This is a genomic window from Dellaglioa algida (assembly GCF_030127605.1).
In the GTDB taxonomy this organism is placed as follows: domain Bacteria; phylum Bacillota; class Bacilli; order Lactobacillales; family Lactobacillaceae; genus Dellaglioa; species Dellaglioa algida.
The window spans coordinates 1-115,343 of the sequence record NZ_JANXLE010000002.1 but is presented as its reverse complement, the minus strand read 5'-3'; the positions used below and the strand labels follow the sequence as shown (position 1 = coordinate 115,343).

Annotated in this window: 106 protein-coding genes, 1 other RNA gene, 3 pseudogenes and 1 riboswitch (1 of these 111 running past the window's edge); of the genes and pseudogenes, 64 read left to right on the top strand and 46 right to left on the bottom strand. The window is 35.2% G+C overall.

What is annotated here, in order from left to right; all coding sequences use genetic code 11:
• From N0K73_RS02280 to pepT, 16 genes are all read left to right on the top strand, one after another.
• A protein-coding gene (locus N0K73_RS02280) for a CDP-glycerol glycerophosphotransferase family protein (RefSeq protein WP_112249936.1) crosses the window boundary here: on the top strand, positions 1-589 show its 3' portion. The gene continues 581 nt to the left of window position 1, outside the view; the window shows 589 of its 1,170 coding nt (coding positions 582-1,170); the start codon falls outside the window, past its left edge; the stop codon is at positions 587-589.
• Between the two features lie 18 nt (positions 590-607).
• Positions 608-1,417: an ABC transporter permease gene (locus N0K73_RS02275; RefSeq protein ID WP_057973590.1), complete on the top strand. Its 810-nt coding sequence runs from the start codon at positions 608-610 to the stop codon at positions 1,415-1,417.
• Positions 1,418-1,527: 110 nt separating this feature from the next.
• Entirely contained in the window at positions 1,528-2,418 is an 891-nt protein-coding gene (locus N0K73_RS02270; RefSeq protein ID WP_057973589.1) for a deoxyribonuclease IV, read from the top strand.
• A 175-nt stretch (positions 2,419-2,593) separates the two neighbouring features.
• A complete protein-coding gene (gene rpsU, locus N0K73_RS02265; protein WP_057973588.1) occupies positions 2,594-2,782 on the top strand; it encodes a 30S ribosomal protein S21 in 189 nt (62 codons plus the stop codon).
• 18 nt (positions 2,783-2,800) lie between these two features.
• Complete coding sequence (locus tag N0K73_RS02260) at positions 2,801-3,244, top strand: GatB/YqeY domain-containing protein (RefSeq protein ID WP_057973587.1); 444 nt, start codon at positions 2,801-2,803, stop codon at positions 3,242-3,244.
• 161 nt (positions 3,245-3,405) lie between these two features.
• Positions 3,406-3,891, top strand: a complete 486-nt coding sequence (gene ybeY / locus N0K73_RS02255; protein ID WP_057973586.1) for an rRNA maturation RNase YbeY — start codon at positions 3,406-3,408, stop codon at positions 3,889-3,891.
• Complete coding sequence (locus tag N0K73_RS02250; RefSeq protein ID WP_181647333.1) at positions 3,869-4,273, top strand: diacylglycerol kinase family protein; 405 nt, start codon at positions 3,869-3,871, stop codon at positions 4,271-4,273. The genes ybeY and N0K73_RS02250 overlap by 23 nt, the downstream gene beginning before the upstream one ends.
• Positions 4,274-4,315: 42 nt before the next feature.
• Entirely contained in the window at positions 4,316-5,221 is a 906-nt protein-coding gene (era, locus tag N0K73_RS02245; RefSeq protein WP_057973585.1) for a GTPase Era, read from the top strand.
• A 72-nt stretch (positions 5,222-5,293) separates the two neighbouring features.
• Entirely contained in the window at positions 5,294-6,076 is a 783-nt protein-coding gene (recO, locus tag N0K73_RS02240) for a DNA repair protein RecO (protein ID WP_112249934.1), read from the top strand.
• A gap of 267 nt (positions 6,077-6,343) precedes the next feature.
• Entirely contained in the window at positions 6,344-7,261 is a 918-nt protein-coding gene (glyQ, locus tag N0K73_RS02235; protein ID WP_057973583.1) for a glycine--tRNA ligase subunit alpha, read from the top strand.
• 1 nt (position 7,262) lies between these two features.
• Positions 7,263-9,338: a glycine--tRNA ligase subunit beta gene (glyS, locus tag N0K73_RS02230; protein WP_112249932.1), complete on the top strand. Its 2,076-nt coding sequence runs from the start codon at positions 7,263-7,265 to the stop codon at positions 9,336-9,338.
• A 186-nt stretch (positions 9,339-9,524) separates the two neighbouring features.
• Positions 9,525-11,384 (top strand): DNA primase, encoded by a 1,860-nt coding sequence (gene dnaG, locus N0K73_RS02225; protein WP_112249930.1) that lies wholly within the window; start codon positions 9,525-9,527, stop codon positions 11,382-11,384.
• A gap of 14 nt (positions 11,385-11,398) precedes the next feature.
• Positions 11,399-12,538 carry an RNA polymerase sigma factor RpoD gene (gene rpoD / locus N0K73_RS02220; protein ID WP_057973580.1) on the top strand — a complete coding sequence of 380 codons (1,140 nt, stop codon included), beginning with the start codon at positions 11,399-11,401 and terminating at the stop codon, positions 12,536-12,538.
• A gap of 97 nt (positions 12,539-12,635) precedes the next feature.
• On the top strand, positions 12,636-13,331 hold the full coding sequence (locus tag N0K73_RS02215; RefSeq protein ID WP_112249929.1) for a tRNA (adenine(22)-N(1))-methyltransferase: 696 nt from the start codon (positions 12,636-12,638) through the stop codon (positions 13,329-13,331).
• The gene (locus tag N0K73_RS02210; protein WP_112249927.1) at positions 13,328-14,125 is read left to right on the top strand and encodes a Nif3-like dinuclear metal center hexameric protein; all 798 of its coding nucleotides are present in this window, start codon (positions 13,328-13,330) and stop codon (positions 14,123-14,125) included. The genes N0K73_RS02215 and N0K73_RS02210 overlap by 4 nt, the downstream gene beginning before the upstream one ends.
• Positions 14,126-14,183: 58 nt before the next feature.
• The gene (gene pepT / locus N0K73_RS02205) at positions 14,184-15,434 is read left to right on the top strand and encodes a peptidase T (RefSeq protein WP_112249925.1); all 1,251 of its coding nucleotides are present in this window, start codon (positions 14,184-14,186) and stop codon (positions 15,432-15,434) included.
• Positions 15,435-15,481: 47 nt separating this feature from the next.
• On the opposite strand, the gene N0K73_RS02200 is transcribed toward pepT, so the two are convergent.
• On the bottom strand, positions 15,482-15,670 hold the full coding sequence (locus tag N0K73_RS02200) for a YjzD family protein (protein WP_057973576.1): 189 nt from the start codon (positions 15,668-15,670) through the stop codon (positions 15,482-15,484).
• Between the two features lie 133 nt (positions 15,671-15,803).
• Here N0K73_RS02200 and dnaE point away from each other — a divergent pair, with 133 nt between their 5' ends.
• From dnaE to N0K73_RS02105, 19 genes and pseudogenes are all read left to right on the top strand, one after another.
• A complete protein-coding gene (gene dnaE / locus N0K73_RS02195) occupies positions 15,804-19,124 on the top strand; it encodes a DNA polymerase III subunit alpha (RefSeq protein WP_112249923.1) in 3,321 nt (1,106 codons plus the stop codon).
• A gap of 111 nt (positions 19,125-19,235) precedes the next feature.
• The gene (pfkA, locus tag N0K73_RS02190; protein WP_057973574.1) at positions 19,236-20,204 is read left to right on the top strand and encodes a 6-phosphofructokinase; all 969 of its coding nucleotides are present in this window, start codon (positions 19,236-19,238) and stop codon (positions 20,202-20,204) included.
• Positions 20,205-20,258: 54 nt separating this feature from the next.
• A pseudogene (gene pyk / locus N0K73_RS02185) lies at positions 20,259-21,677 on the top strand (pyruvate kinase); the annotation flags it as partial.
• Positions 21,678-21,930: 253 nt separating this feature from the next.
• Positions 21,931-22,848 (top strand): CvfB family protein, encoded by a 918-nt coding sequence (locus N0K73_RS02180; protein WP_057973572.1) that lies wholly within the window; start codon positions 21,931-21,933, stop codon positions 22,846-22,848.
• Positions 22,849-22,858: 10 nt separating this feature from the next.
• On the top strand, positions 22,859-23,320 hold the full coding sequence (locus N0K73_RS02175; protein ID WP_181647343.1) for a Fur family transcriptional regulator: 462 nt from the start codon (positions 22,859-22,861) through the stop codon (positions 23,318-23,320).
• 98 nt (positions 23,321-23,418) lie between these two features.
• Positions 23,419-23,787 carry a hypothetical protein gene (locus tag N0K73_RS02170; protein ID WP_057973570.1) on the top strand — a complete coding sequence of 123 codons (369 nt, stop codon included), beginning with the start codon at positions 23,419-23,421 and terminating at the stop codon, positions 23,785-23,787.
• Positions 23,771-24,523: a segregation and condensation protein A gene (locus N0K73_RS02165; protein ID WP_112249921.1), complete on the top strand. Its 753-nt coding sequence runs from the start codon at positions 23,771-23,773 to the stop codon at positions 24,521-24,523. Before N0K73_RS02170 ends, N0K73_RS02165 begins: the two co-directional genes overlap by 17 nt.
• A gap of 16 nt (positions 24,524-24,539) precedes the next feature.
• Positions 24,540-25,127, top strand: coding sequence for an SMC-Scp complex subunit ScpB (scpB, locus tag N0K73_RS02160; protein ID WP_112249919.1), 588 nt, complete (start codon positions 24,540-24,542; stop codon positions 25,125-25,127).
• A gap of 1 nt (position 25,128) precedes the next feature.
• Positions 25,129-25,860, top strand: a complete 732-nt coding sequence (locus N0K73_RS02155; protein ID WP_112249917.1) for a pseudouridine synthase — start codon at positions 25,129-25,131, stop codon at positions 25,858-25,860.
• Positions 25,861-25,911: 51 nt separating this feature from the next.
• Positions 25,912-26,036, top strand: a riboswitch (FMN riboswitch).
• A gap of 118 nt (positions 26,037-26,154) precedes the next feature.
• A complete protein-coding gene (locus N0K73_RS02150) occupies positions 26,155-26,745 on the top strand; it encodes an ECF transporter S component (protein ID WP_112249915.1) in 591 nt (196 codons plus the stop codon).
• 61 nt (positions 26,746-26,806) lie between these two features.
• Positions 26,807-27,832, top strand: a complete 1,026-nt coding sequence (locus tag N0K73_RS02145) for a helix-turn-helix domain-containing protein (protein ID WP_146302516.1) — start codon at positions 26,807-26,809, stop codon at positions 27,830-27,832.
• Positions 27,829-29,280 (top strand): RecQ family ATP-dependent DNA helicase, encoded by a 1,452-nt coding sequence (locus N0K73_RS02140; protein WP_112249911.1) that lies wholly within the window; start codon positions 27,829-27,831, stop codon positions 29,278-29,280. Before N0K73_RS02145 ends, N0K73_RS02140 begins: the two co-directional genes overlap by 4 nt.
• Before the next feature lie 58 nt (positions 29,281-29,338).
• A complete protein-coding gene (locus N0K73_RS02135; RefSeq protein WP_057973564.1) occupies positions 29,339-29,950 on the top strand; it encodes a LysM peptidoglycan-binding domain-containing protein in 612 nt (203 codons plus the stop codon).
• Positions 29,951-30,002: 52 nt separating this feature from the next.
• The gene (gene cmk / locus N0K73_RS02130) at positions 30,003-30,671 is read left to right on the top strand and encodes a (d)CMP kinase (protein WP_112249909.1); all 669 of its coding nucleotides are present in this window, start codon (positions 30,003-30,005) and stop codon (positions 30,669-30,671) included.
• 95 nt (positions 30,672-30,766) lie between these two features.
• Complete coding sequence (gene rpsA, locus N0K73_RS02125) at positions 30,767-32,011, top strand: 30S ribosomal protein S1 (protein ID WP_057973562.1); 1,245 nt, start codon at positions 30,767-30,769, stop codon at positions 32,009-32,011.
• An 86-nt stretch (positions 32,012-32,097) separates the two neighbouring features.
• On the top strand, positions 32,098-33,408 hold the full coding sequence (der, locus tag N0K73_RS02120; protein ID WP_057973561.1) for a ribosome biogenesis GTPase Der: 1,311 nt from the start codon (positions 32,098-32,100) through the stop codon (positions 33,406-33,408).
• A 198-nt stretch (positions 33,409-33,606) separates the two neighbouring features.
• Positions 33,607-33,882, top strand: coding sequence for a non-specific DNA-binding protein Hbs (locus tag N0K73_RS02115; RefSeq protein ID WP_057973560.1), 276 nt, complete (start codon positions 33,607-33,609; stop codon positions 33,880-33,882).
• A 159-nt stretch (positions 33,883-34,041) separates the two neighbouring features.
• On the top strand, positions 34,042-35,301 hold the full coding sequence (locus N0K73_RS02110; protein WP_112249907.1) for a tetratricopeptide repeat protein: 1,260 nt from the start codon (positions 34,042-34,044) through the stop codon (positions 35,299-35,301).
• Positions 35,302-35,404: 103 nt separating this feature from the next.
• Positions 35,405-35,878, top strand: coding sequence for a GNAT family N-acetyltransferase (locus N0K73_RS02105; RefSeq protein WP_112249905.1), 474 nt, complete (start codon positions 35,405-35,407; stop codon positions 35,876-35,878).
• A 14-nt stretch (positions 35,879-35,892) separates the two neighbouring features.
• On the opposite strand, the gene N0K73_RS02100 is transcribed toward N0K73_RS02105, so the two are convergent.
• Together N0K73_RS02100 and N0K73_RS02095 are read right to left on the bottom strand one after the other, a co-directional pair.
• Positions 35,893-36,723: a site-specific integrase gene (locus N0K73_RS02100; protein ID WP_112249903.1), complete on the bottom strand. Its 831-nt coding sequence runs from the start codon at positions 36,721-36,723 to the stop codon at positions 35,893-35,895.
• Positions 36,724-36,817: 94 nt separating this feature from the next.
• Positions 36,818-37,681 carry a YitT family protein gene (locus N0K73_RS02095; protein ID WP_057973556.1) on the bottom strand — a complete coding sequence of 288 codons (864 nt, stop codon included), beginning with the start codon at positions 37,679-37,681 and terminating at the stop codon, positions 36,818-36,820.
• Between the two features lie 161 nt (positions 37,682-37,842).
• On the opposite strand from N0K73_RS02095, the gene dapB reads away from it, so the two are divergent.
• The 5 genes from dapB to N0K73_RS02070 all read left to right on the top strand — a co-directional run bounded on the left by dapB (position 37,843) and on the right by N0K73_RS02070 (position 43,269).
• Entirely contained in the window at positions 37,843-38,628 is a 786-nt protein-coding gene (dapB, locus tag N0K73_RS02090; RefSeq protein ID WP_112249896.1) for a 4-hydroxy-tetrahydrodipicolinate reductase, read from the top strand.
• Positions 38,625-39,839, top strand: coding sequence for a CCA tRNA nucleotidyltransferase (locus N0K73_RS02085; protein WP_112249894.1), 1,215 nt, complete (start codon positions 38,625-38,627; stop codon positions 39,837-39,839). Before dapB ends, N0K73_RS02085 begins: the two co-directional genes overlap by 4 nt.
• A 68-nt stretch (positions 39,840-39,907) precedes the next feature.
• Positions 39,908-41,803: an ABC-F family ATP-binding cassette domain-containing protein gene (locus tag N0K73_RS02080; RefSeq protein WP_057973553.1), complete on the top strand. Its 1,896-nt coding sequence runs from the start codon at positions 39,908-39,910 to the stop codon at positions 41,801-41,803.
• Positions 41,804-41,810: 7 nt separating this feature from the next.
• Positions 41,811-42,758 carry a thymidylate synthase gene (locus N0K73_RS02075; protein ID WP_057973552.1) on the top strand — a complete coding sequence of 316 codons (948 nt, stop codon included), beginning with the start codon at positions 41,811-41,813 and terminating at the stop codon, positions 42,756-42,758.
• A gap of 22 nt (positions 42,759-42,780) precedes the next feature.
• Positions 42,781-43,269 (top strand): dihydrofolate reductase, encoded by a 489-nt coding sequence (locus N0K73_RS02070; protein WP_057973551.1) that lies wholly within the window; start codon positions 42,781-42,783, stop codon positions 43,267-43,269.
• Positions 43,270-43,318: 49 nt separating this feature from the next.
• Here the strand turns inward: N0K73_RS02070 and trhA are convergent, their stop codons facing one another.
• Positions 43,319-43,960: a PAQR family membrane homeostasis protein TrhA gene (gene trhA / locus N0K73_RS02065; protein ID WP_057973550.1), complete on the bottom strand. Its 642-nt coding sequence runs from the start codon at positions 43,958-43,960 to the stop codon at positions 43,319-43,321.
• A gap of 139 nt (positions 43,961-44,099) precedes the next feature.
• On the opposite strand from trhA, the gene N0K73_RS02060 reads away from it, so the two are divergent.
• The 13 genes from N0K73_RS02060 to N0K73_RS02000 all read left to right on the top strand — a co-directional run bounded on the left by N0K73_RS02060 (position 44,100) and on the right by N0K73_RS02000 (position 57,450).
• On the top strand, positions 44,100-44,948 hold the full coding sequence (locus N0K73_RS02060) for a DegV family protein (RefSeq protein WP_057973549.1): 849 nt from the start codon (positions 44,100-44,102) through the stop codon (positions 44,946-44,948).
• An 80-nt stretch (positions 44,949-45,028) separates the two neighbouring features.
• Positions 45,029-45,928: an SGNH/GDSL hydrolase family protein gene (locus N0K73_RS02055; RefSeq protein ID WP_112249892.1), complete on the top strand. Its 900-nt coding sequence runs from the start codon at positions 45,029-45,031 to the stop codon at positions 45,926-45,928.
• An 11-nt stretch (positions 45,929-45,939) separates the two neighbouring features.
• Positions 45,940-46,566, top strand: coding sequence for a YpmS family protein (locus N0K73_RS02050; RefSeq protein ID WP_057973547.1), 627 nt, complete (start codon positions 45,940-45,942; stop codon positions 46,564-46,566).
• A 9-nt stretch (positions 46,567-46,575) separates the two neighbouring features.
• Entirely contained in the window at positions 46,576-46,803 is a 228-nt protein-coding gene (locus N0K73_RS02045) for a YozE family protein (protein ID WP_181647341.1), read from the top strand.
• A 15-nt stretch (positions 46,804-46,818) separates the two neighbouring features.
• Positions 46,819-48,267, top strand: coding sequence for a S41 family peptidase (locus N0K73_RS02040; protein ID WP_225416474.1), 1,449 nt, complete (start codon positions 46,819-46,821; stop codon positions 48,265-48,267).
• A 142-nt stretch (positions 48,268-48,409) separates the two neighbouring features.
• Complete coding sequence (gene ylqF, locus N0K73_RS02035) at positions 48,410-49,258, top strand: ribosome biogenesis GTPase YlqF (protein WP_112249888.1); 849 nt, start codon at positions 48,410-48,412, stop codon at positions 49,256-49,258.
• Positions 49,259-49,260: 2 nt separating this feature from the next.
• On the top strand, positions 49,261-50,028 hold the full coding sequence (gene rnhB, locus N0K73_RS02030; protein WP_112249886.1) for a ribonuclease HII: 768 nt from the start codon (positions 49,261-49,263) through the stop codon (positions 50,026-50,028).
• A gap of 46 nt (positions 50,029-50,074) precedes the next feature.
• The gene (gene dprA / locus N0K73_RS02025) at positions 50,075-50,944 is read left to right on the top strand and encodes a DNA-processing protein DprA (RefSeq protein WP_112249884.1); all 870 of its coding nucleotides are present in this window, start codon (positions 50,075-50,077) and stop codon (positions 50,942-50,944) included.
• A gap of 96 nt (positions 50,945-51,040) precedes the next feature.
• Positions 51,041-53,137, top strand: coding sequence for a type I DNA topoisomerase (gene topA, locus N0K73_RS02020; protein ID WP_112249882.1), 2,097 nt, complete (start codon positions 51,041-51,043; stop codon positions 53,135-53,137).
• Positions 53,138-53,158: 21 nt separating this feature from the next.
• Positions 53,159-54,466, top strand: coding sequence for an FADH(2)-oxidizing methylenetetrahydrofolate--tRNA-(uracil(54)-C(5))-methyltransferase TrmFO (trmFO, locus tag N0K73_RS02015; protein ID WP_057973540.1), 1,308 nt, complete (start codon positions 53,159-53,161; stop codon positions 54,464-54,466).
• A gap of 116 nt (positions 54,467-54,582) precedes the next feature.
• Complete coding sequence (hslV, locus tag N0K73_RS02010; RefSeq protein ID WP_057973539.1) at positions 54,583-55,128, top strand: HslVU peptidase proteolytic subunit; 546 nt, start codon at positions 54,583-54,585, stop codon at positions 55,126-55,128.
• A gap of 15 nt (positions 55,129-55,143) precedes the next feature.
• Positions 55,144-56,553 carry an ATP-dependent protease ATPase subunit HslU gene (gene hslU, locus N0K73_RS02005; RefSeq protein WP_112249880.1) on the top strand — a complete coding sequence of 470 codons (1,410 nt, stop codon included), beginning with the start codon at positions 55,144-55,146 and terminating at the stop codon, positions 56,551-56,553.
• A 15-nt stretch (positions 56,554-56,568) separates the two neighbouring features.
• A complete protein-coding gene (locus N0K73_RS02000) occupies positions 56,569-57,450 on the top strand; it encodes an aldose 1-epimerase family protein (protein ID WP_112249878.1) in 882 nt (293 codons plus the stop codon).
• A 22-nt stretch (positions 57,451-57,472) separates the two neighbouring features.
• On the opposite strand, the gene plsY is transcribed toward N0K73_RS02000, so the two are convergent.
• Complete coding sequence (plsY, locus tag N0K73_RS01995) at positions 57,473-58,096, bottom strand: glycerol-3-phosphate 1-O-acyltransferase PlsY (RefSeq protein ID WP_057973536.1); 624 nt, start codon at positions 58,094-58,096, stop codon at positions 57,473-57,475.
• 178 nt (positions 58,097-58,274) lie between these two features.
• Between plsY and parE the strand changes: the two genes are divergently transcribed.
• The 5 genes from parE to N0K73_RS01970 all read left to right on the top strand — a co-directional run bounded on the left by parE (position 58,275) and on the right by N0K73_RS01970 (position 65,482).
• A complete protein-coding gene (gene parE, locus N0K73_RS01990; RefSeq protein ID WP_112249876.1) occupies positions 58,275-60,296 on the top strand; it encodes a DNA topoisomerase IV subunit B in 2,022 nt (673 codons plus the stop codon).
• A 71-nt stretch (positions 60,297-60,367) separates the two neighbouring features.
• The gene (parC, locus tag N0K73_RS01985) at positions 60,368-62,752 is read left to right on the top strand and encodes a DNA topoisomerase IV subunit A (protein WP_404825124.1); all 2,385 of its coding nucleotides are present in this window, start codon (positions 60,368-60,370) and stop codon (positions 62,750-62,752) included.
• Between the two features lie 107 nt (positions 62,753-62,859).
• Complete coding sequence (locus N0K73_RS01980) at positions 62,860-63,840, top strand: LysR family transcriptional regulator (protein ID WP_112249874.1); 981 nt, start codon at positions 62,860-62,862, stop codon at positions 63,838-63,840.
• The gene (locus N0K73_RS01975) at positions 63,833-64,762 is read left to right on the top strand and encodes a manganese-dependent inorganic pyrophosphatase (protein ID WP_057973533.1); all 930 of its coding nucleotides are present in this window, start codon (positions 63,833-63,835) and stop codon (positions 64,760-64,762) included. The genes N0K73_RS01980 and N0K73_RS01975 overlap by 8 nt, the downstream gene beginning before the upstream one ends.
• Before the next feature lie 60 nt (positions 64,763-64,822).
• Complete coding sequence (locus tag N0K73_RS01970; RefSeq protein WP_112249872.1) at positions 64,823-65,482, top strand: HD domain-containing protein; 660 nt, start codon at positions 64,823-64,825, stop codon at positions 65,480-65,482.
• Between the two features lie 42 nt (positions 65,483-65,524).
• Here the strand turns inward: N0K73_RS01970 and xerS are convergent, their stop codons facing one another.
• The 3 genes from xerS to N0K73_RS01955 form a co-directional block, all read right to left on the bottom strand.
• The gene (xerS, locus tag N0K73_RS01965) at positions 65,525-66,595 is read right to left on the bottom strand and encodes a tyrosine recombinase XerS (RefSeq protein ID WP_112249866.1); all 1,071 of its coding nucleotides are present in this window, start codon (positions 66,593-66,595) and stop codon (positions 65,525-65,527) included.
• 717 nt (positions 66,596-67,312) lie between these two features.
• The gene (locus N0K73_RS01960; protein ID WP_057973530.1) at positions 67,313-68,179 is read right to left on the bottom strand and encodes a DegV family protein; all 867 of its coding nucleotides are present in this window, start codon (positions 68,177-68,179) and stop codon (positions 67,313-67,315) included.
• A 27-nt stretch (positions 68,180-68,206) separates the two neighbouring features.
• Entirely contained in the window at positions 68,207-68,626 is a 420-nt protein-coding gene (locus N0K73_RS01955) for a MarR family winged helix-turn-helix transcriptional regulator (RefSeq protein WP_057973529.1), read from the bottom strand.
• A 155-nt stretch (positions 68,627-68,781) separates the two neighbouring features.
• Between N0K73_RS01955 and N0K73_RS01950 the strand changes: the two genes are divergently transcribed.
• Positions 68,782-70,485 (top strand): NFACT RNA binding domain-containing protein, encoded by a 1,704-nt coding sequence (locus N0K73_RS01950; RefSeq protein ID WP_112249864.1) that lies wholly within the window; start codon positions 68,782-68,784, stop codon positions 70,483-70,485.
• Between the two features lie 43 nt (positions 70,486-70,528).
• Here the strand turns inward: N0K73_RS01950 and pyrE are convergent, their stop codons facing one another.
• The 11 genes from pyrE to N0K73_RS01895 all read right to left on the bottom strand — a co-directional run bounded on the left by pyrE (position 70,529) and on the right by N0K73_RS01895 (position 83,536).
• Positions 70,529-71,155, bottom strand: coding sequence for an orotate phosphoribosyltransferase (pyrE, locus tag N0K73_RS01945; protein ID WP_112249862.1), 627 nt, complete (start codon positions 71,153-71,155; stop codon positions 70,529-70,531).
• Positions 71,156-71,866, bottom strand: coding sequence for an orotidine-5'-phosphate decarboxylase (pyrF, locus tag N0K73_RS01940; protein ID WP_112249860.1), 711 nt, complete (start codon positions 71,864-71,866; stop codon positions 71,156-71,158).
• A 17-nt stretch (positions 71,867-71,883) separates the two neighbouring features.
• Positions 71,884-75,069, bottom strand: coding sequence for a carbamoyl-phosphate synthase large subunit (carB, locus tag N0K73_RS01935; protein ID WP_112249858.1), 3,186 nt, complete (start codon positions 75,067-75,069; stop codon positions 71,884-71,886).
• A 2-nt stretch (positions 75,070-75,071) separates the two neighbouring features.
• Complete coding sequence (locus tag N0K73_RS01930; RefSeq protein WP_112249856.1) at positions 75,072-76,148, bottom strand: carbamoyl phosphate synthase small subunit; 1,077 nt, start codon at positions 76,146-76,148, stop codon at positions 75,072-75,074.
• Positions 76,149-76,153: 5 nt separating this feature from the next.
• Positions 76,154-77,443: a dihydroorotase gene (pyrC, locus tag N0K73_RS01925; RefSeq protein WP_112249854.1), complete on the bottom strand. Its 1,290-nt coding sequence runs from the start codon at positions 77,441-77,443 to the stop codon at positions 76,154-76,156.
• Positions 77,444-77,446: 3 nt separating this feature from the next.
• Positions 77,447-78,391 (bottom strand): aspartate carbamoyltransferase catalytic subunit, encoded by a 945-nt coding sequence (locus N0K73_RS01920; protein ID WP_112249852.1) that lies wholly within the window; start codon positions 78,389-78,391, stop codon positions 77,447-77,449.
• 14 nt (positions 78,392-78,405) lie between these two features.
• Positions 78,406-79,680 carry a solute carrier family 23 protein gene (locus tag N0K73_RS01915; protein ID WP_112249850.1) on the bottom strand — a complete coding sequence of 425 codons (1,275 nt, stop codon included), beginning with the start codon at positions 79,678-79,680 and terminating at the stop codon, positions 78,406-78,408.
• Between the two features lie 132 nt (positions 79,681-79,812).
• Positions 79,813-80,358 carry a bifunctional pyr operon transcriptional regulator/uracil phosphoribosyltransferase PyrR gene (gene pyrR / locus N0K73_RS01910; protein WP_057973520.1) on the bottom strand — a complete coding sequence of 182 codons (546 nt, stop codon included), beginning with the start codon at positions 80,356-80,358 and terminating at the stop codon, positions 79,813-79,815.
• A 154-nt stretch (positions 80,359-80,512) separates the two neighbouring features.
• On the bottom strand, positions 80,513-81,415 hold the full coding sequence (locus tag N0K73_RS01905; RefSeq protein WP_057973519.1) for an RluA family pseudouridine synthase: 903 nt from the start codon (positions 81,413-81,415) through the stop codon (positions 80,513-80,515).
• Positions 81,412-81,855 carry a signal peptidase II gene (gene lspA / locus N0K73_RS01900; protein WP_057973518.1) on the bottom strand — a complete coding sequence of 148 codons (444 nt, stop codon included), beginning with the start codon at positions 81,853-81,855 and terminating at the stop codon, positions 81,412-81,414. Before lspA ends, N0K73_RS01905 begins: the two co-directional genes overlap by 4 nt.
• Positions 81,856-81,877: 22 nt before the next feature.
• Positions 81,878-83,536: a formate--tetrahydrofolate ligase gene (locus N0K73_RS01895; RefSeq protein WP_112249848.1), complete on the bottom strand. Its 1,659-nt coding sequence runs from the start codon at positions 83,534-83,536 to the stop codon at positions 81,878-81,880.
• A 134-nt stretch (positions 83,537-83,670) separates the two neighbouring features.
• On the opposite strand from N0K73_RS01895, the gene N0K73_RS01890 reads away from it, so the two are divergent.
• Entirely contained in the window at positions 83,671-83,874 is a 204-nt protein-coding gene (locus tag N0K73_RS01890; protein WP_057973516.1) for a cold shock domain-containing protein, read from the top strand.
• Between the two features lie 65 nt (positions 83,875-83,939).
• Here N0K73_RS01890 and purD read toward each other — a convergent pair whose 3' ends face one another.
• The 10 genes from purD to N0K73_RS01840 form a co-directional block, all read right to left on the bottom strand.
• Positions 83,940-85,202: a phosphoribosylamine--glycine ligase gene (purD, locus tag N0K73_RS01885; RefSeq protein WP_112249846.1), complete on the bottom strand. Its 1,263-nt coding sequence runs from the start codon at positions 85,200-85,202 to the stop codon at positions 83,940-83,942.
• Between the two features lie 49 nt (positions 85,203-85,251).
• Positions 85,252-86,790, bottom strand: a complete 1,539-nt coding sequence (purH, locus tag N0K73_RS01880; protein ID WP_112249844.1) for a bifunctional phosphoribosylaminoimidazolecarboxamide formyltransferase/IMP cyclohydrolase — start codon at positions 86,788-86,790, stop codon at positions 85,252-85,254.
• 21 nt (positions 86,791-86,811) lie between these two features.
• Positions 86,812-87,375, bottom strand: coding sequence for a phosphoribosylglycinamide formyltransferase (gene purN / locus N0K73_RS01875; protein WP_112250056.1), 564 nt, complete (start codon positions 87,373-87,375; stop codon positions 86,812-86,814).
• A 4-nt stretch (positions 87,376-87,379) separates the two neighbouring features.
• Positions 87,380-88,414: a phosphoribosylformylglycinamidine cyclo-ligase gene (purM, locus tag N0K73_RS01870; RefSeq protein ID WP_112249842.1), complete on the bottom strand. Its 1,035-nt coding sequence runs from the start codon at positions 88,412-88,414 to the stop codon at positions 87,380-87,382.
• A gap of 10 nt (positions 88,415-88,424) precedes the next feature.
• The gene (gene purF / locus N0K73_RS01865; protein WP_112249840.1) at positions 88,425-89,855 is read right to left on the bottom strand and encodes an amidophosphoribosyltransferase; all 1,431 of its coding nucleotides are present in this window, start codon (positions 89,853-89,855) and stop codon (positions 88,425-88,427) included.
• A complete protein-coding gene (purL, locus tag N0K73_RS01860) occupies positions 89,840-92,062 on the bottom strand; it encodes a phosphoribosylformylglycinamidine synthase subunit PurL (protein ID WP_181647329.1) in 2,223 nt (740 codons plus the stop codon). The genes purF and purL overlap by 16 nt, the downstream gene beginning before the upstream one ends.
• 1 nt (position 92,063) lies before the next feature.
• On the bottom strand, positions 92,064-92,738 hold the full coding sequence (gene purQ / locus N0K73_RS01855) for a phosphoribosylformylglycinamidine synthase subunit PurQ (RefSeq protein WP_112249838.1): 675 nt from the start codon (positions 92,736-92,738) through the stop codon (positions 92,064-92,066).
• Positions 92,735-92,992, bottom strand: a complete 258-nt coding sequence (gene purS / locus N0K73_RS01850; RefSeq protein WP_057973509.1) for a phosphoribosylformylglycinamidine synthase subunit PurS — start codon at positions 92,990-92,992, stop codon at positions 92,735-92,737. The genes purQ and purS overlap by 4 nt, the downstream gene beginning before the upstream one ends.
• Positions 92,985-93,704, bottom strand: a complete 720-nt coding sequence (gene purC, locus N0K73_RS01845; protein ID WP_112249836.1) for a phosphoribosylaminoimidazolesuccinocarboxamide synthase — start codon at positions 93,702-93,704, stop codon at positions 92,985-92,987. The genes purS and purC overlap by 8 nt, the downstream gene beginning before the upstream one ends.
• A gap of 367 nt (positions 93,705-94,071) precedes the next feature.
• A complete protein-coding gene (locus N0K73_RS01840) occupies positions 94,072-94,539 on the bottom strand; it encodes a MarR family winged helix-turn-helix transcriptional regulator (RefSeq protein WP_112249833.1) in 468 nt (155 codons plus the stop codon).
• 105 nt (positions 94,540-94,644) lie between these two features.
• On the opposite strand from N0K73_RS01840, the gene N0K73_RS01835 reads away from it, so the two are divergent.
• Positions 94,645-95,223, top strand: a complete 579-nt coding sequence (locus N0K73_RS01835) for an NAD(P)H-dependent oxidoreductase (protein WP_057973506.1) — start codon at positions 94,645-94,647, stop codon at positions 95,221-95,223.
• Positions 95,224-95,539: 316 nt separating this feature from the next.
• Here N0K73_RS01835 and purB read toward each other — a convergent pair whose 3' ends face one another.
• The 13 genes and pseudogenes from purB to N0K73_RS01770 all read right to left on the bottom strand — a co-directional run bounded on the left by purB (position 95,540) and on the right by N0K73_RS01770 (position 106,950).
• The gene (purB, locus tag N0K73_RS01830; protein ID WP_112249827.1) at positions 95,540-96,835 is read right to left on the bottom strand and encodes an adenylosuccinate lyase; all 1,296 of its coding nucleotides are present in this window, start codon (positions 96,833-96,835) and stop codon (positions 95,540-95,542) included.
• A gap of 15 nt (positions 96,836-96,850) precedes the next feature.
• Positions 96,851-97,981, bottom strand: a complete 1,131-nt coding sequence (gene purK / locus N0K73_RS01825; RefSeq protein WP_112249825.1) for a 5-(carboxyamino)imidazole ribonucleotide synthase — start codon at positions 97,979-97,981, stop codon at positions 96,851-96,853.
• Positions 97,965-98,450: a 5-(carboxyamino)imidazole ribonucleotide mutase gene (gene purE / locus N0K73_RS01820; RefSeq protein ID WP_112249819.1), complete on the bottom strand. Its 486-nt coding sequence runs from the start codon at positions 98,448-98,450 to the stop codon at positions 97,965-97,967. Before purE ends, purK begins: the two co-directional genes overlap by 17 nt.
• 178 nt (positions 98,451-98,628) lie before the next feature.
• A complete protein-coding gene (locus N0K73_RS01815) occupies positions 98,629-99,018 on the bottom strand; it encodes an EbsA family protein (protein ID WP_112249817.1) in 390 nt (129 codons plus the stop codon).
• Between the two features lie 126 nt (positions 99,019-99,144).
• On the bottom strand, positions 99,145-99,747 hold the full coding sequence (locus N0K73_RS01810; RefSeq protein ID WP_112249815.1) for a nitroreductase family protein: 603 nt from the start codon (positions 99,745-99,747) through the stop codon (positions 99,145-99,147).
• A gap of 136 nt (positions 99,748-99,883) precedes the next feature.
• Positions 99,884-100,138 carry a hypothetical protein gene (locus tag N0K73_RS01805; protein ID WP_112249813.1) on the bottom strand — a complete coding sequence of 85 codons (255 nt, stop codon included), beginning with the start codon at positions 100,136-100,138 and terminating at the stop codon, positions 99,884-99,886.
• On the bottom strand, positions 100,102-100,653 hold the full coding sequence (locus N0K73_RS01800; RefSeq protein WP_112249811.1) for an MFS transporter: 552 nt from the start codon (positions 100,651-100,653) through the stop codon (positions 100,102-100,104). The genes N0K73_RS01805 and N0K73_RS01800 overlap by 37 nt, the downstream gene beginning before the upstream one ends.
• A gap of 32 nt (positions 100,654-100,685) precedes the next feature.
• Positions 100,686-102,038 (bottom strand): annotated as a pseudogene (locus tag N0K73_RS01795) (IS3 family transposase).
• Between the two features lie 100 nt (positions 102,039-102,138).
• Positions 102,139-102,603, bottom strand: a complete 465-nt coding sequence (locus N0K73_RS01790) for a DUF6568 family protein (RefSeq protein ID WP_112249809.1) — start codon at positions 102,601-102,603, stop codon at positions 102,139-102,141.
• A 226-nt stretch (positions 102,604-102,829) separates the two neighbouring features.
• On the bottom strand, positions 102,830-103,237 hold the full coding sequence (locus N0K73_RS01785; RefSeq protein WP_112249807.1) for a thioredoxin family protein: 408 nt from the start codon (positions 103,235-103,237) through the stop codon (positions 102,830-102,832).
• Between the two features lie 56 nt (positions 103,238-103,293).
• Entirely contained in the window at positions 103,294-105,357 is a 2,064-nt protein-coding gene (locus N0K73_RS01780; RefSeq protein ID WP_112249804.1) for an ABC transporter transmembrane domain-containing protein, read from the bottom strand.
• Between the two features lie 12 nt (positions 105,358-105,369).
• Positions 105,370-106,500, bottom strand: coding sequence for a glycosyltransferase family 2 protein (locus tag N0K73_RS01775; protein WP_112249802.1), 1,131 nt, complete (start codon positions 106,498-106,500; stop codon positions 105,370-105,372).
• A gap of 255 nt (positions 106,501-106,755) precedes the next feature.
• Entirely contained in the window at positions 106,756-106,950 is a 195-nt protein-coding gene (locus tag N0K73_RS01770; protein WP_112249800.1) for a hypothetical protein, read from the bottom strand.
• Positions 106,951-107,971: 1,021 nt separating this feature from the next.
• Between N0K73_RS01770 and N0K73_RS01765 the strand changes: the two are divergent.
• A pseudogene (locus N0K73_RS01765) lies at positions 107,972-109,523 on the top strand (IS1182 family transposase); the annotation flags it as partial.
• Positions 109,524-109,734: 211 nt separating this feature from the next.
• Here N0K73_RS01765 and N0K73_RS01760 read toward each other — a convergent pair.
• The 4 genes from N0K73_RS01760 to N0K73_RS01745 all read right to left on the bottom strand — a co-directional run bounded on the left by N0K73_RS01760 (position 109,735) and on the right by N0K73_RS01745 (position 112,338).
• A complete protein-coding gene (locus N0K73_RS01760) occupies positions 109,735-110,871 on the bottom strand; it encodes a THUMP domain-containing class I SAM-dependent RNA methyltransferase (RefSeq protein WP_112249793.1) in 1,137 nt (378 codons plus the stop codon).
• A gap of 92 nt (positions 110,872-110,963) precedes the next feature.
• Positions 110,964-111,327: RNase P RNA component class B (rnpB, locus tag N0K73_RS01755), an RNA gene on the bottom strand.
• Between the two features lie 36 nt (positions 111,328-111,363).
• Complete coding sequence (gene gpsB, locus N0K73_RS01750; RefSeq protein ID WP_057973499.1) at positions 111,364-111,705, bottom strand: cell division regulator GpsB; 342 nt, start codon at positions 111,703-111,705, stop codon at positions 111,364-111,366.
• Between the two features lie 66 nt (positions 111,706-111,771).
• On the bottom strand, positions 111,772-112,338 hold the full coding sequence (locus N0K73_RS01745; RefSeq protein WP_112249791.1) for an SLOG family protein: 567 nt from the start codon (positions 112,336-112,338) through the stop codon (positions 111,772-111,774).
• A 111-nt stretch (positions 112,339-112,449) separates the two neighbouring features.
• On the opposite strand from N0K73_RS01745, the gene recU reads away from it, so the two are divergent.
• Together recU and N0K73_RS01735 are read left to right on the top strand one after the other, a co-directional pair.
• Complete coding sequence (gene recU / locus N0K73_RS01740) at positions 112,450-113,055, top strand: Holliday junction resolvase RecU (RefSeq protein WP_112249789.1); 606 nt, start codon at positions 112,450-112,452, stop codon at positions 113,053-113,055.
• A gap of 35 nt (positions 113,056-113,090) precedes the next feature.
• Positions 113,091-115,340 (top strand): transglycosylase domain-containing protein, encoded by a 2,250-nt coding sequence (locus tag N0K73_RS01735; protein WP_112249787.1) that lies wholly within the window; start codon positions 113,091-113,093, stop codon positions 115,338-115,340.
• Positions 115,341-115,343 lie beyond the last annotated feature (3 nt).

Below are 115,343 nucleotides of genomic sequence, written 5' to 3'. Positions count from 1 at the left end.
AAATATTGATTGGCAAAATAAAATGAAAAATAATATTTTTGCCAGTTACCCCAATTTAAAGAATAAAAAAGTTATCTTGTATGCTCCCACCTATCGGGAAAATATAAGTGGAGATGTGGCATTAGAGCTACCAGAAGATTTTTCAAATATTCAAAAACTTCTAGATGATGAAACAAAGTTAATTATTAAGTTACATCCACATTTGCGGGATAAGGAAATTGAATTAAAATCAATTTTGTCCAAAGATATCGTTTGGGTAGATGATTACTCAACTGGTGAATTATTGACTATTACGAACTGCTTAATCACTGATTATTCGTCTGTCGTTTTTGATTTTAGTCTACTACCTAACGCTGAACAGATATTATTTTATTGTTTCGATTATCAAATCTATAAGGACAGTATTGGTATTCAATCCGAGTTTCACGAGTGGGCACCAGGACCAATTGTGCAAACAATGAACGAACTAGTTAATGCCTATCAAAAAGTTCAAAATAGTGATAGACAATTAGACACATTTAATTTATTATGGAATACAGCTAATGATGGATACGCAACGAAGCGTGTTCTGGATTATTATTTTAAGTAAATAAGGAGCGTCAACGTATTGAAAAAAGTTATTTCAATTATAAGAGAGCAATTTGAAAATTTACCAATCATATTTAGAGTTTCAAAGTATGAAGATCGAGCAACTTACCAGAGTCATTACCTAGGAATTGCTTGGGAGTTCTTGAACCCAATGATTCAAATCGGAATTTACTATCTTGTTTTCGGAGTGGCATTGCATGCGGGTCAACAAATCGATGGTGTTAATTACTTTGCCTGGATGATGGTCGGGATAGCACCATGGTTATTCATAAATGCAAGTGTACTTGGCATGTCTCGTAGCGTTTATGAGAAGGTTGGATTGGTTGCTAAAATGAAGTTTCCAGTCAGCGTTTTACCGACTATTCGGATGATTAGCCAGATGACTGCATACTGGGTCATGTTTGGTTTTAGTATCATCGTCTTATTATTGTCCGGCGTGACACCGACAATATACTGGTTACAGTATATTTATTACTTCTTTTGTATGATTGTATTTTTATTCTCTTTTGGTATTTTTAATTCGACAATCTCAATTTTGGCTCGTGATTATTATATCGCGCTCCAATCAATCATGAGAATGTTGTTTTACATGTCTGGGATTTTATTCAATTTGAACTCAGGTAGTTTTCCAAAGGTTTTTGTAAGGATTTTACAAATTAATCCGTTTAACTATTTAGTTGCAGGATTTAGAGAGAGTTTTTTGAGTGAAGGCTGGTTCTTTGACCATCCAACTCAACTGTTGTTGTTTTGGTCAATTACATTGATGTTCCTCTTAGTGGGATCACATCTACATTATAAATTTAGAGCTCATTTCGTTGATTTAATTTAAGTTAGAAGAAAAGATTTAGAAAACTTGCCGTAAAACGGGTTTTCTAAATCTTTTTTATAATAAATGGTATAATATTAATAATTAAAAAAACGGAAAAGGGGTAGTGAATCATGTTGATAGGATCACATGTTGGGATGAAGGGGAAAGAAATGTTACTCGGTTCTGCTGAGGAAGCTGCAAGTAACGGCGCAAGTACATTTATGATCTACACAGGGGCTCCTCAAAACACAAGACGTAAAGATGTTTCTGAGATGAACATTCCAAAAGGGCAGGCATTTATGGCGGAACACGGATTAAGTGATATCGTTGTCCATGCACCATATATAATAAATTTAGGTAATACCGTTAAACCAGAAAACTTTTCTTTTGCAATTGATTTTTTGAAAGCTGAAATAGATCGTGCCGAAGCATTAGGAGCTACTCAGATGACACTTCATCCAGGGGCACATGTTGGTGCAGGTGCAGATGCCGCAATTAATCATATTATTGAGGGATTAAATGAAGTGTTGACGCCCGACCAAACGATTCAAATTGCCATTGAAACGATGGCGGGTAAAGGGACTGAGGTCGGGAGATCATTTGAAGAAATTGCACAAATGATTAATGGCGTGAAGTTAAATGATAAGTTATCTGTTACTTTTGATACTTGTCATACTAGCGATGCGGGCTATGATATTAAAACCGATTTTGAATCAGTTATTAAACATTTTGATGATGTTATCGGAATTGATCGATTAAAAGTTTTTCATATTAATGATTCAAAAAATATTCAGGGTAGTCATAAGGATAGACACGCTAATATCGGTTTCGGTGAAATTGGATTTGAGGCGTTGAACAGTATTGTTCATGATGAAAGATTTGCCACCGTTCCTAAAATATTAGAAACGCCTTACGTAGGTTTAGACAAAAAAACGCAACAATCACCATATAAAAAGGAAATAACAATGTTTAAAGAGAACGTATTTAACCCTAATTTATTAGCTGAACTTGGTATGAATTAATTAGATAAATGTCAAAAAAGAAGATAAAACATGAATTATGAGGTTATCTTAAATATTTTATAAAAGATTTATTGACGTCGATTGAGACTTTGGTTATAATGAACAAGGACAGTTTGACGATGCAACTTAATGCATAAAAAGACGGTTACATTCAAGCTCGGAGGGAGGGATATCTATGTCAAAGACAGTCGTACGTAAAAACGAATCTCTCGATGATGCTCTTCGTCGCTTTAAACGTTCCGTTTCTAAAACAGGTACATTACAAGAATACCGTAAACGCGAATTCTATGAAAAGCCAAGTGTGAAACGTAAGAAGAAATCCGAAGCAGCAAGAAAGCGTAAAACAACTAAGAAACGCTTCTAGTCTAGGGAGGAATCAACGTTGAGTCTATTAGAAACACTTAATAACGATTTAAAACAAGCGATGAAAGCAAAAGATAAACAAACTTTAAGTACCGTAAGAATGCTTAAAGCAGCTGTTACGAACGAAGAAATTAAAGCAGGTCATGAATTATCAACCGATGATGAAACTGTTTTATTGGCTCGCGAGTTAAAACAACGTAAAGAATCTTATGCGGAATTCAAAAGTGCTGGTCGAGACGATCTTTTAGAAAGTCTTGATATGGAAATTAAAATTGTCGAAAATTATTTACCTGAACAATTATCGGCCGAAGAAGTTACTGATATTGTGAAAGAAGTTATTTCACAAGTTGGGGCAACTTCAAAAGCAGATTTTGGAAAAGTCATGGGTGCGGTTATTCCTAAACTTAAGGGACGCGCTGATGGCAAGGTTATTAGTGAGACAGTTAAATCATTATTAAATTAGCAAAAAGGAATCACAATTCAATTTGAATTGTGATTCCTTTTTTTGTTAATTGGGCAAAAGGATAAAGAAACGCCTAATTGACTTTAGTTAGTCTTAAAAATATGCTATTATTTGAGTTAAGTAACTTTAGGACATATAAAATGAATTTAAAGAGGGCTATTATGGATTTAGAAATTTTTGACCATACTGAAGCAGAACCAGAAAAAAATATTAAATTAATTAAAGAAATTCTTGATTTCGCGGGTAAGAAAATTGAGTTACCAGATGATACGGAAATGTCAGTAACTTTAATGAATAACGAAGAAATTCATAAAATTAATCGGGAATATCGTAATGTTGATCGACCAACAGATGTTATCAGTTTTGCAATTGAAGAGGACGGCGATGATATGCCGATTATTTTCCCTACCGATGAGGATATGGAAATGCCAGAAATTGCTAAAAATATTGGTGATATCATGATTTCAACGGAAAAGGTTGCTGAGCAAGCGGTTGATTATGGTCATTCTTACGAACGGGAACTTGGTTTTTTAACTGTACATGGCTTTTTACATCTAAACGGTTATGATCATATGGAACCTGAAGATGAAAAAGAAATGTTTGGCTTACAAACTGAGATACTTGATGCTTATGGCCTTAAACGATAAGCGCCAAATTAAAAAAAATCGAACATTTTTATCGTCATTAGGTCATTCTTTAGATGGACTTGTTACGGTTTTTAAAGAAGAAAGAAATATGAAAAAACATGTGGCAATGATGGTATTTGTATCCATTTGCGCAGCTATCTTTCAAATTTCTGAAACGGAATGGTTATGGCTGGCTTTAAGTATTAGTATGGTTATTATCAATGAGGTTTGGAACACAGTTATTGAAAACCTAGTTGATTTAACAACTGGTAATAAATACAACGAGATTGCGAAAAAGGTTAAAGATATGTCTGCCGCGGCGGTTTTGTTATCAGCACTTTTCGCTATGATTGTGGGATGTCTAATTTTTATTCCACAACTGTTAGAGTTATTTTTTGAGTAATCAATTGAAACAGAAGATACACAATAAGAGGAGAATTAATTAATGCAAAATAAAAAATTTCATTCAGGATTTGTGGCTATTTTAGGACGTCCTAATGTTGGTAAATCAACATTTTTAAATAATGTTATGGGCCAAAAAATTGCTATTATGAGTGATAAAGCACAAACTACCAGAAATAAAATTCAAGGTATTTATACGACTGATGATGCACAAATTGTCTTTATTGATACGCCCGGTGTCCATAAACCTAAGAGTCGTCTAGGCGATTTCATGGTTAAATCTGCGCTTTCAACGCTTGGAGAAGTGGATGCTATTTTATTCATGGTCAACGCAATGGAGAAACGAGGACCCGGAGATAACTTTATTATTGATCGTTTAAAAGATACTAAGAAACCAATTTACTTAGTTATCAATAAAATAGACCAAATCCATCCTGATGAAATATTGGCCATTGTGGAATCATACCGTGAATCTTTAGATTACAAAGAAGTTTTTCCAATTTCTGCGCTTAAAGGAAATAATGTTGACGAACTTGTAGATTCATTGGTTAGTGAATTACCTGAAGGACCACAATTCTACCCTGAAGATCAAATTACGGATCATCCGGAACGATTTGTTATGGGCGAATTAATTCGTGAAAAAGTTTTACAGTTAACACGTGAAGAAGTTCCTCATTCAGTTGCGGTCTTAGTCGAGGATATCAAAAAAGAAGACGAAGAAAAATTGCATATTTCTGCAACAATTATTGTTGAACGCCCAACTCAAAAGGGAATTATCATTGGTAAAGGCGGTAAGATGCTAAAAGATATCGGTGTGAAGGCTAGAAAAGATATCGAAACAATGATGGGAGATCGCGTTTATTTAGAACTTTGGGTTAAAGTTCAAAAAAATTGGCGCGATAAACAAACAGATTTAAAAGCATTCGGTTACCGTGAAGATGATTATTAAAAAATAGATAAATGATCGGAACAAAGATAATTTTTGTTCCGATTTTTATTTGTATAGACAAGGAGGTGTAGCATCATTCAGAATAATGAAGAGTTTGAAGGTATTTTACTTTATCGCAAAGAATATAAAGAGCGCGATTTACTAATTAAATTTTTAACGAATCGTTATGGTAAAAAAATGTTTTTTATTAAAGGTGCACGAAAACGTGGCTTTAAATTATCTTCTGCATTGCTACCTTTTACGATTGGTACCTATAGTGGTAACCTGAACGATAATGGACTTTCATTCATTAATGCCGCCAAGGAGTTTGAACAATTAAAAATGATTTCACAAGATATCGTTAGTAACGCGTATACGACTTATATTTTTAGTTTGATTGATGCTGCATTTAAAGATAACGAACCTATTCCGGTTTGGTATCAAAAGGTGGCAACGGCCATCCGATTAATTGACGAAGAATTTGATGCAGAAATTATTACCAATATTATTGAAATTCAGCTATTGTCAGTCTTTGGTGTGCAACCCCAATTACAGGGGTGTGCCGTTGGCGGAGAGACCCAAGGAGAATTTGATTATTCTGAAGCGTATGGGGGATTACTTTGCTCCAAACATTGGTATCTTGATAATAATCGACTTCATGCCACTCAAAAAGCAATTTTTTATTTAAGACAGTTTTCCGTGGTGAATCTTGATAAATTGAATTCTATTAAAGTGGCTGAACGTACTAAAAAAGAATTACGTCAGATTATTGATGTTATTTATGATAATAGTGTTGGTCTAAATTTAAAAAGTAAAAAATTTATTGATGGAATGAGTTCGTGGCCGGTGTCATTAAAGAAAAACCCCGAAATATAATTGACAAATAACTGTTTCTAAACTATGATTATAAAGAAATAAATAGCAGGATTATGATGAAAAAAGGTAAACATAATTATTGAAGCGAACTTAGAATAGTGCGAGCTAGGTAATTGATTATTTTTATTGGCGTTTTCGGAGTCCTTTGTTAATGAAGCTGCCGGTTAATTAACCGGAAGTAGGGTGGAACCGCGATATTAAAATCGTCCCTATGTGGTCTACAAGACTGCATAGGTTTTTTTGTGCTTAAAAATAAGGAGGACTATCATGTCAAAAAAGTTAGCTGTTCAAGATATTATCATGACATTACAAAAGTTTTGGGCTGATCAAGGCTGTATGCTGATGGAAGCTTACGATACGGAAAAAGGGGCCGGAACTATGAGTCCCTACACGTTCTTACGGGCAATTGGACCCGAACCATGGAATGCTGCTTATGTGGAACCTTCGAGACGTCCTGCAGATGGTCGTTATGGTGAAAATCCTAACCGTCTTTATCAACATCACCAATTCCAAGTGGTTATGAAACCATCTCCCGCAAACATTCAAGATTTGTATTTGGATAGTTTACGCGCATTAGGTATCGATCCTGCTGAACATGATATCCGATTTGTTGAAGATAATTGGGAAAATCCGTCAATGGGTTGTGCCGGTGTTGGTTGGGAAGTTTGGCTTGATGGAATGGAAGTTACTCAGTTTACTTACTTCCAACAGGTTGGTGGTTTGGAAGTTCATCCGGTTACCAGTGAAGTTACTTACGGTTTAGAACGTCTCTCTTCATATATACAAGACGTTGAGAGTGTTTACGATCTTGAATGGGCTGATGGTGTTATGTATGGTGATATTTTCAAAGAACCCGAATACGAAAATTCTAAATACTCATTTGAAGAAAGTAATCAAGAAATGTTATTTAATTTATTTGATGTTTATGAAACTGAAGCTAAGAAACAAATTGTTAATGGGTTAGTACATCCCGCATATGATTATGTTTTGAAGTGTAGCCATACGTTCAATTTATTGGATGCTCGTGGTGCTGTTTCAGTGACTGAACGTGCCGGTTACTTAGCAAGAATTAGAAATATGGCAAAATCAATTGCTAAAGTCTTTGTTCAAGAGCGTAAAAAATTAGGTTACCCTTTACTTAAAGATGAAAAACTTCGTGAAAAGTTATTAAAGGAGGACAAATAAGATGACACATTCCTTTTTATTAGAAATTGGGTTAGAAGAAATACCCGCTCATGTTGTGACACCGAGTCAAAATCAATTAGTTAAACGTGTTAGTGATTTTCTGACAGAGCAACGGTTGTCGTTTGGGGAAGTTAAAGCTTTCTCAACGCCCAGAAGGCTTGCAGTTGAAGTAACTGATTTGGCTGATAAACAAGAAGATATTCAAGAAGAAGCTAAAGGACCCGCAAAAAAAATTGCATTAGATGACGAGGGAAACTGGTCAAATGCTGCTAAAGGATTTGTTCGGGGTCAAGGAGTGACAACAGATGAAATCACCTTTAAAGAATTAAAAGGTGTTGAATACGTTTACGTTAATAAATTTATTGCTGGAAAAGCGGCCAAAGATATTTTGGTTCAAATTAAAGCTGTTATTGAAGCCATGACTTTCCCCACAATGATGCATTGGGCAAATTATGATTTTAAATATGTTCGCCCAATTCGTTGGTTAGTTGCGTTACTTGATAATGAGATAATTCCATTTAGCATTCTAAATATTGAGTCCGGCCGTCAAACGCAAGGACATCGTTTTTTAGGCAAAGCGATTGATCTTGAAACGGCAACCGAATATGTTGAAAAATTAGCAACGCAGTATGTCATAGTTGACTCAAAAAAACGTAAAGAAACAATCAGAACACAGATTAACGCCCTTGAAAATAATCAAAGTTGGCATATTATTGTTGACGAAGATCTTTTAGAAGAAGTTAATAACTTGGTTGAATATCCAACTGTATTTTCTGGCCATTTTGATGCAAAATATTTAGATATTCCCGATGTTGTCTTAATGACTTCAATGAAGGATCATCAAAGATTCTTTTATGTGCGTGACCAAAATGACGCTATCTTACCTATGTTTGTTTCAGTCCGTAATGGTACAGAAGCCAACATTGCTAACGTAGAGGCCGGAAATGAAAAAGTTCTTACGGCACGTTTAGAAGATGCCGCATTTTTCTATCAGGAAGATCAAAAGCAAACCATTGATGACTACGTTGAACGATTAAAAAATGTAACCTTCCATGATAAAATTGGGTCAACATATGAAAAAATGGAACGTGTCCAGTTAATGGCTCAAATCATTGGTAAACGTGAGGGCTTAAATGACCGTGAGTTAGCACTTTTACAAAGAGCCAGTGAAATTTATAAGTTTGATTTAGTAACCGGGATGGTTGGTGAATTTTCAGAACTTCAAGGAATAATGGGCGAAAAATATGCTTTATTGATGGGTGAAGATCCAGCTGTTGCGCAAGCCGTTTCTGAACACTATATGCCTATTAGTGCAGACGGTGAATTACCTAAATCAAAAATTGGTGCAGTTCTTGCTATTGCTGATAAATTAGATAGCATTTCGAGTTTCTTCTCAGTAGGATTAATTCCAACCGGATCAAATGATCCGTACGCACTTCGTCGTCAAGCATTCGGTGTGGTTAGAATTGTTGAATCACGTCAATGGCGTTTTTCACCACTTGAAGTGTTAAACGATATTAAAGCATTAGCGACACTTCACCCGGCATTATTTACAAAGATGTCCGTAGGTGAGAATGATTTAGAAGTTTTAAGCTTTATTAATGATCGTATGAAACAATGGTTCTCAAATCAAAAGGTAAGTTATGATGTCATTGAAAGTGTTATTGGCAGTACAGATGCAGATTTGTTAACAATGGCGGAAGCAGCGGTAACGCTTGAAGCACATAAGAAAGATAGTGATTTTAGAGAAACAATTGAAGCCGTTACTCGTGTCTTAAAGTTGGCTGACAAAAATAACGAAACTGATTTATCAGTGAAGGCAACATTATTGGATAACGTTGCCGAAAAAGAATTGTTTGAACGAGTTGAGACAATTCAACGTCGAATCGTTGATTTGACGCCAGAAGAGTTATATCATATATTGAGTGATATTCGTCCATTAATTGAAAATTACTTTGACCAGACAATGGTTATGGTTGAGGATGCTAAAATTAAGCAGAATCGTTTAAATCAATTAAGTTTAATTGCCAAAATGAGTTCTAAATTAGGCGATTTAGAGAAATTAAATATTAAATAATATAGGAGTGGAAAATTATCTGAGAAGGTGATTTTCTACTTTTTAGTTGGTAGTAGAATCTGAATACGCATATTTGACAAATGTGTCTAATAGTTGGAGCTAATTATTGTATTCATGTCAAATTAATGTTATTATTATGGGTACTCAAAAAGATGTATAACTTCGTATCGTTAGGTTTGGAGGTGAATGGCTAGAATGAGAATACCGGAGAATGTAATTGAACATGTAAGAACAAGTGTGAATATTACGGATGTCATTAGTCAATACGTTGGATTGAAAAAATCCGGTAGTAATTTTATGGGTTTGTGTCCGTTTCATGAAGAAAAGACGCCTTCATTTTCTGTTAGTGAAGAGAAGCAAATCTTCCATTGTTTTAGTTGTGGACGAGGCGGTAATGTTTTTAAATTCTTAATTGAATTGGATGGGCTTAGTTTTCCAGAGTCAGTGAATAAAGTCGCAGAATTTGCTGGTATAGAGATTGACAGTAAGTATGCTCAATCTCAGTTGGCTAAGACCCAAGAATCAACTGAAAATCGGCAATTAAAGCAGCTTCACGATGATGCTACTAAGTTGTATCAGCATATCCTAATGAATACAGAGATGGGACAAAAAGCTCTGGATTATCTGCACAATCGAGGGATGACTGATGAAGATATTACAACTTTCCAAATTGGGTTTGCACCTGAAAAATCAGTATTGCAGGATTTCTTTAATGAAAAGAAACTAGATTATCAGATATTAAGACAGTCTGGTCTATTCATTGAGAATCAAGCGGGTAACCTACGTGAACGTTTTATTAATCGTGTGATGTTTCCGATTAGAAATCAAAACGGACAGGTTGTTGCATTTTCAGGTCGTTTACTCGAGAAAAATAAAGACCTACCAAAGTATCTAAATAGTCCAGAAACACCTATTTTTAATAAACGTGATATTTTATTCAATTACGATTTAGCTAAAAAAGAAATTCGAACAGAGGGTAATGTTATTTTGTTCGAAGGGTTTATGGATGTTATAGCCGCCTATCGTTCTGGCGTTAAAAATGGTGTTGCATCGATGGGAACCAGTCTAACAAATGAACAGATTTATTTGTTAGAACGTTCAACTTCGCAGTTAAATATTTGTTACGATGGGGATGACCCTGGACAAAATGCAACCAATCGTGCTTTAGATTTATTGACCAACCAAACGAAGATGAAGGTTGGCGTGCTGGTCATTCCTAATGGCATGGACCCTGATGAGTTTGTTACAAAAAATGGTAAAGAAGCGTTTCTTGAGTTGGCTCACTCCGCTCGGGAAACGACGATCTCATTTAAAATGAACTTTTTAAAACGAGATCGAAATTTAAAAAATGAAAGTGAGCAAATTGATTATATCGATCAAGTCTTACGAGTTTTAGCTACAATAAAAACACCCTTTGAACAAGATATTTATGTTAATCAATTGGCTGATGAATTTAAAATTGATAAAACAATTTTAAGACAACAACTAGTAGATTTAGTAGCTAACCAACCGAGAGAACCGCAACCGAGAGTTAATCCGGTAAGAGTTCGGACGGACGAGCCACCAATTGAACAGCATCAAGAAATCATGCGAGATGAGAAAATTGATCGTGTTGAGAGGGCCGAAAGGTTGTTATTGTATCGTGTATTGCACGATCATACGGCATGGTTAAAAATTAGAGCAGTCGATGACTTTAGTTTTGTTCATGATAATTATCAGTTGATATATACGCTGGCTGAAGGTTATTTGGAACTACACGATCAATATGAAATTGCTAGTTTCCTAGATTATCTACCCGAGGAGGCTTTAAAACGTTTTGTAATGCAGATTGAACTAATGACTGTTTCGGATAATTCATCAGAAGATGAACTGAATGATTGCGTATCAGTTATCATGAATGATTCGCCAATTGAACGGTCAATTAATCAAGTTCGTTCTGATCTTGCGGAGGCAACTCGTTTAGGTAATACTGAACTAACAAATGAACTATCATTTAAGTTAATAGCGTTGTACCAAAAACAACAAGTACCACGAACATCCATCTAAGGGAGGAATTATTAATGGTAAAAAAAGTAGAAAAAGTCGAAGAAACAGAATTTGATGAAAAAGGCTTCAAAAAGGCTCAAACGAAGTTAATCAAAGAATACAAAGTAAAAAAAGAAATTAAGTATGATGATTTAACAAATGAATTAGCAACGCCTTTTCATTTAGATGCTGATCGAATGGATAAATTGCTTCAAAAAATTGAAGATTCTGGTATTGCTGTCGTTGATGAAGAGGGAAACCCAAGTGAACACAGTTTAAAAGCTGCTGAGAAAGTAACTAAAAAGGCTTTGAAAGATACTTCTGCACCAACCGGAATTAAAATTAATGATCCAGTTAGAATGTACTTGAAAGAAATTGGTCGTGTTAATCTTTTAAAAGCCGAAGAAGAAGTTGCTTTGGCTTTGAAAATTGAAGAAGGCGACGAAGAAGCTAAACAAAAATTGGCAGAAGCTAACTTGCGTTTGGTTGTATCGATTGCTAAACGTTATGTAGGTCGTGGAATGCAGTTCCTTGATTTAATTCAAGAAGGTAACATGGGCCTAATGAAAGCCGTTGAAAAATTTGATTATCGTAAAGGATTTAAGTTTTCAACGTATGCAACATGGTGGATTAGACAAGCAATTACACGTGCAATTGCTGATCAAGCTCGTACGATTAGAATTCCCGTTCATATGGTTGAAACAATCAATAAATTAATCAGAATTCAACGCCAATTATTACAAGAACTTGTTCGTGAACCAATTCCTGAAGAGATTGGTGCCGAAATGGACATGCCAGCAATGCCAGCTGAAAAAGTTCGTGAAATTTTGAAAATTGCTCAAGAACCTGTTTCATTGGAGACACCAATTGGTGAAGAAGATGATTCTCACTTAGGTGATTTTATTGAAGATCAAGATGCAACAAGTCCAGCTGATCATGCTGCTTATGAACTCTTGAAGGAACAACTTGAAAATGTTCTTGATACCCTAACTGATCGTGAAGAAAATGTCTTGCGTCTAAGATTCGGTCTTGACGATGGTCGTACAAGAACACTTGAAGAGGTTGGTAAAGTCTTTGGTGTGACGCGTGAACGTATTCGTCAAATTGAAGCTAAGGCATTACGCAAATTACGTCATCCATCTCGTTCAAAACAATTAAAAGATTTCTTAGAATAAAAATTTAAAAGCGATTATAAAACGAAACCTGTTTTATAATCGCTTTTTTTTAGTTATAATGAAGGAAGATAACACGCGAAAGAAGAGGAACAAACACATGGATGCACGTCATTTGTCAGATCGATTAATAAAAGTTGCAAAATTTGTCCCAAAAAATGCACGGTTAGCTGATATTGGATCAGATCATGCCTATCTTCCAGCCTATTTAGCCATTAACAAAATTATTTCATATGCGGTTGCCGGCGAGGTAGCAAAAGGGCCCTATGAAAATGCGGTGACAGAAATTAATACAGAACGGTTAGATCATATGATTATGCCGCGGCTAGCTAATGGATTGAAGGCAATTAAAACGGACGATAACATTGATACGATTACGATTGCAGGAATGGGTGGCCCATTAATAAGAGACATTTTTAATGCCGATTTAGAGAAGTTGGCGGGCGTTCGTCGATTGATCATTCAACCTAATGTTGGTCAAGAATTAATTCGAGAATGGTTAATGAATCATTCTTATCAAATTATTGATGAGGACATCGTTGAAGATGATCACCACGTCTATGAGATTATTGTGGCCGAAAAGGTTAGTAATAAAGTTGGATACTCTTCGTTAGACTTAAAATACGGACCTAATCTAAGAATTGAACAAAATGAGGTATTTAAAGCTAAATGGCAACACCAAATGGCCAAAAAACGTGAAGTTTTAAAACATTTTGCGGCTGCTAATGAGGTGCCAATTGATAAAAAAAAGGTCCTAGAAATTGATATCAAAGAAATTGAGGAGATGTTAAGATGACAAGAATTAGTGACTTAATTCAACGGTTTGAACTATTTGCGCCCAAAAATATGGCTGAAATAGGCGATCCGGTTGGTCTCCAGTTAGGAAATATGAATAATAAAGTCTCTAAGGTGATGACGACACTTGATGTCCGTCCAGAAGTTGTTCAAGAAGCAATCGATAATAACATTGATTTTATTTTTGCGCATCACCCATTGATGTTCAGACCAGCTAAAAACTTGGATACGACGAATCCACAAAATAAAATGTACGCTGATTTATTGAGTCATAATATTACCGTCTATGCCGCGCATACTAATTTAGATAATGTTGTTGGTGGGATGAATGATTGGTTGGCAGATCAATTAGGCTTGCAAAAAACAATACCTCTAGTGCACACGACGAGTATGGATTATGGAATGGGTCGTGTAGGGAATCTAAAGAATGAAATGACCGTTGCTGAGTTTTCAGAGTACTGTAAACAACAATTTAATCTCAGTGGACTACGGGTTATTTCAACTGATTTAACGCAATCAGTTAAGCGAGTTGCCATTTTGGGTGGCGATGGTGGAAAATTTTATCCCGAGGCAATTAAGAATCAGGCAGATGTCTATGTGACTGGGGATGTTTACTATCATACAGCTCACGACATGCTAGCTGAAGGTCTGTCTGCTGTGGATCCTGGACATCATATTGAAAGTATTTGTAAGCCTCAACTGAAACGATTATTTAACGAATGGACTATTGATAACGATTGGCAAATTGAAACAATTGAATCAACTATCAATACAGATCCATTTCAGTTTATTTAATTGAAAAATTAGAGTATCATTAGAATTGTTAAATAATAATATTAGGAGATATGCCATCATGACAAAATATGAAGAATTAATTCCACGTTTTATTAAGTACGTTAAAACAGAAACTCGCTCTGATGAAAATTCAGGATTGACACCTTCGACGCAAACTCAAGTTGAATTTGCAAAAGAATTAAAGAAGGAACTTTTAGAGATTGGATTAACTGATGCACGCATTTCTGAAAAAAGTGGGTACGTTTTAGCAACATTGCCTAGTAATTTAGAAAATGATGTAAAAGTAAAAGCGGTTGGATTTATTTCGCATATGGATACAGCGGACTTTACGGCAGAGGGTGTTAATCCTCAATTTGTTGAAAATTATGATGGTGAATCTGATATTAATCTTGATGATGAAGGTAAATTTAAATTAACTGTTAAAGAATTTCCTAATTTAAAAAATTATAAAGGTAATACACTTATAACAACAGATGGGTCAACTTTACTAGGATCGGATGATAAATCTGGTGTTGCTGAAATTTTCACGGCCGTAGCTTACTTAGTTGCGCATCCAGAGATTAAGCATGGAGATGTTAAGGTTGGAATCGGACCTGATGAAGAAATTGGTGTAGGAGCAGATAAATTTGATGTTAAAGATTTTGGCGCTGACCTTGCTTATACAGTAGATGGTGGGCCATTAGGTGAATTGGAATACGAAACATTTAATGCTGCGCAAGCGGTTATTTCAATTCAGGGTAAAGAAGTTCATCCCGCAACCGCCAAAGGTGTTTTAATTAATGCAAATAAATTAGCAAGTCAATTTGATTCACTTTTACCACAAGATGAGGTTCCTGAAAAGACTGAAGGTCGCGAAGGTTTCTATCATTTGATTTCAGTGGATGGCACAGTAGATGAAGCAAAAATGGTTTACATTATTCGTGATCATGACCATCAAAAATTTGAAGATCGTAAGAAATTTATGATGGGCGTTGCTGATAAGATGAATGCTGAATTCGATACAGATCGTGTCACAATTGATATGGCAGATCAGTATTATAATATGCGCGAAGTAATCGAAAAAGATATGACCGTTGTAAATGTTGCTCAACAAGCCATGGAAAACTTATCAATTAAACCTGATATCTATCCGGTACGTGGAGGAACAGACGGCTCGAAAATTTCATTTATGGGATTACCAACACCAAACTTGTTTGCTGGAGCAGAAAATATGCATGCACGATTTGAGTTTGTCTCAGTAGAGACGATGGAAAAGGCAACAGATGTTGTGTTGGAAATTGTAAAGCTAGTATCCGAAGAAACAAAATAGTCATTTTAAGATAAATAAAAAAGATAAACTAATTAGTTTATCTTTTTTTATTTATCAGATTTAGGATCTTTGATTATGGCGTAGAGACAGTTCACGACAATTGAGCCAGCAACTGCGAAGATAATACCGATTTGTAAAACTGGAGCAAAGAGCGTACCAGTTAGTGAGCTTACGATATAGCCAATTACTTCACCAAAAATGAAGCCCCAAAAGAGAATTGTTAATTGTTTCATCATATAACAGCACCTCACATTCAAAAGTAATTTTAACACAAATATTTATTTTTGCAAAAGCTTTTTAGTGTCTGTTGGGTATTGTTAGAAAGTTTTGTATAATAGCAGTAATAGATACATAAAAAGGAGGGTCATTATGTTTGTGCCGTTAAAAGTTAAAAGTTCATTTAGCTTATTACAAAGCACCACTAAAATTAATGATTTGGTTCAAAAAGCACAAGAGCAAGGCTACGAAACAATCGCTCTAACAGATAACAATGTATTGTATGGTGCAATTGATTTTTATAATGCCTGTCAGAAAGTTGGGATTAAACCAATTATCGGACTGACATTAGATATTGCTGGTTTAATTGAAACGGATCAGGAGTACGAACTGACTTTTATTGCTAAAAATAAGCAAGGTTATCAGAATTTAATGCGATTATCAACTTTAAAAATGACCCTAAGTGAAGGATATTTAAATTTTGATTACCTTGCTGATTATTTAGATGGATTATTTATTTTGTCACCTAACGAGAAAAGCGAATTTAGTTATTTAATTGAACAAAGTCAAATTTCTGATGTGAAAGACTTATTAGCTAAATATCAAAGCTTAATGGGTTCAAAAAATGTCCGAATTGGATTATCATATCGAATGGATACAATCACTGCACAATCAATTAAGGCTCTGGCTGATAGCTACAATATGCGAGTGATAGCCTTAGATGAAGTTAGTTACCTCAATCCCGAAAACCAAGCCGATGTTGACGTATTAAAGGCAATTAGTAACGGGGAGACAATTCCGGCTGATCAACTGGGTGAACAGGTACAAGGGGCATACTCGCTAATAAATCCAAATGAGATAATAGATAATTATCAGGCAATATCCATGGTAGAAGCCGTTCAGGAAACGCAAAACGTGGCGGACGCGACATCTCTAAAGTTGACATTTTCACAACCCAAACTACCAGAATATCCTTTACCAGACAATGAGACGGCTCATAGCTATTTAAAAAAGCTTAGTAATTCGGGTTTAAACGCACGATTTCCGAATGGGGTTCCCGATGAATATAAACAAAGATTAGATCTTGAACTAGGCGTTATTCAAGAGATGGGATTCGAAGACTATTTTTTAATTGTTTGGGATATCATGAACTATGCACATTCACAACAGATCATTACTGGTCCTGGACGAGGGTCCTCTGCTGGTGCTCTCACTGCTTATGCTTTAACAATTACAGATGTTGACCCAATCCAATACGACTTGTTATTTGAACGTTTTTTAAATTCAAAACGAGTGCAAATGCCAGATATTGATCTGGATATACCTGATGACAAACGGGGAATGATTCTTGAATATTTGCATCACAAATACGGCCATTACCATATGGCTCAAATTATTACGTTTGGAACGATGGCAGCTAAACAAGCTTTAAGGGATGTTGGTCGTGTTTTCGGTATATCGCCATTTGAAATGAAAAGCTGGAGTGATGCGATTCCAAATGTCTTGAAAATAACATTGTCGGATGCGTTAGCACAATCTCAAAAATTACGTAATCTAGTCAATGATAGTACAAAAAATAAAGGTATTTTTACAATTGCTCAGCACATCGAAGGAATACCTAGACATTATTCAACTCATGCGGCTGGGGTTGTACTCAGTCAAATTGATTTGCGGGAAGTTGCGCCCTTACAAAATGGGAGTGACGATATTTTATTGACGCAATACTCTAAAGATTTAGTTGAAAATGTTGGGTTATTAAAAATTGATATCTTAGGACTACGTAATTTGAACATTTTAGATCAAGCCGTTAAGCAGGTTAAGAAAAATTATCAGGTCAACTTTGATCCCGCGCTTATCAATCTAGAAGACGAAAAAACGCTAGCTCTTTTTAGAATGGGAGATACTTCAGGTGTTTTTCAATTTGAATCAAGCGGCATAAAGAACGTTTTGAAAAAGCTACAACCGACGTCTTTCGAAGATGTTGCTGCCGTGAATGCATTATATCGTCCGGGTCCAATGGAGAATATTGATACATTTATTGCGCGTAAACATGGACTTGAACAAATAACATTTCCAGATAATAGTTTGAAGCAAATTCTTGAACCGACATATGGCGTTTTAGTTTATCAGGAACAAGTCATGCAAGTTGCATCAAAAATGGGTAATTTTACGTTGGGCGAAGCTGATTTATTACGTCGTGCGATGAGTAAGAAAAAGAAGAAAACCATCGATGAAATGCGTACCCAATTTGTTCAAGGAGCACGTAAAAATGGTATACAAGAATCCGTTGCTGAAGTTGTTTATCAATATATTGAGCGATTTGCTAACTACGGATTTAATCGATCACATGCAGTCGCTTATAGTAAAATTGCATTTCAATTAGCTTATATCAAGGCCAATTATCCGGCGGCATTTTTTGAAGCAATTCTGAATTCTGTGGGTAACAATCCGCAAAAAATAAAAGAATATCTTGTTGAAGCTAAGCAATATCAGGTAACCATTAAATTACCTGATATTAATCTCAGTGAGGCCGGTTTTAGTTTGCAAAACAATATTGTCCGGTTCGGATTAGGCAGCATAAAAGGACTTAGGAAAGATTTTATAGAGCACATTATTAATCTACGGCAAGAAGCGCTTTTTACAGATTTTCAAGCTTTTTTACACCGAATAGATAAGCGATACCTGAACGAAGAAAATATTGCGGCGCTCATTTACGCTGGTTGCTTTGACCAATTTGACTACAATCGTGCAGAGCTGGTTGGCGCTTTGCCAGAATTGATTAGTAGTATTGATTTAAGTGGAAATAATACGAATCTATTTGAACTATTAACGCCTAAAATAGCGAGACAATCGAATTTCCCATTGATGTTTCGTTTAGAAAAAGAATCCCAATATCTGGGAGCATATTTATCGGGGCATCCAATCGAAAAATACCGTAAACAATTAAGTCAAACTAAGATACAAAAGATTTCAGAGATAAGTGAAAAAACGCGTGTTACTATTTTAGTGAACCTGACTAAGATTAAAGTTATTCGTACAAAAAAGGGTCAGCAAATGGCCTTTTTGAATGGTTCAGATGAAACAAGTGAAATAGATTTAACAATATTTCCTGATTTATTTCGACAGAAAGAATCACTACTTGAAAAAAATAACGTTGTCGTCGTATCAGGGGATGTCGAGACAAACAGAGGTCTTCAAATTATTATAAAAAGTATTGATTTAGCGGATGATTATTTTGCTAAATTGACACAAAAAAAATGGTTTCTAAAAATTTCTAAAGAATCAACTAATGAAAAAGTAGAAGAATTAATGCAAATAATGAAAAAACGATTGGGCCAGACACCCGTCATTTTATACTACGAAAAAGACAATCGAAAAATCAGTTTGGATAGAACTTATTGGTTGAGGGATGATGAAGAAACACATACAGCGCTTACAAAAACGTTAGGTTCTGAAAATGTCGTCATTAAATAATCAGTTCATGAAAATACTGAAAATATTTTCACATTTAACAAGACAACTTTTCTGAAAAGTGTTAACATAGTGAGTGAAATATGTACTTAAATTACTTATTGAGGTGAAGAAATGAAACGCATTGGTATTTTAACAAGTGGTGGAGATGCGCCAGGTATGAACGCTTCAGTTCGTGCTGTTGCACGTCGTGTAATTGGTGAAGGATTAGAAGCATATGGTATTAACTATGGTTTTGCAGGCTTAGTTGCCGGGGATATTCATAAAATTGAATATGCTGACGTTGATGATGTTATTCAACGTGGTGGAACAATGTTGTACTCAGCTCGTTATCCTGAATTTGCAACTGCTGAAGGACAATTAAAGGGTATTGAACAACTTAAGAAGTTCGGTATTGATGCTTTAGTTGTTATCGGTGGGGATGGTTCATATCATGGTGCTCTTGCACTCACAAAACGTGGATTTAATGCTGTTGGTATTCCAGGAACAATCGATAATGATATTCCTGATACAGATTTTACAGTTGGATTTGATACAGCTGTTAATACAGCTCTTGATGCAATTGATCGTATTCGCGACACTGCTCGTTCACATCAACGTACATTTATCGTTGAAGTTATGGGTAGAAACGCTGGAGATATTGCTTTGTGGTCTGGTATCGCCGGTGGCGCTGATATTATTGTTATTCCTGAAAAGGGGTATAACATGCAAGAAATTGCGGATAAACTCAACAATAACCGTGAACATGGCAAGGACTCAGGAATTATCGTATTAGCCGAAGGTGTTATGGGTGCTAGCGATTTTGCTGCTGAATTGGACACATACGGTAATTTTGAAACACGTGTGACTATCTTGGGTCATACGCAACGTGGTGGTGTACCAACTGCCAAAGATCGTGTCTTAGCAAGTCGCTTTGGTGATTATGCTGTTCAACTTCTCATGGAAGGTAAGGGCGGATTAGCCATCGGTATTCAAAACAACGAATTAGTTGCTGAAGATATCGTTGCAACGCTTGAAGAACATAAACATCATACTGATTTAAGTCTTTTAGACTTAAACGCACGACTATCAACACCTAGATAATTATAATATCGTTATTTATAAATAATAAGTAAACTAAGAGGAGATCATAATATAATGAAAAAAACTAAAATCGTAAGTACACTTGGTCCAGCCAGTTCAGATCTTGATACAATTGTTAAATTAATCGAAGCCGGTGCTAATGTTTTCCGTTTCAACTTTTCTCATGGTGACCATGAAGAACATTTAGGTCGTATGACTTTAGTTCATGAAGCAGAAAAAATTACTGGTAAAATGGTTGGTATCATGCTTGATACTAAGGGTGCAGAAATCCGTACTACTGTTCAAAAAGAAGGTAAAATCAACTTTGAAATCAACGATATCGTTCGTATTTCAATGGATGACTCTCTTGAAGGAACACATGAAAAGATTGCTGTTACTTACCCAGGTTTAATCGAAGATGTTCATGTTGGAGGCCACGTATTATTTGATGATGGTCTTATCGATATGAGAATTGACGAAATCGATACAGCTGCTAAAGAATTAGTAACAACTGTTATGAATGCTGGTCGTTTAGGTTCACGTAAAGGTGTTAACGCTCCTGGTGTATCAATTAACTTACCTGGTATTACTGAAAAAGATTCAGATGATATCCGTTTTGGTTTAGATCAAAATATTGATTTCATTGCTGCTAGTTTTGTACGTAAACCAGCTGATGTTTTAGATATCCGTGCTTTACTTGAAGAAAAAGGGATGGAACATGTTCAAATCTTCCCTAAAATTGAATCACAAGAAGGTATTGATAACATTGATGCTATCATGGAAGTTTCTGAAGGATTAATGATTGCCCGTGGTGATATGGGTGTTGAAATTCCTGCTGAAAATGTACCTTTAGTTCAAAAAGACTTAATCAAAAAATGTAATGCTTTGGGCAAACCAGTTATTACTGCTACTCAAATGCTTGATTCAATGCAAGAAAACCCACGTCCTACACGTGCTGAAGCTTCTGATGTTGCTAATGCCGTATTTGATGGAACAGATGCAACAATGCTTTCAGGTGAAAGTGCTAACGGTGACTACCCTGTAGAATCAGTTGCAACAATGGCTCGTATTGATGAAAAAGCTGAAAATGCTTTACGCGCTCATGGTTCATTTGTTTTAAATGAATTCGATAAGAGTGACGTTACAGAAACTATCGGCCGTGCAGTTGCTGAAACAGCTGATAGCTTAGGTATCAAAACAATCATCGCTGCTACAAAATCGGGTCAAACTGCACGTATGATTTCTAAATACCGTCCTGATTCAGATATCTTAGCAATTACTTTTGACGAACAAACTCGTCATGGTTTATCAGTTAACTGGGGTGTTCACCCAATTATCGCTGAAAAACCAGCATCAACAGATGCATTGTTTAGCTTAGCAACTGAAAAAGCTAAAGAATTAGGTTTTGCTAAAAAAGGCGACCTTATCTTAATTACTGCTGGTCTTCCAGTTGGTGAAAAAGGTACAACAAACAGTTTGAAAGTTCAATTAGTAGATTAATTGTATCAAGATTCAAGTTTTTGAGTTTTTCGGTGACATTAGTTGCCATGATAAACCGAATCTTGTATCAATTTCACACTGAAAAAGTGGTTAGACTTCATAAGTCTAGCCGCTTTTTTTATTACTCAATATTTTTATTCAATTGGCTATTAAGCCTAATATCAGGTAAAATGAAGTCATATAGTGATTTTATGAATATAAATAAATTGGCATAAAATAAATAAGATTTTTTGAAATGGAGAAATAAATGAGTTCAATTATGGGACAAATTGTTACCGCAATGGTAACCGATGAGAACGACACAGAGTTTTTAGTACAAAAAGATGGCACAACAATGCATTTGCTAAAAGATGATACAAATGGTCAATTGACAAATGGTTCAATGGTTAAAGGCTTTGTTTATGAAAATGAGGACCACGACTTAAGTCTTTCAACAACTATCCCTAGAGCAGGTATAGATCAATACGCTTTTGGAGATGTGGTTAAGGTTAGGAGAGATTTAGGTGTCTTTGTTGATATCGGCTTGCCAGATAAAGATGTAGCAGTTTCGCTAGATGACTTACCAGAAATGAAATCACTTTGGCCAAAAGCCGGTGATCGATTAATGGTCGGTCTTAAAATAGATGCTAAAGATCGTATTTGGGGTGATGTTGCGGATGAAGAAATGTTCCGCGAGATTGCTAAAAAGCCTGATGATTCTTTAAAAAATAAGAATATGAAATTTACGGTTATTCGTTTGAAAATGATTGGTACGTTTGTCATTACGGATGATGATTACTTAGGTTTTATTCATCCTTCAGAACGATTTAACGAACCCCGACTAGGACAAGTCTTAGAAGGTCGCGTGATTGGAATTAGAACGGATGGCACAATTAACTTGTCTATTAAACCACGTGCCTATGAAGCAATTGGAGACGATGCGGCTATGTTGGTTGCAGCGTTGACGCATAATGACGATCAAAGTTTACCATTCACTGATAAAAGTGATCCAGAAGATATTAAAGAATATTTTGGCATTAGCAAGGGACAATTTAAAAGAGCAGTTGGTCATTTATTAAAAGGACGTTATGTTAAACAAGAAGACGGCAAACTTATTTTAATAAAAATGCCTGAGGAACTTGAAAACAATGCGGATGAATCAATTGACGATATAGAAAATCAATAGATAGTGAGGGATTCTGGTGGATAAAGTACAACAAATAAACTTCATTGAAAATAAAATTCACCAGTCTAACTTTAAATTGACACCTCAACGTCAAGCTATTATAGCCGTTATTTACAAACGCGTTAATGAACATTTAAGCCCGGAAGAAATTTTTGCCCTTGTGAAAAAAGAATCATCTGAAATAGGGTTAGCAACAGTGTATAGAACGTTAGATGTACTGGTTGAGTTAAACATCATTGATAAGATAGTCTTTGAGGATGGCATGGCTAGATATGATTTAACCATAAATGATAAACAGCATTTTCATCACCATCTTTTATGCACTCAGTGTGGTTCAATTGAAGAGATTCATGAAGATTTGTTAGAAGACGTTGAGAGACTAGTCTCTCAACAATTTCATTTCTTAGTAACAGATCATAGACTTACTTTTCACGGAGTATGCATGAATTGTCAAAGAAAATCAAAAGAATAAGAGACGTTGCGATTCATGTAACGTTAAATTTATTTGTTTAGAAATGTTTCGTATGATAAGGTATTTCGTGAAGATGTCATGCATAAAGGAGATCAATAATGCTTATTAAGTATAAGAACGATTATGAGAAGATTGCGATGGGCCTATTATCATTCATACCTGACCTGAAAGATGTTACCAGAATTAATTCAGCAATTAAGGGTTACCTAGATATAGATAACCGAGATTTGTATCTTTGGAAAAATGAAGATGGTGACTTTACTGGTGTAGTTGGTATAGAAGATGATGGGAATATTGTAGTAGTTCGAGCAATCTCATTGAGTCCGGATGAAAGACATAAGAAGGTTAGTTTTTTAATTTTAGACGCGGTCTTGGCGTTGTACCCCGATAGAAAAATTATGGGAACGATTGATACAACAAAATTAATTGAAAAATGGGAAATGCAAAAAAATGAGTCAAAAGGGTGAATCGATTAACCATGTGACGTTAAAATTGGCATCATTTGAAGGCCCACTTGATTTGTTGTTGCACTTAATTAAGGATGCCGAAATGGATATTTATGATATTCAGATTTCGTCAATAACTGATCAATATCTGTCAATTATTAATAGAACTGGGCAAATGCCTTTAGATGCAATTGGTCAGTATTTAGTAATGGCGTCAACTTTAATGGAAATTAAGAGTAGAATGCTTCTACCCGTGATTGATTCTGAGGTAGTGGAGGACGAAATTGATCCAAGGACTGATTTAGTTGAGCAATTAGTTGAATATCAAAATTTTAAAAATGCGTCTAATAAATTAGAATCTATGGCGAGTAACCGTTCGGATTATTTTTCGAAGGAACAAAGTTGTACACCAAAAGAAGTTGTTGATGAACAGCCACTTGTTATTCCCGGTTTGAACCTAGATGTTCTGCAAAACGCTTTTAAGAGGGTTTTGGTAAAGCAAGTTGAGCGGCAACCCGTTCAAAAGAAAATAAATGTACAATCATTTTCACTTGCTGATAAAATAACAGAAATTGAACAAATCTTAGTGTGTTCGAATGGACGGTTAACCTTCGATGATCTTTTTGAACACCCGATGGTAGTTAGCGAAATTGTGCTCACTTTTTTAGCGATATTAGAGTTGTCAAAATTGGATCAAATTAAATTGAAGCAAACTAATAGTTATGAAATGATTCAAATCATAAAAGTGGAAGTGTAAGGCAATATTAGGAGGTATGAGAGTGAGTCATTTAGCAAATATTGAAGGACTTTTATTTGTAAGTGGGGATCAGGGCATATCTCTATCAGAATTATCTAGATTAACTGGCTTAATGAAATCAGCGGTTAAAGAACAACTTGATAGATTAGCTACTAAGTATGTAAATGATCCAAACTCTAGTTTACAGTTAATCCAATATGACGATTTTTGGCAACTAGTAACAAAAAGAGAACTAGCCAGTTTAATTAAAAATTATTTTGAAAACCCTAATTCAAGAAAACTGTCCGCGGCGGCCTTAGAGACATTAGCAATTATTGCTTATAAGCAACCCACAACGCGGATTGAAATTGATACAATTAGGGGTGTTCAAAGTTCAGGCTCATTGCAAAAATTGATTGCGTTAAATCTAGTTGGCGAAAGCGGACGTCTTAATGCCCCAGGAAGACCAATTTTGTATAAAACGACAATTCAATTTTTAAATTACTTTGGACTAAATGGACTTAAAGAACTTCCAGTAATTGATGAAAATCAGGATTTTAACTTAGATCCTGGGCAGCTTTTTTTAACTAATTTTAACGAAAAATTACAAGAAGACGAGGAATAATATGGCAGAAGCAGAAAGATTACAAAAAGTTATGGCGCAAGCGGGAGTTGCCTCTCGAAGACAATCTGAGAAAATGATTTCAGAAGGCCACGTTAAGGTAAATGGCAAGGTCGCAAATGAGTTAGGCATTAAAGTGACGAGTGAGGATAAAATTGAAGTTGATGGTATTCGCTTGAATGAGGAACCATTAGTCTATTATTTATTCTACAAACCAAGAGGCGTTATCTCTTCCGTTAAGGATAATAAAGATCGTAAGGTTGTAACGGATTACTTTCCTGGCGTAAGGGAAAGAATCTATCCAGTAGGTCGATTGGATTATGATACATCGGGACTACTTTTAATGACAAACGACGGTGAATTAGCCAACAAGATGACTCATCCAAAATATAAAATTGATAAGACTTATGTTGCAAAAGTAAATGGAATTCCATCTAATGATGACCTAAAAGCTTTACGTCAAGGGATTGTTATAGATGGTAAGAAAACGGCACCTGCTCATTCTAAAATTATTTCGGCAGATAAAAACAAACAAAAAGCAATCGTCTCATTAACGATTCATGAAGGTCGAAATCATCAAGTAAAGAACATGATGGCCGAAATTGGTCATCCAGTCGAAAAATTAAAACGTGAAACTTATGGGTTCTTGGACTTATACGGGTTAACGTCAAGTCAATATCGTGAACTTTCTGAAGAAGAGGTTCACGCGCTAAAAAGTATCGCCGAGCGTAAATAATTGTAACTCTTTTTATCATATGTTATATTCTATAACGTAATAAAATATTTGGTTCGTCTTCAGGGGCAGGGTGAAATTCCCGACCGGCGGTGATAGTCCGCGACCCACATTACATATGTGGCTGGACTGGTGAAATTCCAGTATCGACAGTTAAAGTCTGGATAAAGAAGATAGGGCTTATTTGAGTAAGTAATTTCAAATGAACTCTGTTAATCTTCATTGATTAATGGCGTTCATTTTTTATTTATTTAAAGGGTTCTTCATTGAAGATGGCCTTCCAGGAGGTTTTCTAGTATGAATCGTTCACCAATTTTCAGAGTTGTGATTACGGCGTTTTTAGCCGCTATCTCGTACGTATTAATGTTTTTATCTTTCCCGGTAATACCGCTGATCCCGTATTTAAAAATAGATTTTAGCGATTTGCCTATTTTAATTGGCTTCTTCATCTTGGGTCCATTGGGTGGCGTAATGGTAGCTATAGTCCGGTCTTTATTGTATCTTGTTTCGACCGGGACGGATATTGCCAGTTTGATAGGTGTTGGAACTAATTTCTTAGCATCAATGGCAGTTTCATTTCCAGCTTATTATATTCTTAAAGGTGGTAGTGGTATTAAACCCACAATTTGGAAGAGTATATTGACCATTTTAACAAGTACGCTAGTGCTGACTGTGTTGCTATCTATTGCGAATTATTTTGTCATCTTACCAGTGTACTTAAATGTTATTGGTATGGATATCGGTATGTCAGTATCGAAGTATGTTGTTATCGGCGTCATTCCTTTTAATATTATAAAGGGCATTTTAGTTGTTGGGGTATTTAGTGTCCTGTACCGCAGAATGTATAGTTGGGTTCAACTGAATAATAAAAAGTATAAAAAAATATAGTATAATAGGGGAGAATTCTTAAAGGATTCTTCCCTATTTTGTTTTAAAAGGATGATAATTTATGATTGAAGATTATATTTTGCAAATGTTTCAAGAGGATCCTCGCCGTCCTAACGTTGTGTATAGTATTATCATAGGACGAAATACAGTTTCAAATATATACTGGGGTATGCGTTACAATTTACTAGACTACTTTGGAATGGATCCTCAATTTTCGAATATGCTATTTCGGGAAAATATTGTTAAATTACAAAAAAATAAATTACTTGATGAGAATGAAGTAGGAGTTAAGCTGACCAGTTTAGGATTAGAACGGAAAAAGAAATTAAAAAAAAGCCTATATCAAGTTAAATATCCTAAGTTAATGAACCAATATAGATTGAATGAGTGGTCAGAGACGCTTACTTTAGCTATTCAAGTTATATCTGAGCTCAGTTTTACTAATCGACATTACTATCCCATAATGACATCTGAGTTAACTAAATTTAATATTAAGAGATGGCTTTCTAATAATGTTAAGGAGAAATTAGTAAGCCAAGTCCATTCAGAATTAGAACTCTTTATCAAAGAACTGGATACAAACGCAGAATTAATTTTTATGAATAAATTGATTGGACACCAACTTAATGGATTAACTAATAAACAGTTAGCAATTGAGTTGACCCTTTCAGAAATAGAGACCGACTTAATATATCGTGATACAATGAATTATTTTGCGAGTTGGATAGAACAACAAGAACAAAGTGTGTTTAAAGAATTGGTTCAGTTAATTCGAAACAAAGGAATCATTTCCGAAAGCGCGCAAGATACGATGAAGTTTATAAATGCAGGTTTGTCCGTCAACGATATTGCTAGAAAAAGACAATTAAAGAAAAGTACAATAAACGAACATTTACTTGAACTAGCAATGTTTGATGACAAATTTCCTTACCAACTATTTTTGACTAGCGAGTTAGTTGGTATTTTAACGAAGATAATTGGCGGAAATATTGATCAATATTCTTTTCAGGAAATACAAGAAAAAATACCGGAAATTGATTTTTTTGATTATCGCCTGTATCAAATTTATAGGAGTAAAAACGGATGACAACAATAAATTTAAAAGAAAAACTGTCGGAATATTTTGGGTTTGAGTCATTTATGTCGGGGCAAGAAGAGACAATTAAAACCGTTTTGTCAGGACATGATACGCTTTCGGTACTACCTACAGGGACTGGGAAATCGCTATGTTACCAATTGGCCGGTTATCTTATGAATGGAACAACGCTTATTGTTTCACCGTTATTATCATTAATTCAAGATCAAGTTAGCCAATTTAATTTTCGTGGAAATGGCGTAGCAATTGGCTTAACATCATTATTAAGTTATTCTGAAAAAAAATATGTACTAAAAAATATTAAAGCTTATAAATTTATCTACCTATCTCCCGAAATGTTAAGTCAGGTTGAAGTTATCAGTGCATTAAAAAGCATTAACGTATCCTTGTTTGTTGTTGATGAGGCACATTGTATTTCAACTTGGGGACCCGATTTTAGACCCGATTATTTAAACTTAAATAATGTCATTGCTGAACTTGGTGAACCACTTATCTTGGCTTTAACGGCAACGGCAACACCAAGAATTCAAGATGATATTGTTGCACAATTAAAAATGCCAAATCGTTCTTTTAATAAAATTATTAGATCAGTTAATCGGGAAAATATTTTTTTGAGCACGATAAAAGTAAATGATGAATTTGAAAAAAATGAACAATTATTAGGATTGTTAAACAAGTTGGATGGCGTTGGGATTATTTATTTCTCGAGTAAGAAAAAAGCAAATGAAATCTCGGAGTTAATAAACCAGTATACGAAACTGAAGTCTGAACCGTATCATGCTGATTTAACTGATACGGCAAGGTACATCGTGCAACAACAATTTATGATGAATCAAATTGATGTTATCTGTGCGACGAGTGCTTTCGGCATGGGAATCAATAAGAAGGATATTCGCTATGTCATTCATTACCATATGCCCGCTAATTTTGAAAGCTACGTGCAGGAATTTGGTCGAGCTGGTCGGGATGGGCAACAAAGTATTGCAATAGTATTCTCTCAAGTAAACGATTTGTTCTTACAGAGGAGATTAATCGATTTAACGATTCCGGATGCTGATTTTATTAAGCTATATTTTAAAAAACATGCAGAATTAGTTGGACTCGGTGAAGAAAAAGGTAAGCTGCTAGATTATTATTATGAGAAGCATGACACAGTTGATCAGGTGCAAGCGCTATTCAGACAAAGAAAAATCGAAAAAGAGATTGGGTTACAAAGCATGATGGCATTTATTGATTCCAATCAGTGCCGAAAACAAGAAATTTTAAGACATTTTGGTGAATCAAAAGTAGTACAACACGATAAAAGCTGTTGTTCAGTCGTTTTTACTGAAAAGACACTTGAGGTAATTGGCCTGAAAAAAAGGATAAACGTAACCGATGAAAAACGATTAATTCAATCGTCAGAAACAATTATGACAAAATTATTTCAAAAATCCTGAGAATAATTTGGATTGTTATGGTAAAATAATGGTAATTGTTTTTAGGAGGATTGAAAAATTGAGTGATAAAAAAGATAATTCAGAGAAAAAGCCGTGGGAAAAATCGTTTGAAGATGATAGGGATGACAATGGGAATTATTCTCGATCAGCAAACAGACGTAAGAGTAAGAATAGTTCGTTATTGACCACAGGATTATTAGTTGTTTTTGTAGCCATTATTGTTGGAACAATTGGTTTTTATATTGTTGAAAGTAACAAGGTATATCAGCCAGAAGATGTCGCAACAAGCGAAAGCTCTTCAAGTAAAAAGACTGTAGCTAAGACGGATGATACGGCAAGTTCTGAATCAAAAGTTAAAGCGGAATCAGAATCTAAAGTAAAAGCAAGTTCTGAATCGAAAGCTAAAGCAAAATCGGATTCAGAGTCGAAGGCTAAGGCGGAATCAGAATCGAAATCAAAAGTAAGTTCTGAATCTGCATCTAGTGCTTCGTCAAGTTCTGAAAGTGCATCTAGTTCATCATCAAATTCGAGTGTAACCGTTGAAGCGGGACAAGGTATTTATCGTATTGCGGTAAATAACGGCTTGAGTATAGATCAACTTTTGGAATTGAATCCGGGATTAACTGCTAGTTCGGCAATTAGTGCAGGACAACAAATAAGAGTTAAATAATACATATGGGATTGATATCTAATCAATCCTATTTTTATGGAGGAATCAACAGATGAAAGAACATATCCAAATTGCGATAGACGGGCCGGCATCGGCAGGTAAGAGTACTGTTGCCAAGTTGGTTGCAAAAAAATTAAACTATGTTTATTGTGATACAGGCGCAATGTATCGAGCAATCACTTTTGAAGCGATGGCAAAAAATATCTCGTTAGATGATGATAATGAGTTAGTTAACTTATTAAAAAAGACGACAATTTCATTTAAACCAGCCGTTCCAGAACAATTAGTTTTTATAAATGATCAAGATATCACGCAGGCTATTCGTCAACCAGAAGTAACTAATAATGTCTCAACGGTTGCTGCTCAAGAAGGCGTCCGTCAGGAATTAGTAAAACGTCAACAAGAAATTGCTGATGCGGGTTCAATTGTTATGGACGGCCGTGATATTGGTACGACGGTACTGCCAAATGCTGAGATTAAGATTTTTTTAGTCGCTAGTGTTAAAGAACGTGCACTTCGTCGCTTCAAAGAAAACCAAATTAAAGGTATTGATACGGCGCTCGATATTTTAGAGTTAGAAATTGCCGAACGGGATAGAAAAGATTCTACACGTGAAATTTCCCCACTTGTACAGGCAAAAGATGCTATACTTGTAGATACAACTTCAATGAATATTGAAGGCGTTGTACAGAAAATTATGGAAATAATTAACAAACAATAAAATAAAATATGAAAAATGAGTATTAGTACTAGTAATTACTCTTCATTTCAGCTAGAATAATAAATAGAGTTTATTCGCTAAGGAGGACATTGTCCATGAGTAATATTGAAGAAAATAATGATTTACTAGAAGCACTAAATAGTGTGAGTGAAGTTAAGGTTGGTTCTGTTATAAAAGGTGAAGTTTTAGCTATTGATGATGCTAAACAAGTCATTGTTGGTATTGAAGGTGCCGGAGTTGAAGGTGTCGTTCCAGCAAAAGAACTAGCACTTAAAGCTGGCGAAGAAACAGAAGACGTTGTCAAAATTGGTGACGTTATGGATTTAGTTGTTATTTCAAGTATCGGTGGCGATAAAGAAGGTGGTAGTTACTTACTATCACAAAGAAGAATTGCTGAACGTGAAGTTTGGAATGACTTACAAAAATTGGCTGACGATGATGCTACAATCGAAGCTACAATCACACAAGTTGTTAAAGGTGGATTGGTTGCTGATGCCGGTGTACGTGGATTCGTACCTGCTTCAATGATTGATGATCGTTTTGTTGAAGATTTATCAAAATACAATCACCAAACATTAGATTTCAAGATTATTGAAATTGACCCAACTGAAAATAGATTAATCTTGTCACATAAAGCAATCGTTAAAGCTCAAAGAGATGCTCAAAAAGCTGAAACACTCAAAACTTTAACTGTTGGTGAAGTTGTAACTGGAACAGTGGCTCGTTTAACTAACTTTGGTGCATTCGTTGACCTTGGTGGTATTGATGGACTTGTTCATATTTCAGAAATTTCATACAACCGTATTTCAAAAGCAGAAGACGTTTTATCTGTTGGCGAAGAAGTTAAAGTTAAAGTATTGGCAATTGATTTAGATAAAAACCGTATCTCATTGTCAATCAAACAAACATTACCTCAACCATGGGATAATGTTGAAAATGACATTCATGTAGATGATGTTTTAGATGGTACTGTTAAACGTTTAACAACATTTGGTGCATTTGTTGAAGTTATGCCTGGAATTGAAGGATTAGTTCATATTTCACAAATTTCTTACACACATATTGCAACGCCAGGTGAAGTTCTAAAAACTGGTCAAGCTGTTCAAGTTAAAGTACTTGAAGTGCATCCAGCAGAACATCGTTTAGCTTTATCAATTAAAGCTCTTGAAGAAAAACCAGCAACAGAAGAAAAACCTGAAAAGAAAAAAACAGTTAAAAAAGCTGCACCAAAAGCTAAAGCACCTAAATCAACAATGAGTGGTATGCCAGAAGAAAGTACTGGTTTCACACTTGGAGATATTTTAGGTAAAGCATTAGAAGATGCAGATACTAACAAATAATTAAAATATTATTTTAAGTAACGACTGAACTGTAGTTCAGTCGTTTTTATTATTATAAGAGATATTCAGAAAGTGAGGTACCGTCTATGGCAAATCCTGTTGTAGCAATTGTTGGTCGTCCTAATGTTGGGAAGTCCACAGTTTTTAATAGAATAGCCGGGGAACGAATTTCAATTGTTGAAGATACCCCGGGTGTTACACGAGATCGTATTTATGCACATAGTGAGTGGTTAGCGCAGAAGTTTAGTCTAATTGATACCGGTGGTATTGATATTGGTGATGAACCATTCTTAACGCAAATTACTGAACAAGCACAAATTGCGATTGATGAAGCTGATGTTATTGTTTTTCTTGTGAGTGTTAAAGAAGGCGTAACGGATGCCGATGAAAAAGTTGCTAAAATTTTATATCGTTCGGATAAACCAGTCATTTTAGCCGTTAATAAAGTAGATAATCCGGAATCCCGACAAGATATTTTCGATTTTTATTCATTAGGATTCGGCGAACCATTCCCAGTTTCTGGGAGTCATGGGCTTGGTGTCGGTGATTTATTGGATGAAATCACAAAGAAATTTCCCGAAAATGTTCCAGATGAAGATGATAGTCGAATTAAATTTAGTTTAATTGGCCGTCCTAATGTTGGTAAATCTTCATTAGTAAATGCTATCTTGGGAGAAAATAGAGTGATTGTTTCACCCATTGAAGGAACAACACGAGACGCGATTGATACGGCTTTTGATACAGACGAAGGCGATATGTTCTCAATGATCGATACTGCCGGTATTAGAAAACGCGGAAAAGTTTACGAAAATACTGAAAAATATTCCGTTTTACGTGCCATGCGTGCTATTGATCGATCAGACGTCGTTTTGGTCGTGTTAAACGCTGAGGAAGGTATTCGCGAACAAGATAAACGTGTTGCTGGTTACGCTCATGAAGCAGGCCGTGGTATTATTATTGTCGTTAATAAATGGGATACGCTTGAAAAAGATAATCATTCATTATCTGACTTTGAAGCTAATATCCGTCAAGAATTTGCTTATCTAAGTTATGCACCTATTATCTTTGTGTCAGCAATTACGCAACAACGTTTGACTAAGATACCTGAATTAATCAAACGTGTTAATGAGAACCATAGTCGTCGTATAACGTCATCAGTATTAAATGATGTGATTATGGATGCCGTAGCGCATAACCCAACGCCAACTGATAATGGTAAACGTTTAAGAATCTATTATTCAACGCAGGTAGCCATTCAACCACCTACGTTTGTTGTGTTCGTTAACGATACAGATCTTATGCACTTTTCATATGAACGATTCTTAGAAAATCAGATTAGAACGTCATTTGATTTTGAAGGAACTCCAATTCATGTTATTGAAAGAAGAAGAAAATAAATTAGGATAGATAAAACGCTATCATTATATCTTTTTTTCTTCAAAAAGGGTTAAATACCTTGATGTAATACGTTTTGTGTGGTATCTTAAATAAAGAATTAGTAGAGTAATCTCTGGTTCTGTTATTATTATTTATTTTAATAATAATAGCTGAATATCCTTGGATATTTGGACACATTTTAGGGGAGGTGAAACATTATGGCAAACAAAGCACAATTAATCGAAAATGTTGCAAAAGAAACAGGTTTGACGAAAAAAGATGCTACAGTTGCAGTTGACGCTGTATTTGGTTCAATCCAAAACACATTAGCTACAGGCGAAAAAGTTCAATTAATCGGTTTCGGTAACTTTGAAGTACGCGAACGCGCTGCTCGTAAAGGTCGTAACCCACAAACTGGTGAAGAAATTCAAATCCCTGCAAGTAAAGTACCTGCATTTAAACCAGGTAAAGCTTTAAAGGATTCAGTTAAATAATACTTAGAAAAAGCTAGTACAATTCATTTTGTACTAGCTTTTTCATTCTATAATTTATTTTATAGACAATAGTCATGTAAGTAATTACTGGCTATTGTGTGCATGATAGATTAAACTAATTCGTATTGATTCGACAACGAAGTGAAAGGAAGTTAATTAATGACACATTCAGAAATTATGTTAGATTACTTGGACGAAGGTCAAATAGACGAAGCAATGAAGGAGTTTGCCAAGGCGTTAAGAAAAGATAACGATGCGACGTTATTTAGTTTGGCAGAAGAATTATATAGTTTGGGCTTTTTAGCACAATCAAAACGTACCTATGAAAGATTGCTAGAAAAATATCCAGAAGAAGACACATTACGGACTTTCTTGGCAGATATTGCGATCAGCGAGGGTAAATCTGATGAGGCACTCAATTATTTATCGGAAATTGATGAGGATTCAGATGCTTATCTACAATCGCTAATGGTTGCGGCTGATCTTTATCAAACGCAGGGTATGTTTGAAGTTAGTGAAAATAAGCTATTGACTGCATTTAGATTGGCTCCGGATGAAGAGGTCATTCAATTTGCTCTAGGTGAATTGTACTTCAATACCAAACAATTCAGTCAAGCAATTGGATTTTACCTTGAATTAATCAAGGCGGGACAAACTGAGCTTTCGCAGGTTAACTTGGTTCAAAGACTTGGTGTTAGTTATGCAAATAGTGGACAATTTGAAAAAGCAATGGCGTACTTGGAACAAATACATTTAGAAAATATGGATTCCGATACTAAATTACAAATGGGACTGACTTATTTGCAATTGAACGATCAACAAAAAGCGATTGATATTCTATACGATTTAAAAGAAGAAGATCCATCTTACACGTCGCTTTATCCAATTCTTGGTCAAGCATTGTCAAATGAGAATAGATTGAATGATGCCTTACTTGTCTATCAAGAAGGTTTGTCCGTTGACGAGGTAAATGATACATTATACGAACAAGCAGCTGTTGTGGCTTTAAAATTGGACGACGAGAAGCAAGCCGAGAAGTATTTAAATAAGGCAATCGACATAAATCCTGATAATACGGGTATATTACTTCAATTGAGTAACTTGTTAGTTAAGCAAGAACGCGATGACGAAGACGTAAAATTGTTAGAAGACATAAAAAGCGATGGTGATGTAGATCCTCAAATATTCTGGAATCTAGCGATATCATATGAAAGACTTGAAAATTATGAGAAAGCTGAAGAAAATTATTTGGAGGCATACCCATACTTTACTAATCAAAGTGATTTTCTAAGATCTGTTATATTTGTTTTTAGAGAAAATGGTCGACAAGAAGAATTACAAGATGCAATTAAACATTATCTAGCATTAGTGCCCGATGATCAAGAAATTATTGATATTCAAAACGATATAAACGATTAGAAAAAACGTTTATGCTACTAGGTATGGACGTTTTTCTGACTTATCTAGTTAAGGCGAGATAAGCTACTTTTAACGGATAGTTGTGCTCTGAGGAGGGGATTAAATGTTAAAGATTCAGTTAGTCACACCTAAATTAGAAGATAGTGATGAAATATTTAATTTAGTTGACCGTAATCGTTCTGAATTAGAACGTTGGCTTCCTTGGGTCAGATTAATGAAATCGAGTGCAGACGAGACTAATTTTTTACGAAATTCTCTGAAAGATTCAACTAAACTTACATTTGGCATAGTAATCAATCAAAATTTTGTTGGTATGATTGATTTACATGAGATAAAATCGGAAACCGCAGAGGTGGGTTATTGGTTAGATAAGGATTCAGTAGGGAAAGGGATCGGGTCATCGGCGCTGAAAAATCTTGAGACGTTATCAACGAGAGACTATAAAATTAGAGAATTAAAAATAATTTTAAATATGGACAATCAAAAAAGTATGAATGTGGCAAAAAGAAATGGTTATCAGTTTATTGAACAAAATGGACAAAACTTAGTTTTCAAAAAGGAACTAGAAATTTTCTAGTTCCTTTTTTGCATCTAAATGGTTAGTTTTTGCTCGATAATTAAATGGCGGTAATATAACAGTGAACTCGGATCAAGTCTTAAAGTCTTCATGAATTCAGTATCTGTTGTCATATTATGTGTGAGAATATAAAAGCATATAGCCGATTGATATAAAGAGCTTGGAGAGATGTTGGGAGCAATAAAATGTAAATCTTTTTTTAAAAATTTATGTAAACCGGGTAAAGATAGTAATGGGGAATCAATATTTTGACGTAATTTTAAAAAGGAATCGTCTGACCGCTGTAAGTCTTGCAGAGTCTTAATATGCACGTCAAATTGATTTAAAAATAAGCGTTCTGATTCTGAGAAAGAACGTAGTTTGAAAGTACGGTAAAAACCAGGTTGTAAAATTTCAGAAATTTTATAGAAGTGACGAGTCATTAGTAATACGAGTCTCGAGTAATAACTAATTTCTGAATTTAAAAGATAAGAGTCAAAGTTCAATAACCAATCAAAAGTCGGGACAGAACTTTGGACATTTTTTTTGCCTTTCAACATTAATGTTGGAATATGTGTATTTATTTGATGAATGAATAAGTATTTAAAATAACCGTTTAGATGAGATAAAACTTTTGTATACGTTGAATTCTTAACTTCTCTTTGGACCTGCAGCATTGATAGGTATTGTCTGACGTCTGATTCTAGAATAGTTTCAACATTACTATTTTCAAGGTAAGCATCGTTAAAGTGGCGTAGAAAATTAAAAAAGTCGCTAAGATCATGATTATATTCCATAATTGTTGCATTCGATAGAGAACGGGTGAGTAAAGATAAATTGAATGCTTCTTCGTAAGGATAACTCATTTTAAAACCTCCTAAGTAATAAATAATAAGTTACTTTAACTATAACACGATTAAAAAGAATACGCACTGCAAAGAACGCAGTGCGCAAACCCTGTTACTGATTAAAAATCTGGCTTATCTTATTTTTTTGTTGCCGGTCAAAACTAAATCCCTGACCCAAGACCTCATTTACATTACTAATTGAAACAAAGGCGTTAGGGTCCTGATTTTTAAGAATTTCTTTTAATTGATGAAGTTCATTACGATTTATGACAACATAAATCATTTTCTTGTCCTGATGAGAATAAGAACCCTCACCATTAATATAGCTGACACCGCGTTCCAATTTACTCCAAATCTCGTTAGTTATAATTTGGTACTTGTCACTAATAATTAATATGCTAAGTCCAGAATAACTACCTTCAAGTGTAAAGTTAACGATTCTTGAGAAAACATATGAACTCAGTAGGGTATACATCATATGTCTAAGATCAAGGTAACTTAGAGATACCACCAAGACAGCAACATCAAGGGCAAGAATTGTTTTCCCCATTTGAACACCGCGTGTTTTCTCTAAAATTCGAGCGACCACATCTGTGCCTCCCGTTGTACCACCGAAACGATACACTAATCCAGAACCAATTCCACCAAAAGCACCTGCTAAAATACCTGCCAAAAATAAATCGTTATTCACATTAATTTGAACCGGTGCGCGTTGCCAAATCCATAAGAATAAAGATAGCATTAACGTTCCATAAATAGTATAAATTAATGATCGTTTGCCTAGAAATCGATAGCCAATAAGAATTAATGGGACGTTAATAGCAAGCGTTGAGTAGGCTGGATCGATATGAAACCAGAAACGTAAAATTAAGGTAATACCAGTAATACCACCTTCGGCCAGGTGATTCGTTATGTTAACAGTTGCGAGTCCGAATGCGTAGAAACAACATCCAAGCGCAATCATGATTAAATCCATTATTTTAATTCGTTCATTTTTTAAAATTAGAGCCACCTCCTAAAATAAATTCACTATAAATATCATACCATATTATTGAGAAATGTCTGTTCACTGGCATTTTAAATCTAGTATAAATCTGTTAAACTAGAATGTATTAATTAAAGATGAGGAGGATTACTATGATTAAAGTTTTAGTTGCTGGATTCAAAGGACGAATGGGGACTACCACAACAAATATGATCTTAGAAAATCCATTATTTGAATTAGTTGGTGTCTACAGTACATCTGCTACGGAAAAAAATATAAATGAAATTGCTGAATATAAGTCAGAGAATGTACCCGTATTTAATGAATTAGAAAAAATAAATATAAAAGCCGATGTTTGGATTGATTTTACAATACCTGGTGCCGTGTTTGAAAATGTGAAATTTGCTATCTCAAAACATATGTCGCCAGTAGTTGGTACTACGGGTTTAACGGAAGATAATTTAACTGAGCTAAAAAAATTGTCTAAACTCGAAAAGTTAGGCGGATTAATTGCACCTAACTTTGGTATTTCAGCAGTTTTATTAATGCAATTCGCGCAACAAGCCGCTAAGTACTTACCCGACGTTGAAATAATAGAAATGCATCATGATAAAAAATTAGATGCACCTAGTGGTACAGCTTTAAATACTGCAAAGTTAATTTCTAAAGTTCGTCAACCTAAAGTTCAGGGTAACCCGAATGAGAGAGAGACTTTACCAGGCGCAAGAGGTGCAGAATTCGAGGGTATGAGGATTCACAGTGTTCGCCTACCGGGTTACGTTGCTCATGAACAGGTTTTATTTGGCGGAAATGGTGAAGCGTTAACGATTCGTCAAGATTCATTCGATCGTATATCATTCATGTCCGGTGTTGCCGTTGCCGTTGAAAAAATTGGTACACATGAGGAATTACTCGTTGGATTGGAAAATCTATTATGATAGTATCCAACCTTGCAGACGAATTTCTTAAAGCCGAACCAGTTATTAAATCCATTGAAGAGGCTGGATTTGAAGCCTATTTTGTTGGCGGAAGCGTTCGAGATACAATTCTTGGTTTACCAATCCATGATGTTGATATCGCAACAAGTGCTTACCCGGAAGAGATCAAAGAAATATTCAATAAAACCGTAGATACTGGTATTCAGCATGGTACCGTAATGGTTTTAGATCATGGGGAAGGATACGAAATCACCACATTTAGAACAGAATCAACCTATCAGGATTTTAGACGTCCGGATCACGTTGAATTCGTCCGTTCATTAGAAGAAGATTTAAAACGCCGTGATTTTACAATAAATGCGTTAGCAATGACTCATGAAGGCCGAATTATTGATTTGTTTGATGGATTACAGGATTTAGAAAATCATATTATCAGGGCCGTGGGAGAAGCAGACGAGCGCTTTAATGAAGATGCTTTAAGAATGATGAGGGCAATTAGATTTGCAAGTCAATTAGATTTTTCAATTGAAGAAAAAACAACAATTGCGTTAAAAAAACATGCGTCACTTTTGAAAAAAATTGCGATTGAACGTATTCATATTGAATTTGTAAAATTATTATTAGGAAAAAATCCTAAAACGGGATTACAACATTTTATGACGGCTGATTTAGCAAGATACTGTCCTGAATTTGATAATTATATGTCCGAACTAACTAATATGGCGAATTTAGATTCAATTAAACTTTCGTCGGAAGCTGCCGCTTGGTCACTAGTCATTCATGTATTAAAAGTATCGGAATCCGATATTAACCATTTTTTAGTTGCTTGGAAGAGTTCAAATGAACTAATTTCAAATGTGCAGGCGGTCATTAGGGCTCTAAATAGTATTCTAGATAAAACGATTGACCGAGAACTTATGTATGAAACAGGTCTAGAGTTACTGTTAACTGCCAACGAAATTGCAACAATATTTAACCGTAATATACCTATTGAAATCCTGGAAAGCGACTATGAGCAACTACCAATTAAGTCTAAAAAAGAAATGCTTGTTAATGGTGGGCAACTGATAAAAGAAGTTGGCATTCAACCTGGTGAAAAATTAGGTCGTATTTTAGCCACATTAGAACATCAAGTATTAATGGAAAAAATACCAAACGAATCGACTCAATTATTAAAATTAGCTGAACGATTAGCGTCGAAGTTAGATTAATTTAGAAGATTAATTCAAATTTAGCCTATGAAATAAAAGAGAATCAAATCAGATAAGAGAGTGATTATATGCAAACATTAAGAGTTGAACATTTAAAGAAAACGTATGGCGAGAAAACATTATTTGATGATTTAAATTTTATCGTTAATGAAAAAGATAGGATTGGCTTAATTGGGACTAACGGTTCAGGGAAGACGACATTATTGAACGCACTAACTGAGCTTGATCCAGCTGATTCAGGTGATTTAATCAAACCAAATAACTACCGCATGAGTTATCTAAAGCAAATTCCTGAATTAAATGATGAAATGACGATTATGGAGGCCGCTTTTGAGGGTGCTTCACCCGTTTTTGAAACTATTCGTCACTATGAAGCAGCATTAACGGCATATAGTGAGCATCCTGAAGACGAAAAATTACAACAGCGTTACTCGGATGCGGAAGACCGTATGAATCGTGAAGATGCATGGAATGCCGATAACGACGTTAAAACAATTTTAACTCAACTGCAGATTACCGACTTAACACAAAAAGTTGCAACCTTATCTGGTGGACAGAAGAAGCGAGTTGGGTTAGCCCAAGTATTGATTCAAGCCCCAGACTTATTAATTTTAGATGAACCAACTAATCATTTAGATTTTAGCTCAATTGAATGGTTAGAAAGTTACCTTAAAACATATAAAGGCGCACTGATTGTGGTTACTCATGATCGTTACTTTTTAGATCAGATTGCTAACCAAATTTTGGAGTTATCATTCGGAAAATTATACTCATACGATGGTAACTATCAAGATTTTGTGGCTCAAAAAGCAGAGAGAGTAGCGCAAGAAGTTACCGCTGAACATAAAGAACAACAGTTATACAAAAAAGAACTCGCCTGGATGAGAACTGGTGCAAAAGCTAGATCGACAAAGCAGCAGGCTAGAATTAATCGTTTTAATGATTTAAAGGAAAATATGAATTCACTTCAAATTGATCAAGACGTGTCAATTGGATTAGGACAACAACGACTTGGCAAAAAGGTTATCGAATTAAAAGATGCTAGCCTTGTTTTAGAGAATCATAAAATTATTGATCATTTCAGTGAATTAATTCAAGCGAGTGATCGAATTGGGATTACTGGTAAAAATGGTGCCGGTAAATCAAGCTTATTAAATGCAATAGCTGGTAAGTTACCCCTTAATTCTGGTGAATTATTGATGGGTGAAACAGTTAAGTTAGGTTATTACCAACAACAAACTGAACCAATTCCCGGAGATAAGAGAATGATTAGTTATTTAAATGAAATTGGCGAAAATGTTGAAAATAAACATGGTGAAAGAATTAGTACAACTCAACTTTTAGAACAATTTCTTTTCCCTAGATTCATGCATGGAACGTTGATTAGACAACTGTCCGGTGGAGAAAAAAGAAGACTTTATCTCCTTAAATTATTAATGCAACAGCCTAACGTCCTATTACTGGATGAGCCCACTAATGATTTAGATATTGGAACATTAACGGTACTTGAAGACTACCTTGAATCCTTTAATGGAGCTGTTATCACTGTTTCTCATGATCGATACTTCCTAGATAAAGTTGCGGATCAACTTCTTATTTTTGAAGGTAACGCAAAGATTAATCGATATACAGGATTGTTTACAGCATATCTTGCTAACAATTCGATGGAAGATGATACAATAGTCACAACTAAAAATAAGTCCGCTGAAAGTGACGTTATTTCAGATGACGATTCAAAAGTAAAGTTAACTTATGCTGAGCAAAAAGAATTTGAAACAATCGAACAATTAATTGATGACTTAGAAGCGACTAAAGAAAAAGCTGAAAATGATATGGCAAAAACAAACGGTAATGATTTCGTTGCACTAAGTGAATTACAAGTTTTAATCGATAAATTAGATGTTGAAATTGAAGAAAAAATGAATCGTTGGGACTACTTAGGAAAATATGCAGAAAAGGGGTAATCTTCGCATGGAAGAAACGTATTTACAACTCGAACGTGATATTTTAGCAAATGGAAACGACAAAACTGATCGCACTCAAACAGGGACTAAAAGTCTCTTTGGGTACCAAATGAGATTTGATTTAAGCCAAGGATTCCCATTATTAACAACTAAAAAAGTGCCATTTGGTTTAATTAAAAGTGAATTGTTATGGTTTTTAAAGGGCGATACAAATATTCAATATTTATTAAAGCATAAGAATCATATTTGGGACGAATGGGCTTTTAAAAATTATATCGAGAGTAATGACTATGTGGGGCCAGATATGACTGATTTTGGTCGTCGTGCTCTTTCTGATCCCGAATTTAAGAAAGAATATGACGTTCAGAAAAAGGTTTTTTGCGATAAAATTATTGAAGATGATGAATTTGCTAAAAAATTTGGTGAGCTTGGAGACGTTTATGGTAGCCAATGGCGCGAATGGAAAACGAGACAAGGTGACACAATTGATCAAATTTCGGATGTTATTGAAGCAATCAAAAAAACGCCCGATTCTAGAAGATTGATTGTATCGGCATGGAATCCAGAAGACGTACCAAACGTGGCGCTGCCTCCTTGTCATACCTTATTTCAATTTTACGTGGCAGATGGTAAATTAAGCTGTCAATTATATCAACGAAGTGGCGATGTTTTTCTAGGAGTGCCATTTAATATTGCAAGTTATGCTCTATTAACGCATCTAATTGCCAAAGAAGTTGGACTCGAGGTTGGCGAATTTATCCATACCTTGGGTGACGCGCATATTTACAGCAATCACATGGAACAAGTGAAAGAACAGCTCACTCGTGAAGTTCAACCAATGCCAAAACTATGGTTAAACCCTGATAAGGAAAGTATCTTTGATTATGATATGTCTGATATAAAGATTGAGGGATATAATCCGGCACCACCAATTAAGGCACCTGTCGCGGTTTAAAAGTTGATAAGGAGATCAGAAGATGATTAATTTTATTTGGGCTGAAGATGATGAACAACACATTGGGTATAAAGGTAAATTACCATGGCACTTACCAAATGATATGAAATTTTTTAAAAAAATGACAATTAATAAGGTAGTAGTAATGGGCAGGAATACGTTTGAAAGTTTTCCCGGTCTTTTACCTAATCGTGTTAATGTCGTCGTATCCAGTAAATCAGATTTGGTTGAAACGGACAACTTAAAAATTGTTCATTCAATACCAGAGTTAAATTCCTTACTAGAAACATTCTCCGATGATATCTTCGTTATTGGTGGTGCAACGTTATTTGAAGAAATGTACTCAAATGTCGACCGCCTGTATCAAACGAAGATTCACGCTATTTTTGATGGCGATGTGACGATGGTTCCCATAAACTATGATGATTGGCAATTAGTTGAAAAAATTGATGGTCAAACCGATGAGAAAAATAAATATCAACATGAGTTTAGAATTTATAATAGAAAATAAAAATGAAGTCATCCTCAGATTAACGAGGGTGACTTCATTTTTTACGCGCTTAAGTGTACAATAAAATTGAAAAATACATTAACCCCGTACCCAGCATCACGAATAAATGCCAAACGACGTGTAAATACTTAATACCATTGATACTGTAAATACCCGCACCAATCGTAAATGCAACTCCACCTGAAACAAGTAACCAGAATCCAGTAGCTCCCAGGCTAGAGTAAAGGGGAATCATTGCGCTAATACAAAGCCATCCCATAATTAAATAAATAATTGTCGAAATGGCTTTAAAATGACCTAACCAAATTGATTTGTAGATGATTCCCAGAATGGTCATGGCCCAAATAATACCAAACAATGTCCATCCCAATGCACCTTTAACGGCCAGTAGACAATATGGGGTATACGTGCCCGCAATCAATATATAGATGCTACTATGATCAAATATTTGAAAAACAGTTCTTGCTCGTGTAAAAATCAAACTGTGAAATAATGTAGATGTTAGGTAGAGTAACACTAATGATGAGCCATATATTGCGTACGACGTTATCTCTAATGCACTACCGTTATGAGCGCCTTTAATCAAAAGGATAATTAATCCGGCTATACTTAAGCCAAGTCCAATACCATGAGTTATGGCATTCAATACCTCATTCAAGATAAGATATCTTCTACTATAATTTTGTTTCAAAAAAACACCTCAGTCATCAATTTCTATGTGAAATAAGCCAGTATCTCTGATATACTAGACATTATAAATGGAAAAGTTTATAGTGTCATTATTGTACCATGATTAAAAACTTTTGTTAAGAAAGTGTGGATGAAGAAACATGACAAACATTAAAATAATAACGGACTCATCTGTTGGACTAACAGATGCTGAAATAAAAGAAAACAATATTAATATTATCCCATTAAGTGTCATGATAGATGACACTATTTACGTTGAGGGTGAATCAATTACAAATGATGAATTTGAAACAAAAATGGAATCATCAAAAACGTTACCTAAAACAAGTCAGCCTCCAATCGGAACTTTTGTAGAAACGTTCGACAAAATTGGTGAGGACGGTAGTCAAATTCTTTCACTTCACATGACTGATCAAATTAGTGGCACGGTCCATACTGCAGAACAAGCCGCACAAATGAGTCAATCTGATGTAACGGTTATTGATACACGGTCTACTGACAGAGGCATGGCATTTCAAGTTTTAGCTGCCGCTAAACTAGCGAACGCTGGTTCATCTATGGCCGATATCATAACAAAAATAGCTGAAATACGTGAAAATTCGAAACTATATATGGCTGTCATGACTTTAGACAATATGGTCAAGGGCGGGCGTATATCAAGATTAACAGGTGTTCTTTCAAGCGTATTAAATATGAAAATTATTCTTGAAATGATTGACGGCGAATTAAAAATTAAAAATAAGGGCCGTGGTATGAAGACGGTAAATAAATTTGTTTCAGAGTTAGTCGAAGAATTAAAAACAACGCCAAATGTTAAATCAGTTGGTATTTCACACGCAGGAAATGAAAAAAAAGCCCTTGAAGTTCGTGACTTATTACAAACTGCAGTTCCTACAATTGATATTTTAGTTCGACAAACAGCGCCTATTATTGCAACCCATGGTGGACCAGGCGCTTTCGCAGTTATGTTCTATGCTGAAAAAGCTTAAAATCTAAAAATTGATAGTTAAACTGGTCCAAAAACAACTGTTTTTGTCCAGTTTTTTTAATCCAGAAAAGGAATGATTCTTTGAAATTTTTAAAAAGTTTGATTATTACCATATTAAGTATCGCTGTCTTAAGTGGCCTTGTATTCAGTGGTATGTGGTTAATAACAGGTCATTTTTCAAATAAAGGAGTGATTACGGTGCCACATACAAAACAAACCATGAAATTAGTTTCACTTGGCGATTCCTTAACCGAAGGTGTGGGTGATACAACCAATAAGGGCGGCTTTGTACCATTAATAAGTGCAAAAATTGATGACAATCAAAATATAAAAACGACAACCTCTAACTTTGGTTTGTCAGGAGATCGAAGTGACCAAATCTATGATCGCTTAAAACAACAACCTGAAATGCAAAAAACACTGTCAAAAGCGACAGCAATCACTTTAACAGTTGGTGGTAACGATTTACTACAGGTTATTCAAAAAAATATTCTATCAAATGACGCGTCTAAGTTAACTAAAGCGATTAATAATGAGGAAGTGACGTATCTAAAAAAATTAGAAGAATTATTTAAGGAAATTCGAAAATATAATCCAGATGCTCCTATTTATACTATTAGCGTTTATAATCCTTTTTACGTTTATTTCCCTAGTATGAGTAGTATGACAACGATTGTTCAATCTTGGAATAATACAACCAAGAAAGTGATTAAAACTGATGGAAATAGCTACTTTGTGGATGTTGCAAAACAACTCTCTGAAGGCCAATATTATGGTAAGAAAAGTACCCTAACTAAAACTGCTGATAGTTCTGATTTGTCTGGTTTATCCGGACTTAACCTTGAAAAAGTTCTACAGGAAAAGGACGAGAAAAATGATTACATTTCTGTAACGGATCATTTTCATCCGAATAATAAGGGTTACGAAAAAATGACCGAATTACTCTATAAATCAATGCAAGAAAATCATTTATTTAAATAATAAGGAGACTTATGGCTAAGAGATCAGAGCAGATTAAACTTAAAACGAAAAAAAATATTAACGCATGGAAAATCGCATTCATCGTACTACTTTCTTTATTGATTGGGACGGTACTTTACCTATCAATTGGCGCTATGAGTCAATCTAAAGACCAAAAAGCGCTAGTAACTCAAACCAATTCAAAGGCGACAAAGAGAACAAATCTAAGCGTTGAGATGAATAAAGATCAATTAAACGGTACAATCAATTATTATTTAAAATCAATCCAAAAAGGGCAGTCAATTAAATATCGATTTTTGGTAGATAAGTCTGCTATCCTAATGGGTACAACAAAAGTACTGGGTCAAGATGTTTCATTCACATTATATTCTGACCCAATTGTAACTTCTAGTGGTGATATCGTACTAAAAGCGAAGTCAGTCGCCGTGGGTGCGTTACCTGTTCCCAAAAAATTCATCATGAATTATGTAAAAAAAGCATATGATCTACCAAGTTGGATTACAATTGATAGTAAAAATCAGACAATTGTGCTTAACTTAAAAAAGTTAGATATTGAAAATGGTATACAAGCCAGTGCTACGAAAATTGATTTAAAAACAAATGTTTTTAAATTCAATGTTTCTATCCCTTTAAATTAAATGAGGTAAATATTTATGAGACAAACATTCTATCAATTTTTAATGACCGAACGAAATGATCACGGTACGGATGAAGTGGCCCAATTTGCAAACAATGCTTTTTTCGATCAAAGTTTTCCAAAGTTGTCGGATAACTATGATTTCGTATCTAATTATCTTGAATTAAATGCTGGTTATTTACCCTCAATGACAATCTTTGATGATGCTTGGGCACGATATTTAGATAAAATGAATTAGTGGAGGTTCTGAACAGTGAAAGAAGAAAAAGACGTAAAACGATTTAAATTTGATCGTCATTTCTGGACGTTGGTAGGCTCAATCTGTTTGTCATTTATTATTGGAGCTGCCGCAATGTATTTTTTTGCAATTAGACAAATTAATACCGCAGTTGGTTCATTACAAGCAACTAGTGCAGATTTATCTAAGATTGAATCTGTATACACAACGTTAAATAACTCGTACTACAAGGACATAAGTAAAACGAAACTGGTTAATGGTGCAATCAATGGCATGGTTGACGCAACTGGCGATAAATTTACAGCCTATTTAGGTAAAGCTGATGCGACAAATTTAGATTCGTCAATTTCTAGTAAATTTGTCGGAATAGGCGCTGAGGTTAAGATTAATAAAAAGAATATCCAAATTGTTTCGGCAATTAAGGGTACCCCGGCTAAAAAAGCTGGTTTAAAAACGGACGATATTATCCAGAAAATAGATGGTAAATCGGTTTACGGTGAAAGTTTAGAAAAAGCTGTTTCAAAAATTAGAGGAAAAAAAGGAACGACCGTTAAATTAACTATTCAACGTGGCTCATCAACATTTAACGTTTCAATCAAACGAGATGATATTCCCGTTAAAACGGTTTATAGTAATCTTTCAAAAGAAAATAAGAAAATTGGTTATATTCAAATTAGTACGTTTGCGGAAAAAACATCTGATGAAGTTAAATCAGCGGTTAAGTCACTTAGAAAAGAAGGCGCAACATCATTCGTACTTGATGTTCGTGATAATCCAGGCGGCCTGATGGATCAAGCGTTGGCTATTAGTTCGATGTTCTTAAAAGATGGCAAAAAAATTATGCAAGTTCAACCAAAAACGGGCTCTCCTGAAATATATAAAGCCGGTAAAGAATATGATTCTGGATTTAAAGTGACAGAAAAGACAGTTGTAATCATTAATAAAGATAGTGCAAGTGCTTCTGAAATTTTGGCGGCTGCACTCAATCAATCTGCTAACGATAAATTAATTGGTGCAACCTCATATGGAAAAGGGACTGTCCAAACCGTTAATAATTTTACGGATAAAACTGAACTAAAAGTAACAATTGCTAAGTGGTTAACGCCTGATGGTTCATGGATACACGGAAAAGGAATTAAACCAACCATCACTGCGGACTATCCCGCATATGCATATTCATCATTAATCGACACAGATAAGACATATAAAAAAGAAGATGTTTCAACTCAAGTCAAAAATATCCAAATCTATTTACAAGCGTTAGGATACTACACAGATAAAAATAATGGATACTTTGGTACATCAACGGTTACCGCCGTTAAATCTTTCCAAGAATCAAATAAGTTAGATCAGTCCGGTGAAGTTAATAAAGAAACTGCTTTAAAATTAGAATCTTTAGTTCAACAAAAGATTTCAAAGAACGATCCCGCTTACGATGCGGCAATTAAAGCAGTCATAAATTAATAAAAGCGTGAAGAGAGTGAAACTAAATGGCGGAACTCTCTTCTTTTTGTGCAGAATTTAAGGTATTCTGATTAAGAGTGTTAAATATAAAGAATTAAGCAAGTTAATCGAAAGTTTTCTTGGCTTAACAAGGAGAATTTAAATGACAGTTATTCAATGGTTCCCAGGACATATGGCGAAAGCTTTAAGACTGGTAAAAGAAAAGTTAAATTTAGTAGATATTGTGCTTGAATTGGTTGATGCAAGGTTACCTGAATCATCTAGAAATCCACAACTTGAACAATTACTTGAAACTAAGCCACATATTATGGTTTTAACAAAAAAAGACATGGCGGATCCGAATGTGACGGCTCGCTGGTTACGCTATTACGAAAGTAAAGGAATACCTGCAGTTGCTGTAGACAGTCAGCACGGACAATTAAGCACAATTGAGAAGAAAATTAATGTTGTTCTAAAAGACAAACTAGCATTAAGAGAGAGTAAAGGAATTATTCAACAACGCGTTAAAGTAATGTGTATTGGAATTCCTAACGTCGGTAAATCAACATTATTAAATCATTTAGTGAATAAAAATGTAGCAATAACTGGGAATAGACCCGGCGTAACAAAAGCACAACAATGGTTAAAGGCTGGTAAATCAATGTCCCTTTTAGATACTCCAGGTATTTTATGGCCAAAATTTGAGGATCAAGAAATTGGCAAGCGTCTCGCTTTAACGGGTGCAATTAAGGATTCTTTGTATGCGAAAGATGATATCGCCTTATATGGGTTAGAACATTTTAAACAAACAAATCCAAAAGCATTACAAGAAAAATACAAGTTAACTGATGAACAAATGCAATTAAGTAATGTTGATTTGTTATTAGAATTAACGAAAAAAATGGGCTTTAAAGAAGATTACGATCGTGCAAGTGAACGAATTATCTTCGATATTAGACAAAGTAAACTTGGTAGATATACTTTAGAAATCCCACAATTAGGTGGCGAATAAGCGTGCCGGAATTTACTATCTCACAAATAAAAACGCAATTACTTGATAACCCTTCGAAGCAGTTTATTCAAAAAATTGCTGACGATCCTCGTAAAGGAGCTATTGCGCTTTTAACACAGTATCATAGGAAACAAACAAAACTACTTGAACAACAAGAATCTTTTAACCGTAGATTGACGATAGAAAGAAATCTTTGGCAGAATGGTATTCCTTATATTGCCGGAATTGATGAAGTTGGCAGAGGACCACTGGCCGGGCCGGTAGTTAGTGCTGCAGTTATATTGCCACACGATTTCAATTTAATTGATGTGAATGATTCAAAAAAACTATCTGCTGCTAAGCGAGAAAATTTGTACGGTCAAATATTATCTCAAGCAATTTCTGTTGGCATATCTGTAATAGACAGCCAAGTAATTGATGAAATTAATATTTACCAGGCTGCACGAGTTGCTATGTTAGAAGCCGTTAATTCATTGGATATAAAGCCACAACAATTGCTGATTGATGCAATGACAATTGATAGTGATATTCCACAAGAAAGTTTCATTAAGGGTGATTCAAAGAGTGCTAGTATTGCAGCAGCAAGTATCGTTGCTAAGGTTTATCGAGATCATATTATGAAATTTTATGATGAACGTTATCCAGGATATGATTTTGCACATAATGATGGTTATGGCACTAAAAATCATTTGGCAGGACTCGATGAGTTAGGGATTACCGATATTCATCGTCGAACGTTTGAACCAATTAAATCAATGTTAAAAAAATAATTATTTGAATACGTACCTTATTAGTATTAACTAATAAGGAGAAATCATGACAATAAGAGATGTATTAATTAAACTTAGATTATGTTCAGAAATTACGTATATTGGTGAAAATAAAATCTTTGACTGGCTTCAACAAAATCCAGATTGCCAGGAGTTACCGTTGTCATTAATCATCAGTATTTTAAAGCTTAATGGCGAAAAAAGGGCAAAACTGATTAAATCGTTTAATAGCAGCTCATTACAAAATGAAGTGAGCGCTAATAAATTGAATTCTGTTGTGGTAACTATCATCGATAGAGATTACCCATTTCGATTGAAAGAATGTTATCGACCACCAATTGTTCTATTTATGCGAGGCAATTTGAAACTGTTAAATCAGCAATCGTTAGCAGTTGTTGGTGCCCGACAAAGGACAGGTTATTCAATAGAAGCAATTCGATTATTACTACCCGATGTTGTTCGAAATAACAAAGTGATTGTAAGCGGACTTGCGGCTGGGGTAGATACATTGGCACATCAGTTTTCAATTGCGAACCAAGCGGACACCATTGCTGTTATTGGGACTGGACTAGATATTTATTATCCAAAAAACAATAAAAATTTGCAAATGGAGATTGCCCAAAAAGGTCTTTTAATTTCCGAATATGGCCTTCGCACGGGACCACGCCGAAATCATTTTCCGGAACGAAATCGTATCATTGCTGGCCTTTGTGAGTGCCTATTAGTAACTGAAGCTAAACATCATAGTGGGAGTTTAATAACGGCCAATTTGGCGCTACAAGAAAATAGAACGGTATTGGCTGTTCCAGGCGCTATCTCAAGCCCCCTTTCACTAGGGTGCAACGAATTAATAGTGGCAGGGGCCACACCAGTTATTAACGGTCAACAAATACTAGATGAGTTCTACGAAAACTGATTACGCTTGACAAGTCTCTCTATCATGCTTTAAGATTACTTACGATTTTAAAAAATGTTATTATATACAATCTAAATACGACGAAGGAGTTCAATTATGCCAGTAACCAAGAAGAAAAAAAGAACACCAGCTAAGAAAAATCTAGTTATTGTTGAATCCCCTTCTAAGGCTAAAACAATTGAAAAGTACCTTGGGAGTGGTTATCATGTCGTAGCCAGTCTTGGACATATTAGAGATTTACCACGAAGTAAGATGGGCGTGGATGTCGAAAATAATTACGATCCGCACTACATTTCCATTCGTGGAAAAGGCGATGTTATTAAAAGTTTAAAAAAAGAAGCCAAGAAGGCTAAAAATGTTTATCTTGCAGCCGATCCTGATCGTGAAGGTGAGGCAATTGCCTGGCATTTATCTCATATCTTAGATTTAGATATCACGGCAAAAAATCGTGTTGTCTTTAACGAAATTACTAAAGATGCTGTTAAAAATGCTTTTACTGATCCCAGATCAATTGATATGAACCTAGTGGATGCACAACAAGCACGTAGGATCCTTGATCGACTAGTTGGATATTCAATTAGTCCATTACTTTGGGCCAAAATCAAAAAAGGATTAAGTGCCGGACGTGTTCAATCAATCGCTTTGAATTTAATTATTGAAAGAGAAAAAGAAATCCGAGCATTTGAACCTGAAGAATATTGGACCATTGATTCGGAATTTAAAAAGGGTAAAGAAAAATTTGATGCTGCTTTCTATGGAGTTAATGGAAAGAAAAAAGCATTAAAGAATAATGATGACGTTCAAAAAGTAATGACACTAATTGATACGAAAGCTAATTTTGATATTACTGCCGTTACAAAAAAAGAACGTAAACGATTCCCTGCACTGCCATTTACGACTAGTACAATGCAACAAGATGCCAATAGAAAATTGAATTTCCGTACTAGAAAAACAATGATGGTTGCGCAGCAATTATATGAAGGAATCCATCTTGGAAAACAAGGCACGGTAGGACTAATCACCTATATGCGTACGGATTCAACACGTGTATCTACAACGGCTAAGCATGAAACAGCTCAATTCTTACATGAAAAATACGGTGAAGAATATGCTGCCATCAAACCCCGAAAAGGTAAATTACAAGAAGGTGCGCAAGATGCGCATGAGGCTATTAGACCCTCATCTGTACTACGAACACCTGCTTCGATGAAAGATTATCTAAGTAACGATCAAATGAAATTATACAAATTAGTTTGGTCACGATTCGTTGCTAGTCAGATGACTCCAGCGGTTATGGATACTATGTCCGTATCTATTGAACAAAACGGGGTTATTTATCATACTTCGGGTTCTAAAACTAAATTCGCGGGTTATACAAAAATATACGAAGACAACAAAAAATCAGATAATATATTACCTGATTTAAAGGTTGGCGATAAAGTTAAGTTGGCTAAAAATCAGCCTAATCAACATTTTACACAACCGCCAGCTAGATTTACTGAAGCTAATCTAATTAAGACACTTGAAGAAAATGGTGTTGGTCGTCCTTCAACATACGCGCCAACATTAGATACAATTCAGAGACGTTATTACGTTAAGTTAGTTGCTAAACGTTTTGAACCAACTGAATTGGGTGAAATAGTCGATGATATGATTGAAGCTTATTTCAGTGATATTGTAAATGTTAAATTTACCGCTGAGTTAGAAAAAGGACTCGATAATATCGAAGTCGGTGATGAAAATTGGGTTCAAGTCGTTGATAACTTTTATAAACCATTTTCTAAAAACGTTGAACATGCGCAAGAAACAATCGAAAAGGTTCAAATTAAAGATGAACCAGCTGGCTTTGATTGCGAAATTTGTGGATCACCAATGGTTGTTAAAATGGGGCGTTACGGTAAGTTTTTCGCATGTAGTCGTTTTCCAGATTGTCGCAATACAAAGGCAATTGTCAAAGAAATTGGCGTTATCTGTCCATTATGTCACCAAGGTGAAGTAATTGAACGTAAATCTAAGCGTAATCGCTTATTCTATGGTTGTTCAAGATATCCAGACTGTGAGTTTGTCTCATGGGATAAACCAATTGGGCGCGAATGTCCTAAATGTCAACATTATTTAGTTGAGAAAAAAGTAAAAGGTGGCAAACAAGTTAAATGTAGTAACTGTGATTACGAAGAAGCTGTTCAAAAATAAATCTAGCAGGGAGATTATGTAATGACAAAAACGAGCGTTAATGTAATTGGGGCTGGACTCGCGGGCAGTGAAGCTGCATGGCAGATTGCTAATCGAGGGGTTCATGTTAACTTATATGAGATGCGCCCCATTAAAATGACACCAGCTCATCATACTGAGAACTTCGCTGAACTTGTTTGTACCAATTCTTTGAGAGCCAATCAAATAACAAACGCAGTTGGACTTCTAAAGGAAGAAATGAGACAGTTAGATTCTGTAATTATGAAATCGGCAGACCATAACTCAATCCCTGCTGGTGGTGCGTTGGCCGTTGATCGCGATAAGTTTTCTGGCGAAATCACGGATTTAGTTAAGAATCATAAAAATGTTACCGTTATTAATGAGGAGCTAACAGAATTACCAGATGGTCCTACAATTGTGGCCACTGGACCATTAACGTCATCTGGTTTGGCTGAGTCTATCAAGAAATTAAATGGTAGTGACGGTCTATATTTTTATGACGCTGCCGCACCAATATTAGAAAAATCATCATTAAATATGGATAAAATATATTTAAAATCGCGCTATGATAAGGGCGAAGCTGCATATCTTAACTGTCCTATGACTAAGGAAGAGTTCATAACATTCTATAAAGCTCTTGTGGAAGCTGAGACGGCTGAAATGCATGATTTTGAAGATGAAAAATTCTTTGAGGGTTGTATGCCAATTGAAGAAATGGCTAGAAGAGGCGCTAAAACGATGTTATTCGGTCCATTAAAACCAGTTGGTTTAGAGGATCCTAAGACTGGTAAAACACCTTTCGCGGTTGTTCAATTACGTCAAGATAATGCTGTTGGTGATCTATATAATATTGTTGGCTTCCAAACGCATCTAAAATGGGGCGAACAGAAAAAAGTCTTCTCTTTAATTCCGGGTTTAGAAAATGTCGAATTTGTTCGTTATGGCGTTATGCATCGTAATACATTTATGCGCTCGCCTGACACCTTAGAACCAACCTATCAATCTAAATTCCGAAATGATCTATTTTTTGCCGGTCAAATGACTGGTGTTGAAGGTTACGTTGAAAGTGCCGCAAGTGGCTTATTGGCAGGCATAAATGCTGCACATATTGTTTTAGGAGAAGAACCTGTTGTTCTTCCTAAGACAACAGTTATGGGTTCTATGGCTCATTATATAACACATGCAAGTGGTAAACATTTTCAACCAATGAACGCAAACTTCGGCATTATACCTAAATTAGGGACAAAAATTAGAGATAAGAAAGAAAAGAATCAAGCGGTTGCAAATCGTGCTTTAGACCATTTAGCAATTGTTAAACCAACTCTTTAAATATTTGCGAAATATCTTATAAAATAATTGAGTTATGCTTCATTGTTGTGCTACAGTAGTAGCGTTCAATGAAGTTTTTTAATACAATAAAATAAGTAATATTGGAGGAATTTATTATGGCAGCAGTTTCATTTCATGCAACAACAATTTGTGCCGTTAAGCATAACGGACATTGCGCGATGGCCGGAGATGGTCAGGTTACAATGGGTGAAAAGGTTATTATGAAGGGAACCGCCAGAAAAGTTCGCCGCATCTATAATGATCAAGTGGTCGTTGGCTTCGCTGGTAGTGTTGCTGACGCTTTTAACCTTGAAGAACGTTTCGAAAAAAAATTAAATGAATTTAGTGGTAATTTGCAGCGTGCCGCAGTTGAATTGGCTCAAGATTGGCGTAGTGAACAAGCATTACAAAAATTAGAAGCTCTTTTAATCGTAATGAATAGTGAAGAGATGTTATTGGTTTCTGGTAGTGGTGAAGTTATCGAGCCTGATGATGATATTTTAGCAATTGGCTCTGGTGGTAACTTTGCGTTATCCGCTGCAAAGGCACTTAAACATCATACAACTGATATGTCTGCTAAAGAAATAGCTGAAGCTTCAATTAACATTGCTGGTGATATTGATATTTTTACAAATCATCACGTTATCTCTGAAGAATTATAGAAAGTAGGTAAGATTATGACTGTTATTGATAAAACACCAAAACAAATTGTAGCAGAACTAGATCAGTATGTTATTGGTCAAAATGATGCAAAAAAAGCGATTGCTGTTGCGTTACGTAATAGATACCGTCGTATGCAACTCTCTAAATCAATGCAAAAAGATGTGACACCAAAAAATTTAATGATGATTGGACCAACTGGTGTTGGTAAGACTGAAATTGCCCGTCGTTTAGCAACAATGCTTGAAGCCCCATTTGTAAAGGTTGAGGCAACAAAATTCACCGAAGTTGGTTACGCCGGCCGAGACGTAGAATCAATGGTTCGTGATTTAGTTGATGTTTCAATTAAATTAGAAGAAGATGCTCAATATGGTCGTGTGTCTGGAGCGGCTGAAAGAATGGCTGATAAGCGTCTTGTAAAATTATTGGTACCAGGAATTAAAAAACAAAAAAAAGCTGAAAATGTTAACTTCATGCAAATGATGTCCCAAATTCAAAAAGGTCAAATGCCTGCAGGATTGGACGTACAAGATGAAGAAGAAGTAACTGATGATATCAGAAATGAACGATTATCTGTTTCAGAACAAATGACTAGAGGGCTATTAGAAAATAATGAAGTCACAATCAAAATTGATGAACCAAAACAACCTTCTGGAATGAACGGTATGATGGGTCAAATGGGGATTGATTTAGGTGATTCTTTAAGTGCTTTAACACCAAAGCGTCAAATCGAAAGAACGTTAACGGTGGCGGAGGCTCGCAAGATTCTAATTCGTGAAGAATCGAAAAAATTAGTTAATACAGCGGATATAAATCAGGCGGCTATTGAACGCGCCGAAAATACGGGTATTATTTTTATTGATGAAATTGACAAAATCACTTCTAAATCTCAGAAAAATAGTGGTGAGGTTTCAAGAGAAGGTGTTCAACGTGATATCCTTCCAATCGTCGAGGGCTCTCAAATCTCAACAAAGTTTGGTCCCATTAATACGGATCATATTTTATTTATTGCATCAGGCGCATTTCATGAAAGTAAACCAAGTGATTTAATTGCGGAACTTCAGGGTCGTTTTCCAATTCGAGTTGAGTTGGATGATTTAAGTCAATCCGATTTTGTTGAAATTTTAACAGAGCCTCATAATGCGTTGATTAAACAATACATTGCTTTAATTGGCACTGATAATATAAATGTCACTTTCACAATTGAAGCGGTTGAAAAAATATCTGAAATTGCTTACAATGTCAACCATGATACTGAAAATATTGGCGCGCGACGTCTGCACACTATTTTAGAAAAACTACTTGAAGATTTATTGTTTGAAGGTCCTGACATGCAAATGGGCGATATCACAATTACTGAAAGCTACGTTGACGATAAAATTGGTAACATTGTCGCTGATAAAGATCTTAGTCGTTATATCTTATAGAAATGGGTGAGTAGAATGACAGTTGAATTGAAGAATGATTTTATCACAGTTAAAATTTCTGAAGAAGGTGCCGAATTAGTTAGTATTAAGGGTATCGACACTGAAATTGAATACATCTGGCAAGCTGATAAAAAATACTGGGGAAGACACGCACCAGTATTATTTCCAGTCGTTGGCCGATTAAAAAATGATGAGTACGAATATAATCAACAAACGTACAAAATGGGGCAACATGGCTTTGCCCGTGATATGCTTTTTACGGTAATCTCTAAGACCGAAACATCAGTCGTACTAGAATTAGGCTCATCCCCAGAAACAAAATCAAAATATCCGTTTGATTTTAGATTAAGATTACATTATATTTTGGCTAACCATCAAATAAAAGTTATCTATGATGTCTATAACCCAGATGAAAACGATTTATTATTTTCAATTGGTGGACATCCAGCGTTCAATGTCCCACTTAAAAACGCGTATTTAGATTTAGAAAATTATCAAATTGATGTTGCACCAAATGTTGAGAGACGTCAAATTCCGTTAGTTGGTCCTTTTAATGATATGGAGAATGCCAAATCAGTTAAGTTTAATGAGCCAATTAAACTATCTCGTGAGACGTTCAAAAATGATGCTCTAATCTATGAATTGAACCAGGAAGAAACGACTGTACTACTCTCAACACCCGAAGATGATCATGGTGTTTCAGTCACAGTAAATAACGCTGACTACGTTGGTATCTGGTCTAAATATCCCGAAAATTCACCATTTGTTTGCATTGAACCATGGTGGGGTTTAGCGGATAACGTTAAATCAACTGGAAAATTATCCGACAAGGGTGATATTCATGTGTTAGAAGAAAATCAATCGTTCGAAGGATCATATGATATTACAGTATTTTAAGACAAAAAAATCGATGACAATGTCATCGATTTTTTTTATTTCGTAAATATAATCCAAGTCCAAAGGGGACCATGCTCTCGGTACCATTAAAAATACGACTTATATTGCCTCTATGTTTATAAATAACAAATATAGTCAGAATTCCAGCAATTGTTGCTAATAACCAATCTTGGAATAAAAGTGCAGCAATCGTAATGCCGATAAACCCAAGTACGCTTGCAACACTTACCATACTCGTTAAAAGAATCAGAGAAATAAAGATTGTACAGGCGATTGCGAAGAATAGTGGACTATATGGCAACAGAATTCCGGCACCGGTAGCAACAGCCTTACCACCTTTAAACTTAGTGAAAATTGAGAAGGTATGGCCCGCTACTGCCCCTACACCAATTAGTAGTGGACTGACAGTTGCGGCAACGCCAAACATATACGGAAGACTTGCCGCAATAATCCCTTTTGAAACATCCATCACTAAAACAATCGTACCCGCTTTTGGTCCAAGAACTCGATATGTATTAGTTGTTCCAACATTTCCGCTACCAAATTCTCTAATATCCTTTTGATAAAAATATTTTCCAATCCAAACACCAGATGGAATTGATCCTAAAAGATAAGCAATTGTTAACATTAATAAAATTGTACCCATAAATAAAGCACTCCTCTCGACTGATAATCAGATAAGTAGTATTTTAACATTCTTTTTATAAGACACCAATTTTTTTATAAAATAGAACGTCTATTCGGATTTTTCTTTACATTTCAAAAAAGAATGGGTTATTATAGTAACGTTACTGTAGGAATACGGAGTAAGGGAGTTTGACTGAATGACTAATCTAAATAAAAACAAATATAATGATGATTCAATTCAAGTTCTCGAAGGACTAGAAGCGGTTAGAAAACGACCTGGTATGTATATTGGGTCAACAGATAGTAAAGGATTACATCACCTTGTCTATGAAATTGTTGATAATGCAGTCGATGAAGCCTTGTCAGGATATGGTTCACAAATAGATGTTACAATCCATAATGATAACAGCATCACTGTTGTAGATTACGGACGTGGAATGCCAATCGGTATGCATGCGTCAGGAATCCCAACTGTCGAAGTTATCTTTACTGTCTTACATGCTGGTGGGAAATTTGGCCAGGGTGGTTACAAAACATCGGGTGGCCTTCATGGGGTTGGCGCGAGTGTCGTTAATGCATTATCTTCATCGTTAACGGTTGATACCATTCGTGATGGCATTCGATATGAAGAAAAATTTGAAAATGGTGGCCATCCAGTTGGTACTTTAAAAAAATTAGGCGCAACAAAGCGAGCAAATGGAACAACGGTTACCTTTAAACCAGATGAAAGTATTTTTTCAACGACAATTTATAAATATGATATCTTGGCCGAAAGACTAAAAGAATCTGCCTTTTTATTACGTGGCGTTAAAATTGTTCTAACGGATGAAAGAACAGATAAACAAGATGTCTATCATTTTGAAGATGGGATTAAAGAATTTGTCGCCTATTTGAATGAAGATAAAGATACGATTGGCGAAGTTATGTACTTCGATGGGATTAAAGATAAAATTGAGGTTGAAGTTGCTGCCCAATACAATGATGGTTATTCAGAGAACCTAATGTCCTTTGTTAACAACGTTCGAACAAAAGATGGTGGTACGCACGAAGCCGGAATGAAATCTGCTTGGACCAAAGCTTTTAACGAATATGCTAGAAAATTAGGTCTTTTAAAAGATAAGGATCGTAATTTAGAAGGTAGTGATGTTCGAGAGGGCCTTTCAGGCGTCATTTCAGTGCGAATACCTGAAGAGTTACTCCAATTTGAAGGACAAACCAAAGGAAAACTTGGTACACCTGAAGCAAGGTCAATCGTCGATAGTGTTCTAAGCGAAAAACTTGGGTTTTATTTGATGGAGAATGGTGAGTTTGCCCAAGAACTTGTTAGAAAATCAATTAAAGCTCGTGAAGCCCGTGAAGCAGCCCGTAAAGCTCGCGATGATTCACGGAATGGTAAAAAGAAAAAGAAAAACGATCGCTTACTTTCAGGTAAATTAACACCCGCACAATCAAAAAATGCTAAGAAAAACGAATTATTCTTAGTCGAAGGTGATTCTGCCGGTGGTTCAGCTAAACAAGGGCGAGAACGTAAATTTCAGGCTATTTTGCCATTACGCGGTAAGGTCTTGAATACTGAAAAAGCAAAATTACAAGATATTTTAAAAAATGAAGAAATAAATACAATGATTTATACGGTTGGTGCCGGTGTTGGTGCTGAATTTAAAATTGAAGACAGTAACTACGATAAAATTATTATCATGACCGATGCTGATACCGATGGCGCACATATTCAAACACTATTATTGACGTTCTTTTATAAATACATGCGTCCTTTAATTGACGCTGGTAAAATTTATATCGCTTTACCACCTTTATATAAAATTCAAAAAGGGACGGGTAAAAAAATGGAAAGCATTTACGCTTGGACCGATGAAGAACTTAATAAGGCTACAGCACAAATTGGACGTGGCTATAATCTACAACGGTTTAAAGGTCTTGGTGAAATGAACGCGGATCAATTATGGGAAACAACCATGGATCCAATGACAAGAACTTTAGTTAGAATTCGAATAGATGATCCAGCACTTGCAGAAAAACGAGTAACAACATTAATGGGCGATAAAGTAGAACCTCGTCGAAATTGGATTGAAGAAAATGTTCAATTCTCACTCGAAGAAGACGGTAGTATCTTGGATAAAGTCGCAAGTAAACAAGTTACTGATTCAAATGCTGATAACCCTGAATTAACATTATTTGAAGATCAAACAACAACTGACTAGGGAAGGAGGCTATCAACTTGGCTATAGAACAAGACACATCAAAAATTCAAGAACTAACTTTAGAAGATGTTATGGGTGAACGATTTGGTCGTTATTCCAAATACATTATTCAAGAACGCGCGTTACCTGATATTCGTGATGGTTTAAAGCCCGTTCAACGTCGTATTTTATATGCTATGAATCAAGATGGTAATACCTACGATAAGGGATTTAGAAAATCAGCCAAATCAGTCGGAAATGTTATGGGTAATTTCCATCCTCATGGTGATAGTTCCATATATGAAGCCATGGTTCGAATGAGTCAAAATTGGAAATTACGTACACCTCTTATTGAAATGCACGGTAACAACGGGTCGATGGATGGCGATTCTCCAGCCGCAATGCGTTATACGGAAGCTCGTACAAGTAAAATTGCAACTGAGATGCTACGTGATATTGAGAAAGAAACCGTTGATTTCGTATTAAATTTTGATGACACAGAATATGAACCAACAGTCCTACCGGCAAGATTTCCTAACTTATTAGTAAATGGTGCTACCGGAATTTCAGCCGGATATGCAACTGAAATTCCACCTCACAACTTAAGTGAAGTTGTAGATGCCGTTGTCTACCTAATTGGACATCCTAACGCAACGTTAGACAAATTAATGTCATTCGTTAAGGGCCCTGATTTTCCTACTGGCGGTATTTTACAAGGACTATCAGGTATTCAAAATGCATACAGAACGGGTCGTGGTAAGGTAGTTGTTCGTTCAAGAACTGAGATTCAAGAGTTAAAAGGTGGAAAAACACAAATTATCATCTCTGAAATTCCGTATGAAGTGAATAAAGCTGTACTTGTAAAAAAGATGGATGAAATTCGCTTACTTAAAAAAGTTGATGGCATTGCCGAGGTTCGTGACGAAAGTGATCGTGAAGGATTACAAATTGCAATTGAATTAAAACGTAACGTTAACGCCCAAGGTATTTTAAACTATCTGTTTAAAAATACCGATTTACAAATTTCATATAATTTCAATATGGTTGCAATCAACAATCAACGACCCGAATTAGTTGGTTTGAAGAAGTTTTTATCGTCATACTTGGATTATCAGTTGAGTGTTACCAAAAAAAGAACTGAATTTGATTTAAAAAAGGCTGAGTCTCGTCAACACATCGTTGAAGGCTTAATTAAGGCCCTTTCTATTTTAGATCAAGTTATTAAGGCGATCCGCGCAAGTAAGGATAAAAAGAGCGCTAAAGTAAGTTTAATGGATCTTTTCGACTTCACAGAAAAACAAGCTGAAGCCATTGTATCCTTACAACTGTACCGTTTGTCTAATACAGACGTAACTGCACTTGAAAAAGAGAATGCGGAGCTTGCTGAAAAAATTACTGGATACAAGGCAATCTTAGCTGATCCTAAGATGTTGTCAGATGTTGTTAAAAAAGAATTAAAGCAAGTATCAAAAGAATATGCCACACCGCGTATGACAGAGATACAAGAACACATTGAAGATATTAAGATTGAAACTGCTGTCTTAATTACACCTGAAGACGTTCAAGTTCTGGTCAGCCATGATGGCTACCTTAAACGCAGTTCATTACGTTCATTTAATGCTTCTGGCGTAGATGAGAACGGCTTAAAGGATGAAGATCGTATTGTATTCAATGAGTCCGTTAATACTTTGGATCATTTATTTATGTTTACAAATAAAGGTAATATGATTTACCGACCAATCCATGAAATTACGGAAGCTAAGTGGAAAGATACTGGCGAACATATCTCACAAACGATTGGATTAGATAATGATGAATATCTAATAAAGGCATTTTCTTTCAAAAAGGTTGATGCTCCTGGTAAATTTGTTTTTGCAACAAAAAACGGATTTATTAAACAGACTGCAGTTTCAGATTTACAACCCGGCCGAACGTATAAAGGGCACGCAAGTAAGTTTATGAAACTAAAATCAGCTGATGATGATGTTATTCTGATTTCATACCTCAAAGAAGACGATAATTCATTATTTATCTTTAGTGCTTCACATGATGGTTATGGTCTGAGATATCCGCTTGAAGAGGTTCCCGTTGTCGGTGCTAAAGCTGCTGGTGTGATTGCAATGAATCTGAAACAAGACGATTTTGTTGCTTCAACCTGTTTAGTATCCGAAAATAGTCAAATCGGATTATTAACGCAACGCGGTTCATTTAAACGTATGTCTGTCTCAGAAGTAAGTTCGACGAGTAGGGCAAAACGTGGTGTTCTCATTCTTAGAGAGCTTAAAAAAGAGCCTCACAAGGTAATTGGCGTTAGACCAATTACTAAAGAAGTAAATTTAAGTGTTATTACTGAAAGTGGTAATGAATTCATTGTTGAACCAATGTCATACCCATTGTCAGACAGATATTCGAATGGATCATTCATAATCGATACGGCTCAATTGGGTATGCCAATTTTGTTAAGTGAGATTAAATAATAATTAAATTCTTTGAAAAAAGGCAAATTAGTTTGCTCTTTTTTTTTATTACGCTTATTATATTAATATGGCTACTATTATTTAGAACTTGAGGGGACACGGATAATATGAAAACAAAGCAAGAAAATATATTTTCATCAAAAACGTTAACATATTTTTTGCAACTTGCGGATATTATGAATTATACGCAAGCGGCCCAAATATTAGGAATTACGCAACCAGCGTTAACACAACAAATTAAAAAATTAGAAAGAACAGTCGGCGCACCATTATTTTATTCTGTAGGTAAAAAATTACATCTATCAGACGCAGGTTACACCATGTTAGATGCAACACATCAAATTTATGAAACATTAAATAAAGCAACCAATGAGATTCAACAATCAACCAGTGCCACACAAGGGGAAATTACTATTGGCATTTTGGCTTCGATTGAAGATGAAGTATTTGATGATTTTGTAATTGAGTATTATAAGAATAATCCAGATATTATTGTGTCGTTTCACTTATTAACGCGCAAAGAAATTTGGAGTGAACTTGAGAACAATAAAATCGATCTAGCTATCATGTATCTTCCAGACGAAAGTATCAAAAATTGGAAGCCATATGAGAGTAAGAAAATTTTTACTGAAGATCTATTATTTCTACATCATAATGAAAAATTATCTTCTAAAAAGAAGGTTAAGTTACAAGAGACAATTGATAACGTTTGGGTGACCTATCCAAGTGATTATTATCTTGATAGAACAATTAAGACAATTTATCAAAGTCAATTAGTTAATTTACCAAAAAGTGTCGCTCGTTTTACATCGCCTTCACAAATTTTAAAATTTGCTCGTGCAACTCATGCTTACACGGCATTACCAACTTCATTTTTAGCTGCTCATCCTGAGGGAAAAGATCTTTGGACTTCTCATTTTGAACCAGAAATTAAATTCGATTTATCTTTTGTCTTTAGAAAAGATAAAGATGAAATACCTAGAAATGAACATTTTTTAAACGCTTTTGACCAATTTTTAGATGAAAAAGATTACATGACACGCCTTAAAGAAATTAATGAAAATCAAGGAGATAATAATAATGACTAAACAATTAGTTTTTGGACATCAAAGTCCTGACACAGATGCCGTAGTTGCTGCAAAAGCATTTTCATACTTACAAAACAAATTAGGTTTCGATACTGAAGCCGTTGCATTAGGTTCATTAAGCGAAGAAACAAAATTTGTTTTAGACTACTTTAACGAACCAGAACCAAGAATCATCGAAACAGCTAAAAATGAAGTAGAATCAGTTATGTTAGTTGATCACAATGAATTTCAACAAAGTGTCTCTGACATTGCAGATTTAGTTGTTACAGATGTTGTAGATCATCATCGTATTGCTAACTTCACAACTAATATGCCACTTAACTTTCGTTCAGAAGCTGTTGGTTGCTCAAGTACGGTTATTTGGAAGATGTTTAATGAAAATGGAATTGAAATTCCTGCTAATATTGCTGGTTTAATGATGTCAGCTATTATTTCAGATACATTATTATTCAAATCACCTACAACTACACCAGTTGATGTTGAAGCAACAAAGGCACTTTCTAAAATCAGTAATACTGATTACAACGTGTACGGCTTAGACATGCTAAAAGCTGGCACTAATTTATCAAGCAAAACTGAAGAAGAATTAATTAATGGAGATGCCAAATCATTCGATATGGCTGGAAAAACTGTCCGAGTTGCTCAAGTAAATACAGTTGATTTAGAAGAAGTCTTTAATCGTGAAGCTGCATTGGTTTCAGCAATTGAAGCTGATAGTAAAACGAACAACTATGACTTATTCTTATTACTTGTTACAAACATTCTAGACAGCGATTCTGAATTACTTGTTGTTGGCGAACCAAAAGAAATGGTTGAAAAAGCCTTCAATAAAAAACTCGTTGACGACAAACTATCATTACCTGGCGTTGTTTCAAGAAAGAAACAAGTTGTTCCTCAATTACAAACAGTATTTGAAGCATAATAAGTATTTAGAAAGTTTAGATCTCAAGTCTAAGCTTTTTTATTTTAAGGAGAATTTAACATGAACCCCGAAGAGCAAATTCAAGCAGTTAAAAAGTACGCACAAAAGAAGCTATCAGCAGATGCTTCTGGACATGATTTTGCTCATATAGAACGAGTCGTAGCAAATTCAAAAACAATTGCGTCAGAGCTCCATAATATCGATTATTTGGTTATTGTTCTAAGCGGTTATCTGCATGACGTCGTCGATGACAAAGTAATCACAAATGTTAAAGAAGAAACCGACGATCTAATTACTTTTTTAGAATCAATTAAATTACCTACTGATCAAATTAGTAATATCTTGACTATTATTCAATCTATTTCATTTAAAAAACAACTCTCAAATGAATCAATCACATTATCACAAGAAGCAAAGATTGTTCAAGATGCAGATAGATTAGATGCAATTGGTGCTATTGGAATTGCGAGAACATTTTACTACGGCGGACATGTTGGTAGTAAAATTTATGATCCAAAACATGGACCTAGAGCGAATATGTCTCCTGAAGAATATCGGAACGTTGATAATCAAACGGTTATTAATCATTTTTATGAGAAACTGCTCACATTATCAGACTCAATGAAAACTGCTCCAGGAATGAGATTAGCCAAGAAAAGACATCTTATTATGTTGGATTTCCTTGAGAATTTTAAAGCCGAGTGGGACGGACAGGCGTAAATAAAAACGATTAACTCAAATATTTGAGTTAATCGTTTTTATTTATAATTTATTAATGGCATTGCGTTGCTCTTCATCAATCATATGCGTATACAGTGCAGTCGCACTTGTTGAACTTTGTCCCAGTTGTGTCGCGACAAGTTGCTCATTTTTTGTTTCTAAATATAACTTAGATGCAAGCGTATGTCGTAATTTATGTGGTGTTACGCGAACTTTAAATGCGGAAGAGTATTTGGCAACCAACTTTTCGATAGTGCCGCTCTCAATTCTTTTTCCACTTCCCCGATAGGAAGAACAAAATAATGCTTTTTCAGTTTTATCCGTTTTATAATTTATCGTTCGGACTTCAATATATTTAATGAGATATGGAATTACCCAGGGCGCAATCGGAACGGTATCCTTTTTACCACCTTTTCGAATGACGGTAATATTATTCGTTTTTAAATTTAAGTCGGGTAGGTCGCTGTTGGCAACTTCTGAGACTCGTAATCCACTGCCAAGCATTAACGCATTAATGGCTATGTCACGATCTTTATCACGTTTAAAAAAAGAAAGACCTTTAGGTTTCAGTAAATCGGCATATTTTTGATCAATAAAATTAATATAATCACGATCTTCAGTGCCAAGCATCAATTTATCTTTGATATTAGCCGCTCGCGTTGCGAAGGTTTCATTATCTTTTACCACCGTAATTTTCTTCATCACATTACGGTAAAAATAGGGCTCCCCATCTTCTTTTTCTGTCTCCTCGGAAAGATACCTGAAAAGGGAAGAAACGGCCGTTAGAGACCTATTTACAGTACTTCTCGAGAGTTGAGTGTTACTATTAGCGTTATTAGATTTACTTCTTGAGAGTAGGGAAGACTTATATAGTTCCATATCTTCTTTTTTTAGGTGTTCTAAAACGCCAATGTCAATTGTTTTAATTGATGTTTCATTAACAATTCCTTCAGCTATCAACCATTCAAAAAAACGTCTAAATTCCGTTAAATATTGGTATAAAGTTGCATTTGATAGGGGAATCGTCGATTTAGATTGGTAATACTCTTGCGCATACCAAGGTTGCTGCTGTAATTCATTTTCGATTAATTCTAAATACTTTTCTTTTCTCAAAAAGACACCTCACTTATTAAATCAATTTATGTTTAGAGAATAACATATAAGGGAGCTCATTTTCAACTTTCGTTAAAGTATAAATAAAAATCTAATATCTATGTTATTAAGCTCAGTATCCATTAAATCAAGACATATGTGAGCAACAATTATCTATTGAAACATTTTGATGACTGAAAAACATCGATTTATGTATTTCAATTAACCATGAGTATGGGTAGATTGTCAAACTAGGAATTACAATAATTACAAGTTTAACAACCAGCAATCAGATCATAATCAGTTATTAGCACAAATTATCGGTTGGTCTATTAAATTGTATCAAAGACTAACTAGAATAAATAAAATCAATACAGTCAATACAGTTATCATTGAAATAATATTAGAGTTACTTTTTAACTATTATTATTGAGAGTGAGACTTAGAAAATAAATTAGAGTTGACTATAATTTAAAGAACTAATCAAATAAATTAGTATTGTGAATTTTAAACGTATGAATGCCATATGGACGTTGATATCCAACTTTCATTAAATTGTGTGTTTTAACTAAAGTTGGATATAGTTTATTTATAAGCCCTTGATTTATCAGCTTTTTCATTTTGTACTTATGTATTGCTTTTATCTTTATTTATCATTTAATTTGTTATATCTCAATATTAAAAAATAAAAAACTGATATCCTATTTTTCGGATATCAGTTTTAAACTATGAAAACTATTATGCTTGATCAAAATCTTTAATCCAAGCTAATGCTAATGCTTTTTCACCTAAATGAGTTCCAATAACTGGTCCAAAATAACTAATATCAAATGTCATATCAGGATATTTTTTCTTCATTTTAACCTGCCATTTTAATGCTGAGGCCTCATCGTTTGCATGAATAATTAATCCGCGTAACGGATAATCAATTGATGATCGATGTTCTTCAAATAAATCTTCAACTCGTTTAATTGCTTTTTTTGTTGATCTAATTTTTTCAAATGCAACAATTTTATTTGAAACACTATCAAAAGTTAAAATTGGTTTAATTTTAAGCACACTTCCGATAAATGCTGAAGCATTAGATAATCGACCACCACGTACAAGGTTTTGTAAGTCATCAACAATGAAGTATTCACCCAACGTCGTTTTTAAATCGTCTAAGCGGTTGATAATATCATCAATATCAGCCTCTTCTTTAGCCATTTTAGCAGCCTCTAAAGCTAAATAACCCATTAACATAACCGTAATCCCGGAATCATACGGGATTACGCGGGTTGATTCAATTGTTGGTGCAATATTTTTTAAGTTATCAACGAATCCTGAAATAGTATTTGTTAAGTGGATACTAAGAACGACATCATAACCTTCGCTACCTAATCTATCATATAAATTAATCATTTCTCCCACAGAAGGTTGTGATGTGCTCGGAAATGAGTCTGATGTCTTCAATTTTTCATAAAATTCTCCCGTAGTAATATCAACGCCTTCATTATAAATTTTGTTGTCAATAATTACCGGAATAGGGATAATCGTAATATTATTTTTTTCAATTTGTTCTTTAGATAAGTACGATGTACTATCTGTTACAATTGCTATTTTCATTAATTAAACACCTCATTTTATAACGGTTTAAATGTCAGTTCTCGTCAGACTCTTGTCTAAACGATTCAGCAACATTCGCAATAAGTTTTGCTCATCTTCTGGCCATTTTTCAAATATAGTTGATTCTAGTTCAGTAAAACCCAAATCGACTGCATTTGAAGATTCAACGCCAACTTCAGTCATTGTATAAATTAACTGTCGTTTATCATCGCCAATGCTATGCTTATCAAGCATATCTTTTTCGACAAGACGTTTTAATTGTCGACTAAGCGTTGAAATATCTAAATCTGTCTCTTTAGATAACTTTTCTTGCGTATTAAACTTAGCAGCAATCTTTTTCAATAACTGCCATTCAGATATCGTTAAATTATTTTTTTTAGTTAATCGTTGTAGAATCATTTTATATTGTCTATCGATTGATAGTAAGTTTTCAAGACTTGTTTTCATTTTGCTAACCCCTTAAATTAGATATACCTTGCATTATACAATATTTAGTCTAATTATGGCAAGAAAACTATTTAATAACGTTTCTTTGCGATTTAACGTTCAAAACGTTACACTTATAGTTATTAAACATATTTTATAGAAAGTGAGTTGATCAAATGTCATTTGATGGCGTTTTTACTCATGCAATGATTAGTGAACTACGAGCGAAACTAATCGGTGGTCGGGTCTCAAAAATATCACAACCCTACCCAAATGAGGTTATTATAACAATTCGTGCTAATAGAAAGAATCAACCCTTGCTATTATCGGCGCATTCAAGTTATGCCCGTGCGCAAATAACGAATATACCCTATTCAAATCCTAAGACACCAACTAACTTTACCATGATGCTTCGTAAATATTTGGAGAGCGGTCAATTAGTTGCAATTGATCAAATTGATAACGATCGTATCATTAATTTTTCATTTTTAACTAGAAATGAACTTGGCGATGAACAACCATTAATTTTAAGTTTAGAGATGATGGGTCGATACAGTAATTGTCTTCTTGTTAACCCAACTAATGATAAAGTTTTAGATACGATCAAACATATCAGTTCGGATCAAAATCGCTATCGTATGTTAATTCCAGGTGCAACTTATCGTCAACCACCCGCTCAAGATAAGTTAAATCCATTTACGGATACAACTGATGCTTTTAAATCACTTTTATCTGAATTTCCCAACAAAGACGTGTTAGCAAAAGAGCTTCAAAATCGTTACCAGGGTCTAGCTGGACAATCGAGTCTAGATCTTGCAACAGCGTTACATGCTGATACCAAAAATTTAGATAATAGTTGGAAAAAATTCTTCACACAATTTGATACGCCCGTACCTACCATTTTATCTGGTAAAAAACTTGATTTTTCGGCAATTCCAAATGTTGAATTAACGACTGGACAATCATTTGATTCATTAAGTGAAATGCTCGATACTTATTATCTTGATAAAGCTAATAAAGATCGCGTTCAGCAACAGGGTAGCCATTTAATTCGGGTCGTTAAAAACGAATTAAAGAAAAATCGTGGTAAACAAAAGAAACTAGAAAAAACACTTAAAAACACTGAAACTGCAGACCTGTTGCGTGTTCAGGGTGAGTTGCTGACAACTTATCTCCACTTGGTTAAACAAGGTATGACGGAGATTTCATTACCTAATTTCTATGATAATGAAAAAGAAATGACAATTCCATTATCTAATCAAATTTCGCCTTCAAAAAATGCGCAAAAATATTTTAAAAAATATCAAAAACAAAAAAATGCAGTTATCTTTGTTAACGAGCAACTCTTGCTTAATCAAAAAGAAATTAACTATCTTGAAGAAATTCAATCAGAAATCGAATTGGCAGAACCAAAAGACTTGCCAGATATTAAAATTGAATTACAACAACAAGGATTGTTAAAAGAACAGAAATTAAACAAAAATAAAAAAGCAATTAAGGTTAAATTAAGTAAACCAGATGAATATTATGCAACTGATGGGACACTAATCTCCGTTGGTAAGAATAACCTTCAAAATGATCAATTAACAATGAAGACCGCTAATAAGTCAGATATTTGGCTACATGCTAAAAATATACCTGGATCTCACGTCATCATCCATAGCTCCGACCCTAGCGATGAGACGGTTACGGAAGCAGCTAACTTAGCGGCTTACTTCTCAAAATACCGTCAATCTGCGTCCGTACCGGTAGATTATATTCAAGTTAAACGAATTAAAAAACCGAATGGCTCAAAACCGGGTTTTGTTGTCTACGAAGGTCAAAATTCGACATTTATAACACCAGATTTACAAAAAATTATGGCAATGCGTCGTAAATAAATAAAAATTCGATTAAGAGTAATTTCTTAGTCGAATTTTTTTGTTATTGCCAATTATTTGGATTAACACGCCATTTTTCAAGTAATATTTTTTCTGTAGCGTTAATTTTATCTTGTTCTTTAGCAACCTTAATAAGCGTAGAATAATTCGTTAAGGTATCAAATTTCGTATTAATTTCAGCAAAATTGGTGATACTAGATTCTAATTCGTAACTAAATATGCCAACGACACCTAAAACATCAGCACCTTCATTTCTAGCCGCCTTAACTGCCTGTATAACGCTCCCACCGGTTGAAATTAAGTCATCAATCAGTACAACCTTTTGGTCTTTAATTAATCGCCCTTCAATCTGCTGTCCCGTACCATGATCTTTAGGTTTTGTTCTAACATATATAAGTGGCAATTTTAATTCATCAGCAATCCATGCAGCATGCGGAATTCCCGCAGTAGCAGTCCCCGCAATTACTTCTGTATCTGGGTATTTCTCACGGATAATATCGGCAATCCCTTTGGCAATTCTAGTTCGGATAATCGGATAACTAATTGTTAATCGGTTATCGCAATAAATGGGACTCTTTAATCCGCTTGCCCAGGTAAATGGTTCATTTGGCGATAACGTTACGGCACCAATCTCTAATAAGTCACTGGCAATTGTTTCTGCTAAATTCATCTAAGCGTCCTCCCACATTTTTTTAATTGTCTGATAGGCAGCAAATGGATTTTCCGCCTGCGTAATAGACCTTCCAACAACAATGGCACTACTTTGATTTTTCTTTGCTGCGATTGGCGTCATCACCCTCTTTTGATCACCCACTGATTGACCCTCCAATCGAATACCGGGTGTAACTGCCAGAAAATCTTTAGACGTGGCTTCTTTAATAATTTTTGCCTCCTGAGCTGAACAAACAACCCCGGATAGTCCAGCCAATTCAGTTAGTTTTGCGTAATTAACCACGCTTTCTATTAAAGGGCGCTCAACTAGTTGTTCTGTTTCCAGTTGTTCCTGACTAGTCGATGTTAATTGCGTAATTGCAATAATTTGTGGCGTTTTTTTCGAATGATTACCTTTATTTATACCATCTAATGCGTATTTCATCATTTCGACCCCACCAGCCGCATGGACAGTCGTCAACGAAATTCCAAGACGGCTTAAACTTGTCATTGTCTGACGAACTGTATTTGGAATATCATGACATTTTAAATCAAGAAAAATATCGTGTCCTTGATCAATCAGTTCCTCAACAAAGTAGGTTCCCTCACTGTAAAATAGTTCCATTCCGACTTTGACAAACAATTGTTCATCTTGAGGAAATAATTGTAAGAAATTTGTCGTTTGATGCTTGTTCTGAAAATCTAAGGCAATAATAGGTCGATTAATCATATTGTCCCCCTTATGTTTTATAGCGCGGATACTGTAAGTGCCTGACTTTCTAAGGCTATGATTACGGCACTGACGGTTTGAAGTGATGTGAATAATGGAATATGTTGCATGATTGCCATTTTTCGGGCTTGGTATCCGTAAGAGTCTTTATCATGATCATCGGATAGCGTATCGATAACGAATTGAACCGTTCCAGATTGAATTAACTCGCTGATATCGTTTAATTGACCATCAACGGTTGTCGATTTAGTACTGGTGACTGTCTTAACTTGGTTTTCCATAAAAAATTGAGACATTTTGTCTGACGTTATGATTTGATAACCCAGAGAAACAAATTGTTTAACAAGTGGTAATGCTTCGTTTTTATTTTTATCATTTATATTTAATAGAATAGACCCATTTCCTGCAAGATTAACGTTCGCTGCAACAAATGCTTTATAAAGAGCCTTGGGGAAAGAATTATCGGTTCCCATAACTTCTCCAGTTGATTTCATTTCTGGTCCGAGAAATGGGTCAACGTCGTTCAATTTACTGAACGAGAAGACTGGTGCCTTTACATGTATTACTTCAGGCTCTTCGAACAAACCACCTTTGTATCCCTGTTCTTGTAAATCATGGCCTAAAATAATCTTAGTTGCGACTTGCGTCATTTTAATCCCGGTAACTTTACTTAAAAATGGTACCGTTCGACTTGCCCTTGGATTAACTTCTAAAATATATAATTCATCTTGATGGACAATAAACTGAAGATTCATTAATCCAACACATTTGAGTTCAAGAGCAATTTTTTTAGTTGCAATTACGATTTCTGACTTGATTTTATCTGATAAATGTTGCGACGGATAAACCGCCATTGAATCACCTGAATGAATTCCGGCATGTTCAATATGTTCCATGATTCCGGGTACTAGGACTGATGCGCCATCACAAATCGCATCAACTTCACACTCAATACCCTCAAGATAACTATCAATTAAAATGGGGTGTTGAGGAGCCATTTTAACATTATTAAGCAAATAATGTTTAAGCTCTGCGGTATTTTGAATAATTTCCATTGCGCGCCCGCCTAAAACATAACTAGGTCTAACAAGCACAGGGTATCCGATTTCCGTAGCTCGTTCGATAACTTCGTCCTGAGTCGTTGCTGTCATACCAACAGGTTGTTTTAAGCCAAGTTTTTTAATCGCTTGATTAAATGACTCTCTATCCTCGGCACGATCCAAGTTTTTAACAGATGTCCCCAATATCTTAACACCTTGTTGTTGTAAACCTTCAGCAAGATTAATTGCAGTTTGCCCACCAAACTGAACGATAATGCCTAAGGGTCTATCAACATCGATAACATTTAAAACATCTTCTAACGTTAACGGTTCAAAATACAATTTGTCCGCGATAGAAAAATCAGTTGAAACGGTTTCTGGATTACTATTCATTATAATCGCTTCGTACCCAGCGTCTCGAATCGCTCTGACACAGTGAACCGTTGCATAATCAAACTCAACGCCTTGACCAATTCGAATGGGGCCAGATCCAATAACCATAATTGCTTGTTTCTGACTCTTAACACTCTCATTTTCGTGTTCATATGTGCTATAAAAATAAGGTGTTGACGATTCAAATTCTGCGGCACACGTATCAACCATTTTATAAACCGGAACAATCTTATTTTCTTTTCGAGTCGCTCTAACGGCATCAGTCGTTGTTTGCCAGATATTAGCAATTGTCTTATCGCTAAATCCATGAATCTTTGCGTTAGTAAGTACGTCTATATCCGTATTTGTTATACTCAATGCCATCTCGATCTCGATAATATGTTTTAATTTATCCAAAAAAACTAAATTAATTTTGGTAAGTTCGGATATCTCTTCAATTGTATATTCTCGTCGAATTGCTTCGGCTAAATAGAAAATTCTCTGGTCAGTTGCATTAACCAATTGGTTTTCTAACTCAGAATCAGTTTGACTATCTGCCCCGCTCAATTGTAAATAATCTTCATCAATTTCTAAAGAGCGAATGGCTTTCAATATGCTTTCTTCCATATTACGACCAATTGCCATAACTTCACCGGTGGCTTTCATTTGCGTTCCAAGCGAACGGTTAGCGTGGTTAAATTTATCAAATGGCCAGCGTGGAATTTTAGTAACAACGTAATCTAAGGCTGGTTCGAATTCCGCAAAGGTTGTTTTAGTCACTGGATTTAAAATTTCATCTAAATTCAATCCTACGGCGATTTTAGCAGCAATCTTTGCAATTGGGTAACCTGTTGCCTTTGAAGCTAAAGCTGATGAACGGCTAACACGTGGATTAACTTCTATAATATTGTACTTAAAACTGTTGGGATCAAGTGCAAGTTGTACATTACAACCACCCTCAATTTTCAGCGCCCTAATCAATTTTAATGAAACATCGCGTAACATTTGATACTCTCTGTCAGACAAAGTTTGCGTTGGCGCAAAAACGATTGAGTCGCCAGTATGAATACCGACCGGATCAAAATTCTCCATGCTACAAACGACGATTGCATTGTCCGCATGATCACGCATGACCTCAAATTCTATTTCCTTGTATCCTGCAATACTCTTTTCTATCAAGCATTGAGTCGTCGGAGACAATTCTAAACCGTTGATGACCGTTTTCCTGAGTTCATCAACGGTTTTACATAAGCCACCACCAGTACCTCCCATTGTAAACGCAGGTCGAACAATAACCGGATATCCTGCAATATCCGCAAATTCAATTGCGTTTTCCACCGTTTCAACTGTTAAGGATTCTGGAATAGGTTCATTTAATTCTTGCATCAATTGTTTAAATTGTTCACGGTCTTCAGCTTGATCAATCGATTTTAATTTTGTCCCTAATAATTCAATATTAAGTTCATCTAGAATTCCTGATTTAGATAATTCCATTGCCAAATTTAACCCGATTTGTCCACCTAATGTCGGTACTATTGCATCCGGATATTCTTTACGAAGGATACCCGAAACGGACGCTACCGTTAAAGGTTCAATATATACCTCGTCGGCAACTTCTTTATCTGTCATGATTGTAGCTGGGTTGGAGTTTACAAGAACAACTTCATACCCTTCTTCTTTTAATGACAAACACGCTTGGGTACCAGAATAATCAAACTCTGCTGCTTGACCTATAATAATTGGTCCAGACCCTAGTACCATTATTTTATGAATATCTTTTCTCTTAGGCATAATTATTTTCTCCCAACTCGGTTTATTAGTTCAATAAATTCATCAAATAAATAATCTGCATCATGGGGACCAGGTGCGGCATCCGGATGGAATTGGACGCTAAATGCCGGATCAGTTTTATGCTTAATTCCTTCAACAGTTTCATCATTAATTTCACGGTGCGTGACTAGTAATTTATTGGAATCAATAGAATCACTGTCAACCGCAAAGCCATGATTTTGTGAAGTGAAATCAATTCGCCCAGTCGCAATTTCTCTAACTGGGTGATTAAATCCACGATGACCAAATTTCATTTTGTATGTATCTGCACCGTTCGCTAGCGCAAAGAGTTGATGACCCAGGCAAATACCAAAGATTGGGAACTTAGGCTGAATTTCTTTTATCATTTCAACTACCTCTGGTAAATTTTTAGGATCTCCCGGCCCATTTGATAATAAAACACCATCCGGCTGTAAATCAGATATTTGCTTCGCAGTCGCATTGTAAGGCAGAACAATTACGTTACAATCTCGCTTTGATAACTCTCGTAAAATACTATGTTTTAAGCCAAAATCAATCAAGACAATATTTAACTTTGTTCCGGGATTAGGATATGCTCTCGTCGTTGAAACCTGTTGCACAATATTTTGATTAAGTACGGTCGCATTCATAGCATCAAATGCGTGTTCTATATTGGCATCTGCATCAATAATACTGCCCTTCATTGTCCCAACGCTTCGTAACTTCTTTGTTAATTCCCGTGTATCAATTCCATATATACCCGGGATATCCTTTTGTTTTAAAAATTCATCTAAAGTTAATTGTTGACGCCAGTTGCTGGAGACTCTGGCAACGTTGTTAACAATCACACCTTTACAGGAAGGTTCTATCGACTCATAATCATCCATATTAATACCATAATTCCCGATTATTGGGTTGGTAAACGTTATAATCTGATTGCTGAAAGATTGATCCGTAATTGTTTCTTGATATCCCGTCATTCCCGTAGTAAAAACAACTTCTCCAGTGGTAGAAGCTACAGCACCAAAACTAAATCCCTTGAAGATACTTCCGTCTTCCAAAATTAAGAATCGCTTCATGACTTTTACTCAACCTTTCGATTATCATATTTAATCTCACCACTAACCATTGTTACAATTGTTGTACCGTATATTTTTTGTCCAGTGAAAGGCGTATTTTTACCCTTAGATATATAGTCTGATTCTCGTATTGTTTGTTCATGACTAATATCAAAAAGTGAAATATCAGCCACCATTCCTGGCTCCAGCAGTCCACTTTCTAAATTAAAGGTTTTAGCCGGATTTTCACTCATTAAAATAATTAGTTGCGTTAAAGTTAAAATGCCAGTTTTAACCATTTTTGTATATAACAATGAAAATGCCGTTTCACTTCCTGTAATGCCAAAAGCCGCGTCAATCATACTGCCTTGCTTTTCCTCTTCACTGTGTGGTGCGTGATCCGTCGCAATCATATCAATTGTGCCATCCAACAATCCTTCGATTAAGGCCAATCTATCATCTTCTGTCCTTAAAGGTGGGTTCATTTTATAATTTCCATTATCCATATGAATATCCGAATCTGTTAATAATAAGTGATGCGGTGAAACTTCACATGTAACATTTATCCCATGGCCCTTAGCTATTCGAATTAATTCAACGCTTTCCTTCGTGGAAACGTGACACATATGATAATGTACACCTGTTTTTTGTGCAAGCATCAGGTCACGTGCTAATTGTGACGATTCTACGATACCCATTATGCCAGGTAGTCCCAGATTTTTAGCCCGTACACCCTCGTTCATGACCCCACCAAATAATAACGAATTATCTTCAACGTGTGAGACAAGCGGCAGTTTAACTCGTGCTGCCTCCTTCATTGCGAGATACATTGTTCCCGCCGTTTGAATCCCTGATCCGTCATTCGTAAAAGCAAAGGCCCCGGCCTTTTTTAAACCTTCAAAATCAACCAGTTCCTCTGACGTTCTATCTTTAGTAATTGCGGCGTATTGTTGAATATGAACCTGACCGTCTTTTTTATTTCGTCTTTTTATTTCTTCAAAATGTGCAACAGTATCTGGAACGGGATCCAAGTTTGGCATTGCACCTACCGTAGTAAAACCACCATGCGCAGCAGCCAAGCTCCCCGTCTTAATTGTTTCCTTATATTCAAATCCGGGTTCGCGATAATGAACGTGGACATCGACTAATCCGGGGGTCACAATTAATCCTTCTGCATCAATGATTAAATCAATATCCGAAAATTCGTCTGCTAAATCTATCCCGATTGCTTTTATTTTGTCATCTTCAATCAGTAAATCCTGTTGCGTAAAAGTGTGATTTAAGAAAAGTGTGCCATTTTTAATTAATTTTTTCATAAACTAATCTGCCTCCATAAGATGACGACCGTTAATAACTGCTTCTAAAATAGCCATTCTAACAAAAACACCATTCGTCATTTGTTTAACAAATCGTGATTGCTCACATTCAACTAAGTCACTTGCTAATTCAACGTCACGATTAATCGGACCAGGATGCATAATGATGGATCCGGCTTTTAACTTCTTACCACGTGCAACACTTAATCCAAATTTTTCGTGATAGTTCTGTTTTGAAAATTTACTGTCATCGGCATGGCGCTCGTGCTGAACGCGCAACATCATCATGACATCTACTTCGGCAACTAATTCATCCATCTCCAAGTACTGACCATACTCAGCAAATTCTTCGGAGAACCATTCCTTTGGACCCGAGAAGTATAACGATGCACCTAATTTTTTCAATAACTGCATGTTACTTTTCGCCACTCTTGAATTAGTGAGGTCACCCACAATTGCGACTTTTAAATCTTTGAACGTCCCAAACTCTTCTTTGATAGTCATCATATCAAGCAGGCATTGTGACGGGTGTTGACCACTTCCATCTCCGCCATTGATAATACCAACACCCAAATCGTTCTCGCCAATTAATTGTTGGTAATATTCGTTTTCAGGATGACGAATAACCGCAATTTGTGTGCCAATCGCACCCATTGTTAGAACAGTATCATACAGTGTCTCACCTTTACTTACTGCACTAATACTTGGATTAAACGATACAATATTTAATTTCATTCGTTGTTCCGCAACCTCAAAGCTGCTATGTGTTCTCGTACTATTTTCAAAAAATAAATTTGTTGTATAGATGGGATATTTTAAGTCAAATAATGACGGATTTCGTTTGAATTTTTCGGCTCTTTCAATTAATGCCTCAACTTCTTCCGTAGATAAGTCTTCAATTGATACCAAATGTTGTAACTGAACTAAATTTGTCTTTTTATTTAACAAAATATCATCTCCTATTATTTTTCGCTTTTAGCTTCTTTAGGTAAAATAAGATTTAATGCGATACCAACGACTGTTGCAAGTGCGATACTTGTTAACTGTAAATCTCCCACTTTTAAGTACATACCGCCAATACCTAATACTAAAATGCTAGCAGTAATCATTAAATTACGTTTTTTATCATAATCAATTTGATTATCAATTAAGATTCTTAAGCCACTTGAAGCAATAACCCCGAAGAGTAAGAAACTAATTCCACCAATAACTGGTCCTGGAATACTTTGAATCAATGCGCTTATTTTTCCAACGAAACTAAAGATAATTGCGAAGAATGCGGCGCCACCAATCACCCAGATACTATGGACTTTAGTCATGGCTAAAACACCAATATTTTCACCATATGACGTTGTTGGTGGACCCCCAACGAATCCAGCGATAATTGATGACACACCATCTCCAAACAATGTTCTGTTTAATCCAGGATCTTTAAAGAAATTTCGCTTAGTTAATTTATTTAAGACCATGATATGGCCCATGTGCTCCGTCATCGTGACAAATGCGATTGGCGCCATACCAATAATTGCGCTCCAATAAATTTTAGGTTGATAATTTATGAATGCTACGTTGAATGCAGGTAATGTGAACCAGTTTGCCTTCTCTACCGTAGAAAAATCAACGATACCGCATAAGACTGCCATAATGTACCCGCAGACGATCCCTAATAGGATAGGAATTAAACTTATAAATCCTTTAAGATACATGTTGAAGAAAATTGTAATTCCCAGAGTGAAGATTGCGACCCAAACATATTTGATATCGTAGGTACCAGAGTTCAACATTGCATTACTTGCTGCTGTTGTTGCCATAGACAACCCGATGACCATTACAACAGGACCAACAACAACCGCCGGCAGAATTCGATCGAGCCACCCCGACCCAACTTTCCCAATGATAATTGAAACAATCAGATAAACGAGTCCGGCTGAGATAGTTCCTTGAGCAACTGCCGGATATCCAGACGTTTTCATTAACATTTGCATCACAGCGATAAAAGCAAAACTAGATCCAAGATAAGCCGGTATTTTACCATTCGTAATACCAATATAAACTAACGTTCCGACCCCCGAACTGAATAGGGCAATACTTGGGTTTAACCCAACTAAGATTGGGACTAAAACTGTTGCACCAAACATCGTAAATAAATGTTGAATTGATAGCCCCATCCATTGTCCGAACGACGGTCTATCATGAATATCAAGTATTGCATCTTCATTTCTAAATTTTTCTGCCATTTTAATCATTTCCTTTCTGTATAAAAAAAGCACCTCTATAGAGAGATGCCTTCGAAGTTGAAACCCGACTTAAACTAATTCCATGTCGCGTTTCTAAATCGTTTGCTCTCTCTGGAACAATTTAACGATTTATTATTTAATTCTTTCAATTTCAATTGAGTCTTTGCCGTCAACTTCTTCTACTGAAACTGAAATCTGTTCATCTGGTGAAGTGGGAATATTTTTACCAACGAAATCTGCTCTTATGGGTAATTCTCTGTGACCTCTATCTACAAGGACAGCTAAATTAATTGTTTGTGGGCGTCCCTGATCCATTAGCGCATCAAGAGCTGCTCTGATTGTACGACCGGTAAATAACACATCATCAATTAAAATAACTTGCTTTCCAGTAATATCGAAATCGATTTGGCTACCTTTAGTATTAATTGTGGGTTCATTTCCTAGACTCGCATCATGACGATCATCGCGATAAAGTTCAATATCTAATGACCCAACTAAAACGTCCGCACCTTCAAGTTGTTTTAAACGATCTGCGATACGTTTTGCTAAGTAGATTCCTCTTGTCTTAATTCCAATTAAGACGAGATTATCGATTCCTTTATTCTTTTCAATAATTTCGTATGTCATTCGTGTTAAGGCACGCTTCATTGCTAATGAATCTATCACTTCTTTTGCCATTCGTTATTTCCTCCTCTTTTTGTCCAATAAAAAAGCCTCCCAATCTAAAAATACTTAGACTAAGAGGCAGACTCCTTCAAAGAGAAATCTATTTGTGCGTTACCTTTTAGTCTCACGGGACTATTTTAAAGGATCTTTATTGGTTTTTATATTACTAGATAGAATTTGTTTTGTCAAGATAATCTAAGGTACTTTTAAAAATAGGAGGAATTGGTACTTCAAAAATAAGCTCTTCCCCAGTTGTGGGGTGTTTAAATCCAAGTTTAGCAGCATGTAAAAATTGGCCACGTCCTTTTATCGTTTTACGCGGCCCGTACAATGGATCACCAACAACTGGATGCCCAATGTATTGCATATGAACACGAATCTGATGTGTACGTCCTGTCTCTAATTGGCATTTAATGAGTGAGTAATTTTCATAATTTTTCTCTACCTTAAAATGCGTAACGGCTGGACGCCCATCTTCAACTACGGCTTGCTTCATTCGATCTCTAGGTGATCGACCAAGAGGTGCCTTAATAATACCCGACTCCTCTTTAATCGGCTGATGGACTAATGCGATATATTCACGGACATTCGTTTTTGCCTTTAATTGGGCAGCCAATGATTGATGCGCTTTATCATTTTTAGCTACCATCAAAAGTCCCGATGTATCTTTATCGATTCGGTGAACAATTCCTGGTCTGAACGCGCCGTTAATTGTTGATAATGGGCTGTGAAATAGTAAAGCATTTACTAATGTCCCATCTGGATGCCCCGGTGATGGATGCACGACCATGCCTTGCGGTTTATTAACAACAATAACGTCGTCATCTTCGTAGACAATGTCTAATGGGATATCCTGGGGTACTAAATCTAGCGCGACAGGATCAGGTTCAATTAAACTAATTTTGTCACCCGGTTGAACATCATATTTACTTTTTTCCATTTTCCCGTTAACCAATACATCGCCACTTTTAATCCAATGTTGTAATTTTGATCTAGATATTTCGGGCATTAACTGTGAGACAACTTTATCAAGCCGTCCCGTTTCATTTTGAATCACTAATTCTGTCATTTATCGTCTTCCTTTAAAACAATTATTAATAAAATAACAACTCCGACCGTTAACGACATATCCGCCACATTAAAAATTGGAAAGTTAACGAAATCAGTTTGAAACATGTCTACGACATAACCAAATCTCAAACGATCGATGAAGTTACCAAGTGTTCCGGCAATCATTAAAGCAATACTAATTTTATATCCTGTATTTGCTCTATATTTATAGAAATAATAAACCATCAATCCCAAAGCTAAAATGGAAACAATGAAAAAGAACCATTGCTTACCAGCCATTAAACTCCAAGCTGCCCCATCATTTCTGATATTCGCGATAGAAAATAGATTAGGTATAACAGTTTGACTCGTATCTAACGCAATATTTGCTGAGACGACATATTTCACAACTTGGTCGGCAACTAATATAATTCCCGCTAATAGTGCATATATAAACATATTAAACCCTCTTAATTATTCATTAATATAGTCCTGAAATTACACCATTATCATCAATATCCATATGGTTCGCAGCAGGTACTTTAGGTAATCCTGGCATTGTTAATACATTACCCGTTAAAGCAACTAAGAACTGAGAACCTAGTTTGGGATTAAACTCACGAATATGAATCGTAAAATCGGTGGGTGCTCCTAACAGTTTAGCATTATCCGATAACGAATACTGCGTTTTTGCCATACAGATTGGTAATTTGTCCCAGCCAAGTTCCTTAAACTGTCGTAATTGTTGTTTTGCCTTGGGCGCATACTCAACATTTGTACCGCCATAGATTGTTTTAACAATTTTTTCAATTTTAGTTTCTGCGGAATCGTCGGCTTCATATAATGCCTTAAATTCATGAACCTCACTTGTTGTCTCAATGACTTTATTTGCTAAATCAATTGCACCGGCCCCACCTTGTCCCCATACGTCTGCAGGTACAGCTGAAACGCCAATTTCGTCAGAAAGATCAATCAGCGTTTGCACTTCAAGATTCGTATCAGCAGTAAACTTGTTAATAGCAACAACAACCGGAATATTGTAACGTTGCATATTTTCAACGTGCTTTTTCAAGTTTGAAAAGCCTACTTTTAATGCGTCGACATTTTCTAGTTCTAAGTCAGTTTTTGAAACACCACCATGCATTTTTAATGCACGAATTGTTGCCACAATAACAATTGTATCTGGCGTCTTACCTAAAACTGGTGTCTTAATATCGAGGAATTTTTCGGCACCCAAATCGGCACCAAATCCAGCTTCTGTAATTGCGTAGTCACCCAATTGAAGTGCCGTCTGTGTTGCGAGAACGCTGTTACATCCATGTGCAATATTAGCAAAGGGGCCGCCATGAATAACTGCGGGCGTATGTTCTAATGTCTGGACTAAGTTAGGTTTAATCGCATCTTTTAGTAACAGACTAATTGCGCCTGTCACGCCCAAATCAGATACAGTAATTGGTTTTTTATCATAATTGTATGCCACAACTATGTCATTTATTCTAGATTTTAAATCTTTAATATCTTTTGCTAAACACAAAATGGCCATTAATTCACTAGCGACCGTGATATCAAATCCATCTTCTCTAGGTACACCCTGCATTGGACCACCTAGGCCCACAACGACATTTCGAAGTGCGCGATCATTAATATCAAGGACTCGTTTCCAAATAATTCGTCTTTGATCAATTTTTAAAGCATTACCTTGTTGAATATGATTATCGATTAAGGCAGCCAATGTATTATTTGCGGTTGTCAAAGCATGCATATCACCAGTAAAATGCAAATTGATATCTTCCATTGGAACAACTTGTGAATAACCACCGCCAGTCGCGCCACCTTTCATCCCCATAACCGGGCCTAATGAAGGTTCTCTAAGCGCAATCATAACTTTTTTATTTAAACGATGCATAGCATCCCCTAAACCAACAGTTACCGTTGATTTACCTTCTCCGGCTGGAGTGGGACTAATTGCAGTGACTAGAATCAACTTAGAATCCTTTTTTTCGGGTAAATCTAAAGGTAAATTTATTTTCGCCTTGAAGTTACCATATGGTTCAATATCAGTTCTTTTTAAACCAATTTCATTAGCTATATCTTCTATAGGTTTCATCACATTTTTTTGTGCAATTTCTATATCGTTCAAGTTTATCATCCTTCCATATTCAATTTATTAAGTATAACTGAGAAAACGGCGATTGTCATTAGTTGCACTACGGACTAAAGTTACATATACTGAAAGGGTACTCATTGTATGACCAATTTTGGGAGGCGTTTGATATGGAATCTGGTATTGTTGAATGGTTTAGCGCGCAAAAGGGTTACGGCTTCATTGCTTATGGTGATGAACAGGAAATATTCGTTCATTACACTGCTATACAGTCCGACGCATTTAAGGTCCTTGGAACTGGTCAACACGTAACATTTGAAGTTAAAGAAGGTAGCCGTGGTTTACAAGCTGCCAACGTTACAATTATAAAATAATAATCTCGCATAAACGATAAATCATCCATCCTTACTTGTATTCATAAGTAAGGATGGATGATTTTTTATTTTACTGTAGCCCGATAACCGATATCTAACCGATAAAATGTTTTCGGAACCTCAAAATCATTCATTAAATGATAAACCTTTTTTTGTGCATCGACCATATCTGAACCCGTTTCATGTAGAATATAAATTCGTCCACCAGTGGCGACTAATTCATTCTTGACTGTATCGACACCCGCAAAATCAATCTTATCGGCAATTGGTTTAAAATCTTTAAGGTTTGGTAATACGTTATTCTTCGAGGGCTGCTCCGGATAACCTTCTGCGGCAAGTACCACTCCCAATGTAATCCCATCTGTTTCCCATTCCAAAATTGGTTCTTTATGTTGCAATAATTGCGAAATTACTACCGCCAAATCTGATTTTAATCTTGGAATCACCACTTCAGTCTCAGGATCTCCAAATCGAACATTATATTCAATTACTTTAGGTCCAGCTTTCGTTAAAATTAATCCGACATATAAAATACCCATAAATGGGATACGCCTGTTCACCATTTCATCTACCGTTGGTTGCACAATCTTTTGGATAGCCATCGTAACAATATCATCAGGGATTTGTGGTACGGGGCAATAGGCGCCCATTCCACCAGTATTTGGCCCATTATCTCCTTCAAATGCGCGTTTATGATCTTGGGAGATGGGCATCGGATAAACCTTGTTGCGATCAATAAATGCCATTAAGGAGAATTCTTCTCCCTCAAGATACTCTTCAATTAAAACTTCTGTCGTACCATATTGATGCTGCAGTAAAAATGAATTTAAAGCATGCTTCGCCTCCGAGTGATTTTGAGCGATAACGACCCCTTTTCCCCCAGCCAATCCGTTTGCTTTAATAACTAACGGGAATGGTTCCATACCAACGTAATCCATTGCCATTTGGTAGTCTGTGAACCGTCGATAGTCTGCCGTCGGAACGTTAGCTGACTTCATAATTTGTTTTGCAAATTCTTTAGATCCTTCTAACTGAGCAGCAGCTTGCGAAGGCCCATAAATAGCTAAACCCTCCTGCTGGAAAAAATCAGTTATACCGGCAATTAATGGGATTTCTGGACCTACGAAAGTCCAATCGATTTCATTTTCACGGGCAAAATTAGCTATATCCTTAAAATTAGTTATATCAATTTTAATTGGCTTAATCCCGTTATTACTCATCCCGGGATTTCCCGGAAGACAATAAACCTCAGATACAGCATTACTTTCAACGAATTTTCGCGCAATAGCATGCTCACGACCACCAGAACCAATCACCAATATTTTCATAATATTACATAATCCTTTCAGAATTAATCATTTAACCTGCTTGAATTGATTAATGTTTAAAGTGACGACGACCACTAAAGACCATTGCGATTGCCTTACGGTTAGCCATGTCAATAGAATCCTGATCCTTAATCGATCCACCCGGCTGAATAATTGCAGTTACACCATGATCAGCGGCGTACTCAACACTATCATCCATCGGAAAATAAGCGTCTGAAGCCAAAACAAATGGTTCTACCATCCCATGTTCAAGAGCTTGTTCAATCGCAATTTTAACGGAACCAATACGATTCATTTGGCCGGCCCCAATTCCCAACGTCTGGTCTTTTGTGGCTATCACAATTGCATTACTTTTAACATGCTTAACAATTCTTTGCGCAAACAACAGAGCTTCCTTCTCGTCAATTGTTGGTAATTTTTCGGTGACCGTTTTTAATTCTGACATTTGATCGATAACTTGATCACGTTCTTGAACCAGTAGTCCCCCCAGAACTGATACATATTCATATTTATCAGCTTGGTCCTTTTGACTGAAATCGAGTGTCATCACGCGCAGATTTTTCTTCTTTGCTAAAATATCATAAGCGTCATCAGTAAAGCTAGGTGCAATGATGATTTCTAAGAATAACTGATGTAAATCAGTCGCGGTCGCCAAATTGACTTCACGATTTAAGGCAATAATGCCACCAAAAATAGATGTTTTATCAGCATCAAATGCTTTTTGCCATGCTTCATAGATGTTCTCGCCAACACCAACGCCGCAAGGATTCATGTGTTTCATCGCCACTACAGCAGGACGTTTAAACTCGGAAACAACCTTTAATGCAGCATCTGCGTCCTTGATGTTGTTGTATGATAATTCTTTACCATGCAATTGTTTAGCTGAGGCAATAGAAAAGGCATTAGGTATCCCAGCCTGATAAAAAGCAGCACTCTGATGAGCATTTTCACCATAGCGCATCCCTTGCTTGAAATCATATGTTAACGATAATTTTTCAGGAAAAGCAACTTCCAATTCTTTTGTTAAATAATCTGCGATAAGCGCGTCGTATGCCGCCGTATGTCGAAATGCCTTGGCAGCCAACTGACGACGAAAATGATGATTTTGTTTTTCGTCATCAAGTTCAATTAGAACAGCCGCATAATCAGCCTTATCAACAACAACGTACACTGATTGAAAATTTTTAGAAGCGGACCTTAACATTGCTGGGCCACCAATATCAATCTGCTCAATTGCTTCAGACTCAATTGTGTTAGGCTTTTCAATTGTTTCTTTAAAAGGATATAAGTTGACACAAACTAAATCAATTGGCGTAATCGACTCTTTTTTTAATTTAGCCATATGCGTGGGATTATCACGTTTCGCTAATAAACCGCCATGAATCATAGGATGTAACGTTTTAACTCGCCCGTCGAGCATTTCTGGAAAATGAGTTACTTCCTCAACCTCAATAACCGAAAGCCCCGCATTTTTCAAAGCTTTAAATGTCCCACCCGTGGAAATAAGTTCGAAGCCGCGCTCAATTAATCCTTCGGCAAAATCAATAATACCTGTTTTATCGGAAACACTTATTAACGCTCTTCTCATCTTAATCAATCTCCCTTTTCATCATTTATTTAATAAATTCAAAATAACACTCGGATATAACTGATGTTCTATATGATGAATTTTAACTTCTAATTGTTTTAACGTTTCATGTGCTAGAACTGGGACCTTTTGTTGCGCAATAATTGGCCCCGTATCTACGCCTTCATCAATATAGTGAATGGTTACACCTGTTTCGGTTACCCCAGCATTATAAGCATCTTCAATCCCATGAATTCCTGGAAAAAGGGGCAATAAAGCGGGATGAATATTAATTATTTTCATTGGATACTCATCAAGTAACGTAGTTGTTATTACCCGCATATATCCTGCCAACAGGATGAAGTCAATTTGATAATTAGCTAACTCCTTAATAATTGCTTGCTCATAATAGTTCCGATTTTCAAAATCTTTAGGCTGCACGATGAACGTCGGGATTCCTCTACGCTTAGCCTTTTCAATTACGGCGGCTTTTGGTCGATCACAGACCAGGATTTCAATTTTTAATCCCCTATCTTTCAGCGTTTGATCATCAGCAATGTTTTCAAAATTAGACCCGGTTCCTGACGCAAAAATAGCAACTTTCAACATTTTAGGCACCCTCTAAACTGATGACTTCATCATTAGTTTCAATGGCTACACGACCTATTTCAAAAGCTTGAACCGTTTGCTTATTTAGACTCGTCAAGACAGCTTCTACATTAGATTCATCGACCGCTAAAACCATTCCAATTCCCATATTAAAAATTTCATACATGTCCAAATGTGGAACCTCGCCATATTTTTCAATGGCCTCAAAAATGGGTAATACTGGCCACGTATTTAATTGAATCTTTGCCTGAAGCCCCTTGGGTAACATCCTTGGAATATTCTCAATGAAGCCGCCCCCCGTGATATGAGCAGCACCTTTAATCAGGTTAGCTTGGAATAAAGGGCATAAGTCATCAACATATATTTTAGTGGGTGTCAGTAATATCTCAGCAAGTGTTTCATTTAGATTTTCTGGTAGGGGTTCAGTTAACTTAAACCGATTATCTTCAAAGAATATTTTTCTAACCAATGAAAACCCGTTCGAATGAATACCCGTGGATGAGATGCCGATTAAGACGTCATTGGCTTGAATTAAATGTCCATCAACTAAGTGTTGTTTTTCGACAACCCCAACTGCAAATCCCGCCATATCGTAATGTGTTTCTTGATACATCCCTGGCATTTCGGCCGTTTCACCACCAATAAGGGCCATGTGAGCTGTTTGACATCCCTTGATCACGCCGGACACAATTTTTTCGATTTTCTCGGGATTAGTTTTACCCGTTGCTAAGTAATCTAAGAAATATAAAGGCGTTGCGCCCTGTGCAACAATATCATTCACACACATTGCCACGCAGTCAATACCAATTGTGTCATGCTTGTTTGCTTCAAAAGCTACCATTAATTTTGTGCCAACACCATCCGTCCCTGAGACCATCAGTGGTTCTTGAATCTGTTTCGTACTCAAATCAAACAGTCCACCAAATCCAGAAATGTCACTCGCTCCATTAACTAATGACATTTGCTTATTGATTCGCTTAACAACGTCATATCCTGCGGTTACATCAACACCCGATTTTTGATAAGCATTTACCATCTTAAAATCCTCACTTTTCTGCCGTTAAATTCGCCAAATATTCGGTTTCGTAATCGTATAATGGCGTTGGGTAGTCTCCATTAAAATATGCCATGCATAATCCTGAATAAGGAGTATCTAAATTCAGCCCAATCGAGTCAATTAACCCGCTCTCACTTAAAAATGATAATGAATCCACACCAATAATGGCCCGCATTTCTTCTACCGATTTGTGAGCAGCAATCAATTCAGATTGTTTTTGTATATCAATTCCATAAAAGCATGGATATTTAAGAGGTGGTGAAGCAATTCTTAGATGAACTTCAGCCGCCCCAGCCGCCTTCAATAAGCGAACAATATGCTTACTCGTTGTTCCCCGAACGATTGAATCATCCACTAATATAATTTTTTTACCTCTAACAACACTTTTAACGGCTGATAATTTCATTCTCACACCTTGTTCTCTCAGCGCTTGTGTCGGTTGAATAAAGGTTCGAGCAACATATTGATTTTTAACTAATCCCATTTCGTAAGGGATGCCACTTTCTTCCGCGTACCCACTCGCCGCAGATAGTGATGAATTTGGCACACCAATAACCATATCCGCAGCAATATTTGTCTCTCTTGCTAATTGACGACCCATTCTTTTACGTGCCGAATGGACATTAATCCCACAAATATCTGAATCTGGTCTGGCAAAATAAATATATTCCATTGAACAAATTGCCATTTTTGTGTCCGTTGTGTACACGTCAATTGATAATCCCTGATTGCTGATCGTAACAATTTCTCCAGGATTAACGTCACGTACAAACGTTGCCCCAACAGAATCTAACGCGCATGTCTCACTCGCAACAACATAAGCACCATTAACCATTTGTCCAATTGATAAAGGTCTAAACCCATTTGGATCCAGTGCCGCAATCATACAGTCAGATGTCATTAATAAGTATGCAAAACCACCGCGAACTTGATTTAATGCTTCCTTAACTTGTTCATGTAGGGTATCCGCATCCGAACGCCGAATTAAATGCATCAAAACTTCCGAATCTGAACTTGATTTAAAGATAGCACCATCTTGTTCTAATTCATTTCTGAGGGTAGTTGCATTAGTTAAATTACCATTATGTGCTAACGCAAATTGTGCGTCATAAAAATCAAACAAGAAAGGTTGGATATTATCAATTCCATTACTTCCAGCAGTTGCGTACCGGACGTGACCAATGGCCACGTTCCCCGTTAATTTTTTAATCTTTTCAGGTTTTCTAAAAACATCTGATAATAATCCCAATCCTCTGTACCCAATTAACTTGCCTTCATCATTCGAGATGATGCCGGCACCTTCTTGTCCACGATGTTGTAAACTATGGAGACCAAAATAGGTTATTTGATTAGCATCTTCATGACCCCAAACGCCAAAAACACCACATTCTTCGTTTAAACTTCTTACTTCATTAGACATGGAATGGCATCCTCCCAGGCATGTTTTGCTTCAGCAACAGCAATTACTATATGGTTATCTTTTGTCGTTACGTCAATCATCTGTGTCGCCGTTACGCGACCAATTTTTTGGGCATTTAGTTCCATCAATTTTTCAAATGCTTCCGCATTCGCCGGATTAACCGATAAGATAAAACGTGATTGCGTTTCCGAAAAAAGTTGTGCGTCAGTTATGTCTAGCTCGACCGTCATGCCCAAGTCGTTTTTAAACGCCGATTCGCTTAAGGCAACGGCCAGGCCCCCTTCAGCCAAATCATGAGCACTTTCGACCAGATTAGACTCTATAGCTTCCAACACCAATTCTTGGTTACGTTTTTCCTGCTTTAAATCAAAATGTGTGAGATCACCAGAAATCTTGCCAGACACCATTTTCTGAATTTCTGAACCATTGAAATCATCGTATGTTGTACCAATTAGATATAGCAGATCATTAAGATGTTTAAAATCCTGTGTTGTTATGTGTTTAACGTCATTAATTAAACCAACCATCCCAATCATGGGTGTCGGATAAATAGCCTGTTCATTGAATTCGTTATATAATGATACGTTTCCAGAAATGACCGGTGTATTAAACAACTCGCAAGCTTCCGAAATACCAATGGCACTTTGATCAAATTCCCAAAATATTTCCGGGTTCTCTGGGCGACCATAGTTTAGACAGTCAGTAATTGCCAGCGGTCTCCCGCCAGACGCAACAATATTACGTGCGGCTTCAGAAACGGCAATTTGTCCACCAATTTTCGGATTTAAGTAAATGTAGCGTGCATTACAATCCGTCGTCATTGCGAGCGCCTTATTCGTTTCTCTAATACGGATAACACCGGCATCACTACCTGGTTTTACAACTGTATTAACCTTAACTTGCGAATCATATGTTTCATACAACGATGCTTTAGACGCAATTGTTGGTTGCCTCAATAAAGCTAGCCAAGTTTCCCTCACATTTTTAATTTCAGGAATAAAATCATCCTGATTTTTAAATTGATTAATTCTAGCCGGTTCTTTTTGTTCTTTGTGATAAATGGGTACGTCACTTGTCAAAGAATCAACTGGTAAATTGGCCACAATTTTTCCTTCATGCATTAATATGTAATCCGTACTTTCCGTTACATAGCCTATATTAACGGCCTCTAAATCATATTTTTTAAATAAATCCGTTACTTTCGTTTCGAATTCGGGTTTAATACAGAGAACCATACGCTCTTGAGATTCAGATAACATCATTTCATAAGCAGACATATTCGTTTCTCGTTGTGGTACCTTATCCAGGTCAAGAACCATACCGGAACCGGCTTTAGAAGCCATTTCGGCCGTCGACGAAACTAATCCAGCAGCACCCATATCTTGAATTCCTACCAACCAGTCGGGATGGTCCAAAATAAGTTCCAGACAGGCATCCATCAGTAATTTCTCCATAAATGGATCTCCCACCTGAACAGCTGAACGTTGCGTTTCTTTATCATCAGCAAATTCGTCGGAAGCAAACGTTGCCCCGTGAATACCATCACGACCTGTTTTTGCGCCAACATAAATGACTAGATTACCATTCCCCTTGGCTTGACCCTTTTGAATGTTTTTATGCTCAATGAGTCCCACACACATGGCATTCACAAGTGGATTTCCTTCATAACAAGGATCAAAACTCGTTTCACCGCCAATGGTTGGAATCCCAATACAGTTACCATAGCCACCAATACCGGAAACAATTTCTGACATAAGATACTTTGTGCGCTCGTTATCTAATTCACCAAAACGCAAACTATCCAGCAGCGCAATTGGGGTAGCACCCATTGAAAAAATATCTCTGATAATGCCTCCGACACCTGTTGCAGCCCCTTCGTATGGTTCGACGGCTGAGGGATGGTTATGACTTTCGGCTTTGAAAACAACTGCCTTACCATCACCAATGTCAATAACACCTGCGCCCTCTCCTGGTCCCTGCAAAACTTGTGGACCAGAGTTTGGAAAACGACTTAGAACGGGCCGAGAATTTTTATATGAACAATGTTCGCTCCACATGACTGAAAACAGACCGGCCTCAGTATAATTCGGTTGACGCTTTAAAATATCATTTTTAATTAATCTATATTCCGAGTCCGTTAAACCCCATTCTTGATACAGTTTGGTCTCTTCGATTTCCCGTGCTGTCGGTTCTTGTATCATAACCAAATCACCTCACTCCCTCTGTGTGTGTCGTTAGCATCGATTTAAATAAATCTAGTCCATCGGTTGAACCTAGTAATGTTTCAATTGCCCGTTCTGGATGAGGCATCATACCGAGAACATTCCCCCGTTCGTTAACAATTCCAGCAATATCATCGATACTTCCGTTTGGGTTGTCTTCATATCTAAAAACAATTTGTTTGTTTTTCTTTAACTTAACTAATGTTTCATCATCACAATAATAACTACCTTCACCATGCGCAATTGGTAATTCAATTAATGTTTGATCTTTGTAACCAGTTGTAAAACTTGTTTGATTATTGACGATTTTTAATGAAACAGGTTTACAAATAAATTTAATTTTTTTATTTCGAATTAAGGCTCCCGGAAGTAAGTTCATTTCAGTTAACATTTGAAAACCATTACATGTTCCAAACACGAGTTTACCCTCATCAGCAAACCGTCGCACTTCATTCATAATTGGCGATAAACTTGCGATTGCACCACTTCTTAGATAGTCCCCATACGAAAATCCGCCGGGAAGTAAAACGCCGTCAAATCCATCAAGCGAGGTTTCCGTATACGATACGAACGCTACCTGCTCATGCAAGCCATCCCGAATGGCATAAAACAAATCATCATCACAATTCGAACCTGGAAATACAATAACCGCAAATTTCATACTTGCTCCCCCAGTTCTTCAAGTTCATAACGATAACGTTCCATATTGGGATTAGCCAACAATTTGTCACAAATATTATCAACCTTTTGATTGATTTCTAGTTCAGTTGCTTTAATGTTCATTACGAAGTATTTCCCAACCCGGACATCACTCACGCCTGAAAAGCCCAATCGACTGATTGCTTCATTAACGGCCTGCCCTTGTGGATCTAAAACTGATTCTTTATAGGTAACATATACTTTTACGCTATACATTAGTTAGCCCCTTTTCCGTTTTCAATCGGTTTAACACTTCCTCATACGCTGGAATAATACTTCCTTGTTCTTTTCTAAAAATATCTTTATCTAATGAATCGTGTGTCGTTGTATCCCATAACCGTGCATTATCTGGTGAGAACTCATCCGCTAAGATGATGGCACCATGGTAACGACCAAATTCAAGTTTAAAATCAATCAAATCAATGTTTATTTTTTTAAATAGTTGAACCAATAGTTGATTTATAACTAGTATCTGTTTTTTTATCTCAATTATTTCAAGTTCCGTTACAAATTTTAAAGCAAAAATTTGGGATTCATTTATTACCGGATCATCAAGTGCATCACTTTTATAATAGTATTCAAGAACTGGTGATAATAGTTTGGTTCCTTCAATTTGATTAAACTTACGAGCAAAACTACCAGAAATTACATTTCGTAAAACAAATTCAATTGGAATGATATCAGTTTTTTTAACCAATTGTTCGGTTTCTGACATATTCTTAATGAAATGCGTTTTAATTCCGTTATTTGTCAAATAAGCAAAAATGATATTAGAAATTTGACGATTCAATAACCCTTTACCCGGTACTTCTTCCATTCGTTTACCATTAAGAGCAGTCGCTTGGTTTTTATAAACCATTCTTAGCACTTCATTATCACTTGTTTGGTAGACATCTTTAGCTTTTCCCTCGTAAATTAATTGATCCAAGTAATTGGCCTCCTTTAGATAATTTCTTAACAATTTAATGAAAATAATAATAATAGTTCGTTAATGACAAAGTAAGTTTAACAATATATTAAAGAAATATCAATGGTTAAATACGATATATTTTAAAAATAATAAATAAATGGTTCGTGTTTTACTAAATAAAGAAATGTTTTTGAGTTTAAATGACATATTTTGTCCAAAGAATCATTTACATAATTACGAAAAACTAATAACTACAAAAAAAGATAACTCCACTCTAGTAAAATACTAGAACGGAGTTATCTTTTCACAAATGATTTATAAATAGACTGTCCCATTAGAACAAAGCAAGCAACCAATCTATTTAACAATTGAATTGCGGTAAAATTTATTTTATATTATAACGCAAATGATTAACTTTCTGTATGAACTCCAGGATAACCTCTAATTGTTCTGGCGTAAATTCGTCTTCTAATTGCGCATATTTTCTATCTAAATCTAAATGCATTTGTTGATGGACTTTTTTTAATTTGATTCCATCCGTCGTTAATAACAGATAAATAGCCTTCTGATTAGTCGGTCGTTTAATCCTTTCAATTAATCCCCTTTTTTCTAACTTAGAGATAATTTTAGAAACTGCTCCTTGCGTCATTGATACGTTTGAAACAATTTCTTTTAAAGCAATGGGACGTTCTGAAATGAGTGATAAAACATCCAAATCGCTAGAATTAATTGTCTCAGTTCTTTTTTTTAAATTTACGCTTTCTAAATGATCAACAATCCATTGATGTTCAATATCTAATTCATCGTCACGTTCTCTAAATTCACGTAATGCCTGCAATAATTCTTTATTCATAGTAAGCCTCTTTTAAATTCCTAGGAATATATATTTGACATTTACACCGTCACGTATTATTATAGTTTACATTCCAAAGAATATAAACAGAAAGAAGGAAATAAAATGAAAAATGTTATTATTTTTGACCACCCTTACACTGCAATTGCCAGTGAAAATGAACCTCATAATCGTGCCTATGCCGCCGCTGTCCTTAAGCAGACAGTTAGCATGCTTAAGGCAAAAGGTGAAGACGTTGATATTATCGATTTACATGCAGATCATTTTAACCCCGTTATGTCAGCTGAAGATTTAGCCAGTTGGCGAACGGGACATTCTTTAGATCCACAAACATTAGATTACCAGAACCGCCTATTAGACGCGGATAAAATTATTTTTATTTTTCCAATTTGGTGGGAACTTATGCCTGCTATGACAAAAGGGTTTTTAGACAAAGTTTTATCACGTTCAATTTTACCTAAGCATGGAAAATCACCTTTTCCTAAAAATCCCACGGTTATCATGATGACAACTATGGGAACCCCGCCTCTTTATTATAAATTACATTATCATAAACCTGTCTTCTACTCATTCTGGGTAGGAACTTTTCATAAAATTGGTTTAAAAAAATTTAAATGGCTGACCTTTGATGGTGATGCTAAGCTCGCTAAACGCGAAGCTGCACTTCGTAAAATTAAATTCTAATTAAGGATTAACAGCGGTGCTAGTTCTGGGATGTAGTAGACCATAAAAAACATTTCATTAGTTGAGATTGTAATAATCAATCCTAACGTGAAGTGTTTTTTATTTGGCTAGAGATATATAAAGTAAGTTTAAGCTGAATATTCCGTCAACAGCATTCTCAACGATTAAAAAATACATTAACTGTAATAAAAAAAATTATCGGAAGTATTTCCCAATTAGGGACACCTTCCGATAACCTTATTATTAAACCGTTCCATTCATTATTAATAACAATTCACATTGATAACTACAAAACTTAAAATCCCATTAAATGATACTAAATAAGACCAATTCGTTTAAAAATTGCGTCAACATTTCGAATGTGATAATGATAATCAAACGCATCATCCAAATCTTCCTGAGTTAGTGCCGACATGATTTGTTCATCTGCTTCCAACAATGGTCGAAATTGAATCTGTTGATCCCACGAAATTGCGGTCTTAGGTTGAATCAAATCGTATGCGGCTTCTCTGGACATCCCGCTATCAATTAATTTAAGCAAAACTCGTTGACTATAGATAAGACCAAAAGTCCGACCCATATTTTTTTTCATGTTATCTGGAAATACAGTTAACTCTTTAATGATTTTTGTAAATCGACGTAACATGTAATCTAATAAAATAGTTGTATCGGGTAAAATAATACGTTCCGCAGAACTATGCGAAATATCACGTTCATGCCATAGTGTAACGTCCTCAAAAGCCGTCACCATATGACCTCGAATAACACGTGCTAATCCTGTAATATTTTCGGAGCCAATTGGATTACGTTTATGTGGCATGGCAGATGACCCTTTTTGTCCTTTAGCAAAGTATTCTTCAACTTCACGTGTTTCACTTTTTTGTAGTCCACGAATCTCTGTCGCCATTTTTTCAATTGACGTCGCAAGTAAGGCCATTTCTGATACATAGTTAGCGTGCAAGTCTCGCGGTAGGACCTGTGTTGAAATTTCTTGTGGCCTAATTCCAAGATGCTCACACACAAAAGTTTCAACAAACATTGGAATGTTCGCAAAAGTTCCAACTGCGCCACTTATTTTGCCCGCTTCAACTTCTGAGGCCGCAGCTTCAAAGCGAGTTTGATGGCGTTTCATTTCTGAATACCACAAGGCAATTTTTAGTCCAAAAGTTGTTGGTTCAGCGTGTACCCCATGCGTTCTCCCCATCATAACGGTATCTTTATACTCAACCGCCTTATCGGCTAAAACAGTCATAAATTCTTCAATATCCTTACGTAAGATATTGTTGGCCTGTTTTAAAATAGAACCATAGGCAGTATCAACCACATCAGTAGATGTTAACCCATAATGAACCCATTTACGTTCTTCTCCAAGAGATTCCGAAACGGCTCTTGTAAAGGCAACAACATCATGTTTTGTTTCTTGTTCTATTTCTAAAATACGATCAATATCAAAACTGGCATTTTTGCGGATTTTACCTGCATCTGCGGCTGGTACATGCCCTAACTCAACCCAAGCCTCGCTGGCTAAAATTTCAACCTCTAGCCACGCATTGTATTTATTTTCATCTGACCAAACAGCACCCATCTCAGCATTTGTATAACGATCAATCATTATTATCTTCCTCTCTTAATCCCAAATTTTTGTTTGATAAATATCTGTTGTTGCCTTTTCCAAATTGTTTGTTAAAACCGTTATATGGCCCATTTTTCGATTTTTTTTCACTTCTTCTTTACCATAAAAATGAAAATGCCATTGCGCTTTATTCTTAATCTCATTCAAGACTTTTGAAGTATGCTGCCCCAAAATATTAATCATAATAGCACCAGATAATAATTGCGGATTTGGCATTGGTAAATTGCAAATGCCTCGAATATGCGCTTCAAATTGTGATAGAGAACAAGCTTCCATCGTTAAATGCCCAGAATTATGGGGTCTGGGCGCTATCTCATTAACGTAAATACCTCCCGAATCTGAGATGAAAAATTCAATACCCATCGTTCCAACAGACAAACAGTCATCAGCAATTTTACTGGCAATCATTTCGATTTTTGTAGCCATTTCAACTGACAATAAACTTGGACAAAAACTTTCATGTAAAATATTGTTGCGATGTCGATTCTCAATAATTGGAAAGATACTTTGTTGTCCTAATTCATTCCTAGCAATAATAACGGAGACTTCACGATTAAATTGAACGAACCCTTCTAACACGCACTCACCATTTTGAAGAAGATTTATCGCTTCAGTTAAATTTTGGGCATTTTTCAGAATAACTTGCCCCTTGCCATCATACCCACCACGAACCGTTTTTAAAATGGCCGGATAGCCCATCATTTTGATTGCATCTTGTAACTCAACTGAATTTAGAATTACTTTAAACGGTGCAATTGGAAAATTACGTGCCGCTAAAAAACGTTTCTCACTAATTCTATCCTGAGAAATGCGTAATGCAGTTGATCCTTGCGGTATATAGCAGTAATGTTTTGCCATGTCAATCGTATCTGCATTCACATTTTCAAATTCAAAAGTCAAAACATCACACATTTTCGCAAGATTTATGATAGCACTTTCATCATCATAACTGGCGATAACCTGTTCATCAGCAACCTGAGCTGCAGGGCAGTCCTCTTCTGGATCCAAAATAATAACACGATAACCCATCTCTTTTGCAGATGTCGTCATCATTTTACCTAACTGTCCACCGCCTATGATCCCAATTATCTGTCCTGGTAATATTTTTTTAGTCAAGTAAATCACTACTTTCCAAGGATTTTTGACGAATCTGCAGTTGATATACTTTTAATGCATCATTTATTTTTGAATTATATAAACCACAAATTTTTGCGGCAAAAATACCAGCATTTGTTGCACCGGCTTTACCAATAGCCATAGTTGCCACCGGCGTTCCTGCTGGCATTTGCACAATTGATAATAAAGAATCCATCCCACTCAGTGCGTGAGACTGTACGGGTACGCCTACCACAGGGAGGCTCGTTGAAGCGGCAATCATGCCGGGTAGATGCGCGGCACCACCGGCACCTGCGATAATGACCTTATAACCATTTCCCTCCGCACTCATCGCAAATTCAGACATCTCAGCTGGCATTCGATGCGCCGAGATAACCTTCTTATCATATGTAATTTTAAGCTCATCTAATATATTAGCCGTAAATACCATTGTGGTCCAGTCAGAAATTGAGCCCATTACAATTGCTACCTCTGCCATTAGATTACCTCCAATTTTAATAAGCCTATCTTATCAGCAACTAAGCATTGTGTCAAAGCAAAAAAAGGATAATATCTAAAATATAATAAAAATTGTTCGTATTTTAATGGTTATATTACACCAATTTATTTTTAATATTTCTTTTTAACAAAAAATAAACGAAACCAACTGGCATCGTTTATTTATCTTTTTGTAAGTCCGTATATAGTTGTAACTTACTCCTGGAGTTTAAAACAATTGTTTTTTTTCCATCTGAAAAGTAAAAAGAAAGTCCAAATCTTCTTAGTTTAACTTTTTTAATTTCAGAAATTTCAATTGTTTCATTATATTTTCGAATAACTTTCGTTAATTTAATATGTTTATCGTCAATTATTAATTTTCGACTAAAAATCTGAATGACCGATACGATAAGAAAAATAACAAATAAAATAATTGTCCAAATCTGTAACGTCGTTATCTCCAACCACAATAATAAACTACTCAATAATAAACAAAATGTCCATGACCATAAAATAACCGTTTTTGCTAGTTCAGGCTGGTAAAAATATGTTTTTTGATGTCTTTGCATATGCGTTATCCCTCTCCGCCAATCTAAGATAATTTATTCATGTTTAAAGTCTAACATAACTAAACAGTTATTTTTAAATTATTACACAAAAAAAGATGAAACCTTAAGTTTCATCCATTTTAATTATTATTTAATTACTAAGAAACGATCGTCATCAGACATAAAATCTTTATCGCCTGCTACTGCTTCAATTGAACCAAATGGCATTTGTGCACGTAATTCCCAGTTTTCTGGAATATTGAATGCATTTCTAATTTCAACATCGATAAGTGGATTGTAATGTTGTAAGCTTGCGCCAATACCATTTTCGGCTAATGCTGTCCAAACACTTTGTTGAGCGCCACCCAAGCCTTGTTCTGCCCATACTCTGAAGTTATCAGCGTATAATGCAAAATCTTTTTCATTTTGAGCAATAACGTTAGTATCTATAAAGTATAAGACTGTTCCAAATCCGGCACGGAATGAAGCAATTTTTTCTTGCGTTTTTTTGTAGGCATCTGCATTAGGCACTTCAGATTCAAGACGTTTTTCAACAATGTCCCAAACTTTATCTGAGTTCTTACCGAATAAAACAGCTGCTCTGATTGATTGGTTATTAAATGAAGTTGGTGATTGTTTAACAGCACCTTCGATAACACTGCTAATTTCGTCGGGTGTTTGACTTACATTATCACCTAAAGCATAGATTGTGCGACGTTGTTCCATAAGATCTAATAATTGAGTTTTCATAGTTAAGTTCTCCTTCTCTAATTGAATAACTTAAGTATATCACTTACTTTTAATAAGTAAAGCAATACGCCCTATTTTTTAATTTATTTCTATAAATACGCTAATTAAGTAAAATAAAAATAATAACTCACATTTATTATAACTCATTTAATTCAATTGAAATTAACCTATTTCTAAAAAATAAAATAACTAAGGTTAGGATCAACATTATAATCCCTAAAAATGGTAACAAAATAACGCCGACACTATTCAACATGAATCCACCTAAGGTTATTCCTAATGTAGTACCAATATTTCCAAGTGAAATAAATAAGCCATTGGCAAAATTAGCAGCTTCTGGAATTGAAGAAGCAACTAAATATTGTTCCCAATTCCATAAATAATTCCCCATACCAATACAATTACAAGCATAATACTTACATTGGTATTAATCATCAACATTACGGCATATACAAAAATAAGCAAAATGGGATAAATTCTAATCAATTGTTTTGGTTTACTACTTAAATAGGAACCAGCAATCAGATTTCCAATTAAACTAGCTAATCCGAAAAAGAATAACGCAAAACTTAACTGATTAGTAGAAAAATGACTAACGTTCCCTAAATAATCTGGTACATATCCATATACACTGAACAACGATGCACCAATCGCAATTGTGCCTAATCCCGAAATCCATAATGCTCTTTTTAACAAAATAGATTTCATCGATCCATTTTCAGCAATCTTTTTAGACTTGTTACTTGAATTTGCGCCATTATATTTTGGCAGAAAAATGATATTCAGTATCAGGGCAACTGCGCTAACTAACGTAAAAAATACCATTGCGGCTTGATAAGAGATATGGCTAGCAATGATTGCTGTTATTGGTGTGCTTAAAACCATTCCAGAAGATACCCCCATCATTATGAAGTGAACCCCAAATATTGGACGAAACTTTAAGCAGCTTTCTGGGTTGTAAAAATTCGGTACTCAACCGGACTTTTACAACCCAGTTTTGTTTTAATTCTTGAAAAATTATAATCATCAATCCAAACCGATATTTGTGAAACTAACGTTTCATAGGTATCGGTTTCTTTTTGATAGAAAGCCTCGGCTTTCATAATATGGAAAAACTCTCCATTGATGCAGTATCTAAACATGTTGCTTTACGAGACATACTTTGAAAAATATGATGTTCTTTCAAGATATTAGCCCAATCTTGATGCTGGTATTGAAACCCTTGATCTGAGTGAACTGTCGTTCGGTATTTTAAATCCTTAGGGATTTTCTTAACTGCTTGATTCAAAACGATTGTTGTAAATTCAACAGTAGGATGTTTACTAACTTGATGATTGAGAACTTCACCTGAAAATAAATCGTAAATACATGTGAAATAGGCGCGTTCATCAATCGTCTGTCGCTAGTTTTTGATAAGGTCGATCAGTAAAAAATCGACGGTTAATTAAGTTTTTAGCAATCGTTTCAATATTACCTTTATATGAATTATACTTACGGGAACGTTTGTTAAATGCGGTAGAAAGTAACTGCATTTCACGCATTAAGCCAAGTACTTTTTTGTAATTTACTAAGTGGGTCATTCGACGTAGTTCACCAGTCACGCGGCGATAACCATATGCCGGATGTTGTTTCTTAATTGTTTGAATTGCCTTCTTAACAGTTTGGATATCTTCATAAGATGAACCGTTCGGTTCATGATTAATAATATATTCATACGTACTTTTAGCCATACCAACCACTTTTAGAATCTTTACTAATTTATATTTAAGCCTTAGTTTTTGGATGGCTTGCGCTTGTTGTTTTCTTCTTCCTGGACCAAGGCTCTTAATTTTTTTAGATATTCATTCTCAATTTGTAGTAATTCATTTTCTTCTCTAAGACGTTCTAGTTCTGTTTGTTGCTGTTTCTTTGATTGTTTATCAGCTGACATAATTGTTTGCCGTCCTTTGGAACGATATAAGGCGTCAGCACCTTCAGTCTCCCAAATATGTTGCCACTGCCAGATAGTCCCGGCATTTGAGATGTTAAAATAAAGTGCGGTTTTCGGATAAGAAGCCTTATTCGTTTTCATCCATTTTAAAACATTTATCTTAAATGAGCCATCAAATGTTTTCTCAGGTGATAGGACATCTAGTCCCTTTAGACCAAAGGTCTTATAACGTTGAATCTAGAAAAAAAACGGACGAAGAACTTTTAATACCGTATTTCTTAGCGATTAATTTGTATCCCATGGAGGAAGATAGATAATCCTGAACAACTCTTAATTTTAATTTTTTGGAATATTTTGTCAATATAAAAACCCCCGATATTGGATTTTGGTCCAATATCGGGGGTTCACTTCATAACGGCAGCATTGATGTCGATTTTTTACTTTCACCCATTTAATATTTTTTAATTTGAATTTTTACATTTTTTTATCCATTTTTTTAATTCATCTATTCTCGGTGCGGAAGTATCACGATGACTTAATGTTTTTTGATTATTTCCCAAATATATAAATGAAGGTGTCCCATAAATATTATTCTCCTGTCTAAACTTCTTCCATTCCTTTTTATTTTCATGTAGTTTGTTAACATCAACATACAACATTTTTTCATTAATATGGTGGTCTCGAATTGAATTTATTAATTCTGGATCAAATAAACTACAATCTGAACAATTTGAGTTTCCAATATATACAAATTTATTTTTTGCATTTTTATCTTGTTTTAATTGATTGAACTTATTAACAGAAACTTCAGTCGTGTATGTTCTTATACATCTCTCTCTCTTTTTTTGATATATCATAAAACTTACAACGATACACATAGTCACAATTGATACTAATGAAAAAATTGTAATTTTTTTATATTTCATAAAAACCTCCATTTTTAGTATTTTTTTAATGTCCCTTACAAAGGGCTTTCTCCTCTTCAAGATCTGATTAAATATACCATCACCCTAGAGTTAACGCTTACATATTAGTAAAAATAAAATCCTTATTAATCAATTAGAAATATCTAAGTAATTATATTTTATCCTGTCTTAACTAAGCAAAAATATAAATCTAACATGATAAATAAAAAAAAATAATTTTTTAATATCAAAAATCTAATTTATGGATAATTTGTTGAAATTGATCATTCGTAAATCCGTTTTCTCGTCGAAAAATTTCTTTACCATTCCTATAGAAGATTAAAGTAGGGGTTCCTTTAATCTTATATTTTTCTGCCTCTGTATAATCAGTTTCTTTATTTGTTACAATTGCATAAACTATGCTATCATTTTTTTTGGCATATTCATTAACAATTGGTTCAACCATTTTACAATATGAACATCCATCCTGGATCGCAAAGACTATTATTTTCTTTTTTTTCTTAACCAACTTTGGTACTTCTTTAAAATGAGTATAATTAAAGTATGTTTTTTCGTAAGTCATATTGTGATAAATAAACATTCCTAAAAAACCAGTAAATAGTATAACTACAATACTAATTATAATTTTCTTCATATTATTCTCCAACTTATATTTTATTATTTTACTTTTATAATTAAATGATTATCTTATTATTTTTTTCTTATTATGTCATTATTCTTTATAATGTACTCTTTCTCGCATCTTTCGGCTACTTCTTTATCATGAGTAATAAAAAATTTCAGTCCTTCTAAATTCAACAAGTAATCAATAACCGATGATTTAATTACTTCGTCTAGTCCGTTAGTTATTTCATCAAAAATATATATTCTTTTTTTTACTAGTGTGGCTCGAAGTATTTTAATGACTTGCATCTGTCCTAAACTAAGTTGTTTATTGGTAATATTTTTGAAATCCAAATTTGGAAAAGCTGATGTAGCATTAAGATTATCTAATGTCTCAAAAATATTCTCATCTTTTAGTTCTCTACCTAATTTTATATTATCTAAAGCGGAAGTATTGAATAAACTTTCCCTTCCGTCAACATAAATTATGTTATTGATGATAGACTCATCAGAAACCGTCATTAAATTCTGTCCACTCACTTCAATGCTTCCAGCATCAGGAATATAGAGTCTGGCAACCAATTTACCAAATGTTGATTTTCCTACACCATTTTTCCCCGTTATAGCGATATTATTACCTTTAATGCACATAGAAAGATTTTTAAATATTTTAGAATTCGAATCGTAAGTAAATGATACATTCTGAAAATTAACAGTTATTTCATTGTTACTATCTTTTAATTTCTCTTTTCCAAAAATATTTATCTTTGATTCAAGGATATTATAAAGTTTATCCTGTGCAACCTTTCCTTGCACTAATGAAGCCTGTAAGTTCGTAAAATTAATAATTGGATTGGTTACATATGAAAGTAGTGCATTAAATGTTAATAAAATTCCCGATGATAACTTATTATTTATAATTAGATATACCCCAAATGAAAATAAAATAATATTAAATGATGATAAAACAAACGTTTTTAATTGGTTTTGTATAGCTTCAAAATTGGCTAGCTTTGTTCTTGAACTGATATAATTTGCAAGATTATCTATACCTCTGTTTCCAAATTCTTTTTCTAAACCAAGCTGCTTAATAATACTCGTATTTTCGAAAATGTTTATTACAGTTTTATAAAATTTTTCACTAGTTTTAATTAATGATTTACTCAATTTTTCATAAAATCCCTGAGATAAGTACAAAACAAGGCCTAAAATTATTATTAAAATAAAAACAAGACTAGCTAAGTTTGATTCAAGAGTAAACAGAAAATAAAAGCTACATACCATAGTTAAAAGACCAATCGGCAACATTTGTAAATATGTCAAAAATCTTTCCCTAATTACAATTACATTGGAGAGATTTGTTAACATCTCTCCCATATCATAAGACTCTAATGCCATGTTTGGTTTTTCTAATAAACCTACAAAATATTTTCGAATAATATTTTTATCTATTTTTTTACTCATAATATTGTAAATATAACTGTTTGAAAAAGATAACAAAAAATTCATAATATTTATTACTAAATACAGCATCATAAGTTCTAATGCAAGACTACCTAATTTTTGTGGAATCAAAAAATTAAAATATAGGGAAAACATACATGCCAACACTACACCTAAGGTGAAAATAATAATTGACAAAATGAATGATATTATTAGATTCCATTTAACAAGTTTCAAAATGTTTAAAAGATTTAATTCTTTTCCTCTTTGTTCTATTTCATATACTAAACTAGAATGTTCTATATCAATTTCTAATATATAAGGAATCCAACTATTTATAAAACTATTCATGGATATTACTTGCTGTTTATTCTTATTAGAATCCCCAATTATTAGCTTAGATCCTTTTTTCTGAAAAATCACTACGTAATGAGGCCCCTCTGAGTTAACTATTTGAGTAATACAAGGATAGGTTACTTCACTAAATATATCTTTTTGTGGTACCGCTTTATAAATAGATCCATTGATTCCAAGTCGTTTTAATCCTTTTTTTAAATCATAAAAAGTTGTTCCAATCGAAGTATTTTTAATCAGTGGCCTTACCTCAAACATTGATACTTTTTTTGAAAAAAAGTTTTCTATTATCATGGCTACACAAGCAGCTCCACAATCTTCTTTCCCAATCTGTGGAATAACTTTATATCTCATAAGCATCCTCCTTTATGTATTATCTATGGTGCCAATCAATTTACTAAAGATTTCTGAAATGTTAGAGGAATATTTGCTAGTATCCAGGCTTTTACTAATTTTATATGCGGTTTTATACTCTTCTAATTGAAAAAATAAAATTCCTATTAAATCATCAAATGAATATCCTTTATCAAATATAACTTCTTTATCTTTCAAAATATTTTCCTTTGAGTAAATTAATAATTTTAATAATTCTTTTTGCTTAACTTTAGTTTTTTGAATTTCATTAATGGCCGTTAACAATATTCCTAGGTATCGATCATCTACATTCCCTTTATCAGCACTCTCAAAAAGCATAGTAATATATTTTTCAGCATTCTGAAATTCACTAATTCCTATATAAAAATTTGCTAAATCCTTAGCAACTTGATTTGCATAAATATCGTTGGGAAATTTATTAAAAAAATTTACCATACCATTTTCATATTCTTTTTCTGATAACAAAGGTTTAGCATCTCTAAAATAAAAGTAATAATATCTAGAACTATCGGGATTTTTTTTTAAAATTTTTTTAATTAATTTTGTATTTCTAATAGCTTTCTTTTTGTTTTTTAAAATTACTTTTTCATATCCATCATGTTCTACAATAGTATTAGACAATTTTAATGCTACTAAATTATAATTTTTATCTCTAGTAACAGGATATTCGTGTACACAACCATCATATTCCACTGTATTATTATTGGGAATAATTCTACCTGCATTATAAACTACAGTATCATCTGAGTTTATAACTCTGGGTGAAAAAACAATTGTATCTTTTTTGTTAGCGGTATTCATACATTTTTCAATAGTATTTCTCAAATTATCTAGACTTTCCTCAACAAGAACTTCATCGGAATCTATAAAAAATACCCAATCTTTTGTTGCTTTTGAAATTGCAAAATTTCTGGCTTTTGAAAAATCGTCATCCCATGTAAAATGATAAATTTTTATATTTTTTATTGTAGAAAGTATTTTAAGAGTATTATCTGTCGATCCTGTATCAATAACAATTATTTCATCATTCATACTTGAATCTTTTGAAATAGCTGATAGACATCTTTCAATCACTCTCTCTTCATCTTTACAAATTATTGCTATTGAAATATTTTTATTCATTTTAGCATCTCCTACGTCAAAAAAAATTTCGTATATAAATTTACAAATAAACTTCTATTTAGCATAATTTTTCCAAGTACTATTACATTTATAGCTAAAATATTACAATAAATAATAAAAAGGTTCCCTTTTGATGTACTGTTTCGAACAATTTGTTCGTAAGTTCATCACGGGAGCCCATCATAACAAATAAAACAAGGTAGTCACATTATTTTCAGAAATTTTTTACATTTTCAATAAACAAACATTATCAATTTAACAATGTTTAGCGATATAACTTCGAGCACGTTTCATTTCCGCACATCCACAACTACCACCTCTAGATAACGCAACCGTACATGCAGCAACGTACCCAGGTAACATAGCTTTATACCAACTACAGCTGCTTCCGGCTGAAGCATCTGCCTTTTCGATTTCTTCATCAGTTAGTTTACGCAATAATTTACTCATTTTATTACCTCCATTTTTTTAAATATGACTACCTGCCTCGTTAACCTCTAAAATCAATTTAGAAGCCATGAATAGTATAACTCTTCATAATTTTCATTGCAAATAAAATTATGGCATCATAACTTATTTATGATGAAAGCGTTGACAATATTTTCTTTGTGTGTTAATTTGTTTGTAAAGGAGGTCTTAATATGATTTATATAATTGGTTTTATTTTTATATTATTCGCTATATGGCAATTAGTCTTGACTTGGCGAACTTTCAAAAAACTTAAAAAGGAAGGTAATAAAGATACATCATCCTTTATTATGTTAGCTTTCTCGAATAGTCTTTTATTTGTTGTTGTTTTCTTAGTTGTTGGAATTAGCTGCCTTTTTTTTTAAAACTATTTCTAAAAGATTAATTCGAATAGATATCTAAAAAATCAGAGTAGTCTCGCACAATTATCGTGGTTTAATCCTGCTACAACAAATATTTAACAGTTAGTAACTTCCATTATGGATGGGCTCACTAAACTTATATTTGAATATAATGCTCATCTAACGATGTGCCTAGATAAAAAATTAAAGCTAATCATCTGTATCGTACTAAATTGAAAGATTCCAAGAACGTTAATTAAAAACTAATCTATTTGGATTTCTTTTTATGTTTAAATATTCTTTGGAGTTAAAATAGCTATTCAATACAATGAATTTTCGGAAACTCAAAAATGTTATGACCTAATTATACTTAAAAAGTAAAATGTAATAAATCACAAGGTAGCACAGCTATTTTTAACGTTATTTAGTCAAAACTAGTAACTTTTTTCAATAAATGCATTTGGAAGTAATAACTGTAACCTCTATATGAATGGGAAACCTTAATAGTGCAATTGTAAAAAGAGGCTGTGACATAAGTCTCTAAAAAAAATGGTGATTGAAAACTTAAAAGTTTTCAATCACCATTTTTTTGGTACAATTATAAATAAAAAGAGTATCGGTAGGCCCCGATACTCTAACTTATCCTCGAAAGGACATTTAAAATGCAAAGTAATTATAACATAAATCAAACAACATTGAGTATCTCTTTAGATTATATTCCCGAAGAAAATCATCCAGCAATTTATATTAATCAGTTGGTTGAAAACTTAAGCGTAAAATATCATTATCAATTTGGACGACCAAGAGAATATAATCTTGAAGCTTTACTGAAACTCGTTCTTTTAGCGTATAGTTACGGTATTTTTAGTAGTCGTAAAATCGAGAGGTTCGCACGTGAAAACAAACATGCCGGTTGGTTAATTGCAGGACAAATCCCTTCGTATCGAACGATTTGTCGTTTTCGTATTTCAGATGAACTAACTGCGCTAACAGCCGAAGGCTTGGAAAACTTAACATTATTTCTTCGAAAGAATAACATGATTGATAATGTTTCATTTATTGATGGCACTAAAATACTAGCTGATGCCAATAAATACAGTTTTGTTTGGAAAAAGAATACGCTACGTTTTGATACCATGAATCGAGAAAAGCTAGTCGAATTATTGGGAGAATTACATGAAGCTAACCTCATTGGTCAAGTTCCTGAAGGCTCAGATTTAAATCCAGAATTATTAGAAGATATGATTAATAAAGTTGAAAATCATTTAGTGGACCTCGACCAAAAGGTCAAGGAAACACCTAAAATATCACCCAATCCAGCTAAGCAACAACGACGTCAGCTGAAAGCTAAAAAAAGAATCTTAGATCAACGACGCGATAAGTTGATTCAACATCAAAGACAACAAACCATTTATGGTAAACGAAATAGTTATTCTAAAACAGATCATGATGCTACTTTTATGCGTATTAAAGAAGATCCAATGTTAAATGGACAGTTAAAACCCGCCTATAATTTACAAATTGCGACTAGTAATCAATTTATTACCGGTTATCAAATTTTTCAAAACCCAACTGATACACGGACTTTACCAATATTTCTTCACCAATTAAAAAGACATCATACTTTAGGTAAAACCATCGTCGCCGACGCTGGATATGGTTCGGAAAGTAATTATCGTTTTTGTGAAGATGAACTTAACGAGCATACTGCGTTAATACCATACGGTACAATGCTTAGAGAAAACAGTCGTAAATGGAAAAGTGATGACCGAAAGGTTATGAATTGGGATTACAGTGAAATTGATGATTACTTTATTGATTTACATGGGATTCAATTTAAGTTTAATACCTACCGACAACGGACGGATAAGTATGGATTCAAACGTGACTTCAAAGAATATGTCGCAGAAAAATATGATGAAAATCAGCAGCCGCAGGCCGCTGCATTAACGCCTAAAGGAAATATTCGTAAGATTTTAGTCAATGAAGTCTGGGAATATCATAAAGCTAAAGAACGGAAGTTACTTTCAGAACCAAAAACGGGTCAAATTTACGCGCAACGTAAAATTGATGTGGAACCCATTTTTGGAAAAATGAAGGCTTCTTTGCATTTTAATCGATTTTCGGTGCGAGGCCTTGAAAAAGTTACAAAGGAAGCCGGAATTGTAATTATGGCTTTAAACATCTTGAAATTAGTTACAGTAAGGACTAATTTATCTAAAAAAGCTAAAAGAAAGCTGTCTGAAAAACCAAATATGGTTTTTCAGACAGCTTTCTTTTTCAGAGACCACTTATGTCACAGCCTCTTTTAATATCATTCACCAACAACAGTTGGCGAAGAGCCACTTAAAAAGACACTCTCCAAATAAATGGAAAATGTCTTTTTTAGGTTACCAACTCACAAGTTTTTATTTTGTAGCCTTATTTATACCCGAGGTTTACGTTTACCCCAGTATTGGAAATAATCCGTTCTTAATGAACCATTGTATAATTTACGTTTTTTAGATGCTCTCGAACCATAATATTCTTCAAAAGTTAAATCACTTGTTAAAATATATTTACTCCAAGTTGGCATTTGTTTATAAACAACACCCATCTGTTTATATAAGACACGAACAGATTCAGTATCACTCAATCGTTCACCATATGGCGGATTGGCAACTAAAACGCCATTTTCTTTTTCAGTTGTGAAATCTTTTGCAGCAAGTTGTTTAAATTCAATACTATCTAAAACGCCGGCCTCAGCCGCATTCTTTTTAGCGATTTCAATCATACCGGCATCGATATCATATCCTGCAATATCTAAAACAACATCAAGGTTTGCTTCACCTTTTGCCGTTTCTCTTAATCGGTCGAAGAGTCCTTTTTCAACAAAATCCCAATCTTCAAACACAAAGTAGCGACCAATACCTGGTGCAATATTGTGCCCAATCAATGCTGCTTCAATTGGAATTGTTCCCGAACCACATACTGGATCAACGAATGGTTTATCCGGGTACCAATTTGTTAACATAACTAGAGCGGCAGCCATATTTTCTTTTAATGGTGCATAACCCTTTTCAACACGATAGCCACGTTTAAATAAACTGCTACCCGTCGTATCAAGCGTTAAAAGAACATTATCTTTATTAATTGCAACTTCTAATGGGTATTTAGCTCCTGTTTCAGGTAGACGCGTAGTTCGATGATAAACATCGCTTAATTGATCAACAATTGCTTTTTTAACAATCGCTTGTGCATCTGGCACACTATAAAGTGTTGATTTTTGAGATTTACCTTGGACGGGGAACTCCGCATCCAAGGGTAAAAATTTATCCCAAGAGATTGCCTTTGTTTGTTCAAATAGATCATCAAAAGTAGTGGCAGTAAATTCGCCGACAATAATCTTAACGCGATCAGCACTCCTCAACCAGAGATTAGTGTTAATTACATCTTCCATCGTTCCTTCGAAACGAACACGACTGTTTTCAACTTGGACATTGTAGCCCATATGTTTAAGTTCATTTCCAACAATTGACTCAATACCGCTAGCTGCGGTTGCCAATAATTTAAAAGTTTCCATTTTGCACCTTCACTATAATTTAATTTTTTTAATAAAAAAAACTAGGATAAAAGAAAATCCTTCATCCTAGTTCATCCTGAAATCATGTAAATTTCTATAAGCCATGTTTTGTACGTCATCCATCTCAGGCGATGAAATCAGTGGTAATCATCTATCTCCAGATATTATCTGCCCCCATGATTTGTTCATTTCCGTCATGAAGCGCCCCTACCAAAGTTTGGGTTGCCTACTCGTGGGGTTTACCGCGTTCCAGCAATACCGTTTCCAATATTGTATCGTCTCTGTGGCACTTTACAGATTACTTTGACATAGCCGAAGCCTTAGTCATTTTATCCGCCGTTACCCGAAGGTACCTTGGCTTATTTTTTCACCAAGCACGAACACTACAAGCATCTCAGCTTGTGCAAGCATGGACTTTCCTCAGCCTAACTTAATAGACCGCAATTACCCGAAATTTACACTGAATCTATATTACTACATCATTCAATTAATTTAAAATTGATTTCTAGAATTTTCATTTTCATCTAGTTGAGCACCAAATACGCGACGTTCCAAATTTGATAGACGTTTAAGAATATCCATATTTGAAGTTGTAGACGTTGTTTGAGTTGTTTGTGAACTCTTACCCACAGTTACCTGTTTCGTAAGTTCATCAACTTGCGCAATTAGACGATCATTTTCTTCTTGAACTTTTTTGACTTCTTTATCAAAGGTTTCGTAATCTTTAATAACGTCATCAAGAAATTCGTCAACTTCTTTAGAATCATATCCACGCATTTTTGTTTCAAAATGCTTTTGTAGGATATCTTTAGGTGAAAAATTAACATCCGTCATATTCGTACACCTCATCACTAATTTCTCATAAATAATGTTAATACTCGTTTATTATAGCAGAATTATTCAATAATTCAAATGATTATTTCGTTCTTCTTCAATTTCACTTGCAACATCCTCTAATTCCATGAAATCTATCATACGTAACCGATACTCTTTTGATTCTTTGACATTTTTAATTTTTAGCAAATCAAATTTTGTTTTACCCTCATTTTCTGGATCATATATTAGTAAAGCACCATCTGTATGCTCAATCATAAATGATTGATAATTCTTTAATTGTTGTGGCGACTGATAAACATCATTACTAACGTAGCCAGAGAAATCAACTTTATTTAAAATTTGACTCAAAACTAGTTTTTTATCGTCTTTCCAATTGTTATCAAACTCTTTGAATGGTAACATAAGCGATACTTTAAAGTCCGGATAATCTGTTTGCATATCCAAACAGATTTGTGCCGTCCATTGCTCAATGCCAAGTTGAGGTCCAGTTATAACCCACTCCAACCCATTTTCTATTTCATTAATAATATTTTTTTTGATTGCACTTTTTATTATGGTTATTTTAGGGTCGTTTTCGTTAAAAATACCCAACTCATATGTTCGATAACCGGTCACCCATAAACGTTTCATAATTAATTAGGCATCCTTTCCTTATATTAAGAATATGTTACCAAATCCTTTAAAGCTATTAAATTATATCACTTATTGTTATAATATTTTAGATTGGAGTGTGAGATAATCGTGAGTATTAACTATCCGAATGGGAAAATTTATGAACAATCACCTTTAAATACGCCAAAAAAATCAAATCTATTGTTGTTTGGTAAACGAGGTATGTCATTAGAAGATGATATTAACGCAAGCAATGCATTTTATCTTGCTAATAACGTCGCCGTCATCCATAAAAAACCAACGCCTATTAAAATTGTAAAAGTTGATTACCCTAAACGAAGTGCAGCTGTCATTAAAGAAGCCTACTTTCAAACGGCGTCGACGACAGATTATAATGGTATTTACAATGGCCACTATTTAGATTTTGAGGCAAAGGAAACCAAAAATAAAACATCGTTTCCCTTGAGTAACTTTCATGAACACCAGATTGAACACATGAAAGCTTGCGTGTTACAAAAGGGAATTAGTTTTGTTATAATAAAGTTTGCAACCTTGGATAAGCTATACTTGTTACCATCAAAAACACTTTTTACCTACTGGGATCAACAGAATAAAGATGGTCGTAAATCAATTCCATTGAAAACGATTCAAACTGAAGGATTCGAACTACAATATACTTTAAATCCGGTTATCCCCTATTTAAAATACGTTGATAAAATGATAGAGCATCTATAACTAAGGCTTTATGTAATTAAAGGAGAATTTTATTTATGGCAGCAGCTGATAATAAAGGTAAAACTCGCGTTGCGCGACGTGAACAAGAATTAAATACTAACAAAAAAGGAAAAACGGGGAAACCCACTAAGAAAAAACTTTTTAAACGTATTTTTCTTAGCCTAATTGGTTTATTCGTTGTTGGTGTAATCGCAAGTGTTGGCTTGTTTTTCTACTACGCAAAAGATTCACCCAAAATAACGTCAAGTAGTTTAGAAAGCACACCGGCTAGTGTTATATACGCTAAAAATGATGAGGTCATTACAACTCTTGGAACCTCAAGAGTCTATGCCGAATCTTCCGATATTCCGCAAACATTGAAGGATGCGATTGTCTCTATTGAAGATAAACGTTTTTACAAACATAATGGTGTTGATCCCGTTCGAATTGCGGGGGCAGCATTGGCAAATGTTACCGGAGGTTCAGCTGGACTACAAGGCGGTAGTACTTTAACACAACAACTTATTAAACTGTCCGTCTTTTCAACGAAAGCATCTGATCAAACCATGAAACGAAAGGCGCAAGAAGCGTGGTTAGCTCTTCAAGTTGAGCGTAAATACAGTAAATCTCAAATACTAACATTCTATGCTAACAAAGTATTTATGGGTAATGGTGTTTATGGTATGCAGACCGCTTCAAACTACTATTTTGGTAAAAAATTAGATAAATTAAATATCGCACAAATTGCAATGCTTGCTGGAATTCCTAATGCGCCATCATCTTACAATCCTTATGCTCACCCAAAATACTCAAAGGAACGACGAGATGAAGTTATTGATGCCATGGTATCAAATGACAAAATATCAGCAAGTGATGCAAGTACAGCAAAAGCGACACCAATTACTTCCGGATTGAGAACGTCTCATTCCGCTGAAAAAGATACTTATAATGCTAAAATTTCTGATTCATATTTAAAAGAAGTCATTCAAACAGTTAAAGATAAAGGTTTAGATCCTTACAATAGTAGCCTTAAAATTCATACCAACTTAGATTTAGATGCCCAAAAACGACTTTACGATATAGCTAACACAGACGATTATGTTAACTATCCCGATGATAAAATGCAATTGGCCGTTACAATGGTTGATTCAAAAACGGGTGCCATATCTGCCATGATTGGTGGACGTAAACAAACAAATGTAACATTCGGATACAATCGTGCCGTGGCAACGAGTCGAAGTAACGGTTCAACTATGAAGCCAATTATGGATTTTGCTCCCGCTATTGAGTATTTGAACTACCCTACAAATCAAAAAGTTAATGATACAAAATATTACTACCCTGATGCAAGCACGAAAGAGTTAAACGATTTTGATCATGGTCATCTAGGTACAATGACAATGAGAAGTGCGTTAGTTCAATCACGTAATATCCCTGCTATTCGAACGCTTGAAGCAGTTGGGTTACCACAGGCACAAACGTTTGTTAAAAAACTTGGTATTTCAAAGGATCAAGTTGAAACTTATTCATCTGGTATTGGTGGTAACATATCAACTACGCAAAACGCTGAAGCCTATGCGGCCTTCGCAAACGGTGGTACTTACCGTAAAGGGTCTTATATTTCAGATATTGTAAAAAAAGATGGTACTGTTTTAAATTATTCTAGTTCAGGTAGTAGAGCCATGAAAATCTCAACGGCTTACATGATTACGGACATGCTTAAAGGCGTTATTGACAGTCCTAGCGGTACAGGTACAGCAGCACAAATTCCTGGACTTTATCAAGCTGGTAAAACCGGAACAACTGATTATCCTTCTAACGTTGCTTCTAAATTCCCATCTAACGCGGCCATGGATTCATTGTTCTCTGGTTATACTAAGAATTACTCTATCTCAGTTTGGACGGGATACGATTCTCCGTTAGTTGCAAATAATTACTTGGATGTGACTTCCCAACATCTAGCTACAGGTATTTATAAAAACTTAATGCAATATGTTTCTCAATCTGTTTCAAATTCGGATTGGACAAAGCCTTCTGACGTTTATCTAAATCATGGTGAATTATCTTTAACTGATTCATCCACTGATACAACGACGTCTAACGATAGTTCATACGATATCCCTGAAATGTCGAGTACGGAGAGTTCAAGTAGTCGAACCAGTTCTTCTTCCGAAAAAGCTAGCTCATCAAGCAGCGAGTCGACAAGTAGTTCTAGCTCCGCTGTCAGCTCGAGTTCTTCATCCAAAGAGGAGTCCTCGACTCCCCCTGCGGAGTCTTCATCAAAGACTGAATCTGCTTCTAATTAAAAA

Coding starts and splice junctions, on each gene's coding strand:
- parE (WP_112249876.1), top strand. CDS start 58,275: ATGACTAATCTAAATAAAAACAAATATAATGATGATTCAATTCAAGTT.
- N0K73_RS01790 (WP_112249809.1), bottom strand. CDS start 102,603: ATGAAATATAAAAAAATTACAATTTTTTCATTAGTATCAATTGTGACT.
- N0K73_RS01735 (WP_112249787.1), top strand. CDS start 113,091: ATGGCAGCAGCTGATAATAAAGGTAAAACTCGCGTTGCGCGACGTGAA.
- purS (WP_057973509.1), bottom strand. CDS start 92,992: ATGTATAGCGTAAAAGTATATGTTACCTATAAAGAATCAGTTTTAGAT.
- N0K73_RS01970 (WP_112249872.1), top strand. CDS start 64,823: ATGAACCCCGAAGAGCAAATTCAAGCAGTTAAAAAGTACGCACAAAAG.
- N0K73_RS02180 (WP_057973572.1), top strand. CDS start 21,931: ATGAGTTCAATTATGGGACAAATTGTTACCGCAATGGTAACCGATGAG.
- N0K73_RS01840 (WP_112249833.1), bottom strand. CDS start 94,539: ATGAATAAAGAATTATTGCAGGCATTACGTGAATTTAGAGAACGTGAC.
- purB (WP_112249827.1), bottom strand. CDS start 96,835: ATGATTGATCGTTATACAAATGCTGAGATGGGTGCTGTTTGGTCAGAT.
- N0K73_RS01950 (WP_112249864.1), top strand. CDS start 68,782: ATGTCATTTGATGGCGTTTTTACTCATGCAATGATTAGTGAACTACGA.
- N0K73_RS01745 (WP_112249791.1), bottom strand. CDS start 112,338: ATGAAACGTTTATGGGTGACCGGTTATCGAACATATGAGTTGGGTATT.
- N0K73_RS01780 (WP_112249804.1), bottom strand. CDS start 105,357: ATGAGATATAAAGTTATTCCACAGATTGGGAAAGAAGATTGTGGAGCT.
- N0K73_RS02155 (WP_112249917.1), top strand. CDS start 25,129: ATGGCAGAAGCAGAAAGATTACAAAAAGTTATGGCGCAAGCGGGAGTT.
- N0K73_RS01905 (WP_057973519.1), bottom strand. CDS start 81,415: ATGACAGAATTAGTGATTCAAAATGAAACGGGACGGCTTGATAAAGTT.
- purF (WP_112249840.1), bottom strand. CDS start 89,855: ATGTCTAATGAAGTAAGAAGTTTAAACGAAGAATGTGGTGTTTTTGGC.
- dnaG (WP_112249930.1), top strand. CDS start 9,525: ATGGCTAGAATGAGAATACCGGAGAATGTAATTGAACATGTAAGAACA.
- N0K73_RS02165 (WP_112249921.1), top strand. CDS start 23,771: ATGAGTCAAAAGGGTGAATCGATTAACCATGTGACGTTAAAATTGGCA.
- N0K73_RS01805 (WP_112249813.1), bottom strand. CDS start 100,138: ATGGGGAATTATTTATGGAATTGGGAACAATATTTAGTTGCTTCTTCA.
- N0K73_RS01810 (WP_112249815.1), bottom strand. CDS start 99,747: ATGAAAACTCAATTATTAGATCTTATGGAACAACGTCGCACAATCTAT.
- der (WP_057973561.1), top strand. CDS start 32,098: ATGGCAAATCCTGTTGTAGCAATTGTTGGTCGTCCTAATGTTGGGAAG.
- pepT (WP_112249925.1), top strand. CDS start 14,184: ATGACAAAATATGAAGAATTAATTCCACGTTTTATTAAGTACGTTAAA.
- N0K73_RS02050 (WP_057973547.1), top strand. CDS start 45,940: ATGGCTAAGAGATCAGAGCAGATTAAACTTAAAACGAAAAAAAATATT.
- N0K73_RS02200 (WP_057973576.1), bottom strand. CDS start 15,670: ATGATGAAACAATTAACAATTCTCTTTTGGGGCTTCATTTTTGGTGAA.
- N0K73_RS01955 (WP_057973529.1), bottom strand. CDS start 68,626: ATGAAAACAAGTCTTGAAAACTTACTATCAATCGATAGACAATATAAA.
- N0K73_RS02215 (WP_112249929.1), top strand. CDS start 12,636: ATGGATGCACGTCATTTGTCAGATCGATTAATAAAAGTTGCAAAATTT.
- N0K73_RS01815 (WP_112249817.1), bottom strand. CDS start 99,018: ATGCAAAGACATCAAAAAACATATTTTTACCAGCCTGAACTAGCAAAA.
- carB (WP_112249858.1), bottom strand. CDS start 75,069: ATGCCTAAGAGAAAAGATATTCATAAAATAATGGTACTAGGGTCTGGA.
- rpoD (WP_057973580.1), top strand. CDS start 11,399: ATGGTAAAAAAAGTAGAAAAAGTCGAAGAAACAGAATTTGATGAAAAA.
- rpsA (WP_057973562.1), top strand. CDS start 30,767: ATGAGTAATATTGAAGAAAATAATGATTTACTAGAAGCACTAAATAGT.
- N0K73_RS02140 (WP_112249911.1), top strand. CDS start 27,829: ATGACAACAATAAATTTAAAAGAAAAACTGTCGGAATATTTTGGGTTT.
- N0K73_RS02095 (WP_057973556.1), bottom strand. CDS start 37,681: ATGGATTTAATCATGATTGCGCTTGGATGTTGTTTCTACGCATTCGGA.
- pyrF (WP_112249860.1), bottom strand. CDS start 71,866: ATGATTAATCGACCTATTATTGCCTTAGATTTTCAGAACAAGCATCAA.
- purH (WP_112249844.1), bottom strand. CDS start 86,790: ATGAGAAGAGCGTTAATAAGTGTTTCCGATAAAACAGGTATTATTGAT.
- N0K73_RS02270 (WP_057973589.1), top strand. CDS start 1,528: ATGTTGATAGGATCACATGTTGGGATGAAGGGGAAAGAAATGTTACTC.
- N0K73_RS01775 (WP_112249802.1), bottom strand. CDS start 106,500: ATGAATAAAAATATTTCAATAGCAATAATTTGTAAAGATGAAGAGAGA.
- N0K73_RS02150 (WP_112249915.1), top strand. CDS start 26,155: ATGAATCGTTCACCAATTTTCAGAGTTGTGATTACGGCGTTTTTAGCC.
- purE (WP_112249819.1), bottom strand. CDS start 98,450: ATGGCAGAGGTAGCAATTGTAATGGGCTCAATTTCTGACTGGACCACA.
- N0K73_RS02105 (WP_112249905.1), top strand. CDS start 35,405: ATGTTAAAGATTCAGTTAGTCACACCTAAATTAGAAGATAGTGATGAA.
- N0K73_RS02210 (WP_112249927.1), top strand. CDS start 13,328: ATGACAAGAATTAGTGACTTAATTCAACGGTTTGAACTATTTGCGCCC.
- gpsB (WP_057973499.1), bottom strand. CDS start 111,705: ATGACGGATGTTAATTTTTCACCTAAAGATATCCTACAAAAGCATTTT.
- hslU (WP_112249880.1), top strand. CDS start 55,144: ATGACTGTTATTGATAAAACACCAAAACAAATTGTAGCAGAACTAGAT.
- scpB (WP_112249919.1), top strand. CDS start 24,540: ATGAGAGTGAGTCATTTAGCAAATATTGAAGGACTTTTATTTGTAAGT.
- N0K73_RS02000 (WP_112249878.1), top strand. CDS start 56,569: ATGACAGTTGAATTGAAGAATGATTTTATCACAGTTAAAATTTCTGAA.
- N0K73_RS01760 (WP_112249793.1), bottom strand. CDS start 110,871: ATGGAAACTTTTAAATTATTGGCAACCGCAGCTAGCGGTATTGAGTCA.
- N0K73_RS02080 (WP_057973553.1), top strand. CDS start 39,908: ATGCAAACATTAAGAGTTGAACATTTAAAGAAAACGTATGGCGAGAAA.
- era (WP_057973585.1), top strand. CDS start 4,316: ATGCAAAATAAAAAATTTCATTCAGGATTTGTGGCTATTTTAGGACGT.
- glyS (WP_112249932.1), top strand. CDS start 7,263: ATGACACATTCCTTTTTATTAGAAATTGGGTTAGAAGAAATACCCGCT.
- dnaE (WP_112249923.1), top strand. CDS start 15,804: ATGTTTGTGCCGTTAAAAGTTAAAAGTTCATTTAGCTTATTACAAAGC.
- dprA (WP_112249884.1), top strand. CDS start 50,075: ATGACAATAAGAGATGTATTAATTAAACTTAGATTATGTTCAGAAATT.
- N0K73_RS01785 (WP_112249807.1), bottom strand. CDS start 103,237: ATGAAGAAAATTATAATTAGTATTGTAGTTATACTATTTACTGGTTTT.
- purD (WP_112249846.1), bottom strand. CDS start 85,202: ATGAAAATATTGGTGATTGGTTCTGGTGGTCGTGAGCATGCTATTGCG.
- N0K73_RS01960 (WP_057973530.1), bottom strand. CDS start 68,179: ATGAAAATAGCAATTGTAACAGATAGTACATCGTACTTATCTAAAGAA.
- glyQ (WP_057973583.1), top strand. CDS start 6,344: ATGTCAAAAAAGTTAGCTGTTCAAGATATTATCATGACATTACAAAAG.
- trmFO (WP_057973540.1), top strand. CDS start 53,159: ATGACAAAAACGAGCGTTAATGTAATTGGGGCTGGACTCGCGGGCAGT.
- N0K73_RS01770 (WP_112249800.1), bottom strand. CDS start 106,950: ATGAGTAAATTATTGCGTAAACTAACTGATGAAGAAATCGAAAAGGCA.
- ybeY (WP_057973586.1), top strand. CDS start 3,406: ATGGATTTAGAAATTTTTGACCATACTGAAGCAGAACCAGAAAAAAAT.
- N0K73_RS02100 (WP_112249903.1), bottom strand. CDS start 36,723: ATGAGTTATCCTTACGAAGAAGCATTCAATTTATCTTTACTCACCCGT.
- topA (WP_112249882.1), top strand. CDS start 51,041: ATGCCAGTAACCAAGAAGAAAAAAAGAACACCAGCTAAGAAAAATCTA.
- N0K73_RS02075 (WP_057973552.1), top strand. CDS start 41,811: ATGGAAGAAACGTATTTACAACTCGAACGTGATATTTTAGCAAATGGA.
- N0K73_RS02250 (WP_181647333.1), top strand. CDS start 3,869: ATGCTTATGGCCTTAAACGATAAGCGCCAAATTAAAAAAAATCGAACA.
- N0K73_RS01930 (WP_112249856.1), bottom strand. CDS start 76,148: ATGAAGCGATTCTTAATTTTGGAAGACGGAAGTATCTTCAAGGGATTT.
- pfkA (WP_057973574.1), top strand. CDS start 19,236: ATGAAACGCATTGGTATTTTAACAAGTGGTGGAGATGCGCCAGGTATG.
- purQ (WP_112249838.1), bottom strand. CDS start 92,738: ATGAAATTTGCGGTTATTGTATTTCCAGGTTCGAATTGTGATGATGAT.
- N0K73_RS02110 (WP_112249907.1), top strand. CDS start 34,042: ATGACACATTCAGAAATTATGTTAGATTACTTGGACGAAGGTCAAATA.
- ylqF (WP_112249888.1), top strand. CDS start 48,410: ATGACAGTTATTCAATGGTTCCCAGGACATATGGCGAAAGCTTTAAGA.
- cmk (WP_112249909.1), top strand. CDS start 30,003: ATGAAAGAACATATCCAAATTGCGATAGACGGGCCGGCATCGGCAGGT.
- N0K73_RS01835 (WP_057973506.1), top strand. CDS start 94,645: ATGAAAAATGTTATTATTTTTGACCACCCTTACACTGCAATTGCCAGT.
- rpsU (WP_057973588.1), top strand. CDS start 2,594: ATGTCAAAGACAGTCGTACGTAAAAACGAATCTCTCGATGATGCTCTT.
- pyrE (WP_112249862.1), bottom strand. CDS start 71,155: ATGAATTTAGCAGAAACAATTGCCAGTGACTTATTAGAGATTGGTGCC.
- N0K73_RS02085 (WP_112249894.1), top strand. CDS start 38,625: ATGATAGTATCCAACCTTGCAGACGAATTTCTTAAAGCCGAACCAGTT.
- N0K73_RS01800 (WP_112249811.1), bottom strand. CDS start 100,653: ATGATGGGGGTATCTTCTGGAATGGTTTTAAGCACACCAATAACAGCA.
- N0K73_RS01915 (WP_112249850.1), bottom strand. CDS start 79,680: ATGGCAGAAAAATTTAGAAATGAAGATGCAATACTTGATATTCATGAT.
- lspA (WP_057973518.1), bottom strand. CDS start 81,855: ATGTTTATATATGCACTATTAGCGGGAATTATATTAGTTGCCGACCAA.
- plsY (WP_057973536.1), bottom strand. CDS start 58,096: ATGGGTACAATTTTATTAATGTTAACAATTGCTTATCTTTTAGGATCA.
- N0K73_RS01975 (WP_057973533.1), top strand. CDS start 63,833: ATGACTAAACAATTAGTTTTTGGACATCAAAGTCCTGACACAGATGCC.
- N0K73_RS01980 (WP_112249874.1), top strand. CDS start 62,860: ATGAAAACAAAGCAAGAAAATATATTTTCATCAAAAACGTTAACATAT.
- dapB (WP_112249896.1), top strand. CDS start 37,843: ATGATTAAAGTTTTAGTTGCTGGATTCAAAGGACGAATGGGGACTACC.
- N0K73_RS02145 (WP_146302516.1), top strand. CDS start 26,807: ATGATTGAAGATTATATTTTGCAAATGTTTCAAGAGGATCCTCGCCGT.
- N0K73_RS02060 (WP_057973549.1), top strand. CDS start 44,100: ATGACAAACATTAAAATAATAACGGACTCATCTGTTGGACTAACAGAT.
- N0K73_RS01890 (WP_057973516.1), top strand. CDS start 83,671: ATGGAATCTGGTATTGTTGAATGGTTTAGCGCGCAAAAGGGTTACGGC.
- hslV (WP_057973539.1), top strand. CDS start 54,583: ATGGCAGCAGTTTCATTTCATGCAACAACAATTTGTGCCGTTAAGCAT.
- N0K73_RS02115 (WP_057973560.1), top strand. CDS start 33,607: ATGGCAAACAAAGCACAATTAATCGAAAATGTTGCAAAAGAAACAGGT.
- pyrR (WP_057973520.1), bottom strand. CDS start 80,358: ATGGCAAAAGAAGTGATAGATTCATTAGCAATGAAGCGTGCCTTAACA.
- N0K73_RS02070 (WP_057973551.1), top strand. CDS start 42,781: ATGATTAATTTTATTTGGGCTGAAGATGATGAACAACACATTGGGTAT.
- purM (WP_112249842.1), bottom strand. CDS start 88,414: ATGGTAAATGCTTATCAAAAATCGGGTGTTGATGTAACCGCAGGATAT.
- pyrC (WP_112249854.1), bottom strand. CDS start 77,443: ATGAAAAAATTAATTAAAAATGGCACACTTTTCTTAAATCACACTTTT.
- parC (WP_404825124.1), top strand. CDS start 60,368: ATGGGTGAACGATTTGGTCGTTATTCCAAATACATTATTCAAGAACGC.
- N0K73_RS02170 (WP_057973570.1), top strand. CDS start 23,419: ATGCTTATTAAGTATAAGAACGATTATGAGAAGATTGCGATGGGCCTA.